73 protein-coding genes and 1 rRNA gene (1 of these 74 only partly in view) are annotated in these 95,539 nt (G+C 49.2%); 28 read left to right on the forward strand and 46 right to left on the reverse strand.

Annotated elements, in window-relative coordinates:
- The 3 genes from ACG2E4_RS04850 to ACG2E4_RS04860 form a co-directional block, all read left to right on the forward strand.
- Positions 1-1,284, forward strand: partial view of a phospho-sugar mutase gene (locus tag ACG2E4_RS04850; protein WP_395275866.1) — the 3' portion only. The gene continues 453 nt to the left of window position 1, outside the view; 1,284 of the gene's 1,737 nt are visible here — the last part of the coding sequence; the start codon falls outside the window, past its left edge; its stop codon occupies positions 1,282-1,284.
- Between the two features lie 191 nt (positions 1,285-1,475).
- A complete protein-coding gene (locus tag ACG2E4_RS04855; RefSeq protein WP_395275867.1) occupies positions 1,476-2,222 on the forward strand; it encodes a ZIP family metal transporter in 747 nt (248 codons plus the stop codon).
- 256 nt (positions 2,223-2,478) lie between these two features.
- Positions 2,479-3,720, forward strand: a complete 1,242-nt coding sequence (locus ACG2E4_RS04860; protein ID WP_395275868.1) for a hypothetical protein — start codon at positions 2,479-2,481, stop codon at positions 3,718-3,720.
- Between the two features lie 58 nt (positions 3,721-3,778).
- On the opposite strand, the gene ACG2E4_RS04865 is transcribed toward ACG2E4_RS04860, so the two are convergent.
- Entirely contained in the window at positions 3,779-4,693 is a 915-nt protein-coding gene (locus tag ACG2E4_RS04865) for a mechanosensitive ion channel family protein (protein WP_395275869.1), read from the reverse strand.
- Positions 4,694-4,915: 222 nt separating this feature from the next.
- Here ACG2E4_RS04865 and ACG2E4_RS04870 point away from each other — a divergent pair, with 222 nt between their 5' ends.
- Positions 4,916-5,341, forward strand: coding sequence for an OsmC family protein (locus tag ACG2E4_RS04870; protein WP_395258462.1), 426 nt, complete (start codon positions 4,916-4,918; stop codon positions 5,339-5,341).
- Between the two features lie 95 nt (positions 5,342-5,436).
- Entirely contained in the window at positions 5,437-6,546 is a 1,110-nt protein-coding gene (gene rlmN, locus ACG2E4_RS04875; protein WP_395275870.1) for a 23S rRNA (adenine(2503)-C(2))-methyltransferase RlmN, read from the forward strand.
- Positions 6,547-6,594: 48 nt separating this feature from the next.
- On the opposite strand, the gene ACG2E4_RS04880 is transcribed toward rlmN, so the two are convergent.
- The 3 genes from ACG2E4_RS04880 to ACG2E4_RS04890 are packed head-to-tail and all read right to left on the reverse strand — an operon-like array spanning position 6,595 to position 9,753.
- The gene (locus ACG2E4_RS04880) at positions 6,595-7,212 is read right to left on the reverse strand and encodes a hypothetical protein (RefSeq protein ID WP_395275871.1); all 618 of its coding nucleotides are present in this window, start codon (positions 7,210-7,212) and stop codon (positions 6,595-6,597) included.
- Positions 7,209-8,816 (reverse strand): hypothetical protein, encoded by a 1,608-nt coding sequence (locus tag ACG2E4_RS04885; RefSeq protein ID WP_395275872.1) that lies wholly within the window; start codon positions 8,814-8,816, stop codon positions 7,209-7,211. The genes ACG2E4_RS04880 and ACG2E4_RS04885 overlap by 4 nt, the downstream gene beginning before the upstream one ends.
- 19 nt (positions 8,817-8,835) lie before the next feature.
- Complete coding sequence (locus ACG2E4_RS04890) at positions 8,836-9,753, reverse strand: UbiA family prenyltransferase (protein ID WP_395275873.1); 918 nt, start codon at positions 9,751-9,753, stop codon at positions 8,836-8,838.
- A 591-nt stretch (positions 9,754-10,344) separates the two neighbouring features.
- On the opposite strand from ACG2E4_RS04890, the gene ACG2E4_RS04895 reads away from it, so the two are divergent.
- A complete protein-coding gene (locus ACG2E4_RS04895; RefSeq protein WP_395258467.1) occupies positions 10,345-11,088 on the forward strand; it encodes an SDR family NAD(P)-dependent oxidoreductase in 744 nt (247 codons plus the stop codon).
- Positions 11,089-11,143: 55 nt separating this feature from the next.
- Here the strand turns inward: ACG2E4_RS04895 and ACG2E4_RS04900 are convergent, their stop codons facing one another.
- The 6 genes from ACG2E4_RS04900 to ACG2E4_RS04925 all read right to left on the reverse strand — a co-directional run bounded on the left by ACG2E4_RS04900 (position 11,144) and on the right by ACG2E4_RS04925 (position 15,126).
- Positions 11,144-11,587 (reverse strand): hypothetical protein, encoded by a 444-nt coding sequence (locus tag ACG2E4_RS04900; protein ID WP_395258470.1) that lies wholly within the window; start codon positions 11,585-11,587, stop codon positions 11,144-11,146.
- Between the two features lie 25 nt (positions 11,588-11,612).
- Entirely contained in the window at positions 11,613-11,915 is a 303-nt protein-coding gene (locus ACG2E4_RS04905; RefSeq protein WP_395258472.1) for a HigA family addiction module antitoxin, read from the reverse strand.
- Between the two features lie 23 nt (positions 11,916-11,938).
- Positions 11,939-12,220 carry a type II toxin-antitoxin system RelE/ParE family toxin gene (locus ACG2E4_RS04910; RefSeq protein ID WP_395258474.1) on the reverse strand — a complete coding sequence of 94 codons (282 nt, stop codon included), beginning with the start codon at positions 12,218-12,220 and terminating at the stop codon, positions 11,939-11,941.
- Between the two features lie 135 nt (positions 12,221-12,355).
- On the reverse strand, positions 12,356-13,189 hold the full coding sequence (locus tag ACG2E4_RS04915; RefSeq protein ID WP_395258477.1) for an NmrA family NAD(P)-binding protein: 834 nt from the start codon (positions 13,187-13,189) through the stop codon (positions 12,356-12,358).
- A gap of 720 nt (positions 13,190-13,909) precedes the next feature.
- Positions 13,910-14,809: an SAM-dependent methyltransferase gene (locus ACG2E4_RS04920; protein WP_395258479.1), complete on the reverse strand. Its 900-nt coding sequence runs from the start codon at positions 14,807-14,809 to the stop codon at positions 13,910-13,912.
- 98 nt (positions 14,810-14,907) lie between these two features.
- The gene (locus tag ACG2E4_RS04925; protein WP_395258480.1) at positions 14,908-15,126 is read right to left on the reverse strand and encodes a cold-shock protein; all 219 of its coding nucleotides are present in this window, start codon (positions 15,124-15,126) and stop codon (positions 14,908-14,910) included.
- Between the two features lie 267 nt (positions 15,127-15,393).
- Here ACG2E4_RS04925 and ACG2E4_RS04930 point away from each other — a divergent pair, with 267 nt between their 5' ends.
- From ACG2E4_RS04930 to ACG2E4_RS04950, 5 genes are all read left to right on the forward strand, one after another.
- Entirely contained in the window at positions 15,394-15,474 is an 81-nt protein-coding gene (locus tag ACG2E4_RS04930; protein WP_395258604.1) for a TOTE conflict system archaeo-eukaryotic primase domain-containing protein, read from the forward strand.
- A 202-nt stretch (positions 15,475-15,676) separates the two neighbouring features.
- A complete protein-coding gene (locus ACG2E4_RS04935; protein ID WP_395275910.1) occupies positions 15,677-15,961 on the forward strand; it encodes a TOTE conflict system archaeo-eukaryotic primase domain-containing protein in 285 nt (94 codons plus the stop codon).
- A 159-nt stretch (positions 15,962-16,120) separates the two neighbouring features.
- Positions 16,121-17,560 (forward strand): sugar porter family MFS transporter, encoded by a 1,440-nt coding sequence (locus ACG2E4_RS04940; protein WP_395258481.1) that lies wholly within the window; start codon positions 16,121-16,123, stop codon positions 17,558-17,560.
- 21 nt (positions 17,561-17,581) lie between these two features.
- Positions 17,582-20,947: a DUF5107 domain-containing protein gene (locus ACG2E4_RS04945; RefSeq protein WP_395258483.1), complete on the forward strand. Its 3,366-nt coding sequence runs from the start codon at positions 17,582-17,584 to the stop codon at positions 20,945-20,947.
- A gap of 51 nt (positions 20,948-20,998) precedes the next feature.
- Positions 20,999-23,863, forward strand: a complete 2,865-nt coding sequence (locus tag ACG2E4_RS04950) for a sugar-binding domain-containing protein (RefSeq protein ID WP_395275874.1) — start codon at positions 20,999-21,001, stop codon at positions 23,861-23,863.
- A gap of 200 nt (positions 23,864-24,063) precedes the next feature.
- On the opposite strand, the gene ACG2E4_RS04955 is transcribed toward ACG2E4_RS04950, so the two are convergent.
- From ACG2E4_RS04955 to ACG2E4_RS04990, 8 genes are all read right to left on the reverse strand, one after another.
- Positions 24,064-25,500, reverse strand: coding sequence for a c-type cytochrome domain-containing protein (locus ACG2E4_RS04955; protein WP_395275875.1), 1,437 nt, complete (start codon positions 25,498-25,500; stop codon positions 24,064-24,066).
- A gap of 356 nt (positions 25,501-25,856) precedes the next feature.
- Positions 25,857-26,777 carry a sugar phosphate isomerase/epimerase family protein gene (locus ACG2E4_RS04960; protein ID WP_395275876.1) on the reverse strand — a complete coding sequence of 307 codons (921 nt, stop codon included), beginning with the start codon at positions 26,775-26,777 and terminating at the stop codon, positions 25,857-25,859.
- A gap of 108 nt (positions 26,778-26,885) precedes the next feature.
- A complete protein-coding gene (locus tag ACG2E4_RS04965) occupies positions 26,886-28,373 on the reverse strand; it encodes a DUF1501 domain-containing protein (protein WP_395275877.1) in 1,488 nt (495 codons plus the stop codon).
- A 12-nt stretch (positions 28,374-28,385) separates the two neighbouring features.
- Entirely contained in the window at positions 28,386-31,133 is a 2,748-nt protein-coding gene (locus ACG2E4_RS04970; RefSeq protein WP_395275878.1) for a DUF1553 domain-containing protein, read from the reverse strand.
- 145 nt (positions 31,134-31,278) lie between these two features.
- Positions 31,279-32,211, reverse strand: a complete 933-nt coding sequence (locus tag ACG2E4_RS04975; RefSeq protein ID WP_395258499.1) for a DUF5107 domain-containing protein — start codon at positions 32,209-32,211, stop codon at positions 31,279-31,281.
- 20 nt (positions 32,212-32,231) lie between these two features.
- Entirely contained in the window at positions 32,232-35,708 is a 3,477-nt protein-coding gene (locus tag ACG2E4_RS04980; protein WP_395275879.1) for an FG-GAP-like repeat-containing protein, read from the reverse strand.
- A 544-nt stretch (positions 35,709-36,252) separates the two neighbouring features.
- Positions 36,253-37,821 carry a RagB/SusD family nutrient uptake outer membrane protein gene (locus tag ACG2E4_RS04985; protein WP_395258505.1) on the reverse strand — a complete coding sequence of 523 codons (1,569 nt, stop codon included), beginning with the start codon at positions 37,819-37,821 and terminating at the stop codon, positions 36,253-36,255.
- Positions 37,822-37,875: 54 nt separating this feature from the next.
- Positions 37,876-40,983 carry a SusC/RagA family TonB-linked outer membrane protein gene (locus ACG2E4_RS04990; RefSeq protein ID WP_395275880.1) on the reverse strand — a complete coding sequence of 1,036 codons (3,108 nt, stop codon included), beginning with the start codon at positions 40,981-40,983 and terminating at the stop codon, positions 37,876-37,878.
- A gap of 256 nt (positions 40,984-41,239) precedes the next feature.
- Here ACG2E4_RS04990 and ACG2E4_RS04995 point away from each other — a divergent pair, with 256 nt between their 5' ends.
- Both ACG2E4_RS04995 and ACG2E4_RS05000 read left to right on the forward strand, forming a co-directional pair.
- Positions 41,240-42,142 carry an AraC family transcriptional regulator gene (locus tag ACG2E4_RS04995; protein ID WP_395258510.1) on the forward strand — a complete coding sequence of 301 codons (903 nt, stop codon included), beginning with the start codon at positions 41,240-41,242 and terminating at the stop codon, positions 42,140-42,142.
- A gap of 410 nt (positions 42,143-42,552) precedes the next feature.
- The gene (locus ACG2E4_RS05000; protein WP_395275881.1) at positions 42,553-43,884 is read left to right on the forward strand and encodes an alpha/beta hydrolase family protein; all 1,332 of its coding nucleotides are present in this window, start codon (positions 42,553-42,555) and stop codon (positions 43,882-43,884) included.
- A 251-nt stretch (positions 43,885-44,135) separates the two neighbouring features.
- Here ACG2E4_RS05000 and ACG2E4_RS05005 read toward each other — a convergent pair whose 3' ends face one another.
- The 6 genes from ACG2E4_RS05005 to ACG2E4_RS05030 all read right to left on the reverse strand — a co-directional run bounded on the left by ACG2E4_RS05005 (position 44,136) and on the right by ACG2E4_RS05030 (position 51,551).
- Positions 44,136-46,277: a M3 family metallopeptidase gene (locus ACG2E4_RS05005; RefSeq protein ID WP_395275882.1), complete on the reverse strand. Its 2,142-nt coding sequence runs from the start codon at positions 46,275-46,277 to the stop codon at positions 44,136-44,138.
- Positions 46,278-46,668: 391 nt separating this feature from the next.
- Complete coding sequence (locus tag ACG2E4_RS05010) at positions 46,669-47,100, reverse strand: hypothetical protein (protein ID WP_395275883.1); 432 nt, start codon at positions 47,098-47,100, stop codon at positions 46,669-46,671.
- Positions 47,101-47,207: 107 nt separating this feature from the next.
- On the reverse strand, positions 47,208-47,810 hold the full coding sequence (locus ACG2E4_RS05015; protein ID WP_395275884.1) for a hypothetical protein: 603 nt from the start codon (positions 47,808-47,810) through the stop codon (positions 47,208-47,210).
- Between the two features lie 33 nt (positions 47,811-47,843).
- Positions 47,844-48,239, reverse strand: a complete 396-nt coding sequence (locus tag ACG2E4_RS05020; RefSeq protein WP_395275885.1) for a hypothetical protein — start codon at positions 48,237-48,239, stop codon at positions 47,844-47,846.
- Between the two features lie 656 nt (positions 48,240-48,895).
- Positions 48,896-50,584 carry a potassium channel family protein gene (locus ACG2E4_RS05025; protein WP_395275886.1) on the reverse strand — a complete coding sequence of 563 codons (1,689 nt, stop codon included), beginning with the start codon at positions 50,582-50,584 and terminating at the stop codon, positions 48,896-48,898.
- Positions 50,585-50,657: 73 nt separating this feature from the next.
- Entirely contained in the window at positions 50,658-51,551 is an 894-nt protein-coding gene (locus ACG2E4_RS05030) for a DUF72 domain-containing protein (RefSeq protein ID WP_395275887.1), read from the reverse strand.
- A 571-nt stretch (positions 51,552-52,122) separates the two neighbouring features.
- On the opposite strand from ACG2E4_RS05030, the gene ACG2E4_RS05035 reads away from it, so the two are divergent.
- The 4 genes from ACG2E4_RS05035 (at position 52,123) to ACG2E4_RS05050 (ending at position 57,151) form a co-directional block, all read left to right on the forward strand.
- Positions 52,123-52,503 carry a response regulator gene (locus tag ACG2E4_RS05035; protein ID WP_395258536.1) on the forward strand — a complete coding sequence of 127 codons (381 nt, stop codon included), beginning with the start codon at positions 52,123-52,125 and terminating at the stop codon, positions 52,501-52,503.
- 75 nt (positions 52,504-52,578) lie between these two features.
- On the forward strand, positions 52,579-54,615 hold the full coding sequence (locus tag ACG2E4_RS05040) for a M1 family metallopeptidase (RefSeq protein ID WP_395275888.1): 2,037 nt from the start codon (positions 52,579-52,581) through the stop codon (positions 54,613-54,615).
- Positions 54,616-54,759: 144 nt separating this feature from the next.
- Positions 54,760-56,460, forward strand: coding sequence for a sensor histidine kinase (locus tag ACG2E4_RS05045; protein WP_395275889.1), 1,701 nt, complete (start codon positions 54,760-54,762; stop codon positions 56,458-56,460).
- Positions 56,450-57,151 carry a response regulator gene (locus ACG2E4_RS05050; RefSeq protein ID WP_395258545.1) on the forward strand — a complete coding sequence of 234 codons (702 nt, stop codon included), beginning with the start codon at positions 56,450-56,452 and terminating at the stop codon, positions 57,149-57,151. Before ACG2E4_RS05045 ends, ACG2E4_RS05050 begins: the two co-directional genes overlap by 11 nt.
- Positions 57,152-57,227: 76 nt before the next feature.
- Here ACG2E4_RS05050 and ACG2E4_RS05055 read toward each other — a convergent pair whose 3' ends face one another.
- On the reverse strand, positions 57,228-57,803 hold the full coding sequence (locus tag ACG2E4_RS05055) for an NADPH-dependent FMN reductase (protein ID WP_395258548.1): 576 nt from the start codon (positions 57,801-57,803) through the stop codon (positions 57,228-57,230).
- A gap of 201 nt (positions 57,804-58,004) precedes the next feature.
- Between ACG2E4_RS05055 and ACG2E4_RS05060 the strand changes: the two genes are divergently transcribed.
- Entirely contained in the window at positions 58,005-59,450 is a 1,446-nt protein-coding gene (locus ACG2E4_RS05060; RefSeq protein WP_395275890.1) for an ammonium transporter, read from the forward strand.
- A 28-nt stretch (positions 59,451-59,478) separates the two neighbouring features.
- On the opposite strand, the gene ACG2E4_RS05065 is transcribed toward ACG2E4_RS05060, so the two are convergent.
- Positions 59,479-60,855 carry a replication-associated recombination protein A gene (locus tag ACG2E4_RS05065; RefSeq protein ID WP_395275891.1) on the reverse strand — a complete coding sequence of 459 codons (1,377 nt, stop codon included), beginning with the start codon at positions 60,853-60,855 and terminating at the stop codon, positions 59,479-59,481.
- 533 nt (positions 60,856-61,388) lie between these two features.
- Between ACG2E4_RS05065 and ACG2E4_RS05070 the strand changes: the two genes are divergently transcribed.
- Entirely contained in the window at positions 61,389-63,776 is a 2,388-nt protein-coding gene (locus ACG2E4_RS05070) for a TonB-dependent siderophore receptor (protein ID WP_395275892.1), read from the forward strand.
- A 6-nt stretch (positions 63,777-63,782) separates the two neighbouring features.
- Complete coding sequence (locus ACG2E4_RS05075) at positions 63,783-65,042, forward strand: PepSY-associated TM helix domain-containing protein (RefSeq protein ID WP_395258557.1); 1,260 nt, start codon at positions 63,783-63,785, stop codon at positions 65,040-65,042.
- Positions 65,043-65,122: 80 nt separating this feature from the next.
- On the opposite strand, the gene ACG2E4_RS05080 is transcribed toward ACG2E4_RS05075, so the two are convergent.
- The 3 genes from ACG2E4_RS05080 to ACG2E4_RS05090 form a co-directional block, all read right to left on the reverse strand.
- Positions 65,123-65,791, reverse strand: a complete 669-nt coding sequence (locus ACG2E4_RS05080) for a metal-dependent transcriptional regulator (protein WP_395258560.1) — start codon at positions 65,789-65,791, stop codon at positions 65,123-65,125.
- 78 nt (positions 65,792-65,869) lie between these two features.
- Positions 65,870-66,370 carry a thioredoxin family protein gene (locus ACG2E4_RS05085; RefSeq protein WP_395258562.1) on the reverse strand — a complete coding sequence of 167 codons (501 nt, stop codon included), beginning with the start codon at positions 66,368-66,370 and terminating at the stop codon, positions 65,870-65,872.
- Positions 66,371-66,430: 60 nt separating this feature from the next.
- Positions 66,431-69,070 (reverse strand): PP2C family protein-serine/threonine phosphatase, encoded by a 2,640-nt coding sequence (locus ACG2E4_RS05090; RefSeq protein WP_395275893.1) that lies wholly within the window; start codon positions 69,068-69,070, stop codon positions 66,431-66,433.
- 239 nt (positions 69,071-69,309) lie between these two features.
- On the opposite strand from ACG2E4_RS05090, the gene ACG2E4_RS05095 reads away from it, so the two are divergent.
- Positions 69,310-70,083, forward strand: coding sequence for an NRDE family protein (locus tag ACG2E4_RS05095; RefSeq protein WP_395258567.1), 774 nt, complete (start codon positions 69,310-69,312; stop codon positions 70,081-70,083).
- A gap of 247 nt (positions 70,084-70,330) precedes the next feature.
- On the opposite strand, the gene ACG2E4_RS05100 is transcribed toward ACG2E4_RS05095, so the two are convergent.
- Both ACG2E4_RS05100 and gltX read right to left on the reverse strand, forming a co-directional pair.
- Entirely contained in the window at positions 70,331-72,064 is a 1,734-nt protein-coding gene (locus ACG2E4_RS05100; RefSeq protein ID WP_395275894.1) for a Na+/H+ antiporter NhaC family protein, read from the reverse strand.
- A gap of 181 nt (positions 72,065-72,245) precedes the next feature.
- Positions 72,246-73,730, reverse strand: a complete 1,485-nt coding sequence (gene gltX / locus ACG2E4_RS05105; RefSeq protein WP_395275895.1) for a glutamate--tRNA ligase — start codon at positions 73,728-73,730, stop codon at positions 72,246-72,248.
- Between the two features lie 213 nt (positions 73,731-73,943).
- On the opposite strand from gltX, the gene ACG2E4_RS05110 reads away from it, so the two are divergent.
- From ACG2E4_RS05110 to ACG2E4_RS05125, 4 genes are all read left to right on the forward strand, one after another.
- A complete protein-coding gene (locus ACG2E4_RS05110) occupies positions 73,944-74,438 on the forward strand; it encodes a four helix bundle protein (RefSeq protein WP_395275896.1) in 495 nt (164 codons plus the stop codon).
- Between the two features lie 52 nt (positions 74,439-74,490).
- Positions 74,491-75,162, forward strand: a complete 672-nt coding sequence (locus ACG2E4_RS05115) for a WbqC family protein (RefSeq protein ID WP_395275897.1) — start codon at positions 74,491-74,493, stop codon at positions 75,160-75,162.
- Positions 75,163-75,237: 75 nt separating this feature from the next.
- Entirely contained in the window at positions 75,238-75,366 is a 129-nt protein-coding gene (locus ACG2E4_RS05120) for a hypothetical protein (protein WP_395258578.1), read from the forward strand.
- A 3-nt stretch (positions 75,367-75,369) separates the two neighbouring features.
- On the forward strand, positions 75,370-77,106 hold the full coding sequence (locus tag ACG2E4_RS05125; RefSeq protein WP_395275898.1) for a sodium:solute symporter: 1,737 nt from the start codon (positions 75,370-75,372) through the stop codon (positions 77,104-77,106).
- Between the two features lie 365 nt (positions 77,107-77,471).
- Here the strand turns inward: ACG2E4_RS05125 and ACG2E4_RS05130 are convergent, their stop codons facing one another.
- From ACG2E4_RS05130 to glmS, 4 genes are all read right to left on the reverse strand, one after another.
- Positions 77,472-79,973, reverse strand: a complete 2,502-nt coding sequence (locus ACG2E4_RS05130) for a zinc-dependent metalloprotease (RefSeq protein ID WP_395275899.1) — start codon at positions 79,971-79,973, stop codon at positions 77,472-77,474.
- A gap of 158 nt (positions 79,974-80,131) precedes the next feature.
- Positions 80,132-80,458 carry a phage holin family protein gene (locus ACG2E4_RS05135; RefSeq protein ID WP_395258585.1) on the reverse strand — a complete coding sequence of 109 codons (327 nt, stop codon included), beginning with the start codon at positions 80,456-80,458 and terminating at the stop codon, positions 80,132-80,134.
- Between the two features lie 210 nt (positions 80,459-80,668).
- Positions 80,669-81,034 (reverse strand): Hpt domain-containing protein, encoded by a 366-nt coding sequence (locus ACG2E4_RS05140; RefSeq protein WP_395258587.1) that lies wholly within the window; start codon positions 81,032-81,034, stop codon positions 80,669-80,671.
- Positions 81,035-81,570: 536 nt separating this feature from the next.
- A complete protein-coding gene (glmS, locus tag ACG2E4_RS05145) occupies positions 81,571-83,418 on the reverse strand; it encodes a glutamine--fructose-6-phosphate transaminase (isomerizing) (protein ID WP_395275900.1) in 1,848 nt (615 codons plus the stop codon).
- A 113-nt stretch (positions 83,419-83,531) separates the two neighbouring features.
- On the opposite strand from glmS, the gene ACG2E4_RS05150 reads away from it, so the two are divergent.
- Complete coding sequence (locus ACG2E4_RS05150) at positions 83,532-84,731, forward strand: putative sugar nucleotidyl transferase (protein WP_395275901.1); 1,200 nt, start codon at positions 83,532-83,534, stop codon at positions 84,729-84,731.
- Between the two features lie 340 nt (positions 84,732-85,071).
- Here the strand turns inward: ACG2E4_RS05150 and ACG2E4_RS05155 are convergent, their stop codons facing one another.
- On the reverse strand, positions 85,072-85,968 hold the full coding sequence (locus tag ACG2E4_RS05155) for a TIGR01777 family oxidoreductase (protein ID WP_395275902.1): 897 nt from the start codon (positions 85,966-85,968) through the stop codon (positions 85,072-85,074).
- 109 nt (positions 85,969-86,077) lie between these two features.
- On the opposite strand from ACG2E4_RS05155, the gene ACG2E4_RS05160 reads away from it, so the two are divergent.
- Positions 86,078-86,542, forward strand: a complete 465-nt coding sequence (locus ACG2E4_RS05160; protein ID WP_395275903.1) for a MauE/DoxX family redox-associated membrane protein — start codon at positions 86,078-86,080, stop codon at positions 86,540-86,542.
- A 376-nt stretch (positions 86,543-86,918) separates the two neighbouring features.
- On the opposite strand, the gene ACG2E4_RS05165 is transcribed toward ACG2E4_RS05160, so the two are convergent.
- From ACG2E4_RS05165 to ACG2E4_RS05205, 9 genes are all read right to left on the reverse strand, one after another.
- Positions 86,919-87,971, reverse strand: coding sequence for a dipeptide epimerase (locus tag ACG2E4_RS05165; protein WP_395275904.1), 1,053 nt, complete (start codon positions 87,969-87,971; stop codon positions 86,919-86,921).
- Positions 87,958-88,779, reverse strand: coding sequence for a phosphatidate cytidylyltransferase (locus tag ACG2E4_RS05170; protein ID WP_395275905.1), 822 nt, complete (start codon positions 88,777-88,779; stop codon positions 87,958-87,960). Before ACG2E4_RS05170 ends, ACG2E4_RS05165 begins: the two co-directional genes overlap by 14 nt.
- Positions 88,776-89,051, reverse strand: a complete 276-nt coding sequence (locus tag ACG2E4_RS05175; RefSeq protein WP_395262491.1) for a putative signal transducing protein — start codon at positions 89,049-89,051, stop codon at positions 88,776-88,778. Before ACG2E4_RS05175 ends, ACG2E4_RS05170 begins: the two co-directional genes overlap by 4 nt.
- The gene (locus ACG2E4_RS05180) at positions 89,044-90,006 is read right to left on the reverse strand and encodes a lysostaphin resistance A-like protein (protein WP_395275906.1); all 963 of its coding nucleotides are present in this window, start codon (positions 90,004-90,006) and stop codon (positions 89,044-89,046) included. Before ACG2E4_RS05180 ends, ACG2E4_RS05175 begins: the two co-directional genes overlap by 8 nt.
- Positions 90,007-90,021: 15 nt before the next feature.
- Positions 90,022-90,612: a DUF4199 family protein gene (locus tag ACG2E4_RS05185; RefSeq protein WP_395262493.1), complete on the reverse strand. Its 591-nt coding sequence runs from the start codon at positions 90,610-90,612 to the stop codon at positions 90,022-90,024.
- The gene (locus tag ACG2E4_RS05190; RefSeq protein ID WP_395262494.1) at positions 90,590-91,096 is read right to left on the reverse strand and encodes a DUF2085 domain-containing protein; all 507 of its coding nucleotides are present in this window, start codon (positions 91,094-91,096) and stop codon (positions 90,590-90,592) included. Before ACG2E4_RS05190 ends, ACG2E4_RS05185 begins: the two co-directional genes overlap by 23 nt.
- Positions 91,097-91,534, reverse strand: coding sequence for an acyl-CoA thioesterase (locus ACG2E4_RS05195; protein WP_395262495.1), 438 nt, complete (start codon positions 91,532-91,534; stop codon positions 91,097-91,099). It lies immediately after the preceding gene.
- Between the two features lie 3 nt (positions 91,535-91,537).
- A complete protein-coding gene (locus ACG2E4_RS05200) occupies positions 91,538-92,512 on the reverse strand; it encodes an acetyl-CoA carboxylase carboxyltransferase subunit alpha (RefSeq protein WP_395275907.1) in 975 nt (324 codons plus the stop codon).
- 297 nt (positions 92,513-92,809) lie between these two features.
- Entirely contained in the window at positions 92,810-93,538 is a 729-nt protein-coding gene (locus ACG2E4_RS05205) for a polyprenol monophosphomannose synthase (RefSeq protein WP_395275908.1), read from the reverse strand.
- A 259-nt stretch (positions 93,539-93,797) separates the two neighbouring features.
- On the opposite strand from ACG2E4_RS05205, the gene tgt reads away from it, so the two are divergent.
- Positions 93,798-94,928 (forward strand): tRNA guanosine(34) transglycosylase Tgt, encoded by a 1,131-nt coding sequence (gene tgt, locus ACG2E4_RS05210; protein WP_395275911.1) that lies wholly within the window; start codon positions 93,798-93,800, stop codon positions 94,926-94,928.
- Positions 94,929-95,453: 525 nt separating this feature from the next.
- On the opposite strand, the gene rrf is transcribed toward tgt, so the two are convergent.
- Positions 95,454-95,539, reverse strand: a 5S ribosomal RNA gene (gene rrf, locus ACG2E4_RS05215); the annotation flags it as partial.

Genomic DNA, 95,539 nt, shown 5'->3' on the forward strand with positions numbered 1-95,539 from the left:
CACAATCCCAAAGAATATAACGGGTACAAAGCCTACGGGAGCGACGGCGGACAGCTTGTTGCGCCCCAGGATCAGCAGGTGATGGAAGAAGTCCAGAAAATTACATCGGTTGACGAAATTAAATTTGACGGAAATCCGGAATTGATCGATGAGATCGGGGAAGCGATCGACGAAAAATACCTCGAGGCCATTACAGCGTTGTCTGTTTCCCGCGATGCCATTAAACGGCAAAAAGATCTCAAAATCGTTTTTTCCCCCATCCACGGTACCGCAGGCGTACTTGCCCCGGCCGCGCTCGAACGATATGGATTCACCAACGTTACGCTTGTGGAGGAACAGATGCAGTATGATGGCAATTTTCCCACGGTTGAATATCCGAACCCGGAGGAGAAAGAAGCCCTGACCCTGGCCCTGGATAAAGCCAGGGAGATCGACGCCGAACTGGTGATGGCCACCGACCCGGATGCCGATCGCGTGGGGATCGCCGTAAAAGACCACAGGGACGAGTGGACACTGCTGAACGGCAATCAGACGGGGACCTTGCTCATCAACTACATGCTCAACGCGTGGAAAGAAGCGGGCAAACTGACCGGAAATGAGTATATCGTCAAAACGATTGTCACCTCCTACCTGATCGATCGCATTGCCAACGAATACGGGGTTGAGTGCTACAATACGCTCACCGGTTTCAAGTATATCGGGGAACTGATGACCAGGTTTGAGGGCAAGAAAACGTTTATCGCCGGGGGCGAAGAGAGCTACGGCTACCTCGTGGGCGAACACGTGCGCGACAAAGACGCCATCGTGGCCTCAACAATTATTGCCGAAATGACGGCCTATTACAAAGACCAGGGCAGCAGCCTGTTCGAGGCATTGCTCGACATGTATGTAGAACACGGCTATTTCCGGGAAAAACTGGTGTCGGTTTACAAGCGCGGGAAGAAAGGCGCGGAAGAGATCCAGCAGATGCTTAAAAACTACCGTGAAGCACCCCCCAAGCAACTGGCGGGCTCAGACGTAGTCATCATCAAAGACTACAAGACCGGCCGGGAAAAAAATATTTCCAGCGGAAAAACCACCGACATTAATCTGCCCAGCTCCAATGTGCTGCAATTTGTCACCGAAGACGGCTCCATCGTCTCTGTTCGTCCGTCGGGTACGGAGCCCAAAATAAAATTTTACTGCAGCGTCAATACCGAGCTGGAAAGCCGCGGTGAATTTGAGGCCGTGACAGAACAGCTTGAAGAAAAGATGGATCGTATCATCGAAGAGCTGACCGGGTAAACGTTGCTCAATATTTCCAAACCTCCAGGGTTTCCGAAAACCTTTGGAGGTTTTCTTTATGCGGCCTTTTTCCAAGCTGTTTTCCTCACTTCTATTTATTCCAGTTCTAAATTTTCATTAATTCCTTTCTTCCGTTCATCCGATTGCTATATTCCGCAATGTGTCAATTTCCGGATGATCATCAAGTATAAATGAATTTTCTCGATAAACCTGTAGTGGATGTTTTCCTCTACGCCCTTATTACGGCTGTAGCGACCGGGCTCGGAGCACTTCCATTCTTTTTTTTAAAGAAACTGACGCGAACATGGCTGGGAATTTCCAACGGCATTGCGGCGGGACTGATGCTGGCCGCCAGTTTTGGGCTTATCTATGAGGGATTGAATTACGACCTGTGGATGACAATCGGCGGTATCATTGGGGGCCTGGTGTTTATTGCACTGAGCCAGAAGCTGCTGGACCAGCATAATGACATCTCCATAGCCAGGCTGAGCCAGGCCGACGCCACAAAAATCCTGCTTATTTTGGGCGTCATGACGCTCCATTCATTTACCGAAGGCGTGAGCGTGGGGGTATCGTTTAGCGGCAGCCTGGACCTCGGCCTGTTTATCACAACCGCAATCGCCATACACAACATACCGGAGGGACTGGCTATCAGCCTGGTAATGGTGCCTCGCGGCACTTCCCCTTTCAAAGCGATGCTGTGGAGTATCTTCTCCAGCCTGCCCCAGCCGCTCATGGCGGTACCGGCATTCCTTTTTGTAGAAGTATTCCGGGCCTACCTGCCGGCGGGACTCGGTTTTGCGGGAGGTGCCATGATCTGGATGGTGTTTGCTGAACTGGTTCCCGATGCCATTGAGGATGCTCATCCCCGTACGGTGGCCATCACCGTCACCATCTCCGTTGCCCTCATGGTGCTATTTCAGGAATTGATTGGATAAAGGGGGCTTTGCAAAACCGTTGTATTGGCCAATATCGGCGTTTTCGCGGATTCTAAATCCTCATTTATGAGATATAAACTGCGGTTCCGAATCCGCTCAGGGGTTGGTCTTGACCAAAACCCCTGGTTTTTCAAAGCCCTCTAAAAATATTTTTACAGAATAAAGCTAGAAATTAAAGACGATTATCATTAAATAAGGCCCATCAAAATCACAGGGATATTTACAAATAATTTAAATTATAGGTTAACAGGGGAACATGAATCTATTTTCACTTGTCGGCTTGCTCTTTCTTGTCAATATAACTCCACAGGAAACCGACACAACAAGTCAGCAGTTGCCGCCGAATACCATCAACGTGTATGTGGACTGCCGCGGGTGCAGCGAATCCTACGTTCAGAATGAGATTAATTTTGTTCAATTTGTCCGCGATATGACCGATGCCGATGTTCATCTTCTTGTCACCCGGCAGTGGACCGGGAGCGGGGGACGCGAGTACCAGATCCGATATATCGGGCAGCGAAAGTTTGAAGGCCAGGAACAGCTCCTCACCTACCAGTCATACCAGTCGGATACCCAGGATATACGGCGGCGCGGTCTCGTAAAGAAAATAAAGGTGGGCCTGCTGCCCTACCTGCGGCAGACCTCCATCATCCAGGAGCTCTCCATTACCTATGACGGCACCCTTGACTCCTCCCCGCAACAGCAGGATGACAAGTGGAACAGGTGGATTTTTGAAGTGGGGATGGATTCCTTTTTCGACGGGGAAGATACGCGGAGCCGGATAAACATCTGGGGCGAAATATCGGCTTCCCGCATTACCGAGCAATGGAAAACCGATTTTGAGTTTGACAAAGATTTCAGGCGCCGAAGCTTCACCGATGAGGATACCACGGAAACCTACCTGACCGAAAGCAACCGGTACAGGGGCATAGTTGCCAAAAGCCTCAACAGTCACTGGTCGTTGGGGCTCTTCACAGAGGCGACCACCTCTACACGGAATAACTATGATCTGCGTATCGGGGGATCACCGGCAATTGAATACAACATTTTTCCCTATTCCGAATTCACTGAACGGGAACTCAGCTTGCGGTACGTGCTGATGACCACCTACAACAATTACGACAAGGTCACCGTCTACGGAGAGTGGGAGGAACTGCTGATACAAAATCGCTTTTCTGCCAACATGGAATTCACCCAGCCCTGGGGCGAAATCGAGGGTGACCTTGAACTGTACGCCTACATGCGGGACTGGTCGAAAAACCGGGCGGTCTTCGACCTTGAATTTGACTTCCAGATTACCCGGGGACTTTCCATGAATCTATCCGGGCGGTACTCCCTGGTCAACGACCAGCTCTCCATCCCCGCCGAGGAGATTTCCGACGAAGAGCAACTGCTCAACCTGAAAGAGCCCCCGACCTCCTTTTACTACAACGCATCCATCGGATTCGAATATACGTTTGGTTCAATTTACAACAGCGTGGTAAACCCCCGATTTTAGAATATCATACGGGACCTGTCCCTGTTATAGCCCTGTCTCAGGGAAAGAGTCCGTACAGTTACTTGTCACTACCATTACGGTCCCCACTTGCAAGCATGGAACTCAACTTTTCTCCTCCCTTGATGCCAAAATCGAGCGTACGGATCGGGAATGGGATATCGATACCGTTTTCATCAAACTCTTTCTTGATAGCCATAATGGCGTCACTTTGGGCTCGCCAGTAATCGGGATTGGTCCTGAAGTTCACCCAAAACCGGACTACAAAATTAATAGAACTGTCTCCGAATTCGTTGTAAAAGAACTCGATATCACGGCTTTGGTCTATACTCTCAAGCTTCTCTATCGCCCGGATCGCCAGTGTACGCGCCTTTTCCAGGTCATCTCCATACGAAACGCCGCAGGACAGGTCAATACGGCGTTCATTTTTCTTGGTAAAATTCTGCAACGGACTGTCAAACACCGATTTGTTGGGAATATACACAACCTGGCCTTTAGGTGTTCTCAGAATCGTATTACGCAGATTCAGCTTTTGGACGGTCCCGTAGAACCCGTTGGTTTCGATGATATCTCCTATTCCAAACGGGTGCCGAACGGAAAGCATGATCCCAGAAATGAAATTGGAGGCGATATCCTGAAAAGCAAAACCGATGGCCAAACCGATGATACCGGCACCGGCAAGAATCGAGGTAACCGTATCTTCCAGCTGTAAAATCTGCAGCGCGAACAGTATACCGAGACCAACCACCAACACGCCTACCACAGTCTCCAGCAGATTAATGATCGTGCGGTTTTTGGTCGTCTTTTCCAGTAGCTTTTTAACCGCCTTGCGCACCAGTTTCCCGATAAAGACAAATAAAATAAGTACGACAATCGCTACCGCTAAATTCGGCAACATACCAATGCCGGCTTCCAACCAGCTTTGTAATTTGTCAACGATCAATTTATATGCATCTGTCGCATCTGAAATATTCATTGGGCTCCCAATTTGGTTACTATTTGCAAAATCTACGCGGCTGCGAAAATCCGACTACTACAATAAGAATAAATCCCTTACCATTCCGTAGGAAAAATAACTGTTCAATTTCACAAGTTATTGAGCACGATGAAATAACAGGAATCGGGAATGTAGTTCAACCATTGACTGTTTGTTACATTCAGTACCGATGTTCACATTAATCCAAAATCAAAAAGTATTATGCCTAAAAGAAAAGCCGAAGCTATTTGGAACGGAGATCTGAAAGGTGGAAACGGAACCATGAAGTTCGGGAGCGGCGCGTACGAGGGCTCCTACAGTTTTGCCTCACGTTTTGAGGAGGGAACCGGCACCAATCCCGAGGAGCTGATCGGGGCTGCCCACGCCGGCTGTTTTTCGATGGCCCTTTCTGCTGCGCTGGCCGACCAGGGGTATTCGCCCGAAACGGTGGAGACCAACGCCGAGGTCACACTGAGCGTTTCTGACGCCGGAGCCTCAATTTCTGAAATTCACCTGAACACCACCGCCAGCATCCCCGATATTGACGACGATGAGTTCCAGACCATTGCAGAAGATGCCAAGAACAACTGCCCCGTATCCAAAGCGCTAGCAGGGGTCAACATCATTCTTGATGCCACGTTGAACTAACCTTTTTAGTACCCTGGAATCCCAACCTCCAGGGTACTCCTTTTCCCCGCCGGTAAGCTTCTGCTTTCTGCCGTATAGTTTGTATCTTCCCGCCTATGACCACGACTACAAATACCGACACGAAAACCGATCTTAAAAGTCTCACCAAACGGGAACTCCAGTCGTTCTGTGCAGAACTGGGACTCCAGTCGTACCGCAGCGACCAGATTTTCCAGTGGCTCTATCAAAAAGGGGTTTCCTCGTTTGACGAAATGACGAACCTCTCCAAAGATCTCCGCAGCCGCCTGGCCGACCTGGCTACCGTCAACCGTATTGAAAAAGTACACCTCCAGCAATCAAAAGACGGTACCATGAAATTCCTCTTTGAGTTGCAGGATGAGGAGAAACACAAAGTGGAATCGGTGCTGATTCCCGACTTTTACCCCGACGGGGCGCCCAACCGCCTGACCGTCTGCGTCTCTTCCCAGGTGGGTTGTGTATTCGGATGTTCGTTTTGCGCCACCGGAAAGATGGGCTTCTTTCGCAATCTGACTCACGGAGAGATCGTCGACCAGGTACAATATATAAATGAACTCTGCCTGGAAAAATATGACAAGCAGGTCACGAACATCGTATACATGGGCATGGGCGAACCGCTGCACAACTACCAGGCTGTCGTAGGATCTGCCGCAATTTTAACGGATGAGCACGGGCTCGATCTTTCACCGAAGCGAATCACCGTTTCAACGGTGGGCCTCACCAAGCAGATCAAGAAGCTCGCGGAAGAACGCCAGCCGTTTAACCTGGCAATCTCACTCCACGCGGCCAACGACGAGAAGCGGGACGAGATTATGCCGATCAACAACTCCATGAACCTGGAACAACTGAAAGAGGCGGTCACATATTATTATCACCAGCTTCACCGGCCGATAACCTATGAATATCTGCTGTTCGACGAGTTTAATGACACAGTGGAAGATGCTCGTGAACTGGCTGAAATCGTACACTGGGTGCCCAGCAAAGTAAATATCATCATGTATAATGATGTGGCGGGCGTCAAGCTGAAGCGGGCCCGCGAACAGCGGCTCGACCAGTTTATGCAGGAGTTGATCAGCCACGACGTGACTGCTACTGTTCGACGCAGTCGCGGCGATGATATCGATGCCGGCTGCGGGCAGCTTGCCATCAAGGAGGGACAAAAAGGTAAGACTATCTCAAATAATTAGCCGGATTTTCAGCCATTGGTTTCCGGGTTGCACCTGCGTGTCACAGCTTTATAGATTTCTCCTTTTCATCATTTGATAACACATGGGGCGTCCTATTATACGTATATCATTTTGATTATTCGCCTGGAGGAGTTTTTGTAATTGCCCGCTATTCAAGCCAAGAGGAAACCGAGTATATTTATTTAATTCCTTGAGTGTCGAGGAGGTGAATCCAGATGTTATCCTCGGTGCCTTCGGTGAGGATGAGGCCAACAAAAGTCCCGAAATGGTCGTAGGTAATACAAAAACAGCCACCGCTCCTGCTGCCTCTGCCTGTGCGGCAGCGATACCGAATAATATGGTGGGAATGACCTGAAGCGTGACCCAGGGTAACACCCACTCTTTGTTATTATAGTCTTGTATAGTAATCGATTGGATGATATCCAGATCCACCCCTATTATCTCATTAACATGAGAGTTTTCTTTTTGGGAATCCTGATTCTTCAATTTTACGTAGAGCAGGTTATTAGGACTGTCAATGGCCAGTAATTCTGCTGTAAAAGGCGGATTCTGCATTAACGATATATTTGCATGGTCTCCTTCAGGGGCAATGGTGAATAATGACCCGGTACAACCCCAAAAAATGAGTGGTATTATAAAGAACAGGTAAGATCGTAGTTTATTCATCTCTTGCTCTCCTTCAACGGGATTTTGGTTTCGAAAAAGGTTCTCTCAAGCAGCTCCTGGTCCCTCCTCCAGCTTCGCTTTAACTGCTCTAAGGTTTCTTCAGGTTGAAAAAGATTAAAGGTATAGTCGGTTGCTTTGTGGCTAATCCAGTTCCCTCGAAGCCATTCCGTGTAATAGCCGGATGATTGGAGAAAAAGAGTCGTGGCAAATTCTTGCTTTTGAGGAATGTGATAATAGAAATAATTAGCGTCTCCGGGATAAGCGACCAGATAATCCGAGTCTGTCGACTCAAGATGTTCTAAAACATAGGGATTTAGGTCTGCACTATAGTTTGCAACTGAGTCTGGGTATACTGTCTCTACCTTTCCCATCTCGTTATACCCAATATCATATCCAATAAAATCAATCATGAAGTTATCAGGAAACCATTCCAGCCGAACGGACATCGTCCCATTTTCGTCATGATAGACTGGCAATTCTATTGCCTGCTGCTTCCAGGCTAACGGACCAACATCACCGAAACTGGAAACCGTTTTCCATACTGCTTCACTGTTTGTACCCTTTTGTTTTATTTTGACATCCATTCCTGAAAATGCGCTATAAGCTGCGTGATAAAATGCGGCATATAGTGAATCGGAATTTAGGCGTCGAGTCCACTCAAGTGCTTTGACACCCTGTGACGCAAGCACAACGTCATAGAATAATACAGTGGATAGGAGGGTGTTTCTTACGTTAAGTACGAGGGTCACTTTATTCGCGGTCTCGGGGACCTGCAGCTTCAAGTCGATCCAGTCCCGGGATAAGCTGTTTTCAGCCTGGTCAAAACGACTGCTAACACCAGTGAACCAGGTCGTATCTTGTTTGCGAACCATCGCCTGAATATCCTGTCCATCCGAATTTATGACCTCAACAGGGAGGATATGGTCTTTCACTAAAGCCACTCTCCCCTCTGGAGTTGGATAGGCTGTCGTGTTGGAAGGGTGATGGACAGCCTGTAGCTTAAATTGATTAATATAGTGCGTTTCCAGGGCCTCGTTGGTCAGTCGGATGGTGAACCTCCCATCTGTTTGGGGTTTTTGGGTAAGGCGATCGAAATCAACTTCCTGGAAAAAGCGAGAGAGGTTATAGGAGAATAGCTCCGCTTCAAGTTCATATTTGTTACCATCAGTCGTGTAAACAGTGGGACAAGATCCAAAACAACACTTGGGACAGCTCAGGCAGTATACAGAAAGAGGGGCCATGATTGTTCCAGTTATGCCCATTATTGCAGATCCTAAAATTGTCCCACCAGTTTGTTTTTCTTCGTAGGTCGTCATTGTCGCAATACTGTCTAAATGGATTCGGTGTTGACTAGAATCTCCGCTGTAATTGAGCCAATACTGTGTACCCGGTCCCTCGATAAAGTTACCAGAAACAGTGAATCCTTCATTGAAAATGACCAAAGAGGAGTCTTTTAAGAATACCTTGGCAGGTGATTCGATCTGTTCGCCGGTTTGGTATTCAGTCGGCTCTACAGTAACAGCCTTTTTGCTGGAAAAGCAGCCGTTGATGAAAAGGATTAGCAACAAAGCGACCGGCAAAATTTTTTCTATCAACATTTCCATGATCTTTCCCTAAAGTGGATTAAATATTTTTCAGCCAATTGATATGACTGGCCAACACCCCGATGAGCACTAACAACAGCGTTTGTATTGTGATTAGAAGGTGTGACCATTTCCTGTTAAACATGATCTCCTCCTCCGGGAGCCAGACATAAATCAAAAGATTATTGGTAAGTATTATTAACCAGTATTCGGGCACCCATCCCATTACAACGGCAGTCAAAAGTCCAAGCCCTGTAATTACATTCAGCGTTGAAATCCAATCGAAGGCTCCTTTTATCCCCTTTAAAACAGGAATGGTTTGTACCTTGGCTGCCCGGTCACCTTTCTGATCACGTATATCCCAAATCAGTTCCACCATCCAAACTGATCCGAACATCAGGGCTGCAGCCACCCCATGTTTAACTGTTAGAGGCTGGGCGGTATGAACAGCAGGATAAATTACGACCAGTAAAGACCACCCAATTCCAGAGGTCACATTTTTTAAGATCGGTATATTCTTAAGCCGAGATATTTTGCCAAATGGCATTAGTGATAAGGGGGTACTGTACAGAACTCCCAAGAACACTACCAATATGAGTATCCCCAATGCGTTGGGATTGCCGGTCAGAGGAACAAGCATTAGACACAGTACCAGGGATAATATGCAGCCGTAAATAAGAATCGCTTTTGAGTTTTGGCTATGCCAAGCTCTTGAAGGGCTGTTTATCTGATCTTCTACCATATCGAACAAACGGTTCCACTCATATATGCAAAACATCATCAAAGAGACAATCACTAGATTTGTGATTGGAAGGGGGGTATTGGCAAGTTGTGCCCACGCCCAAGTTGCTGAGGCAGCGCATACCACAACGTGGATTCGATTCCGAACAATTCTCTTGATTAGCCTCCGGAACCAGCCCACTACAATTTCCGTTTGCTCATTCCGTAATCGGATCATACTCTCTCATGATTTTTAAAGAATGGTGATTAAATCAATAATATTATTTTTTAAAATATAGATGCAATATTACCAATCTAGTGTAGGGAAATTATAAATTGTGAAGTAGGGAAAAATAGCAGGGGATGCCTGTCAAGAAATGGATAAACAGTGTAAGAAAAGTTATTTGAGAAGAACTCAAAGATTTTAGACAGGAAGTTGTACATGCCATTAATTATAAAAGTCAGAATGGCACTAAAAACAGAGATAAACCAGCAAGCAAAATAAGGCCTGATGAATTGGCAAATATGCAATAGATAAGTTTAACCACACTTTATCGAATACAGCATGAAGATAAGCTGCCAACGAAGATTAAAATGGATAGTCGTACTGCCGGTTGGCTAAGATCAGATTTAAGAAATGGGTTAAACAAAAGAAAAGGAACTGATTAGACGAGTATCCAGACCCGGTGAATAGCACAATGACCTCCGAAATAGCTGCTCCGTACACATTTTAGTCAACTGCATCTTCTGCTGAACAATCTTGGAAACTTTTGGAGCAGGCATCGCATTTGAACCATGTAAATCATTAATCTGAAATCAGGATATTTTTATGCAGGAAATTATTATTACCGGCGCTTCAAGGGGATTCGGCCAGGAAGTAGCCATTGAACTGGCAGAAACGGGACGAAGACTGCACTTGATTTCTCGCAGTAAAGCCGGGGTGACTGCCGGGAAAGTCCGTGACAAAGGAGGTCAGGCGGAAATATGGGCGATGGACCTGAGCCTCACGGATCGACTGGAAGATAATTTCGAACTGGTACTGGATGCGATACAGACCGATGAGGCGGATTTTATCGGCCTGATCAACAATGCGGGGACCATTGAGCCGATAGGCCCACTCGGCAAATACGATGTCGGAGACTATCGAACCAATCTTGAACTGAACTACGTGGCCCCCGCCGTGCTGACCCATCTTTTTGTCAACCGCTTCCAGTTGGTACCGGCCATCAAGCGGGTACTTTTTGTGGGATCCGGCGCATCCGGCAGGCCCATTCACGGTTGGAGCCACTACTGTAGCAGCAAGGCCGGTGTGGATATGCTGGCCCAAACGGTAGCCGTTGAACAGCAGACGCAGGAGCATCCGGTGGAAAGTGCGGTCTTTAATCCCGGTCGCATCGAGACCAACATGCAGAAGATCATCCGAGGGAAAGATGAGGAGGATTTCCCCCTGGTGGATGATTTTATCGCTTCAGCCACGGACGGACGCAACTTGCCGCCCGCTCAAATGGCCAAAAAACTGGCACAAATCTACCTGGGCGAAAACTATCCACACGGGGAGATTGTGGGGAGATGAGAGAACCGACACATAAAATATCCAGTTTCCTGTCGGCTGGGAAACTAAAAAAACCTTAGGCCTTTGGGTCCCTATACCACCGGATAAGATTTGAGACACCATACAGCAGTAAAAATACAGCAATCAGGTACGCCACCGAACCCGGATTGGCAAAGAGCATGAACGCAATGACCAGGGTAATGACACCAGTTGCCGCAAAACCAAGGGAGAACAGCAACAACAATCCGAACAGCCCCAGGAACGTTGCAAAGGTGAACGGTATCAGTTCAGGGAATATAAATATTAAAATACCTGCTACAATAGGCACTGCCGAGAGCCATGATGGTATTCGAAAGGCGATGAACAGCAATCCGAGGGCTACTAAATAACCGCCCGCAATCAGGTACAGGAAGTTGGGATAGACCAAAGTGAGTACGCCCGTGGCCAGGGCAAGCAGTGCGTTCAGGATCTGCCGTTCCCGCGTTTTGTATTGGACAGTTATTCGGTATTGTTCAAGCATGATAAATTTTAGTCATTGAATTTATTCAAGAAGTAACCAACGGGCGTACCTCTTTATCAATTTTGCTTCCGGATTCATCCCGGGTCTGATCCAGGTCGTACCGGGCCTGGAGATTCATCCAAAATTCAGGGGTGGTACCCAGAGCCCTTGACAGACGCAGGGCGGTATCGGCCGTTATGCTCCGTTTCTCGTTAACGATCTGGTTGAGCCGCGTATGGGTTACCCCGATTTTGTCGGCGAATTCCCGCTGGCTTATGCCCATCGGTTCTATAAACTCTTCCCGCAGTACTTCCCCGGGATGGATAGGTTGAAGTTTTTTTGTAGTCATGGCAATGGCTATGTGAGTTTTGATCAATGATCATCAACAATCTCTACATCATACGCATCACCCTGGCTCCGGGTAAAACAGATGCGCCATTGATTGTTGATTCGAATGCTGTGCTGGCCTTCGTGATCTCCTCCGAGTGTTTCCAAACGATTGCCCGGAGGTACGCGAAGGTCATTGATGTCAGCGGCAGCATCAATCATTCTAAGCTTTCGCAAGGCACGCTGCTGAATCGTCTCCGGCAGCTTTTTAGAGTAGGTTCTGTTGAAGACCTCCTCTGATTCCTTGTCGTTGAATGATTTTATCATACCCAAATGTAATTCGTAACGTTCCGCGTTACAAATATGTTATATAATTTTGCAGGTGCTCATTTTATACTGAATCAGCTACTGTGAAAAAACTCGTACTCTTATCAGTAATCTTAAACAGATCCGCTAAGGAATTTACGTTACCTGAAATTGCTCCTCATTTTCTTCCAGGTAATCCTTCAGCGACAGTGGCGGACGGTCCAGAATCTGCTCAACCATGGGACTGACGTCTGACCGGCTTCCATCCTTTATTTTGCCGAACACGGCGATCATCGCATCAATGTAGGTGTCGGAGTAGTCGCGGCGTTCCATTTCGCTTCGGTAGGTCTCATCGTCCGGATTTTTATAGGTGATATTCGTGCCGAGTACTTCAGAAAATATATCGGCAGCCTCAAAAAGGTCCACCGCTTCCGGTCCGGTGAGGGATATGGTCTGCTGCTTGTAGTCCGATGGATTTGCAAGGAGTTCGGCGGCTGCTTCCCCGATATCGCGGCAGTGAATAAATGAGACTGTACCCTCACCACAGGGCAGAAAGAGCTGCTGCCGCTCGCGGATATCTTTGGTCTGGTACATCTCAAAGTTTTCCATGAAGAAATTAGCATTGATAAAGGTATAATCGATGCCTGACTCTTCAATGGCATTAGCCACGCTCGGATGGGAGGCGATAAACACAATATGCTCGATATCCTGCTTTTGGGCTTCCTCCACCATCGGCATAATCAGTTCTGCGGCATTGGGCGTGGCAGAGGGGCCGCATAGAAACAACTGCTGGTGTCCCTCAAGGGCCGGGCCGAAGCTGTCGGGCTCTTCATAATCCAGGAATACGGTATCTACCGATTCCCCAAGCTGGTCCTGGGCCCCTTCTGCATCACGGGTGCCTGCGGTAAAGTTCAGGTCTTTCTGTTTCAATGCATGAACCAGGGGAGTTCCTACATTCCCGGTGGCGGCTGTTACCAGAATCTGACTCATAGTCAATTTAGTTTAAATTGTTGGTCTCCGATTAGGGCTATGCAAACGTAACACACATTCGGCTCGTTCAAGGATTGGCTACCAGTCCGGGTATTAGATTAAAGGGGGGCTTTGAAAAACCATCCAACTCACCGTTTCCCCCCCCCATCCCTTCACATGACTCAAAAACTATATGCCATTATAAACGGGGATCACTATTAGGGAAGGAATTTTTATGACTTGGTTTTTTTGATGGGCTGGGAAATCAAACCAAACTACCAATATTTGGAAGCCAATATTTCTACCTCAAATCCAAGGGATTTATAAGAGGCTATTTTGGAACAGTGCCTACAGTTGGATATGGACGCGATAGCAAGAGATATTCCCCATTTCTTTTTGACACTGCTGATGTTTAAAGAGTAACTCGCTTTAAGGATGTTGTGCAACAGTATGCGTTTTAAAAAATAATCTGTGCCCTTTGTTATTTCGTAGTCCGGCAACACACTGTAATACCATTTTAGGTCTTATAATAAATGTAACTCCCTGTATATCAGTGCATTACAAGAAATATAAAATAATCCTCGTGAGAAATGCAGGCTAAATTACTCACATAAGAAATGTAATCGATCTTCAAGTCGATTCTTACGTTTTAGATCACATCCACGTCCCGAGTGAACAGCAAATTTAAATTCTGCCGGCAAGTTGTTACCGGTTTTTTGTCCTCAGTCTTGGTTTTGGGCTTCAGTCTGTCTTTTCAAAAACCATCCGGTAATGATCGAACAGTTCACGTTCGAAGCATATCCTGTTGGGACTGGTACTGAGTAGAGCTCTGAAATTAATGTCGGTGAGGTATTTGGGTAACAGCGTGAGCAGGAAGGCGTATTTCTTCAGGTTAAACGACCGGTATCTCTTTTCCCACTGACGGATCGTTTCAATATAGTCCAGCCGACCGCTGCTCTTGCTGATCAGTTTGAAAAGTGGTTTGGCATTGTTAATCACCATCTCCGATCCGTAGGGTAACCATGATCCGGGAAACTGCTTCTCCATCAATGCTAATATATAGGCGTCCGAACTTTTTTCGGCGTTAATATCGATATCCTCATAATCGATCATATTTTTGCCGAATACCATTGTCTGCAGGTACATTCTTCCGCCCGGCGGCAACAGGTCATACACCGTACGGAAAAACCGTCGGTACACCTCTTCCTGTTTTCCCGCTTTATACTCTTCAACCGAACAAAAATGTTCGAAGGCACCGAGCGAGACCACAGCGTCGAATGTTCCGTAATCATCCTGTGTCACTTCCAGGCAGTTTTTGATATAGACCTCCAGCCCGTTTTTTCGGCACGCCGCGGCCTGGGCGTCAGAGAGCGTAAGGCCAATACACTTTGCCCCCACTTCGTTGGTAATGTAATTGACCAAAGGCCCCCAGCCGCATCCCATGTCCAGCACCCTGCTTTCGGGGGTGATATTCAGCTGGTTGACAATAAACCGGTGCTTCGCTTCCTGGGCCTGTTCAAGGCTCATGGAAAAATCTCCGTTGTACATGGCTCCGCTGAAATCAGCCATTTCTCCCATACTCAGCCTGAAAATGCGGTCGATGGTACTGTAGGTGAAATCAAGATCTTGTTTGTCTGCCATAACATTCTATCATTTGGGACTGAACGAATTCATACAACAAAAAAGCCCGCACTCTTTAATGAGGCGGGCTCCTAAATTCGAATGTGAGAACTTAAATCCTATTCGTAATCCAGGCTTCGTACGTTAGTTGCACTTTTGCCTTTGGGTGTATCTTCAACATCAAATTCTACAGCCTCACCGTCTTCAAAACCTTGATCAAAACCAAGATTTTCGACGTTGTTTCTGTGTACGAAAATATCTTTTCCTCCTTCATCCGGAGCGATAAATCCAAATCCTTTTTGGGTATCGAAAAATTTTATTTTGCCTTGTTGTGACATGTGTAATCTATATTATTTTAAGCACCAGTAGGTTTCGTCTTGTGAAAAGAATTGGGCTAACGCATCGATTCAGTAAAGTTCGCTTACCAGGTGGGTAATTATATTTAACAAGTCAAGGTATGACTATTTATTCACAATACCTATTTATACTTGATGTACTATACAATTTCATCTTGCGGGGGGAGAGATACAACGTGCTTATTTCTACCGTTATGGCTAAAAAGGTTATTAAATTGCCTGATGTGTATCTAATGAGATTTCTTTTCCATGGCAATATCCAACCAGCAGATCGAACTGTTCCGGTCGCTTTTTAAAGGGCGGGAGGATATCTACGCCCGCCGGTGGTAAAATAAAGATCGGAACGGGTACATGCCGGCCTATAATATGGACTGGGACCGGTACGAAAAACATAAGGCGCTGGGGGGGCACCTTTCAGAATTTCAAACACAAGGAGCTTGCTCCACTTACTCCTACCGTTATTCGAAAGCACCTGTCGGGCAAAGAAACAATCTGAATCTATCCCCTGCTGAAGGATAACCCCTCCTGGCTGCTGGCCGCCGACTTTGACAAGGAAAACTGGATGGAGGATAGCCGGCAGTTTTTACAAGTATGTGAACGGCACAATATGCCCGCCTACCTGGAACGTTCCCGCTCCGGCAACGGTGGACATGTGTGGATCTTTTTCCAACAACCCTGTCCGGCGTGGAAAAGCAGAAAAATTGGTTACTATTTGCTGCGGGAGGCCGGCATTCTCTCTGAATTTGAGAAGGATGCCAGTTTCGATCGGCTGTTTCCCAATCAAAATTCTCATTCCGGCAAAGGCTTACCCATCTGACTTGTACACACAATAATATAATCTATGAGAATCATAGTTTAATCTATACAATCCTTTGAATTCAGCTATTACATTGATTAACGCCATTTCGGGAGTGTAAAATAATGGTGAAACAGATACAGGGTATCATTGAACAGGGAATGATCATCTAACGAAATTATGAATCCGGAATCAGTAGAAGCCAAATCCCCCAAAAAAGAGGTTGAGTTCAGATTCATCTATATCGTCGGGATCTCCCTCATCTCAGCTCTGGGTGGTTTTCTATTTGGGTATGACTGGGTGGTTGTCGGTGGCGCAAAACCGTTTTACGAAGCTTATTTTGATCTTACCTCCTCCTTTGAAATTGGATGGGCGATGAGCAGTGCTCTTGTCGGATGCCTCATCGGGGCCGCTCTGTCAGGATATATTACCGACAAATATGGCAGGAAAAAGGTACTAATATTTTCAGGATTGCTCTTTACCCTTTCCGCAGTCAGTACAGCGCTTTCGGAGACCTTTTCACTGTTTATCTGGGCCCGAATTCTAGGTGGAATTGGTATCGGGTTAGCTTCAAATGTTTCTCCAATGTATATCGCAGAAATTGCACCAGCAAAATATCGGGGACGACTGGTATCTATAAACCAGCTGACCATTGTCCTTGGAATCCTGGCTGCACAAATCGCAAACTGGCTAATTGCGGAAACCGTACCGGGTGATGCTACACACAGCTACATCATAAATTCCTGGAACGGGCAGTATGGGTGGCGCTGGATGTTTGGAGTCGAAGCGATGCCGGCATTCATCTTTTTCACCATGGCCTGGTTTGTCCCCGAAAGTCCCCGGTGGCTGGTAAAACAGAACTTAACGGTCAAAGCCCGTGAAGTGCTGTACAAAATTGGGGGAGCCGCTTATGCGAATAATGAGCTCGACGCAGTCAAAGAAACGCTGGAAAAAGAGAATAAAAAAGTATCTATCAGCGAACTCTGGAACCCTTCATTGCTACCTATATTGACCATCGGTGTGGGATTAGCCGTATTCCAGCAGTGGAGCGGTATAAATGTAATTTTCAATTACGCTGAGGAGGTCTTTACAAGTGCGGGTTATACCATAACTGATATGTTATTCAACATCATTATAACAGGAACCATCAACCTTATATTTACCCTGGTGGCGATGCAAACCGTGGACAACTGGGGTCGCAAAAAACTGATGCTGCTGGGAGCAGGCGGACTCTCCGTGACCTACCTGCTGTTGGCTTTCTTTTACTACACCCAGATACTTGGCGTCCACATGCTAATCCTGGTTGTTACAGCAATAGCTCTTTATGCCATGTCTCTTGCACCCGTAACGTGGGTCATTATTTCAGAAATATTTCCCAACCGGATACGGGGAGCTGCAATGTCAGTATCGGTCTTTGCACTGTGGGCGGCCTCCCTGGTGCTTACTTACACTTTTCCCATTCTAAACCAGGGACTTGGGGAAGGCCCCAAAGGGACCGCTTTTACATTCTGTGTCTATGCAGGAATTTGTGTCCTGGGATTCATTTTGATCTACACAAAGCTCCCGGAAACAAAAGGAAAATCCCTGGAGGAACTTGAGCAGGAACTCATACAAGAATAGAATCACACGAAAATATTTGTCATGGAAAATCAGAACCCGGTAGACGTCTGGGAAGAAACAATTACAATTCCCACCTATCCTGTGGGAGAACCTGAACACAACCCCATGTTCTTTGAAAAACGGGTCTACCAGGGCAGCAGTGGCGTAGTATATCCCAATCCCATTATTGAAAAGATCTACGACGAAAAAATTGAAAAGACCTATACCGGCCTTTTCCTGGAAAACAGGTACCTGAAAGTCTTAATTCTGCCAGAGATTGGCGGACGTGTACAGATGGCCTACGACAAGATAAAAGAGCGTCATTTCGTGTATCACAACCAAGTCATCAAACCGGCACTCGTTGGACTGTTGGGCCCATGGATATCGGGCGGTATTGAGTTCAACTGGCCCCAGCATCACCGTCCAAGTACCTTTCAACCGATTGACCATAAAATCGAGGAAAATAATGATGGCTCAGTCACCGCCTGGACCAACGAAATTGAGTTGATGTTCCACACCAAGGGAATGGCTGGATTCACCTTGTACCCTGACAAAGCGTACCTGGAAATTAATGTTCAGCTATATAATAGGACCAAACTCCCACAGACTTTTCTATGGTGGGCCAATCCCGCCGTGAGTGTGAATGAGCACTACCAATCGGTATTTCCGCCGGATGTAAACGCCGTTTTTGATCACGGCAAGCGGGATGTTGCCACCTTCCCTATTGCCAAAGGAACCTACTATAAAGTGGACTATTCCCCGGGAACCGACATTTCGAAGTATAAAAACCTGCCGGTACCCACCTCCTACATGGCCATTCAGTCGGATTATGACTTTGTAGGCGGATATGAACACGACTCCGAGGCGGGACTTCTGCACGTAGCTAATCACCACATCTCACCCGGCAAAAAGCAGTGGACCTGGGGTAATGGCAACTTCGGCAAGGCCTGGGATCGCAACTTAACGGATGAAGACGGACCCTATATTGAACTGATGACCGGCGTATATACCGACAATCAGCCCGACTTTGCCTGGCTTATGCCCCTGGAGGAAAAAGCATTCTCCCAGTACTTCCTGCCCTACCGGGAGCTCGGGGTGGTAAAAAATGCGACCAAAGATCTGCTTCTAAATATTGAACCGGTCGATGAGCACAGCGCCAAAATCCAACTATACGCCACGAGCAAACAAACCAATCTCCAGGTCACATTACGGGTAGACAGCCAGATCGCATTTCAGGATCAGGCTGACCTTTCACCGGAAGCTGTGTATTGCAGGACTGCAGAATTTGACCACCCTATTAAAGATAACAACTATCTCCTGTCGGTTGAGAACTCAAATGGAGACGAGCTGATACAGTATGAGCCGGCAGGAAATAAGGAAAATGAGATCCCGGAACCGGCCAAACCGGCTAAAGATCCAAAAGAAATTGAAACAAATGAACAACTCTACCTGACCGGTTTACACCTGGAACAGTACCGGCACGCCACGTACCGACCAGAGCCCTACTACAAAGAAGCTCTTCGCCGAGATCCGTCGGACATACGAAACAACAATGCTCTTGGTAAGTGGTACCTGCGGCAGGGACGTTTTGAGAAAGCTGAAAAATATCTTAGAAAAGCGATTCAAACGCTTACGGAGCGCAACCCCAACCCCTACCAGGGTGAACCATATTACAACCTTGGAGTCAGCCTAACATACCAGGGACGCATTGAAGAAGCTTATTCAGCTTTTTACAAGTCCGCATGGAATAGTGAGTGGCAGGACAACGCATATTTTGCTCTGGCCGAGATCGATGTGGCCCGCGGAAACTTTGAGCAAGCCCTCGAGCATATCAACTGGTCGCTGGACCGGAATGCCCGAAATGGTAAGGGATGGACCCTGAAGGCAGCAGTTCTTCGAAAAATGGAGCACTATGAAGAGGCGCTTGAAACAATTAATACTGCCATTAAGCGCGACCGGTTTAACCTTTCGGCCTATTATGAACGACATTTGACCTGGGAAAAATGGGGCGAAGATGAAAAAGCGGATGCAGCACTGGATACGTTATTAGAGCTCTCCCGGGAGTATGAACAAAATTTAATTACGTATGCCCTGGATTACGCATCCGCGGGATTATTTGATGAGGCTATGGGCCTTTTGAAAAACGCCATCGAAGAGGAGGAGCTGGAAACGTATCCCATGGTCTTGTACTACCTGGGATGGTTTCACCTACAAACGGGGAAAGATGAGGAAGGACTTCAGTTCTACCAAAAGGCTGCACAGGCAAATCCCGCATACTGCTTCCCCAATCGCCTGGAAGCCATTCCCGTACTGCGTGATGCCGCGAAGCGTAACAATAAGGACGCGAAAGCTCCATATTACCTTGGATGCCTGTTTTATGACAAGCGCCAGCATGAACTGGCAGTCAATTACTGGGAGACTTCACGGAAACGGGACGAGGCGTTCCCCACCGTGCACCGCAATCTCGGTATTGGGTACTTTAATAAACAGGATGACGCCCAAAAAGCGATCCGTAGTTTTGAAAAAGCCTTTTCTCTTGATGAGTCGGACGCCCGGGTATTCATGGAGCTGGATCAGCTGTATAAGCGCACCAACAAAGATCCGCAAGATCGACTGAAGTTCCTGGAAGAGCATATGGAGCTGGTTGATTTCCGGGATGATGTGTACCTGGAACGGGCGGCACTCTACAATTTCCTCGGGGACCATCAAAAAGCGTATGACCTTATTATGGATCGAAAATTCCATCCCTGGGAGGGCGGCGAAGGAAAAGTATCCGGCCAGTATGTCTACAGTTTGACCGAATTGGCCAAAATCGATATTAAAAATGGGGCATATCAAGAGGCCATTGAAAAACTGGAGAACGCCCAGACCTATCCCCCCAACCTGGGAGAAGGCAAGCTATACGGCACCCGGGAAAATGACATTTTTTACTGGATGGGTATGGCGTACAATGCACTTGGGGATCATGATACGGCCCGGGAACAGTTTACCAAGGCCACGGAGGGAGATTACCAGCCGAGTCCTGCAATATTCTATAATGACCAGCCGCCCGAAATGATTTTTTACCAGGGACTGGCCTGGCAACAGCTGGATCAGCCGGGGAAAGCCAGCGAAATTTTCCAACAGCTTGTGGATTACGGAGAAGAGCAAATTAACGAAGAGGTGAGCATCGACTACTTCGCCGTATCGTTGCCCAACCTGTTGATCTTTGACGATGACCTGGCTCTCAGGAATAGGATTCACAGTAATTTTATGATTGCATTAGGTCGGCTGGGACTGGGAGCGTTTTCAAAAGCAGAAACTCTGCTGGAAGACATCCTGCAGAAGGAGGCGATGCACTTTGGAGCTCAAACACACTTAAAACTCATCACCCGGTTCAGGGAGCAACTGACTTCAAATATTTCATGAACGGTCCACTTTTAGTTAACAACACTCAATAAACACTTAAATGCCATGATTATGAAACATCCTGTTCCACGCTTCGAAAGGCTTGTACGTTTAGGCATAGCAGCAGTTTTAGTACTTCTCCCCATCGGCAGTGGCTTGTTCGCCCAAGATAATATTTCACTTGCCGGACAATGGAAACTAAAGCTTGACAAGAATGATATCGGATTGCAGCAGCAGTGGTATGATGACCGTTTCTCAGATTCCCAATCCATTTTACTGCCCGGATCGATACAAGAGTACGATTTAGGGGAGAAAATATCGACAGAAACGGAATGGGGTGCTACGAGATATGAACAGTTTTTTGAGCTGGATAAATATGCTCCTTACCGGACGGACGATAATTTTAAGTTTCCGTACTGGCTAACCTCTGACACCCATTACCAGGGAGTTACATGGTTTCAGAAAGAAGTGACCATTCCTGAAAACTGGGACAACAAGCAAATAACACTGGAGCTTGAACGTCCACACTGGGGGAGCATGGTATTTGTGGATGGTCATAACATGGGGGCAGACAGCAGCCTTGCTGTTCCCCACCGCTACGACCTTTCGGAGGTGCTCTCACCCGGCACGCACACCTTGTCGATCAGGGTTGACAATAGAATACTATATGATATCGGACTGAACTCTCACAGCATCACCGAGCATACACAGTCGAACTGGAACGGCTTGGTAGGTGATCTCCTGCTGAAGGCATCCGACCCGGTGTTTATTTCTGACGTACAGGTTTATCCTGATGTTGAGAATAAGCAGGCCCGTGTCCAGGTACACATAAACAATACTACCGGCAGCCCACAATCGGGAGGCCTGCAGCTGCAGGCCAGGTCAAAAAATACTGATAAAGAACAGGCTCTCCCTCCTGCCCAAAAATCGTTCACTGTATCTGAATCCGGTGTCGTTGAACTAACCTACGCGATGGGGGATGATCCGCTGTTGTGGGATGAATTTAATCCGCAATTCTATACCCTGGAAGTTGATCTAAAAAGTGGATCGTCATACAGTGACTCCTATTCCACTGACTTCGGTATGCGTGACTTCACTGTGGAGGGCACGCGATTCCACATTAATGGGCGCCCCATATTCCTGCGAGGCACCCTGGAATCGGCTATCTTCCCTGAGACAGGCTATCCCGCCACATCAAAAAAAGAGTGGGCCCACCATTTTGAGGTAGCAAAACAGCACGGGCTGAACCACATCCGCTTTCACTCCTGGTGTCCTCCGAAGGCTGCTTTTGAGGCTGCAGACGAGCTCGGTATTTACCTTCACGTGGAAGCTTCCGTCTGGGTTAATCAAGGGGCCACCCTGGGCGACGGCAAGCCGGTCGACCAGTTTGTGATTGATGAAAGTAAACGCATCATGAAAGAATATGGCAACCATCCCTCCTTCGTCATGTTTGCACATGGCAACGAGCCGGGTGGCGATAATTATGAAGCGTACCTGGCTGATTTTGTCTCAATGTGGAAGCAAAAAGACAACCGCCGCGTGTACACCAGTGGGGCCGGGTGGCCGGCGATAGATGAGAATGAATTCCACGATCTGCCCGACCCGAGAATCCAGCAGTGGGGCGAAGAACTCAATAGCGTGATCAACGGTACGTCCCCGAGCACGGACTGGAATTTCGAGGAAGATATCGCTGGATATGAGATCCCGGTCATCGGGCATGAAATCGGGCAGTGGACGGTGTACCCGAATTTCAACGAGATGTCGAAGTATACCGGCGTGCTGTACCCTCACAACTTTGAGATATTCCGGGATTTCCTCGAACAAAACCACATGCTGCACCAGGCACATGATTTCCTGATGGCCTCCGGCAAACTGCAGGCGCTTTGCTACAAAGCCGATATCGAGGCCGCACTTCGCACTCCGGGTTATGCCGGCTACCAGATGCTGGATCTGCATGATTTCCCGGGTCAGGGAACCGCACTCGTCGGCATCTTAGATCCTTTTTGGGACAGCAAACCCTACATCAATTCGGAAGAATTCAGCCGGTTCAGCTCTCGGACGGTTCCCGTGGCAGTTATGGAGAAACGAATTTTATCCAATACCGAAACCTTCAGGGCTGAGCTCGAGATCGCCCACTTCGCTGAACATGAATCAGATGGTATCCCGGTGCGTTGGAAAATCACCAACAATCAAAACCGGATATTGGCTTCCGGTGAAACAGTGCGGGATCTTCCCATTGGAAACAATATTGAAGCCGGAACCGCGTCACTAGACCTGTCTTCGTTTGACGAACCCCAAAAGCTGAACCTGAAAGTGACTGTCGGAAACTTGGGTGAAAACGACTGGGACTTCTGGGTGTTCCCGGAAAGTGTGGATACGGAACCATCGTCGGACATCATTGTCACAAAAACCCTGACCCCGGCTATTGAACGCAAGCTACAAGAAGGGGCGAAGGTACTCCTGCAGATCAATGGGAAATTGAAAGAGGGCAAGGGCAAAGAGGTAGTAGGTGGATTCTCCACCGTCTTCTGGAATACAGCGTGGACTCTAGGACAGGCTCCCCATACCATGGGCGTGCTGGTTGAACCGACTGATCCGCTTTTTAAGGATTTCCCGACGGAATACCACACGAACTGGCAGTGGTGGGATATCGTGCATGACGTGCACCCGATGGTGTTAAACGACTTCCCGGCCGACCTCACGCCAAAGATACAGATGATTGACACGTGGTTTGAGGCCAGGAAACTGGGACTTCTTTTTGAGGCAAAGGTTGGTAAAGGGAAACTGGTCGTCACCTCCATCGATTTTGAAAATAAGCTTTCCCAGCGGCCGGCTGCCCGACAGTTATACCACAGTTTGCTTGGGTATATGGATAGCAGTGATTTCAATCCGGATACACCGGTCAACCTCAGCCTGATTGAAGAGCTGTACGAGTAAATCATTTCTGCTGAACGCCAAGATTTCCTTGCCGGTAGCTTGGCGTTCAGTTTATTTATCCGGGAGTGTGATTGGCTAAAAACTACCCTCTCTCTCCTCAGGACTTTGAGTCAAATAGATAACTTCATGCAGTCAAAATGAGCTCTTCTATGGGTGCTGTTTCTCAGACGACCGGTCACCTTGCTCTCTTTTGCAATTCTTTATTCATCAACCTCCGCCGTCGCTACGCCTGTGGTATCACGTAATCCCAGGTTGACCTCCAGTCCGGGTAGTGCGTTTTCCAGTTCCTGGGCCCCTTCCGGGGTTACACCAGTCTGCCACACAAAAAACTTTCGTAAATGCGACAACTTTTTCAACTGCTGAATACCTTCATCAGTCACTTCAGTACCATATAAATTCAGAAGTTCCAGGTTCGAAAGACCGGTAAGATGGGTAAGTCCTTTGTCAGTAACGCCTGTATTTTGCAGATGAAGTCGTGTCAAGTTCGTAAAATTCCCGATGTCGACAAGGGCCGTATCGGAGATGATAGAATCTCCCAGGTCAAGCCAGGTGATTTGAGTTGACACTTCTCGCAACCCACTCATCAAAGAGTCAACAGATCTATTTCGCGGAACATCAACCTGCAGCCAATTGCTCCCGGTGGCTACCGGACGAATATCTATACCCTGCTTCTCGAGATCAACAAGCACCTGCGCATTTGCCGGTGCCACCTCGGAAGCGAGCAGCTTTTCAGCGGGACTCATATCGGCCTGTGGATCTACCAGCGTATTCAGTGCCGACTGGACCTCCTCCGAGACCTCAACTTCGGCCACTTTTTTATCAAACGGGGCTCCGCTGCTCACCCACCATTCCAGCAACTCTTTATGAGCATCCGTAAGAGGTCGTTTCCCCTCTGGCGGCATATGGTCATCGTGGGTTTCCGGCAGGAAAATCCGTCGTATCATCTCACTTTCCCCGGCATTCCCTTCTACAAAAGCCGGGCCGCTTTCTCCCCCTTTCAGTAGCAGCTCCCGGGTGTGCATCTGAAGTTCTCCCTTGCTCTTCGTTTCGTTATGACAAGAGGTACAGCGCGTTTCCAGGATGGGATCGACAATGTCACTATAGATCTGTGCTTCCTGGATATTGGTGATCTCTTTAAACCCTTTTTCCTCCTTGGGGGGCAGTCCGGCCACTGCCCGCAAACCATTTGGCATGTATTGGGTCAGGTAGTCACTTCCGTGGGTCAGGGAGCCGCCGTAATGGCCAGCCACCGCTAATGTCAGCATCATTATCGACAGTAATGACAAATATGCCCTATCTACAACCTGAGAAGGGTTTCGATCATGCTGCCACTTTAATAAATATGCGCAACCCGAAGCCACAGCCACCCCAATCCCCGACCACTGGTGAATAGCCAGCATCTCTTCATTATATCCGCCGGCCTGGGCCAGCAAATACCCAAGAACAGCAGCCAGTGCAGCCGATGCCGCTCCCAGAAAAAGTACAAACCCAGCCGCCGATCCAACTTTCTCAAATCGCTTGAACCGGGAAGCAATCTCAAGGATAAACGCCATTACCAGGAAGCCGATCGGCAGGTGAAGAACCAGTGGGTGAAAACGGCCTAAAAAAAGTACAATGTCAGAAACTTCTTGCTCCATGTGCTATTCTAAAATTTCATCTTCAGTATCGTAGGTAATACTAGTACTCAATTTCGAAAGTAAGTGAAATTATCTAATGGTGGCTATTCGCTCATTTTGTCAGGTCATTCCCCTGGACCCCTTTCGAAGGGCACAACAGAGACTTAATGATGATCAAAATCAACAATTTTTAACTGCACTTTTTCTGATACTAAGTACTAGGAGTCTGTCGGACTTAGCCTAATCTACTGCGAACCATCCGAATTTGGCTGATTCTCGTTACAATTCCCTAGCCCGACAGACTCCTAGCTCACAAATTTTCAGCATTAACAACATACTACAATAACAAACCTCAGAATTTTTGTGAGAAATACGAGCTAACTATACCGCTCCTTCCACAGATTCAACATATGCGTGTTGATCTCCCACTGGTTTCCGAGTGGTTGCCCGGTATAGGGAACAGCTGGCATGTAGGTCGGAGGACCGAACTCGGGGGTCATCGTTAGTCCCCTGCCCTCCTCAATCTTTTGCTTTACGACGGCATCCCACCAACCAAAGTGAGCTTCCAGGGCCTGCTCCCATTCCGGGGCACGCGGATCTGAAACTTGTGGTCCCTCCGGGTGGCCGACCCTTGAATGGACATGATCGGTGCACTCCAACGCCAGTTCCACAGCCTTAGGCTGGTTGGCCAACAACGACTCATGTACGTTGCACCAGTGTGAAATGTCCAGCGTCAGGCGCAGGCCGGGAATCTGCTCAATAAATTGCTGCGTGATGTGGGCCGCAAAAAGCATGCGCGAACGATGCGTTTCATGCGATATCCCGATTCCGCTCGACTCCTGCAGTTGCACAGTGTAATCGACAATCTTCCGGTTTTGTTCAAAGCTAAAAAAGTCGCGCCCCGAGTGACAGTTGATGAGCAACGGTTCCATCTCGGCAGCACGATCAATATTTTGCTTGAACTCGGTAAAATGTTCTTTAAAATCGTTGCTTCCGGAACCGACGAGCAGGCCGATCTTCAGATCATAATTACTGGTTACCTGAACCAACTCACGTTGCTCTTTTCTGCTGCCGGGCAGCCACACCTCAATCCCATCGTATCCGGCTTGTTGAACCGCCTGGCAAAACTCCTCCAGTGTACCCGGGTAGCCCCACCGCGTGGCCAAATAGGTAATATTAAAATCATCGGGAATGGCGAATCCGGGCCTGTTCTCTGTCTTTTTGCTGGTCCCGCCGACCAGCATCCCGCCACTGCCCAGCACTAAATTTGAGATAAACGTTCTTCGGTCTAATGGCATACTATATTATTGGTAGCTGATGTTCAAAAAACTATGAATTCATTTTTGAGAAGAACCGGAATAAGCGAAAATCCTCATTTGCCGTCTATCCTTTCACTTCTCACTTTATTACGCCAGAATATCTTTCACCACATGCCCGTGCACGTCCGTAAGGCGGAAGTCCCGGCCCTGGTGGAAATAGGTCAGCTCCTCGTGATTCAGTCCCATCTGGTGAAGAATGGTGGCCTGCAGGTCATGGATATGCACACGATCCTTAATTCCTGCATAGCCGATTTCGTCGGTCTCGCCATAGGTTACTCCCCCTTTGACGCCGCCACCCGCCATCCAAACGCTGAACGCCTCGGTGTGATGATCGCGGCCCATAAACGGCATCTCCTGCCCGTCCCGGTTCTCCTGCATCGGGGTGCGCCCGAATTCGCCGCCCCAAACTACCAGCGTCTCTTCCAGGAGCCCACGCTGCTTCAAATCCTTAATTAGTGCCGTCATCGGCTGATCCACCTGCCGGCACTTGTCCCGGAAACCGGCATCGATACCGGTCTCCTCGTTTGTCCCGTGGGAGTCCCATCCCCAATCGAACAGTTGTACAAATCGTACGTCCTTTTCCACCAGGCGCCGCGCCAGCAGGCAGTTGTTGGCAAAAGAGGTTTTGCCCGGCTCGGTACCGTACATCTCGTGGATATAATCCGGTTCATCGGAGATATCCATCACGTCAGGTACCGACGTCTGCATGCGAAACGCCATCTCATACTGCGAGATACGGGTCAGTATCTCCGGGTCTCCAACCTGCTCATGTTCCCTGCGGTTGATCTCATTGATCGCCTTGATCGCCTTTTTTCGAAGATTGCGGTCGATACCATCCGGGTTGGAGACGTAGAGCACCGGATCTCCCTTGGAGCGGCACTGCACGCCCTGGTAGACGGAAGGCAGAAAACCGCTGCCCCAGGCACTTTTGCCGGCACTCGGGGTTTTTCCGCCGGAAACCAGTACCATAAATCCAGGCAAATTGTCATTTTCGCTGCCCAGCCCGTAGGTGACCCAAGACCCCATGCTGGGACGTCCCAGGCGGGGACCGCCGGTCAACATGAGCAGCTGGGCCGGAGCGTGGTTAAACTCATCGGTGTGCATCGATTTGATAATTGCAACATCATCCACAATGGTGGAAAAATGAGGCAGTAGATCGGAAACCATGGTCCCCGACTCCCCGCGCTTTTTAAAATTGGCCTGCGGTCCCATCATCTTCGGGACCCCCTCGATAAACGCAAACTCTTTTCCTTCCAGCAGTGACTGGGGACAATCTTTGCCGTGCAGCTTCTGGAGCTCGGGCTTGTAATCGAATAGCTCCAGCTGCGAAGGTGCGCCGGCCATATGGAGGTAAATAATCCGCTTGGCTTTGGGGGCAAAATGGGGAGGTTTCGGGTCCAGTGGATGCCCACTGCCCATAGTTTGAGCATTCTTGGCATCTGAAGATGAGAACGGGTTGCACCCGGTCATGGCTGCAAAGGCCAATCCTCCCAGTCCCAGTGAGCACTTTTTAAGAAAATGACGTCGGGTTTGAGACTCCAGCTTCCGGTGGCGTAGTTCCTCGAAAATGTCCATGCTACTGTCCGTTTATGATTTAGTAATAAATTCATCCAGGTTCATGATGGCGCTTGACACAATTGTCAAGGTTGCCAGTTCCAGGTCTTTTTTCCCGGTTAGCTCCTCCGCAGCCTGGGGATTCTGCTCAAAATGGGCTTTGGTATCGCGATACAGATTTTTCAGTTCTTTCAGCTTGCCCGTTCCGATATCCTGAAGCATCGCCAGGTGGTAACCGGTCTTTAACTGCTGCTCGGTATTCGCAGGAGCTTTTTCAAGTATCCGTTCCGCCAGTCCCCGGGCAGCTTCCACATATACCGGGTCGTTCAACGTGACCAGTGCCTGCAGTGGCGTATTCGTATTGACCCGCTGTGCTACACAGACCTCCCGGCTGGGGGCATCAAAAGCGATCATGGAAGGATACGGATTGGTTCGCCGCCAGTAGGTATATAAGGCGCGCCGGTACCTATCTTCTCCTTCGCTTGTTTTCCATTCCAGCCCGCTGTAGACCACCTGCCAGAGTCCATCCGGCTGCGGCGGCATGACGCTTTGACCATACATTTTGTCGCTCAACAAGCCAGCCACTGCCAACGCCTGGTCACGAACCTGTTCGGCGGTCAGGCGCACACGCGGGCCGCGGGCCAACAAGCGGTTGTTGGGATCAAGCTCCTGCAGCTCAGGAGTGACATTCGAGGCCTGGCGGTACGCAGATGACATTACAATCTGTTTCAACTGCTTTTTCACGCTCCACTCGTGCTGGTTCATAAACTGCAGCGCCAGCCAGTCAAGCAGCTCAGGGTGCGAGGGCAGGTACCCCTGCGATCCAAAGTCAGACATAGTTTCCACGATTCCGGTTCCAAATAATTCGGCCCACAGGCGGTTCACCGTCACGCGCGCCGTGAGGGGATTCTCCTTGCTCACCAGCCATCGAGCCAGTCCCAGGCGATTTTCGGGATATTCCTCCGGCATCGGGTTCAATACCTCGGGCACGCCCGGCTTCACGGTGTCTCCGTGCACCATCCAGTTACCCCGTTCAAATATCCGGGTAGTGCGCTTGTAGTTGCCTTTCAGCTCTACCATAACCGGCGTTTCGATGACCTCATCGGTATTTAGCAATGTATAAAATTTCTCGCGTGTCTTTTCGTATCCGGGTTTACCTTTGCCCGGCAGCGACCGGTGAAAGAGGACCCACTCAATTGTATTCACATATCCTTCATTGCCGGGATCCTTGAACACAAAATAGAGATCGGTCACCCCCTCTTGGGGTGTTATGGGGATGGAGGTGATATCAAAACTACGCGGCCCGTCATCCTCCTCGATATCCCAGCGGCCGATCATCTCACCTGCAGGATTCTCTTTTCGTATCTCCACCACGCCACTGGTTCTGTTGGTCCGGTAACTGATAAACATGCGGTCTTTCCCGGTCAGGTCTACATCTTTGATGCGAGCATGACCACCGTGCTCCACGGCCAGGTAACTGTTGGTGGAAGTAATTGTCCCTTTCTTGATCTGGTCAAATGAGTGGGCGTGGATCTTCGGTTCCGTAAGTCGAACCAACTTGGTAAAATCCTGTGTTCTTGATGATTCCTGTGGATCGGCAGTCTGCTGTCGAATCCATTGAGTAATCTCATCCAGGCGCTGCTGGTCCTCTTCCTTTTTAAATGTTTTAAGATTCGGGGCTTCGCTGGGCACATCCTCATCCGCAGTGTTGTTGAAATATGCGTATGACTTAAAAAAATCCTCATGCCGAATCGGGTCATAGGGATGCGCATGGCACTGCACGCATTCCATCGTGGTCCCCTGCCATACATTCCAGGTGGTATTCACCCGGTCGATCACGGCTGCCACCCGAAACTCTTCGTCGTTGGTACCCCCTTCGTCATTATTCATGGTATTGCGATGAAATGCGGTTGCTATCAGCTGCTGATCTGTGGGATTGGGCAGCAGATCGCCGGCCAGCTGCTCGATGGTAAACTCGTCAAACGGCTTGTCCTCGTTAAAGGCTTTGATCAGCCAGTCGCGGTACTGCCAGATACTGCGGTGCCCATCCTTTTCATAGCCCTTGGAGTCGGCGTAGCGGGCCAGGTCCATCCACATGGCCGCCCACCGCTCTCCATATCGCGGGGAGTCCAGCAGGCGGTCCACCACCTTCTCGTATGCGCCCGGACTGTTATCATTTAAAAAGTTTTTAAGCTCCTGTTGGGTAGGCGGAAGCCCGGTCAAATCCAGCGTCACCCGGCGCAACAGAGTTTCTTTAGCCGCTCGTGGAGATGGTTCCAGCTCACGCTCCTCCAGTTTTCGGAGTATAAAACGATCAATATCATTTTCGACCCAATCGGAGTCTACTTCAGGCGGCGTTACCGGCTGCGGTTTCTGATAAGACCAGTGTTCGCCCCAGTCGGCGCCCTGCTCGATCCACCGGGTCAACAATTCAACTTTTTCTTCCGGCAGGGGGTCCCCTTCAGGCGGCATCCGCTCATCCGGGTCGGGATGTGTAATGCGGCGGATCATCTCGCTTTCTTCGGGACTTCCGGGGACAATGGCAGCTTTGCCAGACTCATTCGGGCTGAAAGCCTCCTCCTGGAACAGCAGGCTGAATCCACCCGATTTCTTCACCCCGCCGTGGCAGGCGATGCAGTTTTTATTCAAAATCGGCTTAATATCCCGGTTATAGTCTGCCGGCTCCTCGTGCGGGTATAGGACATACACCCCACAAAAAAGAAGTACAATTCCGGATAACAGGTATATCCCGTATTTCTTGTCTGAAAAGATCCCTACCATGTTGTAATCACCTTAATTATCTATAAATCCCAACTATCCCTTAATTTTATAAATAATAAACATATCATAAATAGATTATCCTACCATTGAGATGGACTTTTCTTCTACAATATGTAATCTCGCATCATATTGTCCCTGAATAATGTTAAATTTTTGCCCTTCCGCGGACCAGGGTACACTCTATTTCCCACTGATGAATCACGTTATTTTTTATTTTTGCCGCTTCCCCGGTTTTTATCGCTTCGGATAAAGAATCCGTTTGGGCCGTTGTTGGTTCCAGCGAAACCGTACAGCTTCGTTCTTCCCCATCCTCAGGCCAGCCCCCGTAGCAGAGCCATATCCCGAGATATGGTAATTTTCTTTTATCAAAGCTAAAAACCAGGGTTTCATCCGCTTTACTCTTGTAAAGCCCGGCCTGGCCGATATTTGACTCGGTAGAAAACAGCTTCACAGCAACATTAGCTTCAATACTTTGAACCCTGGATAGATCAATGGCATCTGCATTTCCAACTTTAGGCGGCCAGTCGATAACATCCTCTATTGAATCAACCCCTTTCCCAGTATACCAGTAAACCACCACTTTTTCACTCTTGCCCAGTAAAACCCGGTCATTTGATTCTACGAAAAGCAGTGGATGGGCCGACCACAAATATTCGAGAGTACCATCAGATTTATTCTCAAGATAATAGGTAATATTCAAACTGGAACCGTTTAATGCTATCTCTTTTGTCAGTGAATAGTTAAGCTTCTTGCCCTCAATCGATAATGTAATCGATTCTTCATCTTTTTGATGGTATTCCCAGGAACGACTCCAAAGCTCGCCGTGATCGGGCAGCTCTACCGATCCATTTTCAGTTTGCACTTGGCAGGCTTCGATGGTGGGGAAACACTCGTCAAAACCATAGGCAAATCGCAGATCAAAGGGGTCCCCATAATCAGGTTGTACAGGACGCTCTGAAGGTGGGTCCAACAAAAATTCAGTGCCGGTCTTTTTACTAAACAGGCTCACCATCTTGCCTCCCATTTCCGGGTTCAGGATAATCTTGATATGCTCATTCTCAAGCTTCTGCAAATTCAAATATATTCTTTTTTCTTTTCCTACTGGTCTAACGTTTGCTGTTCTCCCTCGTAATTGTAGAGTGTCACACTTTTCACGTTTTCAGGAAGATTGATCTTCCTGGTTGATTGAGACATGTACCCCGAACCGTAGTAAAGTTCTCTCTTTTCGGTACTGCCATCTTGATAGGTGATCATCAAATGTGAGGCAGACGCGGGTGGCTTTAGGACAGTACCCGGTGTGGGATTGACTGCTTCAAAGACTTTAAGAGAATCACTATTCTGGGAAGCAATGTATATCAGTTGTCCGTTTTCTGATTGCAGGGTAATCAATCCTTTCCCATCTCCGTCAACAAAGAAACCACTTTTCCGGTGAGAGATCGGTTTAAAATCTCCATTTCCATCTCCTGCCAGCAGGGTTCCAACCGAGGCATCCAGTCGACCGGTGATGACCTCCGGGGCATATGAATTGCCGATGGCAAGAACATCCAGGAACTGGTCTCCATTCATATCCCGGACTTCCAACCCGAATAACGGCGCCCACTGGACTTTGGCAGGCAGCGGCTTGATGTCAAACTTTCCATTCCCCAGGTTTTCAATGTAGCTGCTCTCGAAGCGGGTAGCCTTTCGCACGAATGCGCCCTCCAGCCCTTCATCTGGGAAAAATTCCTTGAAAGGGGTCTGGGCATATTCCTTATAGGTTGGGAACCTGGAACGCAAAGAGGGAATTTGCTCGAGAAGTTGATCCCGTTTATAAATGGGGTATTCCGTTCCGTTCAGGTAGTATGTAATGATCGGATCCAGGCGCCGGTTTCTGTCAAAATCTTTGGCATAAACGGTTACCGGTTGAGAAACCGATGCGTCCAACCTGGTATTTAGCCCAAGGTTACCTGCCACATAATCGATATCTCCGTCACGGTCAAAATCGCCCCCGGCAATGCTGTTCCACCATCCGGAGGTATGCTCAAGTCCGGTTTGGTCGGTAACGTCTTCAAATTTCCCTTCCCGGTTCTTGAGAAATGTTATTTCCATAAATTCTCCCACAAGCACCAGGTCTCTCCACCCATCATTGTCAAAGTCGGTCCAAAGGGCCGAAGTGACCATTCCCAATCCCTCCAACGCCCTGGCAACCTTTCCTGTTACGTCCGTAAAATGCCCACCGTCATTTCTCAATATGTGGCTCCTGGGAGGGAGTGGATACCCTGTTGGCTGCGTTTTTCCAAGCGGCTGCAACCGACCACCGACAAAAAGATCCAGGTCTCCATCCCTGTCATAATCAGCTGCAGTGACAGTTGAACCGCTGGTCCGTATTTCGGGCAAAGCATCCCTGGCAAGAGTGAAGTTTCCTTGCCCGTCATTCAGGTAGAGACGATCCTGGTAATATTTTGAACCTTTAAAAAATTCGTTGCTTCCGCTTGTCACGTAAAGATCCCGGTCTCCATCGCCATCGGCATCAAAAAAGAGCGGGGCCATCTCTTCGCTTGTGCTGGAAGCCTCATCATCAGATATTAATTTCCGGCTAAAGGAGCCATCTGCTTTTTGTATGAAAACTGAACCACTTTGGTCATACGAACCGGTGACATAGAAATCATCCAGTCCATCGCCGTTCAGATCAGCAGTGGCAAGTCCCGGTCCCATCTGGGAGTGTTTGTGAGGAAGCAGCGGTTGCCGTACAAAATCGTTATAAAACATTTCGTTGTGTTTATAATCCAGGTTCAGCGCTTCCGTTACATCTGTTAAGAGCGGGGGTGTTGATTTTTCAGAAGGAACAGGCCCTGACTTTGCATCGTTATAATCCACAGCAATCTGCTGGTTCACTACAATTTTTTCCAGCCTTTCAGAATGCCCGTCCGGCCAGATCACACGCAGGGAATCTACGCTCTCGCAATTACCCAGTCCGAAATGGATAGGATATTCGACCGATGACTGGTACCCTCGGCTGACGTTATGTTTTACCGTTTGAACTGCATCGCCACAGTAGAGCTTAATCTCTGTTCCTAGTCCATACCTGTTTTTATCCGGTCCTTCTAGTTTCACACTTAAGTAATTATTTCCTTCCCCGTTATTCCGGTAGATACCCGCCTTTTCATTTATGTGGTTCACCACCATATCCAGGGTCCCGTCGTTATTCAGATCGGCGTAGGCTGCACCGTTCGAGTAGGTGGGATTCCCGGATTTCCAAGTCCCACTTTTTTCTTCGAAAGTCAAATCCCCGTTGTTTCTGTAAAGAGCGTCTGTTCGCTTGTAGTCATAAATATTTTGCAGGGCTTTGCTTATCTCCTCACGAGCCCGTTCCCTTCCGTACCTCCGCTCCAGGTTGATGCGCTGTCGAATCAGATCCTCATCGACGACGCCCCGCAGGTATCCATTTGTTATCCACAGATCACGATATCCGTCATTATCAAAATCGGCAGCCAGAGGAGCCCAGCTCCAGCCGGTCGCTTGAACTCCTGCATATTGGCCGATCTCACTAAAGGAAAGGGTACCTTCATGGGTCGTTCCGTTATTAAACTGCAGCATATTGCGCAGGTATTGAGGATGATACCCCGCTTCCAGCGACCGTTCAAAATAGGCGTAGCTCATCGGGTCCGACATTCGCCTGCGTTTCTCATAACCGGGAGAAAGCATGTCCACCACCAGGATGTCGATCCAGCCATCGTTATTCAGGTCCGATAAATCACTCCCCATGCTCGACAGGCTGTGATGCTTTAGGGCATCGGAACCGACCTCTCGGAATGTGCCATCCTTGTTGTTGATGTACAGGTAATCATTGGCCAGGAAATCGTTGGCCACATAAATATCTTCCCAGCCATCATTATCCAGGTCGCTGATACCCAGCCCAAGCCCCATCCCCGGGTAGACAATGCCCGCCTCGCTGGTAACATCACGGAATGTGCCATCACCATTATTTTGATACAGCCTGTCGTTCCCGGTACCCGATCCGTCGGTGACGAGTTCTTTAATTCGGTTGGGCTGCAGCTCTTCGTTGGAATGATTGAGCAGGTACAGGTCCAGGTCTCCATCCTTGTCATAATCAAAGAAAGCCGATTGCGTGGAATAGCCCGTGTCGGCGATACCAAATTCTTCGGCCCTCTCCGTGAATGTCAGATCACCGTTGTTGATGTACAGCCGGTTTTTCCGTTGTTCGGGCGGTGCCTTTCCCGACCTGCACACATATAAATCCAGGTAGCCGTCATGGTTTATATCGACAAAATTTACCCCCGTAGACCAGCCCTCATCCAGCAATCCGGCAGATTCCGTTATCTCCTCGAATTTAAAATTTCCCTTATTCAGGTAAAGCCGGTTTGAAACCATATTGCCAGAGAAAAATATGTCTGGCAGGGAGTCATTGTTGATGTCCCCAATGGCCACTCCCCCGCCGTTATACAGGTAGAACAATTCAAACATGTTGAGCGAACTGTTTTCCTCAATATCGTTGGAAAAATGGATGCCGGTCTGTTCGGGTGAGAGTCGCTGAAAAAGCTGGGTGGATGTGTCAGACTTCTGGCATCCTATCAATAATAGGTTGCTCAGTAGAAATAGAATGGGAAGGAAATTTTTCCGCATTTAAAGAAACCGATCTTATAACACTTTTCTCATCCAAATAACCCTATTAACGCGAACTCTGGATAAGCAGAAGTTAATATAGAATCCATATACCGTCTTTTCGAAATTTTTGTTGAGCAAGTGAGCGAAACCGGATCTTAAAGGAACCATTTCTTTTTGAGATCTACGTTTTCCAGCGGATCGGGTTAACTGGTTTTAGCGCAGGTGTAGCAACCGCAACAAAATTTCACCAGCCGGCGATTGTTGCGGTTCATTTTTCATCGTTGAAAAAATGAACCCTCCTGAATTCTCAAATTCAACAAACGAACTTCCTTTTCAGCAATTCCTTAAACCGGGCTAACATTAATTACCGATTACCTTTTTAAACAGCAACGTAAAGGACAGGCAGGAGCAGAAGAATATGCTCAGGGATTATGAAAATAGATGGAAACACCATTCGAAGAGGAGATTCCACTATTTACCAGGTTGCATCTCCTGCCCTGCCTGAAAGTTGGTTCTATTGCCAGAATGGGTGCTGCTCTACATTGGGATTGCTTTGCACCTCATCAAGTGGCAGGGGTAGCACATGGTCTTGCTGACCATGCGTTCTGTTGACGTCATACGTATTGATAAACTCGTTAACATACTCACCGAGATAATCTTTTTTATTCCCGCCGTGCGAGCTCATTCGTTTCAGGAAAGGATAGGTCTTCTGCTCGAATGCGAATTCCAGAACGAACTCGTCCACGATGGCGTCCCTGAGCTCATCTTGGCTGAGCCCGGAAAGCTCTGGCAGTCCGGCACGCTCCCGCACCATATTTATCCCAAAATAGGGATCTCCATTCCCACTTTCATTGGCTGCTTCCGAATGGCCCAGCAGCACATCGGCGTACCTCAGGTAAGGCACATTCTTTTCAGTATTGTTTTCACTGCTGATTCCAATTTCAACCCATTTGGCAACAAAACCGCTGCCGAATATCAGGTCATCCGGGTTGTTGGGATCGGCATCATTGCTGACAACCCCGCCAAAGCGACTTAAATTAAAATCGGCGTCTTCACTCCAGCGTACCGTGGCTCCATCAACCCGCGTTGAAGGATATGACTCGATAAAGGTTCCCGGAATTCGTTCATCGCTGTCGTCATATTTCATGCGGAAAGCCTTCGTACCATCCAGCCAGTGCCAGCCCACACCGCCCATGTCGGTAGGCAGATCCGGCGGAACAAAGTGTGCGTGATGATTGGTAAACTCATCGCTGTCCACCGAGGCCGAAACCTGGGCCTCAAATATCCTTTCGCCCGTGTTTTCGTGCTCGGTATCGAAATTCCAGGCAAAATCATCGAAAAGATAGTGGGGACTGTTGCTCATAATGTCTTCGGCTGTCAGCCTGGCCTGGTCCCACTGCTCGTCCATTAAATAAGCTTTCATCAACAACGTTTTAGCCGCCCATCGTGTGGCCCGGCCAACGTCACTCCCGGTATACTCACTGGGCAGCACGTTTGCAGCAGACTGCAGATCCTCGAACATCATATCGAGCACCTTGCGTTTTCCATCTTCATTCGAGGCAAATTCCAGTTCTGTCGTGCGCTCGGTTGTAAAGGGCACATCGTCGAAATAGCGAATCAGGTTGAAGTAGTAGAACGAACGCAAAAACCTGGCTTCCGCAAGTATGCGATCCCTCAACTCCGGATTGCTGGGACTTTCCATGTTTTGAGCCGCTTCAATCACACCATTGGCCCGGTTTATCGCTTCATAGGAGAGGTCCCAGTATGCCTCGATATAAATATCAGTGGGACTCACGTTTCCGGTCTGAAAATCAAGTGGCCCTTTCTCCCACCCAACCTGGTACCCTACCAGCTCCTCAAACACGTAGCGATTGTAAAAAAAGTTGAACCACCGGCCGCCCTCCGCGAGGTTGTCATACACACCATTCACTCCTTTTACCAGGTCATCGGAATCCTGGTAAAACGTGTCGGGATTTATAAAGTCGGGATTTTCAATAAGATCCTCTTCACAGCCAACGAGAGACGCTGCCAACAGAACAGTAAACACTAAACTCAATCGAAGTGTATTCACTAAAGAATTCATAATTTTACCTCTTCATTATCTATTTAAATATTTTTCTGACACCGAAGGGAGCCTTTAGAAATTCAGATTCAAACCAATCGTAAACACACGGGATCGCGGGTAGGAATCGTAATCGTCGCCGCGATTGAAGTTGCTCTGCCCGCCGCTGCTTACTTCCGGATCAAAGCCGGAGTAGTCGGTAAGTGTCAACAGGTTTTGCGCACTAACATAAATTCGCGCTCTCTGAAGTACATTTTGACCAGTGAGACTGGTGGGCAGGGTATATCCCAGCGTCACGTTTTGGACACGCAGGTAGCTGCCATCCTCAATAAAGAAGTCCGAGTCTCTGAAGTAGTTGGCAAACTCCCGCTTTGCATCAATAATTGGCCGGCTTGCATCCGTATTGTCAGGCCGCCAGGAATCCTCCAAAATGTTACTAATCTGGTTGATCTTCTGTATCCCATCACCGGCCTCAGCCTGTTGCAGGTTGCGCACCTCGTTCCCATGCACTCCCCTGACGTAGATGCTTAAATCAAACTGTTTAACGTTCAGGGAAGAGTTCAGTCCCCATGTAAAGTCGGGATTGGGATCGCCGATAATAACCATATCTCCTTCCGGCGTAATTCTTCCGTCGCCGTTTACGTCACGGTATTGCGGGTAGCCGGGCAAGTCACCGGATAAGGAAGCGCTGTTCTGGATCTCCTCCTCGCTTTGGAAGATGCCGACATAGTCAAATCCTCTCCAAACTCCGACGGGCAATCCTTCTGAAACCCAGCTGCCAAACACCCCGAGGTGTCCACAGCCCGGGCAACCGGTAAAGAAGGGCTGGGTTCCGCCCAGGTCTGTAATTTCGTTTTCGACAATGGAGATGTTCCCGGAGAAGTTCAACCGGAGATCACTCCGGCTGATAGCAAGGTAATCCGTAGAGATTTCAAAGCCGGTATTCCCCATGGAACCCGTATTCTGGAGCATGCTGCCAAAACCCGTGCTGGAGGGAATATTTACGTTGAGCAACAGGTCATCGGTGATATTATCAAAGTACTCAAACGTCAGATCAAGACGTCCATTCAGGAACCCAAGATCCAGTGCAATATTGCGCATGGTCGTCTCCTCCCACCGGAGGTTGGGATTCGGGATGCGATTTTCAACCAATCCACTGGCCAGCTGACCGCCAATCACATAGTTTGCTGTCGTTAATCCTGAAAGGGACTGGTATACAGGGAGTTCTGAGTTTCCTGTGACTCCCCAGCTGGCCCTGATCTTAAAATTAGAGAAGAGATCAGCCAAGCCCGCGTTCTCAAAAAACGGCTCATTATTGATACGCCAACCCAGCGCCACCGATGGGAAGTTGGCCCATTTATTATTCTCTCCAAACTTGGACGAACCATCTCGGCGGAACGTGAAGGTGGCCAGGTAGCGATCACTAAAATTGTAATTAATCCTTGCCAGGAACGATTGCAGGTTCCACTGCTGCCGGCTGGATACCGGTATCTGGGGATTAATACCATTTTGCAGGTTCACGCTCTTAAAGTTATCAGCTGGAAAATCCCTGTTCTCTACCTCTGAAAAGCGGTTAACTTCTTCCTGCCAGGTATATCCTACCACCGCATCAATGGAATGATCTTCTGTCAACTGTTTCGTATATGACAGGGTATTCTCATTCAAAATATTGTTAATGCTCCGCTGGCCCTTTGAGAGCACGACATTCTGATCAATACCGATATTCGTTGTTAACGGGAAAAAGGTATCCCGCTCATTGAAAACGATATTGGCACCAAATCTTGAGGTCAGGCTTAATCCTTCAAGGATATCGACGGTGAGAGAAGAGTTACCAAAAAAGCGATTATAGCGATCCTCGTCCACCCCATCCTCTAGTTCCGCTACCGGGTTAATGGGGAACCGGTCATCATAGAGCGGGAAGTTATACGCTCCATTTTCATTTCTTACTTCAGGTGTAGGATCGAGCTGCAGGGCTGAAACGATAATGCCGCCCGGTCCCTGGCTGGTCAACGCATTTTCGGATTCCCCGCGCGTATATGACCAGCTGCTGTTCAACGTCACGATATCCTTGAACAGGTCGTTATCCAGGTTCAGGCGCAAACCATATCGTTTAAACTGGGTATCTCTTACAATTCCCTTATTGTTATGCAAACTGGTTACAATGGCATATCGATTACTTTCATTTCCCCCGGAAACCGAAAGCTGGTGATCAGCCACCAGGCCGGTCCGTGATATTTCGTCAAGCCAGTCGGTACCGGCGCCCATATTTTCGATCTCCTGCTGACTATAAAGGGGAGCCCCACCCTGACTTTCGGCCAGAATGTTGCGGTACCTGGCATATCCATCGGCAGGCAGCATCTCTACACTGTTTGCAATAGTTTGAAATGACTGGGAGCCGTTGTAGGTGACACGCGTATCACCGGCCTGTCCTTTCTTGGTGGTAATAATTACAACTCCACTCGCTCCCCTGGAACCGTAAATTGCAGTTGCCGAGGCATCTTTAAGGACTTCAATTGATTCAATGTTGTTAAGGTTAAGTGTTGCCAGCACATTTGTGGGAGGTCGCCCGGACCCGGTCCCCTCTGAACTGTTGTCAGGATATATTGGAAAACCATCTATGACATACAGGGGCTCTGATCCCGCATTCAACGAGTTGGTTCCCCGAATCCGAACAGATGTACCCCCGCCTGGGGCTGAGCTTGTTTGTTTGACATACACCCCGGCAACACGACCTTTTATGGCATTGTCAACAGAGGTTACCGGAACGTTTTCAATAGATTCACCTCCAAGCGATGACACCGAACCGGTTAGATCACTCTTACGCTGGGTCCCGTAACCAACTACCAGCAGTTCTTCTCCAATAACAGCTTCGGATTGCAGTTCTACATTGAGTTCTGAGCGGCCATTAATGGGAACTTCCAGTGTTTGGTAACCAACAAACGAAAAGGCCAGAGTATCCTGTAAAGAAGGTACACTGAGCTCATAATTTCCCTCACTATTTGTTGAAGTCCCAATGGTAGTACCTTTTACAACTACATTTACTCCTGGTAAATTTTCACCACTGTTAGCATCAACAACACTGCCGGTAACGGTACCTTGAGCTAACGCACCATAGCTGAATTGGCACAGAAACAGAGGTAGCAAGGCGAGAACTTTCCACATTTTGTATAGATATCTTATCATGTCAATCCCTTTTTATTTTAATCCCGTCACTTTGAATATTACTGCTGAACCAAGTTTCAGGCTGGCAAACCTAATTCTCCCTGCTATAAATAAAGAACAAGCTGATTCTTTATTTGCCTGCCAGACACTTTTATAGTTTTTTTACTTGGCTAATAAAAAGATTAAAAAAACTACTACTTGTAAATCAGCATCATCAACGTATATTCTATTTATGCTTTAGTAAATGGACAATATTTTGTTAAGCATAGACAATACTATGATACCAGAAGAAAGAAAACGAGAGGGATTCCTCGGACAAAAGATGGTGGTACTTCCTCAAAATGTGAGAAATGCAATCCAGGAGAACCGTATTATCAACAAGATGTATGTCACCGATATTGGATATTATCCCTATGCCGATCACCACTACCGAAAAAGAGAAACGGGTTCAGAGGAGTATATTCTTATTTACTGTCTGGAAGGCCATGGCTGGATTGAGCTAAAAACAGACCACTATGAACTGGTTCCAAACTCCTACTTCATCATTCCCCGCAACACTGCACACAAATATGGAGCCCGGAAGGACGATCCCTGGAGTATTTACTGGATCCATTTTTCAGGTAGTTCAGCAACCCAGCTTTATAGCAAATATACGTTAGCGGATTCATCGGATGAGGAAGCCCCGCAAGTTATACAAATTCCTTTTGAGGAGCGGCGGATCAAGTATTTTAACGGGATCATATCGTTACTGGAAAGTGGATACAGCCGGGAAATCATAGAGTATGTCAACATTAGCCTCTGGCAGCTCCTTGCCTCATTTGTTTATAACGATTTCTTCTCAGAGATACGCCACCAGAGTAATGAAACGAATATCGTTGACAACGCCATCAACTACATGAAAGAAAACCTCGACCGCTCGATATCGGTGGATGAGCTGGCAGAACACCTGAACTATTCCAGTTCCTATCTTTACTCCCTGTTCAAAGAGGAAACAGGCTACTCCCCGATCCATTACTTTAATCACCTGAAAATTCAGAAGGCATGCCAGTACCTGAGCTTTACAAATATGAGCATCAAGGAGATCAGCTATGAACTGGGATTTAATGATCCATTTTATTTTTCAAGGCTTTTCAAAAAGCTGATGGAGCTTTCGCCCACGGAATACCGGGAAGAACTTTAGTATAAATTTATCGCCTTTGATGAGCGTTCAACACCTTCACCAGCGATACTAAAATTGGGTGCGAAATAGTTTCAACTCGGTCCATATTGTTATATGATCAAGCCGCCTACAACGACGAGTCGAGGGTTTTGAAAGGCCTTCAGTAACCAAACTGCAAATTACATTTTTTTTGATTGCCGCCATTTTACCATATTGCATTGCTTGGCAGCTTATTGCCGGCCGACTAGCTGATATCTCGATATGGCCTTGTAAATAAATTCATTATGAGCATGAGATTTTCCCGCCCGGCGTCACCTGCTTAAATTCATTCCTTGGCAAACGCCGGGAGCACCCGTTAACCGCAGAACCTGTCGTAATTTGAATCGCCTGAGAGCCGTAAACAGCTGAATTAGATCTACTAAAACCAACAGATGATGAATAGTCCAGCAAATATGTTTGGTAATAGACGTAAACAGGGCAGGAGTCTTCACCTTGTGCTTCTCCTTCCCTTTCTGCTTCTGAATACCTATCCAGTCAAGGCGCAAACCCCCGACACCGTGGCCGGCATACCGGTCAATTATGATGAGGACAAGGTGGGTAAATATCAGCTTCCGGACCCGCTGCTGCTTGCCAACGGGGAGAAGGTAGATAATGCTGACACCTGGTATGAACAGCGTCGCCCGGAGCTCCTCGAACTGTTCAAGGAATTTCAATTTGGACGTGCCCCCGAACCTCCCGCAGACCTGAAATACAATGTGTTCGACAAAGGAACCGTAACGCATGACGGAACCGCCGTCCGCAAACAGGTAACAGTATATTTTTCTTCCGAGGAGAACGAACCCAGTATGGAATTGCTGATCTACCTTCCGGCTGAGGCGACCGCCCCTGTCCCAATACTCTTTACCCCAAGCTTTTTAGCAAATTCGACCAGGGTGAATGATCCCGGGGTTAAGCGCGGTCATATCTGGAACAGGAAGCAGGAACGCGTTCCCGCTCCTGAGAAAAGCAATTTCGGAGAACTGGATGTTCAACAATTCATCTCCCGCGGCATCGGCATAGCCACGGTGTATTACGGGGATATTGAACCGGATTTCGAGGGAGGTTATCAACACGGCGTCAGGGGACTATACAGGGAACAGGGACAAAATCAACGAAGACCGGATGAATGGGGAGCCATTTCAGCATGGGCCTGGGGCCTGAGCCGGGCGATGGACTATTTTGAAACGGACAGGGATATTGATGCAGCCAGGGTTGCGTTGATGGGAATTTCCCGGCTTGGTAAAACGGTGCTCTGGGCAGCTGCCCGTGACCAGCGGTTTGCAGCGGTGATAGCCAGCTGTTCAGGTGAGGGAGGCGCAGCCCTGAGCCGACGCAACTATGGGGAAACTGTTGCCCATTTGACAGCTCCGTCACGATACCCGTATCAGTTTGCCCCAAACTACCAGGTGTTTGCTGAACACGTCAATCAGCTGCCGGTGGATGGCAACTTGCTGCTTTCCCTTATTGCTCCTCGTCCGTTGCTTCTGCAAACGGGAAATGAGGATCTCTGGTCTGACCCCAGGGGCGAATTTCTGGCAGCCGCAGATGCGGCCCGGGTCTACCGGCTATTGGGCGAACAGGGACTAGGTACCGATCAGTGGCCTTCTGCGGGGAATCCGGTATTCGGTACTATCAGCTATTTCATGCATGAGGGAGGTCATGGAACTCTGCCCTCCGACTGGGAGATCTTTCTGAAGTTTTTGGAGAAGCACCTGGTGAATTAAAAACATTGAGTCCAACGATATTATAAAAATTTAAACTATTCATCGGACGAAATGTTTTCGAGGTCTTTAAAAACCAGGGTTTTTGCAAAGACCTCTTTTAGCCAATCTGTTTCTGGAAACAAGCGGGCTGAATGGGGAAAAATATGCTTTCTCCCACACCTGTTGCATATAAATAGCACCGAAGAACTGGATCCAAATCCGGCATTCCCAGAGTAACATTCATCAGGTTACATACACACCATTCACAGGCATCACCTGCCACCCGTGCTGAGTCCCCGTCTCTCAAGCAGGTGTTTCACATCGGGCTCCTGGCCGCGATACGTTTTGTACAGCTCCATCGCGTCCCGGCTGCCCCCCCGCGACAAGATATACTCCCTGAATCGCTGGCCGTTTTCCCGCTCCAGTCCACCCTCCTGCTGCATATAGGCAAAAGCATCGGCGGCAAGTACTTCGCTCCAGATATAGGCATAGTAATTTGCCGAATACCCGCCCGCAAAGATATGTGCAAAATAGGGCGATTTGTACCGGGGCGGAACCGCTTCCATATCCAGTCCGTATTTTTCCAGCGCCTTTTCTTCGAAAGAAAGTACGTCTTCGGGAATCTCATCGCTCTCGAGCAGGTGCCACTCCAGGTCCAGCATGGTAGCGGCAAGGTATTCCTGAGTATCAAATCCCTGGTTAAAATCGCGTGCGGCAATGACCTTGTCGAGGAGTTCCTGCGGTATCTGCTGGCCCGTTTCGTAATGAACCGCGTAATTTTCAAGCACTTCCGGCTCAACGGCCCAATCCTCCTCAAACGTGGAAGGAAACTCTACAAAATCACGCGGAACCGAAGTACCCGCCTGGGAAGGATACCTGACATCCGAAAACAGCCCGTGTACGGCATGACCCATTTCGTGAAACATGGTGGTGACATTGTCAAAACTGATCAGTGCGGGTTCTCCCTCAGCCGGCTTTGGAATATTCATCACATTTACAATCACCGGTTTTTTATCCAGCAGGTGCGACTGCGATACAAACGAGTTCATCCACGCCCCGCCTCGTTTGGATTCGCGCTCAAAATAATCAGCATAAAACAGGCCGATCTGCGAGCCGTCCTCGTCATACACGTCAAATACGCGAACATCCGGGTGGTAGACCGGCAGATCCTTCCGCTCCTCAAATGTAATTCCGAACAACCGGTTCATCGTGTAGAATACGCCATCCTGCAGCACGCGATTCAGCTCAAAATAGGGCCGTACTTCCGACTGATCGATATTGTATTCAGCCTGGCGGACCTTCTCGGCATAGTAGTTCCAATCCCAGGGTTTCACTTCTCCCTCTATACCGTCTTCGCGCATCATTTCCCGTATCGCCTCTGCTTCGCCTTCCGTGTTTTCAATCACCGGCGGGATCAGGTCAGACAACATATCGAGGGCGGCTTCCGGTGTTTGGGCCGTCTGGGGTTCCAGCTTGTATGCTGCATGATTGGGATAGCCCAGCAGCTCCGCCCGTTCGGCGCGCAGTCCAGCCAGTTCCAACACCAGCGGACGGTTATCGATACCGCCCTCCTCTCCGATACCCCGGTAGGCCGAAGCTTCCCAGACGCGCTGCCGCAGATCCCGGTTGTTCAACTCCTTGAGGATCGGAACCCGGGTGGTATTGGTAATCGTTAGCAGGTATCCCTCCTCATGCCCCCGCTCCTCGGCAGCCTCACGCGCCGCCGCTATTCGATCTTCGCTGAGTCCGTCAAGTTGTTCCTCGTCATCTACCAAAACCGCCCGCTCCTTCGTTATATCCAGGAGATTCTCCTGGAACTGGGTGGTCAGGGAGGATATACGTTCATTAATTTCCCGCATGCGCTGTTTTTCCTCTTCATTCAGCTGAGCCCCTGCGCGCACAAAATCGCGATGGGTATCTTCCAGCAGCTTAAGTGAGGCCTCATCCAGGTCCAGCTCTTCCCGCTTTTCGTAGAGGGTGTTCACCCGATCGTACAATTCGGCATTAAGCAAGATATTGTCGGAATGGGCCGCCAGCCTCGGTGCCATATCTTTTTGAATTTCCTGGATCTCATCATTGGTGTGGGCAGAAGTCAGATTGTAAAACACCGAGCTCGTCCGACGCAGCAAGGCACCGCTCTTCTCCATCGCCACAATCGTATTTTCAAAAGTGGGGGGTTCAGTATTTGAAGCGATCGATTCTATCTCCTCGAGCTCGCGCTCCATCCCCGCCTCGAAAGCAGGTCGAAAATGCTCAACATCGATCGCATCAAAATCAGGAGCTTCAAACGGGAGGGGACTGGGTGCAAACAGGGGATTCTCATTCATTTCGTTCGTATTACGGTTGTTTTGACTACAGGCCGACAGTACTATACCGGCAGCCATAAAGAGTATGAAAAGGGAGATATTTTTCATGATTCGGGTGGTTAAATAAAATGAACAGTTATAGTCTTTCTGCCATATTCAACGGTACCTTCAAACCGGTTAAACCGGCAAGATCTCTAACAGGCTATAGCCGGGAGTAATTTGTAACCATGTCGCGAAAGAGCAAGATTGCATGTTCAGCTGAGCAGAAGTCGGCTACTCCAAGACATGATCATTAATAGATTGAAGTTCCTTAAAGTAAATATTTTAAGCAACCTATTTAAATAACTTATAGGGTCTTTTGCAGAATCCACTATTGTGTTGGAAGGTGGTTGTACCACCGACCTTATTGATCTTTTAACGGGAGTCGAACTTTTTCCGAACGAGGTTGAGAAGTTTTGTAAAACCCTCTCATATTACGAACAGCTTTCAGAGTCACTCTTCAAGGTCGGTTTGGGGGGTCCGGGAAAGGCGTTAACACCAGCTCAACCGAAAGACCGCTCTCATTTTCGCTGGTATCTACAGACGAGATACGGTAGTGATAGGTAGTTCCGTTTGTAACTGTTGAGTCTGTATAACTGGTACCGCTGACCGGTTTGCCCCCGTTAATCGGGTCAAGCGACGTCGAGTCCGGGATCGAATTTTCCGCACGATAAACATAATATCCCTGCAGATCATCTCCATACACGGCATCCCAGTCAATAACCAGTTCCCCGTTCCCGGTCTCTCCCGTTACAGCCTTCGGAACTGGCGGGACGGTAGTATCCTCCTCCAACGTTTCCTCCTCCGGGGAAGTGGGACTGCTACATCCTATTGCTGCCGCAGCGGCAACGGCCAGTACCAGCATCCGCCTGTTATCGAACCATTTCATCATCGACTCAATCATTTTATTAGCATCATTTTTTGTACAATCCGCCGGTTGCCGATCTCAAAGACCGCAAAGTACACTCCGCTCGACTGCCCCGAAGCATCAAATCGAACCTAGTAAACACCTGCCGGACATACTTCTTCTATCAACGTAGCGATATTCCGTCCGATCACATCATACACTTTCAGGCTGACCATGTTCTGGCGGGGCAGCGTAAACGAAAGGGTGGTGGCCGGGTTAAAGGGATTGGGATAATTCGGACTCACTTCGATCTTCGACGGCAGGTATTGCTTTTGCTGGTCTTCGATATACCGGTCATTTCCGATTACCAGTACGTAACTCGTTGTTTGGGCACCGGGAGTAATCTCTGTCTTCCGGCCTGCATTCAGCTCGTAAGACCGGCTGGTTTCCTGCTCAATTAGTACGGCCGGTTCGTCTAAGTCAGCCATCACCGGTCGTTTTATTACATCAATCGGCTCGGTAAAGTCAACGACCAGCTTCTTCTCCAGGTGAGACGACTGGGCCGCCGTATCGGTAATAATAATAGTGAGCTGATCGCCCTGATTTCCATTGCCATAAACAACATAGGCAAACGGCTGCGTAGAGTGCGGCTCAATCCTCAGCTTTTGCGGAGCAGAAATATCAAAACGGTAGGGTTGCAGCGCATAGGAAAACAGTGTCTGAACATGCACTGTCTGGGTATCATTGGCCGCCATGGAGAGTGTATCAATTCCGGAAAAATTATCAGCCTACCCGTTGACCACGATCCCCTCTTTCAGCGGACACAAGCGGGCGGCATCAAAAAAGGTATCTATTTCAGCATCTTCTGTGGTGTTGCTGTTCTGTTTCACCCGTACTTTCAGCCCTGTCGAAGCATTTTTACTTACGGTGGTGTAGTTGATCCAGTAGAAGGTCGCCCCCTTCTCCAGTGATTGCAGACGAGACAGTTCCCACTTCGCGGCGGTAAGAGTAGAATCGTACTGAAGCGTATCTGTAAACGACGGCTCGCTCGAGAGGTGCAGGTGATACCGATAGCGTGAGGAACTGTCCGACCAGGCCAGCGTTTCCGGTACCTCGATAGCCGTAAACTCCCGCCGGGTCCACCCGCTTGCCAGCGTATCATTGTCCACGCTTGCCCGTCGCACCCGCCAGTAGTACGTTTTCCCGTTTCCACGGTACCATCGCCCCAGTCGATTGTAAAGTCATAATCGGTGTAAGCCCATCCGCCCCGGGTACCGATGGTTATCGATTCGTTCTCCGTGGTGGTCTCCCACGTTGTCACAAATGGTTGCGGCTGACCCCATGCAATGGCTGGATTCTGGAGAACAAGAAACACCACGCAACATGCATACAACAAACCCCTCACGTACCCCATAAAACTACTGAAGATCTCTTTGATTTATTATTTAGCAATCCTGACTCTGAATAACAGAAGCTTTTTGCCAACGCCCTATAGAGTAGCCTGCCTAAATTATTACAGAAGTAACAATCTGTCTTTTTCTATGATACTGTCATGAAAAAAGCTGTTTAAAACAAACACGTTATTTTTGAGTTTAAATCTATTTTAAAACAAGTAATATTCTGCCATTTAAACAATAAATATTAATACTTAAAATAAATTTTAACCTGTTTAGACATATCATCCCTGTCGAACCTGAACGGTTACCCTTGTTTGCAGTGTAGGGAGGCTCTTGCAATTTACACTCCTTTTTCGAAACCCATTTTCTATCAAATGGAAGTAAGATGATGTGCCGATCCAGCTCTCTTTTTCAGGACTTGTCAAAAGTTCCGGCAGCTCTGTTTATTCCCTGAATTCATCCATAAATCTCATTTCATCCTCGTTGGTGCCGATCAGGACAAGTTCGCTCTCCTCGGATATTCTGAAACCGGGCTCAGGATTTACAATCTGTTGGTCATTTTCCCGGATGGAAAGCACGTTACAGCCGGTCTTTTGCCGAACCTGCGAGTCAATCAGTGTTTTTCCCACAAGCCGGGCAGGGGTTTTAACAGTAAATACATTCAGTCCCTCGGCAATAATAACGATATCGTTTCGCTCCAGAATATTAAAAATAGCATTTGCACCCATTGTTGCATAGGACAGTACAAAATCAGCCCCTGCCCGGTGCAGGGTTGATACATTTCGCTGCAGCGTTGAACGGCTTATAATCTGAATGTTGGGGCGCAATTTCCGGGCATAAATCGTCAGATAGATGTTCATATCGTCATCGTGGGTGGTGACAAGAATGCACGGCGCCTGCTCAATTCCCGCTTTTTTGAGCACGCTAAAATCTTCGGCCGAGCCCAGGATATATCGCTCATCCTCCTTCATACGGGCGGGATCCTTGTCAATAATCCGGTAATCCAGTCCCCGTTCATCGAAAGCTTCGGCAATACCACGCCCCACGCGTCCCGCCCCCACGATGATGACCGGCTCATCAGAAACCCGGTAGATAGCCATAAACTCGTCATACGATCTGAGCTGATCGGTGGACCCCGCCATAATAAGCACGCTCTCATTTTTGATGGCAAGATCGGGGTGGGGCTTTATAAACTGCCCTCGTTCCCATATACCCACCAGGTTGATCCCCATCTTTTCCCGCAGCTGGCTCTCTTTCAGCGTTTTGCCCACCAGCGGTGTTTGGTAGGCCATCGCTTCAGCAATCACCAGCCTGTCAAATCGCCCGAGTACGTGAACCCGGCTGTCCTGCCCGATCGTTCTGCGTGAAAGCGATCGGCCCATCATCTCTCCCATTCGTATGACGTGAGAACACCCGGCCAGCTTAAGAAGGTCAATAGAGTCGGCGGAGTTGGCCGTGGCCACGATGGTTACATCCTCATCCATTTCCCGAACCGTATTACTCACGTTGGAATTTACCATATCGCTTCCCAGCGTTACCACCATGGCGGCCTGCCCGATCCGAAGATTCCGGTAGGTTTCGGGGTCATCGAGCTCCCCGTAGACCACATGGTAGCCCTGGTCGTGATATTCGAGCGCCTGTCCCAGGTCGCCTTCAAGCAGCACGTACTCGTAATGGTACTGCTCAAGCTTTTCCATTAGCGCCCTGGAAATCGGGTTGAAATGCGTTATAATGATGTGGTCCCGGGTATCTTCAGGGAGTTGACGCGGGGCCCTCGCCTTTGACTGCGCCTCGAGCCACGGGGCATAGAAAAACTGGATAAACGTGAATGGCAACAGTATCAGCAGCGATACCATCCCCGACAGCAGTACAATTACTGAAAACGCGCGACCCAGATCACTGGTAAAGGTGATATCACCAAATCCGAGGGTGGTCATCACGGTGAGTGTCCAGTAGAAGCCGGTAATCCAGCTGAACTGCTGCCCTTCGTACTCCATGATATAATGAAATATGACGGTGTATGCCGAGATAATCACAAAAAGAAATGCCAGGAAACGGGCAAGCCGCTTGATATTATACCGGGCATCCCGGCTGGAGATAATTTGCGTAAGCTGGGAAGAGAAAAATTTCAATTGGTTGACTTCTTGATCTTATCGTTGTCCCTTAACACCGATTTTACGGCCGTACAAATAGCTTTCAGCATTTTTAAAACAGGTCCTTTTGGCCACCATCAAGCCAGTTCGGCACCTTCAAATTTGACCCCAACTCTGCGTTCAGGTTTTTAATTAAATGAGCAGCCAGCTCGGGCGATCGCTGCTCATCATTCTGATGTACGAAAAAATGAATGTTATCCAATCCCTGGTCGGTCCAGCGCTGGAGTCGTTGCACCCATTCCTCCAGTCGCGTAAAATCGGTGGGATGATTCGCGCCCACATAGCGGACAAACGTCTCATTATTCGTCAGGCGCATGTGCAGCAGATCGCGCCGGCCGGCGGTATCCACAATTACATTTGCCACATTATTTTCCTCCAGTAACTGGTAGAGGTCCTCGGCCACAGAGGGATCATTAAACCAATCCGTGTGCCTGAATTCAGCAGCCAGCGGTATGCCCTCCGGCCACTCCTCGACGAAACGGACCACCCGGTCAAAAAATTTGGGGGCAAACTTGCTGCGCAGCTGCAGGAAAACCGTCCCCAGCTTCTCCCTGAAATGCACTACGCTGTCCAGGAAATCATCTCGTGCTTTTTCAACATCATTCAGCCATTTGAAGTGGCTGACCCGCTGGTTTACTTTCGGAAAAAAACGAAACCCTTCAGGCACTTTTTGGTACCAGTCATTGATTTGGTCCTCCGAAAAATTCCGGTAGAACGTGGCATTCATCTCCACGGCATTAAACTGCGAGCCGTAGTATTCCAGCTCGTCGCCGGTCCCTTTCGGATAAAAATTTTTGAGATCTTTCCGGTTCCACTTGGCACAGCCCACATATATCTCAGGGGGCTCGGAAGAACCCGTTTTTTCAAGCACCTCCGCGGTTCCGGGATGATCCTGGGGTAGAAAAAAATCAATGCTTCCGGGATGATCTGCGCTGCCAAATTTCATGAAAACAGGGTCATGTATTTACGGTTCAGAGGGCTTTACAAAACCGTTGTTTTGCAGAACCCTCGGTTTGTATATTCTTCTTTCTCAAGATTCAGACGGAAGGTATTCATTTTTTTCTCTTTTCCCGAATGGTCTCTTCCCGGGAGCCTGACGGCCCCGACACGTCGAACGAGAGGAATTCTCGTAATACCGAATGCCAATCCCGCTACCTCAGCTCCTGCCTATTCATTAATGGAGGGTTTTGCAAAACCTCCATTATAAAGAAGTTCCGATTTTAGCATATTTGTATGTATTTTTGGCCTACCGCACAGGGTGCGGCCTGTTATCCAGGCACGGCAACTTTTTTTATTTGATCGAAAATTGTCCTAACTTCATTTTAATATTTACACGATTCAGCAGGCTTTCCACGGCCTCTCTGACAGCCGTGCCAACATGCGGGAAAAGGTGATTCTGCTGATTATTTCAATACAACATTCCGGAATCCGGTGGACCGATCCATCTCTTGTTTAAATTGAATAAAATAATCTTCTTACTATTTTATCAATCGAATTATAAAATGATTTAACGCTGTATGGGTAACACAAAGAAAAAAGTTCTCATTGTTGAAGATGACCTTATTCTGAATTTATTGTATGAAAGTTATCTTGAACGACTTGATTTTGAGACTGAGGGAGAGCTGGTATACGGCAAAACAGCAATAGAGACGGCAAAAAGTATTGATCCCGATCTCATTATTATGGACATCTCCCTTGAGGGAGAGATTGATGGCATTCAAGCGATGAAAGAAATTCGAACATTTTCGGACGTGCCGGTCATATATATAACAGGCAATTCCGATCCCTACCACGTGGAACGCGCCCAGGAAACCGACTACCTGGACTACCTGACCAAGCCGATAGAATTTGACGATCTCAAAAAATCCATCGACAAGCATTTCAAGACCGTCAGCTAAGCCTAATAACTGCTTGTCAAGTCTCTTATCCCAGCAAATACATAATCCACAATTCCTGATTTATCACAGAATACAATGATACCGACAGCTAAGAAATCCCTCTCTTTTGTTATACTAATATCCCTGTTTATCGCCGGATGCGCCACGGTACAACAACGTGCCGAGCAACCGGAAACAGCCGCTACGGCAGCCTCCCAGGCAACCCCTCCGGACACCACCCTCCCCCTGGAGCTGGATCGGCCCGTTCCGAACTCCATAGATTTTGAGATTCCGTACGCGTACAAGCGTTCGGTCCGGCAGGGCACAAGGACCCCCATGGGCACTCCCGGTGAAGATTACTGGCAGCAGAAGGTAGACTACGACATGGACGTGGAGCTTATCCCGGACGAAAAGAGGGTCACGGCCCGCAGTACCATCACCTACCACAACAACGCCCCCGACTCACTGAACGGCATTATGCTTGAACTGGCACAAAATGTGCACAAAGAAGGCGTTCCGCGCAAAGAGAACGTGGAGGTAACGGGAGGAATGGAGATAAAAAGTGTGACAGTGGAAGGGCGCGAGCTCCGGGAAATCACGATGCAGGGACAACAGGGCTATTATATTGATGGAACCCGCATGTTTCTGACCCTGCCCTCGGCCCTCAAACACGGTCGCTCAACACAGGTTGAGGTGGAGTGGGCTTTCAAGGTGCCACAGAAAGGGGCCGGCGGACGTATGGGGTACAGCGAAGACAACCTCTTTTTTATTGCCTACTGGTATCCCAAGATTTCGGTATATGACGATGTCTATGGCTGGTTCACCGACCGGTTTAAAAACAACGCCGAATTCTACCATGAGTTTGGTGACTATTCGGTCGATATCACCGCGCCGGAACAGTGGCTGGTTACCTCCACGGGCAACCTGCAAAATGCCGGCCAGGTGCTGGACGCTTCCGTTGCCGAGCGCTACCGCCAGGCCCAGCAGAGTGACCAGGTAATAGCCATTGTAGACAGCAGCGACTTCGGGAATATTACTCCTTCAACCGGAGACGGCACATTAACCTGGTCGTTCACGGCAGAAAATATCAATGACTTTGCCTTCAGTGTTACCAAAGAATCGGTCTGGGAGGGCGCGCGCGCCTCAGTTGGAGATCGCGATAACGATGGACAGGAGGAATACACTTTTGTAGATGCCGTCTATCGCCTTTCAGCTCCCAAATGGAAAAAAGCGGTCCCCTATGCCCAGCATTCCATCACCTTCTTTTCAGACTATTTGGGCATGAGTTATCCCTGGTCGCATATGACCTCCATTGAAGGCGGTGGCATCATCGGCGGGGGGATGGAGTTCCCCATGATTACCATCATCGGCTCCTATAACTACCAGCCGCAGGAAAGCCTCTATTACGTGATCGCCCATGAATTTGCGCACATGTGGATTCCGATGATTGTAAGCACCAATGAGCGCCGCTACAGCTGGATCGACGAGGGCACTACGACTTTTAACGAAAACCAGGCGCGAAAAGACTATTTCCCCGATTCCGGCAACCCGGACATCAACGAATTTAATTCATATACAAACATCGCCGGCACCTACCTGGAAGGTCCCATTATGCGATGGTCTGACTATCATTATCCCGGTCCCGCTTTCGGGGTGGCCTCCTACCCGAAACCCGGCAGTGGCCTGGTGATACTACGGCACCTGCTGGGTGAAAAAACATTTCAAAAAGCCTACCAGACGTTTTTGAGCGAATGGAAATACAAACATCCCTACCCGTGGGACCTGTTTAATATTTTTGAAGCGGTCAGCGGGCGGAATCTTGACTGGTTCTGGCGCAGCTTCTACTATGAGACGTGGATTCTTGACCAGGCGGTCGGGGATGTCACCTCAACAGCAAACGGAACGCGGATCGTGATCGAAGACAAAGGCCAAATGCCGCTGCCAGCGACAGTAGAGATAACGCTGGACAACGGCGAAACGCTGACCCGTCATATCGAAGTAGACACCTGGCTGAGGGGCAACACATCTGCAGAGCTTCTCATAGAGCACCAAGCCGAAGTAACCGGGGTTCAAATTGACCCTCAACATCATTTCCCGGATGTGAACAGGGCCAATAATTCCTGGCAAAAATAAACGTCTGCAAGGATTAATATTTAGATTCGTTACAGAGGGGCATTGACAGATGTCCCTCTTTTTATTTTTTGCAATTCTCCCCAGCAAGAAATTGTTTACATTTAACCTTCATTCATATTACTTTCTTTTTCAAAGAAACTGCATATGTTAAAAAAATACCTTTCATTGCGTTGGGTTTTACTAGGCACGGCCATTGTCACTATTCTTGGCCTGACGGCGATGAATGTCTTTTCGCTATTTCGCCTGCACCAAACAACGATTGAATCGGACCTGGAAAACAAGAAACTGCAGGTATCAGAATTTACTGACAAGGTTCATCACCGTTTTTTCAATCCGTACTGGGGAATTGACAAGCTCGACATGGATCATACCCAGCGGGTGTTTGAACAAACAGGGCAATTCCCCCCGGCATTTCAGCGACACATCGAGCAGGCCGCCGCCGATTCCATCTTTACCGACATCTATTTCAAACCTCACGGCTGCAGGGCCTGCCAGAATGAAACCAGCCTGCTCAGATTTGATCAGCTTGACCGCAAATTTAAACCGACTACCGAATATTCCGAATTCGTGTGCGACGGGATGGGCATTGCGCGAACCCGCATGAAAGTGCTCATTGACGAATACCGGTTTAACTATAAAAGCATTTTTGATACCCACTACAGCATGACCCTGGCGCTGATCAATCTCTCCGAACAGGAAATTTTTGGCTACCTGACCATGCTGATCGACCAAGACTACCTGGTTAATGAATACTTGCATAAAGAGCTGGTGCGGCGCTTCGGCAACCCCGACTCCAGCGGCGTAGTGGTTTGGCTGCGGGACTGGACCAAGGACGAGACGGTCATAAGCAGCGATCACGCGCGCACCTTTGACGAAGACAAGGTGCAGTACAAGCAGCGGTTTCCCGATTTCTTTGACAACTGGACGCTCAAGGTAGCTTTTACCGAAAGTCCCACGATTGCGGCTTCCAAGGCCTCGCTGTTCAAAAATTTTGCGGTACTGGGTGGTGCGGTCGTCATCCTGCTGGGGGCGATCGGGTTTATCTTTGTCACCGCGCAAAAAGAGCGGGCTCTGGCGGAGCGGCAGGCCGGCTTCCTGGCTAATGTAACCCATGAATTGAAGACCCCTCTTGCCGTAATGCAGGCGGCGGGCGAAAACCTTGCCGATGGACGCGTGGATAACAAGGAGCGGCTCCAGTCCTACGGCCGGCATATCCACAGCGAGGCCCTCCGGCTAAAGCGAATGATAGAAAAGCTGCTGGATGTAGCCAAAGCTGATGCCGGACAGTCCATTATTGAACCCAAACCCGTTGACTTGAACCGGCTTGTTCAACGATACCTGGATAACCATGAACCCTATATCAACAACAAAGGCTTCACTCTTGATATATCGATGGACGAGTCACTGCCTCCTGTCATGGTAGATGAAGACAGTTTTAACACCATCATCGGAAACCTGGTTGAAAATGCCATAAAATATAGCGAAGATGAAAAATATATCGGTATACAGCTGCAAAAAAAGCATACACAGGTGCGCCTTGAGATAGAAGATCACGGGGTGGGAATACCCAGGAGCGCGATCAAACATATTTTTGAAAAATTCTACCGGGTCGAAGACTCCCTGACAGCCCAAAGCAAAGGTCACGGTTTAGGACTCTCGATCGTCAAAAACCTTGTTGAGCTGAACGGCGGCACCATACAGGTTGACAGTGTGAAAGGAAACGGTTCTACATTTATCGTGGAATTCCCGATTCTGGTCGATCCCGGAAATAACGGTAACGGTACTACAGACGAACAATCACAACAACACATTAATCAGCAAGATAAACCCCAGTATGTCGGATAACCCAAAAAAAATAGTAATTGTTGAAGACGAGCCCAGCCTCATTTTTACCTTACAGGATACACTGGAAAACGAGGGATATGATGTTTTTGTGGCTGAAGAAGGTGAAGAAGCCGTCGAAATTGTAAAAAAAGAGAATCCCGACCTGATGTTGCTGGATCTCATGCTCCCCGGAATGAGCGGTTATGACGTATGTAAAAAAGTCCGCAACATGACCTACACGTTTCCCATCATTATATTGACGGCCAGGGACCAGGAAATTGACAAAGTCACCGGCCTCAACATCGGGGCCGACGACTATATGACCAAGCCGTTCGGCGTTAAGGAACTGCTTGCACGCATTAAAGCCCGTCTCCGCCGTTCAGAAACCTACTCCAAGTCAAAACCGATCAACGATCTGGAGCTGGATCCGGTAACGATTGACCTGAAAAATGCCCTGGCCAGGCACCCGGAGGAGGAAAAGGATCTGACCACGCGGGAGGTCGAACTTATCCGGTACCTCGCCGCGCATGCCAATGAACCGGTCTCACGCGATGCCCTGCTGGAAAATGTCTGGCGGTACGAGCACAGCACCAACACCCGTACGGTGGATGTTCACATCTCAAAACTGCGTTCCAAAATTGAACAACACCCCGACGACCCGCAGTACCTGGTTACCCTGCACGGCGTAGGTTATATGCTGAAAATTGAGTAATGGTCAGATCGACTCTGCGGATAATCGTTGGCAGATCAGCAAGGCAGGGAGGGTACCACTTACAGACAGAGAGTTCTTAGTCGTTCAACCCCTCCAACACGTTTTGGGATTTGGTATCGGCGATAAATTGGATAAAATTTTTGATCTGGTTATCCAGCAGTTGCTGCTGAAATGAGTCGCTGATCCCTTTCTCCTCATCAAAATTATCATTTACCCTGGGAATGTAGACCCGTTCCGGAAATATATATGCATTCCGATAACTGAATACCTGCTGCATCTGCTCAACTGCTCGTAAAGCCCCAAAAGCACCATCGGCCTCTCCCACGAAACAGATCGGTTTCTTCTCCAGTCCGCTCGGATAGGGCAGATAATCTATAACCAGCTTCAGAATGCCGGGATACCCTCCATTATATTCGGGTACAACCACGCAGAGCCCGTCGGCATCCAGCAGTTTGGTAGTAAACTTCCGGACTTCTTCATTCTCCTTTCCGTAAGGCCCTCCGCTAACCTGTTCGAGTGGGAAGTATCGCAGATCGATGATTTCAGGCATCACCTCCTCGATCTCACGGTATCGTGTTCGCAAATAACGCGATACACGCAACGCATTAGAGCCGGGGCGGTCGGTACCGCTAATAATATTCAGTTCAATCATTACATGCTGTTCTATTAGTGCTGAAAAAAAGTATACCAAATTCGACAGTTAATAATTCCATCTTAATCATTTAAGATCTTATTGAAAATTTACTTAATTAATAAACATAAATTTAAATAATAACTAACTTATTTTCAATTTATTCATATTTGATTTAATATATTCACTTAATTACAATATTAACCTAATTTTATTAAGTGTATGAGAAGAATAATTATACCGATCATACTGCTGGTACTGTTCGCCGGTGCTCCAGGACTATTGGTGGCAATGCCGGATCCGGCCCCTGTTTTACTGGACACAACCGCTTCCCCCGTCGAAGGGAAAACGTTTGCCGACCTGCTTTGGGTAATGGTCGCCGGTTTCCTGGTATTTTTTATGCAGGCCGGCTTTGCCCTTGTGGAAACCGGATTTACGCGGGCTAAAAACGTCACCAACATCATGATGAAGAACCTGATGGATTTTGGATTGGGTACCATCGTATTCTGGGCTTGCGGTTTTGGCCTGATGTACGGAACCGACATGTTCGGGCTCTTTGGCACCTCCAATTTCTTTTTATCGGAAGCGGTCACTCCCAGCGGCGAGCTGGACGCCTGGCTGTATGGGTATTGGTTTTTCCAGGCCGTTTTTGCCGCCACCGCGGCTACGATTGTTTCCGGAGCGGTGGCAGAACGAACCAAATTTTCGGCTTACATCATCTATACCGTGATTATTACGGCATTTATTTATCCCATTGTCGGGCACTGGATCTGGGGGGGCGGGTGGCTGGAAAAGCTGGGGTTCTATGATTTTGCGGGATCCACGGTGGTCCATGGTGTGGGAGCCTGGGCCGGACTGGCCGGCACGATGATTCTGGGTCCACGCATTGGTCGTTTTGCCCGCGGAAAAGTAACAAATATCCCCGGCCACAGCATGGCTCTGGGTACACTGGGCGTGTTTATCCTGTGGCTTGGCTGGTTTGGTTTCAATCCCGGAAGTACGCTCGGGGCCGACCTGTCCATCGCGCGTATTGCCGTTACCACCAACCTGGCTGCGGCGGGCGGAGCTGTTACCACGATGGCAGTCGTCTGGTACAGGCGCGGCAAGCCCGATTTGACCTATACTCTCAACGGCGCGCTGGCCGGCCTCGTCGCTATTACAGCGGGATGTGCAGTGGTCTCTCCGGTGTCGGCCCTGATCATCGGTAGCATCGGGGGACTGTCCATGATGCTCGGAATGTATCTGCTTGAAAAGAATGGCATTGATGATCCGGTTGGAGCGATACCCGTGCACGGCTTTGCCGGCGTTTGGGGCACACTGGCGGTAGGATTCTTTGCACAGTCACCCTACACCACGGAATTAACGGGCCTTTTCTTTGGAGGTTCTTTTACACAGCTGCTGGTGCAGGCCCTGGGAATCTTCTCCGTCTTTGCGTGGACGATCGGTACCGCATACCTGGTCTTTAAGGGAATTGAGCAGTTCCACGATTTAAGAGTGAGTGCCGAGGAGGAACTCAACGGGCTCGACAAATATGAGCACGGGGTACGTGGATATCCCGATTTCTTTGGAGTAAATGACGCCCGTGAAATGATGGACCTTGACGCCGAACAGGAGTTGAATCTTATCAACAACGCCATCCTTCCGGTTGATGTAGACCCCGACTCCTGATTCCCGGGAGTCGGCGGACGATAAGAAGTTAGCTATTCGATTGCCAGGCTTTTTTTATCTTCTGGAGGCGCTCCCATAGCTTGCCTTCGCGGCCGATATTCCCAGGTTCGAACCAGCTCGTACCTTCCAGTTCCTCTGGCAGGTACTGCTGCTCGGTCCAGTGGTGTGGATGAGAGTGGGGATACTTGTAGTCGTCGGAGGCGTTCTCTTTATCCAGGTAGCGGGCCTCCTTGGAGTTGGCGGTTTTGTCCCGCAGGTGAGGCGGCACCGCTTTTGTACCGCGATTCTTAATCTCGCTCCGGACCGAAAATACCGCCCCGGTGCTGTTGCTTTTGGGAGCCAGCGACAGGTAGATACAGGCATGAGCCAGGAAATAGAGTCCCTCCGGCATGCCGCATTTGGTAAACGCCTCGTGGGCCGAATTCACCATCGTGAGGGCATGCGGATCGGCCATCCCCACATCTTCAGAGGCCAGGATAAGCATGCGCCGAAAAATGAAATTGGGATCATCTCCTCCCTCAAGCATGGCCGCCATCCAGTAGAGGGCCGCATCCACGTCTGAGCCGCGCATCGACTTGATAAAGGCCGAGGCGTAATGGTAATGCTCATCACCGGTACCCTGGTAGCGCACATTGCGTTTCTGAATACACTCTTTGGCGATCTCCAGGTCGATAAGAATGTTTCCCTCTTCATCCTTATCGCTGGAGAGGACTGCCACTTCAAGGGCGTTGATGGCGTTACGAATATCTCCACCCGCGAACTCTGCCAGATGATTTTTGGCCGGTTCGGTGAGTATGACATCTTTATGGCCGAGTCCGCGCTCCTTGTCCTTCAGCGCCCGGTCGATCATCGTCTTTACGTGCTCAACCTGGAGGTCATAGAGCTCGAAAAGCTGGCACCTGGAAAGCAGCGGATTTACCAGGGAATAATACGGGTTTTCGGTCGTCGCGCCGATCAAGGTGATCACACCCGATTCAAGATGCGGCAGCAGCGCATCCTGCTGAGCTTTGTTCCAGCGGTGGATCTCATCCACAAACAGGATCGTTTTTCTACCGTTCATCTGCTGGATCTTCTGGGCCCGCTCTACAACCTGTCGCAGATCTTTAATCCCATCCAGCACCGCGTTAAGCACCTCAAACTTGGCATTGATCTCCCGCGAAATAACATGGGCAAGCGTGGTTTTTCCCGAACTGGGGGGACCGTAAAAAATCAGCGAGCCGATCACCCCGCTCTCGATCATTCGGCGCAGCATCTTCCCCTCTCCAACGATATGATCCTGCCCGACGAACTCGTCCAGTGAATCGGGACGCATGCGGGTGGCCAGCGGTTCATGGGGATTTACCACGGACCGTTTTTCCTGCGATTTCTTGGCCGGATCCGCTTTTTCCTCTTCAAAAAGATTCATCTGCGATAGAGTTGTTTCTGGTGGCAGTTGACAACGTGTAAAATCTAAGCTTTTCCCTGTTCAAAATTAAACCTTTTAATAGATCGTTTTAACCTGGCCCCAGCCCCACCTGTGTGCGGCAGGCGTTTGGCAACAACTCTTTGAACTTCCACATCTTTACCGGGGCATTAAAAACTCTGCTATTCAAGCTTGTCTGGCTAAAAAACAGGACTCTGAAAACCACTGGCTGAATTTACTGTTCAAGACCGGGGACCAACACAGACTAAATGGAAAAATTCTTGTTATTTAAACCGTATCTAAATAAAATTGCGGCGTCTTATTTAGATACGGTCTAGGTAAGAATACGTTGTTGAAACCAAAAATAAAGAACCTCATACATAACTCCGGCTGTGCCGGCCTGTTTTCGTGGCTTTCGCATAGTTTCATCCGCTTGTCCATGCCCGGTATGGGATGACCAAGCCAGGCCACCAGGCATCGCAGCTGTATTAGAAATCACAATCCCTAACCCTAACATAGCGAATACCACAGAACCAATGGCATTTTCTGAAATAAATCTCCTTAAAATATCCGTTTTTCTAGTTTTACTTCTATTATCGATCTCTTTCAGCGCCCGGGCACAAACAACCGGCAGTATAGAGGGACGGGTCATCGATATTGAAGACAAGCCGCTTCCCAATATCAACATCCGTCTGGAAGGCACCAGCTACGGGGCCGCAACCAATACCGATGGGTATTACATAATCAATGAAATTCCAGCGGGCGACTACACCTTTGTGGTTTCCGGCATCGGATATGAGGAGGAAACGCGAGCCATATCGGTTCAGGCGGACCAATCTCTCACGATCGATGTCACGCTCTCAGACTCAAACCAGGAGCTGCAGGAAGTGATTGTACGTGCAGGTAATGCGAACAAGTTCAGCACTGAAATTACACAGCATGTCGCCAAGCTGCCGATCAGAAATATCAACAATCCCCAGGTCTACAACACGGTTACCTCTGACCTGCTGGAGGACCAGGTTGCGACCAGTTTCGAGGATGCCCTCACCAACGCACCCGGGGTGACCAAGCTTTGGGAGTCTACCGGTCGCGGTGGCGACGGAGCCGGCTACTACTCCCTGCGTGGATTCTCAGCCCAGCCCACAATGGTGAACGGGCTGCCCGCCCTCACCAACGGCACTCCGGATCCCGCCAACATTGAGCGGGTGGAAATCATCAAGGGGCCATCCGGCACGCTCTACGGCAGCAGTCTCGTATCGTACGGCGGACTGATCAACGTGGTAACCAAGCGACCCTACTACAATTTCGGAGGTAATATCTCCTACAAAACCGGGAGCTTCGGCCTGAACCGGGTAACGGCAGATATTAATACGCCCGTCAGCAGCGAGCGGGATATCGCACTGCGCGTCAACACGGCATACGACTCCAGAAACAGCTTCCAGGATGCCGGATTCAGCAAGTCTCTTTTTGTTGCTCCGTCCCTCTCCTACCGCGTACATGAGGACCTCTCTTTTCTTATCCGCACGGAATACTACAACGCCGAGCGCACCAATCCCACCATGCTATTCCTGAATAGAAGTGCAGAGCTGACAGCCCATAACATGGAGGAGCTGGGTTACAACCCTAATCACTCGTTTACCAGTAATACACTTACTATTCAGAATCCAACCTTTAATTTCCAGGGCCAGATGAGGTACCGGCTTTCTGACCAGTGGACCTCTCAAACTGCCATTTCAAGCAGCAATGCCCAAACTGACGGATACTACACCTACTTGTGGGATTTCGCCGGCGACGGCACCAACAGCACGTTTGCCCGTTACCTGAGCAAACAAAACTCCACAACCCTGGGCACCGATATCCAGCAAAACTTTATTGGTGATTTTTCAATCGGCGGGGCAGACAACAAAATGGTAATCGGGATTGATTATTTCCAGCAAAACGTCATCAACAACAGCAGCGGATATGTGGGGCTGGGAACCGTATCGCTCGGCACCGACCCCGGCGGGCTTTCAAAAGAAGCGGCCGACACCGCCCTGGCCACCGCGCCAGTTAATCAAAGTGAGACGAAGCAGCAAGTCTACAGTGCCTACATTTCTGATGTAGTGGATATACTGCCCCAGCTGTCGGTAATGGCCAGCCTGCGGGTCGACCATTTCGATAATGAGGGAACCGTCTCCACCGATGATGACGACTACACCCAGATCGCCTACTCACCCAAATTCGGAGTGGTTGTAAAGCCGCTGCCGGAAAGACTTTCGCTGTTCGCCAATTATATGAACGGGTTCAGCAATGTCGCTCCAATCACTTCAGGAAACCAAACCTTCAACTTTTCACCCGAGCGTGCAAACCAGTGGGAAACCGGTATTAAGACCAACCTGCTGAATGACCGCCTTTCAGCCACTGTAAGCTATTACGATATCCGAGTCACCGATGTTGTTCGCCAGGTGGCCCCGGAACAGTATGAGCAGGATGGGGAAAACTACAGCCGAGGTATTGAGGCCAGCATTACCGCCTCCCCTGTCAACGGGCTGAACGTCATTGCCGGTTACAGTTACAACGAGAGCGAAATCACCAAAACCGACAACGATCAATACCGCGGCCGGCGACCTGAAGAAGCTGGTCCCCAAACCCTGATCAACGGCTGGATCAGCTACCGTATTCCCGATGGGCCGCTCCAGGATCTCGGCCTCGGATTCGGGGGTAACTACGCCAGCGAAAATATGATTCTCAACCGGGCCTCCACCGGCCAGTTTACCCTGCCTTCCTATACAGTCCTCAACGCTTCGGTCTTTTACGAAACCGAGAGCTACCGGCTGGACCTGAAAGTCAACAATATCGGCGACACTACCTACTACAAGGGATGGTCAACCATCAATCCCCAGCAGCCACGAAACATAACCGCGAGCTTCTCCTACAAATTTTAATTTGCCATGCCTTCATTCAAAAAAATAATGCTTGTCATCCACCGCTGGCTCGGTCTCATAACCGGGCTGGTGGTACTCATCCTGAGCATAACGGGATGCCTGTTTGTCTTTCACCAGGAGATCTCCGACATCGTAAAAAGCGATCTCTATTATGTAAAGGAAAAGCCGTCGGACCGCCAGCCCCTGCCGATTGAACAACTGGAGCAGAAAGCGGCCGAAGCACTCGAGATAGAGCACCTGCCATATGGACTCACCACCTACAAAGATCCTGACCGAAACTGGTCGGCCATGAATTACCAGGCCAGTGATGAGTTCGCGTGGACCTATTTTGGCTCTATGGATGATTATCGCACCGTATATATAAATCCATATACGGGAGCGGTCGCCGGCATACAGAATGAGAAAAAGGATTTCTTTCAAATTGTGAAAGGCATACACTGGAGCCTCCTGCTGGCCACGCCGATTGGTCAGCCGATTGTTGCGTGGAGCACTGTCATATTTATCGTACTGCTCATTACCGGAATAATTCTATGGTGGCCCAAAAAGTGGAACAAGGCGGGCCGGCAGCGCAGCTTCAGGATCAAGTGGGGCAGCACCTGGCGGAGAGTTAATTATGACCTGCATAATGTGCTCGGCTTTTACTTTTTGACACTGGCGCTCATCCTCGCATTTACGGGACTCTACTGGTATTTTCCCTCCGCCAAAAAGGCGATTTACTTTTTGGGGACCGGTGAATTCAAACTCCCCCCTGACGAGCACAAGCAACATGTTTCAGCCGCCGCACCATCGGACGAAATCGAATCCCCCCTGCAGGTTATTTACCGCAACGCCTGGAATCAAAATCCCAACGCCTACGGTATCAGTTTGGCAACGCCGGTTGACAGCCAGGGGACGATCACGGCCACCGTATATCCGGACGGGCAGACGTATTACGAACATTTTCACCTGGATTACGACCAGTACACCGGGGAGCTGATTGCGGGAGAAGATTACGATTCCAAAAACGCCGGGGAAAAACTATTGGCGATGAATTACGACATCCATGTAGGTGCCATTGGCGGATTGCCGGGGAAAATTATCGCTTTTATCGCCAGCCTGATCTGCGGGAGCCTTCCCGTTACCGGATTCATCATCTGGTGGGATCGAAAAAAACGGCAGTGGGCACGCGAAAAAAGAGACCGGAAGCGCTCCGATAAATCTCATATCAATCCATCATTTAAAGAACCGGAATATGCGAGCCCGGAACCGGAAATAGTAAACAAGTGAGGGGGAGGCATTACTTAGATACCCCGAGAGACCTGTTTGTCTCAATCCTCAGACAGTCTGCACCGCAAGCTCGCGCGACGTTAACTGTTTCCAGGCATTTCGGCCACAAAAATATTGTTGGCAATCTCATAGCCGATCGCCTGCTCTGTCTCTTCAAGTAAAATCGTAAGGGGGCCGTTGAACGGGGCTTTCTCCCTGATTTTAATTTTAACCCCCGGCAGCACTCCCAGCTTTTCCAGGTAGCGCAGCACCTCCGGGTCTTGGTCCTTCACGCGGCTTACGATATAGGTTTTCCCCGCATCCGCGTCTCCCAGCGGCTCAGCATTCAGCTCAGGCATGACGCCCTCCTTGGTTGGGATGGGATCTCCATGCGGGTCGTGGGTGGGATTGTCCAGCAATTCGGCAATCTTATCCTCAAACTGTTCCGATATGTGGTGTTCCAGCTTCTCAGCCTCCTCGTGCACTTCGTCCCAGGAATAACCGAGTACCTCCAGCAGGTACAGCTCCAGCAGGCGGTGGTGGCGGATAATCTCAAGGGCAATCTTTGTGCCCGATTTGGTGAGGGTGGCCCCTTTGTACGACTGGTAATCGACCAGTCCCATTTTTGAGAGCCTTTTTACCATGTTGGTGGCCGAAGCCGACGACACATCCATCGATTCGGCAATGCTGGATGTAGAAGCGCCCTTGCCCTCCGATTCCAATACATAAATAGTTTTTAAATAATCTTCGACAGCTTGGCTCAGAACCATGTATACAAGTACTCCATTTCTAAAAATCTTTATCCCGAATATACGAAATCATCTACACCGATTTGTAGCCGCCGTAAATTATTCCTCGGACCTGTTTTTGATGTACTGGTCAAATTTTACGCGGGCGTAGGCATCAGAACCCACATATGCCAACAATGATTTAAATGTATCGACAGGAATAAAACCCGGTTGTTTTCCCAAAATCTCTCCTTGTCCATTGATAAAAAGGAAAGTGGGCGTTCCCGACACGCGAATGGAACCGGCAAACTCCCGCTCCGACATTTCAGTGCCGTTGTAGGTAACCCGATCCTTCGATTCCACATCCAGGCGTACTGGATAATAGTATTTGTGAAGCGAATCCTGGACCGCCTTTTGGGGAAACACCTCTCGTTCCATCTTTTTGCAGTACCCGCACCAGCTGGCCTCCATGTAGATCATCACCTTTTTATCGCCCGATTTTGCAAGCTCCTGGGCTTCCTCCAGGGAATACCAGTTTATCTTGGCTGTGCGATCAACTCCCTGAAATGCCGATACGGTCATAAAAAAAAGTACCGCCAGTAACATACTTGTCTGTTTCATTCTGCATAAAATTTGTTGAACTTTGAGTATACGGTTCGATGGTTACCTAATTTATCTATTCTAACTTTTATTGTTAAGTTTTATTACCATCACAGTCATGTCATCGTGTTGCCTGGCCTTTCCCGAAAAGGTATCCACATCCGTCACCAGATCTGATAGGATTTCAGGGGCCTGTTTTTTTGCGCTGTTACCGAGCAGTTTTTGCAGCCGACCGGTTCCATAAAACTGGTGTGCCGTATTCAACGACTCAACAACGCCATCAGTATATAGCACCAGGAGATCTCCCGCGGAGAGCTCCAGCGTGGCCTCCTGGATATTGTTGTCAAATGAGTCTGAAATTGTTAACCCGAGTCCCAGTCCACTGGGCTGAAGCAGGTTTATGGTCTTTTTCTCGGCGGCATAATGCAATATCGGGTTATGGCCGGCCCGCGCAAAGCTAAACGTTTTTTGGCGGGTATCCACGATACCGTAAATCAATGAGATAAAAGTACCGCGCCGTGCGTTATCATAAAACAGTTTATTCGCTTTTTTCAGCACTTCCGCAGGTGATTCTGTCTCCCGGCACAGGGTATGCAGGATCCCCTTGGTGAATGTCATGTAAAATGCGGCCTGAATGCCCTTGCCGCTCACATCCCCAATAGCCACCCCGAGGCGGTGGTCATCGAGCTGGATAAAATCATAATAGTCGCCCCCGGTTTCATACGCCGGCTTACAGATAGCTGCCAGATCCAGCATATCGATGGCGGGCGTTCCCACCGGCAGGAACGATTGCTGTACATCGCGGGCAATCTGCAGCTCCTGCTTAATCCGCTCCTCCTGCGCCAGCTCTTCTACGTATTCCGGTACAAAATCGGGCAGTGCCCGCCCCTCTTCACCTTTCAAAATTGAAAATACTCCCCCGCCCGTTGCCAGAAACAGGAACACGAGATAAAACAAAAAGACGTAGAAATCGGGCGAACCCTCCATCATCCATCCACTGGAAGCGACCAGCAGGCAGTTGAACAGGAAATAGGTTATCAGCAGGGTCAGAAAATCCCAATATAGGTAGATACCCGTCAATGCCAACCCAAATACCAAGTGAAGAACAGCCTGCGTTACGGGCGGTCCGCCGGTATACGGGAGCGGCTCTGCCACCACAACGGCCAATATCATGAAAAAGCCGGCCAGCCAGCGCTTGCCGGTCTGGGCATAGGTTTGGGAACCGACAACCAAAAATATGCTGAAAGCGGCAAACAGGGTGTACCACAAATTGTCCAGTAACAGGTAAACTGGAGGCCAGATCACCTCGTAAGACAAGATCGGTTCCTCGATTTCAAAGTAAAAATCGGGGAAAAACCACAACAAAACAGCCCAGAAACCGGCAAGAAGAAAAGCGAGGACACCCGAGCGGACAAACGCCTCACCCACCGGTTTGTTAAAAAACATTCCCTGCCGGAGATAGTCGTAACAATCGAGCTTGCCGGGCCAGTATTGGCGGGTAACCGAATCGCCGACCGCTGAAAGAACGAAAAGGCTGACCGAAGCTACGGCACCGGTGATTCCCATACTCAGGGAGAGGCCCACAAGATCGACCCAGTTGCCACCCTCTTCAAAAATATTGGTTTCATTGATCTGGTTCATGAATATAATAGCCGGCACTGTAAATCCCGCCAAAATACTCAATACCAGCGCTGATTTTGTATCGATCACCCGCGCCCGGATACGGAAATAAAAGATGATAATCGTGCCTATACCAAAAAGAAAAAAACCGGCCACTTGAACCAGTTCCCAGAGGGGCGGGGTTCTGCTGTCATTGTCGGAACGGGGATTATAGCTGGCACTCAGTCCCAGCAGGTTGCCCGTTGGCGTCAACGAAGCCCGCAGGTTTATCACCTGCCCGTGGATCGGCTGCGCTGAGGTATACCGGATACGCGCAACGACCGTTGATCCCACCGTTTCCATACGGATATTCGCCACATCAAACTTTTGCAGTTCCCAGCCGGACTGCGCAATGTAATATTCACCCAGCCGCAATACTTCGGAGCGAGTAAATGGACTGATCCCCGGAGAGGAGCCCCGGCCACTTGGAGCGGTGGTCGTGTCGTTATAATTCCGATCAAGGTTAAAGCTTAATTTCTCATGCCAGAGCGAATCCGGCAGGGTCTCCAGCAACTGCCGCAAACTGTCCGAGGTAAAAACACGCTCCAGCGCCTCCCGGTTCACCTGCTGTTCCGGTATCAGGTCACTTCCATTTAACAATTCGACCCACTCTCCCGAAGAAGCATATCGTATGATGAATTCGGTGGGCCCCGTTTCTACATTCTCCCGATCGCTCCCAATCGTGATTTGCCTCTCATCCCTTACCGAACTTTTTTGGTTGAAATGAACCTCCCAAAAATAGGGGTAGAGGTTCGCTGAAGAATCTTGCTGAAAGATTTTAATCGCTTTCTGCCGACCCATGTTGGTTTGCAGACTGTCCAACAGGCGGCTGTTGGTCCCAAAGTTGACCTGCGTGCGGTAGTTGCTGGTGTTGAATCCCAGCGAACCGGCAAGGTCTTCCGCACGGGATTCCGCGGAAGATTCATCCAGGGCAATATGGATCATGCCCCGGGGATCTTGCGAGTCATAGGTCATGAAAAAGCCGAGCACCCCGAGCAGCCCGGCGGCTATAAACAGAAAATCCTGAACGGTGTAGCTTCGATTTTGATTTAGCAGAGACATGCACCTGTCGCCTAAATTGATTATCGCAGAATGAATACACGCATGAATATGCTAAATAGTTATGAGAATATCTTTTAACTTTCCGGGGCTTTCACGTCCGTGCCGGAACAATATGTTTGGGCTAACGGATGGAAAAATTTGCCTGGATCCACACCTTTCGCTGCTGGACCTGAAGCGTTATTTCCACTGCCCTGGCACGCACCCCGGGTCAAAACCACCAATCGACAGATATACTGCATATGTGCCTGATCGCCTTTTCATATAAACAGCACCCGCAATATGACCTTGTTTTCATAGCCAACCGGGATGAGTTTTATGAGCGGCCCACGCGAAAGGCCCGTTTTTGGGATGAGGAACCAGACATCCTGGCAGGCAAAGATCTCAAGGCGGGCGGCACATGGATGGGGATTACGCGCGATGGGCGGCTTTCCGCCCTGACCAACTACCGCGACATGGCTAACCGCAAGGAAAACGCCCCCTCACGGGGACACCTGGTGCGCAATTTCCTGGCCGGCGACATCGCACCGGAATCGTACCTGCAGCAACTGCATTCCAAGGCCGAACAGTATAACGGGTTCAACCTGTTGGTGGGTTCGATCCACAACCTGATGTATTACTCCAACAAAACAGGTCAGCCGGTATCGCTCGACGCCGGTTTATACGGGTTAAGCAATCACCTGCTGGATACGCCCTGGCCGAAGACAGAGCGATCAAAGAAACAACTTTCAGAAGTTATCCGGCAAGATACTATTGATGAATCGTCTCTCTTCGAGATATTGAAGAACGACCAGGCGGCCCCTGATTCCCGGCTCCCTGATACCGGCTTGTCCAGGGACCTTGAACGCGCCGTTTCCCCCATCTTTATCGCAACGGAGGAATATGGCACCCGCTGCTCCACAATTTTACTGGTTGGCAGCAACGGGCAAGTAACCTTTGAGGAACGCCGATACAAAAAGGGAAGTGCCACTGTCAAAGATAACAGCCGTTTTGAGTTTGAACTGGAAGGACGTTGACAATCAGTTTTGCGATCGATTGAACGCTTTGACGAGTTTGAATATCGTGGAGTGTAGTTGGAAGATAACAGTCGGTATGAGGCGGAGCTTCAAGGCTAAAAAATGGGGAGCTGGTTAGTAAACGGGCCTTTGCAGAACCTGCCATTTTGTTGGGAGGTAGTTGTACTACCGGCCTTGGTGGCCTTTTAACGGGAGTACAACTCCCTCAGAACGAGGAATTGAGGGTTTTACAAAGCCCTCTAAACGTTTAATCCAAACTTGTAATAGCAGCTTCTTTTCCCTCTGGCGCATACTCTTCCGGATCCGGTATTTTTCCAAATTTAAAGATAACAGCAATGATTACAACCACTCCCAGCGGGTAGATAACCCACCAGGGAATACTCAGCACCAGCACGCCGACCATCGCCAGGATGCTGATCGCCCCCACGATCATGGCATAGGGCAGTTGCGTGTTGACATGCTCCACGTGATCGCACTGGGTGGCGATGGAACTCAAAATCGTCGTATCGGAAATCGGGGAGCAGTGGTCGCCCCACACCGATCCGCCCAGCACGGCACTAACGCAGGCGTAAATAATTTCGTGGGTGACCTCAAAACCCAGTCCACTGCTGTTGCCGATCTCCCACGCAAGCGGGACCACCAACGGCATCAGGATACCCATCGTGCCCCAGCTGGAACCGGTGGCAAAAGCAGTAATTGCCGACAAAAACAGGACCATCGACGGCAGCCAATAGGGATTCAGCAGGTCACCAAAAACCGACATCAGGTAATCTGCCGTATTCAGCTCCACCGTAATGGCGCTAAGCGCCCACGCCAGGACTAAAATCAGGAGGCCGTCAAACATGGTGTGCATCCCGTCCATCATTCCTTTCAGGGTGTCCTCAACATCCAAAAGCCTTTGCGACAAAGTCATAGCTATGGCCACCACCATCGAAAGAAATCCGCCCCAGAGCAGCGCTTTGTAAGAGTCGGCTGTTTCAATGATTTCCTGGATCTTGCTGCCATCACCCGTGACCACCAGTCCGCCGATACACCCAAACACAAGTACAAATATCGGGACAGCGGCATTTATCCAGTGCGATTCAGTCTTCTTTATTTCATCCTCCCTGATCTTCTCTTTGTAGAGGTTGTAGCGATCCAGCTCCGGTTCATGCTTGGCTTTATACAGGGTGATGCGTGCTTTCAGCATGGTCGCAAAATCGCGGCCGGACCATGCGATCAGAATCACAAAAAGGATGGTAAAAAATGCGTAAAAATTGTAGGGAAGCGAGTTAAAAAATACGGAGTATGCCGCTTCGTTGAACTCCGGCATCTTTGCCTCGGCGTCGGCGATAAACCCCACCATTGCGCCGATCCAGGTGCTAACAAGCGCGACAGTGGCGATGGGAGCGGCGGTGGCATCCACGAGATAAGCCAGCTTGGCGCGGGAGATCCGAAGCTTGTCGGTGAGCGGGCGCATCGTATTGCCGACCACCATGGTGTTGGCATAATCATCAAAAAAGACAATAAACCCCATCAGTGCCGTGATGAGCTGGCCATGCACTTTGGTGCGCACATACCGGGTAATCGCCCTGATCACCCCACGCGTTCCGCCGTTGTCGGTGATAATGCCCACCATGCCGCCGATCAGCAGCGTAAAAATGATAATACTCATGTGCCCCGCATCGGCGGTGGCATCTAAAATATAGTCGCTGAGGGCGGTGAAAAAACTCGTAAAAACACTAAAAAAGCTCAGGTCACCCGCCAGGAAAGCACCGCACCAGATACCCAGAAAAAGGGCAAACAACACCTGGCGAAAGACCAGGGCAATTCCAATGGCAACAAGCGGGGGAAGGATACTCGTCCATGAAACGGATGGGGATTGTGACTGCTCCGCGGTTGATTGAATCGTACCTGCTGCTTCGGGGGCGCCGGCACCTAGAATAAAGATGCATGCAATCAGTCCCAGAGCCAAGACCAGAAATGACCACTTTTGCTTCATACCTCAACCGTTTTTAGGAGATCAGGGCGACCGTTTTCTCGAACGTTTAAGCATGAAAATACAATCTCTGGGATTTTTTCCTAATCAAAACGTATTGCGTATTACGTACTGCGTATTTGGAATTGCCAACGTTGAGTATTCTCATTAAAGTAATACGAAATACGCAGTACGATTTTACCTTTTATTTTAACCTTTCAAGGGCTGTTTTAACTCGGCTAATAGTCGTATCCTTGCCCAAAAGCTCAATGGCCGGAAACAGGTCGGGACCGAAGCCCTGCCCGGTGACCGCTACGCGAAGCGGCATGGCCACTTTGCCGAATCCGATGTCCATCTCGTCGGTCAGCTCATTGACGGCGGCTTTCAGATTATCGACGGTGAATTCATCTTCGCCAAGATCAACAATCTTTTCCAGGTACTTTCGGACGATCTCCCCGCTGTCGTCCTTCCATTTTTTGAGCGCTTTTTTGTCATACTCTTCGGGATCCTCAAAAAAGAACATCCCCTGCGTGATAAAATCCTCCACCTTGCTCACACGATCTTTCATCAGCTCAATGATTTCCAGCAGGTACTCCTTTTCTGGCTCCACGCCCTCTTCTTTTGCAATGGCTGCCACGCGTGGATACAACTCCCCGGCCGGTTTTTCACGAAGGTAGTTCTCGTTGTACCACAGCAGCTTTTTATGATTGAATACCGCCCCGCTCTTGCTGACGCGGTCCAGGGTAAACAGTTCAACCAGTTCATCGAGCGAATGGATTTCGGAATCGTCGCCGGGACTCCATCCCAGGTAGGCCAGGAAGTTCACCAGGGCCTCCGGCTCATATTTCTGCTCGCGGTAATCTTTGGCATTGATCGGAATGCCTTCACTCTCGGCTTTTCTCTTGGAAAGCTTCCCGCCGCTCGGCGACATAATCAGTGGCAGGTGGGCCATCCTGGGCGCTTCCCACCCGAGGTATTTGTAGAGCAGCATATGCTTGGGCGTGCTGCTGAGCCACTCCTCACCGCGGATAACGTGCGAAATTTCCATCAGGTGATCGTCTACCACGTTGGCCAGGTGGTAGGTGGGCATGCCGTCGGACTTGAGCAGCACCTGGTCGTCCAGCCCCTTGCTCTCGAAGGAGACAAATCCGCGGATCTCATCTTCAAAACGGATGGTCTCTCGCCTCGGCACCTTCAGGCGTACTACGTACTCTTCGCCCTCTTCCAGCCGTTTTTCGACCTCTTCCTGCGGAAGCGTCAGGCTGTTTTGCATCGACATACGGGTAACTGCATCATATTTGGGGGACGGGTTGCCGGATTTTTCAAGTCGCTCGCGCATGTCGTTGAGCTCCTCGGGCGTGTCAAACGCATAGTAGGCATGTCCCTCCTCGACCAGCTGCTCGGCATACTGTTGGTACAGGTCCCGGCGTTCGCTCTGGCGGTACGGCCCGAAGTCGCCCTCCCTGCCGGGTCCCTCATCAAAATCGAGTCCCGACCACTGCAGGGACTCAATAATATCCTCCTCTGCCCCCTCCACGTAACGGCTCTGGTCGGTGTCCTCTATACGAAGTACAAACACCCCGTCGTGATGCTTGGCAAACAGGTAGTTATAAAGTGCGGTTCGGAGCCCACCGATATGCAAAAATCCCGTGGGGGAAGGAGCAAAACGTACGCGAACGGATTCGTTCATCTCAATTAAATTTGGGTATTAGCGTGAATTTCGAATGAGCTGCAAAGATACAGGTTCTTGGAGAGTTTTGAAATGCGTATTGCGTATTGCGTATTGCGTATTGCGTATTGCGTATTGCGTATTGCGTATTGCGTATTGCGTATTGCGTATTGCGTATTGCGTATTAGGAAATATGTTTTAAGATTTGAGAAAGTCAATTCAAACTTTTCTGATATGAAATTTAGAGAATGGGTCAAAACTGTTCCCAAAGAGATAACGAATGATACAATTTGGAACATGCAGGTGTATAAGTATGCACTTTTCATTTCTGATGTTGCATGGCAGGATATATCTCACCTTTCAAAAAGAAAAGTATTGGTCTCTTTATGTGATCAACTCTACAGGGCAACAGGTTCAGTTTCTGCAAATCTGGAAGAAGGATATTCTAAAAAATCCAGATTGGACAGAGCACGATTTTATGAGTACTCTTTAGGCTCAGCCAGAGAAAGCCGCGGATGGTACTTCAGAGCACGACATTCGCTTCCAGATAAAGTTTTTAAATCACGCTCACTACTACTAACAGAAATAATAAAACAATTGTTACACATTGTTCCCACTGAACGTCAAAACAAAATCAAAGAACACGATATATCCTACTCAATCGATCAACATGATACATACTCAAAAACAATTGAATCAATTAAAATAGACTTCCAAGACCCAAAATAGCCTCATTGCAATACGAAATACGCAGTACGTAAGCAGTACGCAATACGACCGAATGAAACTATCCCTACTCTTCCCCCAATTCGCACCAAACCTGTACGACCTGGCTATTATGTTAAATTCAGATCGCATTATCTTGCAGGACGAAGAGCAGTGGTCGCGCAAAAGCCGGGTGCACCGGGCAAAAATAAGGAAGCCCGGGGGGACACTCTGGATCAATATCCCGATCCGTACCGAAGACCGCAAGAAAACGATTAAGGAGGTACGCATCGACCATGAAGAAGACTGGATCACCCCCCTGCTGCGCAGCCTTGAATATAACTACCGCAACAGCATCTACTACGATTTCTACGAGCCGGAGATCAAGGCCGATTTTGAACGTTCCGGCGACTTTGAGTACCTAGTGCCGTTCATCCTCTACATCCAAAAGCGCCTGCTTCGCTTTATGGAACTGAACCTCGACTGGAAGTTAAGTAGCGAATTGAATAATTACACCTCCGATCCAGATGAACTGGCCAACCGGCTGGGAGCCGATATCCTCTACCAGGAACACGACAGCCGTCATTACCAGCGGCAGGCAACATCAAAAAAAGAACTGGATTTTATCCACCCCACCTATCACCAGCATTTTGAAGGTTTCGAACCCTGGTGCTGCATTCTCGATCTTCTCTTCCAATTTGGACCGGAAAGTTTTCGGATCACCGAGCAATTAATTGTTGAAGATTAAAAGTTCAAGGTTGAAGATTACAGGTTATCTGTTATGTTACAATACAAATTTATATTTCATATTGGATTAATGCTCATGGAGAACAAACCTACCGACAACAGTGGCTCCGAGTGGAAACCGAGGTACTGGCTGGTGTTTACATTGGGAATCATCTATATACTGCTGATGGGATTGTTCACACTCCTTTTCAATAATCCCGTTTAGATTATGCACTGGATCGATTGGGGTATACTTATCCTATTTCTCGGCTATACCATCTGGGATGGAAGCCGCCGGGGGCGCCAGGCCGAAAATATTGAGGGCTTTTTCCTGGCCAACCGCTCTATGCCGTGGTGGGCGATGGGCCTCTCCGTGATGGCAACCCAGGCTTCTGCGATCACCTTTATCGGGACGACGGGACAGGCTTATGTGGAGGATATGCGGTTCGTGCAGATCTACCTGGCCGTGCCGTTCGCCATGATCATTCTCTGTACCACGCTTGTTCCTTTTTTCAACCGGCTGCAAAACTTCAGCGCCTACGAGGTGCTGGAAGAGCGATTTGGACTCTCCACCCGACTGTTTACCAGCTTCCTGTTCCTGATGTCGCGCGGACTGGGACTCGGAATCATCATCGCTGCCCCCTCGTACGTGCTGGCCCTGCTGCTGGATTTCCCGCTCAACTCCACCATTCTGATCATCGGGGTTACGGCCACGCTCTACACCATGGTTGGCGGCATCAGCGGGGTCATCCGCACCGATGTCAAACAGATGGCGGTAATGGCTTTCGGGCTGATATTCAGTTTCTACTGGATTATCACCAGCCTGCCGGCAGACGTAAATTTTTCCGACTCGCTCTACCTGGCGGGCACCATCGGCAAGCTCGAAGCACTTGACATAAGTTTTGATATCAGCGAAAAATACAATGTCTGGACCGGGGTCATCGCCGCCCTCTTTTTGATGCTCTCCTACTTCGGCACCGACCAGAGCCAAGTGCAGCGCTACCTGACCGCCAAATCCCTTAAAGATGCCCGGCAGTCGCTGTTGCTCAGCGCCTATGCCAAAATCCCGATGCAGTTTTTTATCCTGCTGCTCGGCGTCATGCTTTACGTATTCTATATTTTCGGATCTCCCCCCATAACCTTTCGTCCCGTGGATGTAACCACCCAGCAGCAGGAGGAAGTGATCGCCGGGGAGATGCTGCAGCAGGAATATCAACAGGCCTATCAAAACAGGAAGCAGGCCGCCCGGCAACTGCTTGAAGCAAGATCGCAGGAACAGGCCCGGGCGTTTCGCGCGGCAGACGACCATCTCAATGAAGTGCGGCAGGCCGAGCTGGAGCGGCAGGAGCGAATTACCGGGTCAAGCCTTAATGACACCAACTACATCTTTCCCTACTTTATCCTGAACCAGATTCCGATCGGTATTATAGGCCTGATTGTCGCCGGTATCTTTGCGGCGGCCCTCTCCAGCATCGACAGCGAGCTGAATGCGCTCTCCACCGTCTTTATCGTGGACTGGTACAAGCGTTTGGATTCCAGCGATCGCGGGGAGGCATGGTACCTGAAATCGTCGCGGGCGGTAACCGTTTTCTGGGGGATCCTGGCCACGCTGGCGGCTCTTGCGCTGGGCGAAACGCGCTCGATCATCGAGCTGGTCAACAAGGTTGGAAGTTATTTTTACGGCTCCATTCTCGGGGTGTTTATCCTCCTGCTGTGGGTCAAACGGGCCAACGGGTTCGGCGCGCTCACCGGTTTGGTTTCCGGCATGATCACCGTTTTCCTCTTCGATCGCATCTATGACAACTCCGCCACCGGCGAATGGATGCTGATCGCACCCTGGAGCCAGATCCCGGAAGGATTCACCAAAACCATTGAATACCTCTGGCTGAACCCCGTGGGTACGGCAGTTGTGGTTGGAATTGGTTTTCTGTTCAGCTACATCTCGGAGAAATGGCGTAATGAGTAATGAGTATTGCGTATTGCGTATTGCGTATTGCGTATTGCGTATTGCGTAAACAAAATTAAATCGGGATAAAAAGTCCAGGCTACTGGTTTGTATCTGGTCGCACTAATCTGGCCCTTATTTTTTGTTAACATGGGTGTCCACCAGCGTTTTGTTAAACAGGGAGTTTTTCCAGCCTTTCGTTTTGTTCAAAAGCAATATGCAACCACAGACACTACACCTCACTACCCGATCGGGGAGCAATAAATTACCTCTGCATCCGCTAACTATAAAACAGCTGGCACGAACTACTCGACATCCCCAGGCCGAGCGCGATCTCTACAGCGTGCCAACGTGTTACCTCACGATTTTCAGGTGAGATATATTTGTTAATCCTCCTCTGCCTCGAGAATACGATCAATCCGGCTCTGTACGTCCCGGAGATGTGCTCTCGATGCCCGGTCGGCAATTTGGGACAGTGCTTTTTCAACATCTTCCTGCAGCAAGGTAAGCTGCTCTCGGGCCAGCGGGCGTATGTCTGACTGACTGACATCTACTTCCGTCCACCCGTAAAATTCCCGGTATTCAGCCGGAATAGTCGGCAACTCCTCTGTCATAAGGTATTCCATACGTTCCAGGTAGGCGCGCTGCAGGTTCCGGCGGTGAACATTGATCGAATCCTCCTGTTCAAGTTCACGCCATACCCCCTCACGAACATCATCCAGGAACTCGATTGCGGAATAGGTATCTTCCTCCGTTCGCTGATCAAACTCGATCAGGCGGGCGATTCGTTGCGGATCCACCAGTGTATTTAGCTGGCTTTCCTGGTAGTTGCGTATGGTTTCCACCGCTGTCGACTGATTCGTAAGCCCCAGTACCTGTCTGTCAAGAAGCCACGCCGGGGTCGTAAACGAGTACTCGTCAAGCCACTTCATAGCCCGGCGCTGGATTTCTTCAGGCACAAATTCGTATACCGAACCCTCCTGCTCATACGTTTTGTGGGTTTCGTGCACCCCGCCAACATTACGGATCACATGTCCAACGTAGCGGTGCCACTGGTTCATCACGCTGTTGTGCAGCTCATCGAGCTCTTCAAAATTTTCGCCCTCGCGCTCGGTCCAAGCTATCAGGTTGTCGGTGATCCGCTGTAGGTTTTTGATGCCCAGTTCTCCCGCCTTCATGGCATCATCGCCCAGGTCTTCATTCTGGGAACGGGGATCAATCTTGTTGACCGTTTGACGCCCGTAAAAGTAGCGTGGATCATCTGTCCGTTCGCGAACCCACTTGTTGAGTGTATCGCGCTTTGCCTCCTCGCTCATGCTTTCCGGGAACCAGGTATAGCCCCATTTCACAGCCCATTTGTCATACTCCCCTATCGCCGGGTAAAAATTCGTTACCCCATCGCCGGGTTGAGCTATGTAGTTAAACCGGGCATAATCCATAATTGAGGGAGCCGTTCCGTGGGTGGAGGTAAAGGACGGTGAACGGAGCGAGTCTACCGGGAAGGCATAGCTGGATCCGAAGTTGTGCGGCAGGCCAAGCGTATGACCGACTTCATGGGCCGCCACGAACCGGATCAGCTGACCCATCACCTCTTCCTCAAACTCCACGGCACGTGCATCGGGATTGGCGGCCGCCGTTTGCACAAAAAACCAGTTGCGCAGCAGGTTCATCACGTTGTGATACCAGAGGATATCGCTCTCCAGGATCTGCCCGGTTCGGGGATCATGCACGTGCGGACCCTGTGCATTCTGGATCGGGGTGGTAATGTAGCGGATAACCGAGTAACGGACATCCTCCGGGCTGAATTCCGGGTCTTCCTCTTCAGTAGGGGGATCCTTGGCAATAATGGCATTTTTGAATCCGGCTTCCTCAAAAGCGCTCTGCCAGTCCTCAATTCCCTGCTTCAGGTATTCGCGCCAGCGTGGCGGCGTAGCGGGATCCAAATAGTATACCACTGGTTCCACCGGTTCCACGAGTTTACCATCCAGGTAGGCCTCCTTGTCTTTGGGGACCAGGTCCCAGCGCGTGATATATTCAAATTGAGCCGCTTTCTGGGCATCTGTCCCATAATCATACTGCTCAATGTTAAAATAACCCACCCGCTGGTCTGCCGAGCGCGGCCTCATTTTTTCGTCCGGCAGCAGTATCATCGACTGATTCATCTCCAGCGAGATGGTGTTGGTGGCGGCATCATCCGGCGGATTGCCGGCGTCATAGGTCAGGATGTGACGGACTTCGATATTTTGGGGATAGCTGCGCACACTGTCAATCATGCTGCGACCGCTGTCCAGCCGGCGAACCTGGAACTCGCGTCGCTGTCCTTCATTCAACCCACTAATCAGGGCCACATCCGAGGTATACAGCTCGGTGACGTCGATCACTTTTGTTGCTGATTCCTCTCCGACAGTCTCAATATCAAACGTGTGGACGACCGGCTCAAAGTTGTTGTTGCGCACCGATTTATAGACCGGCTGATCCGGATCCGCAACATTTTCATATGACACGTGACGTAGCAGGATTTTCTTTCCCTTCCGTTGCCAGCGCACCACCTGCTGAGAACGCGCCTTCATCCCGGCTCCTCCAAAACTCAAATTCTGGGTCGACCCGGAGATACGGCTTACCAGAAGCAATTCGCGATCCAGCAGGCTGTCAGGAATTTCGTAATAGTATGTTTCATCCACTTTGTGGACATCAAACAATCCCTCGTCCGTCTGAGCCTCATCCGTAATTACATCGCTGTAGGATTCAAAATCAGATTTCTCCCCGGACGAGCTCGCCCTGCGTTGGTCTTTCTCTGTTGTCTTTTTGAATACGGAACAGCCCGCCAGCAGACCGGCTGTTACCATGGTAATAATAGTAGTACGTATAGTTCTGACAGATAACCTCATGGGATATGATTTATAATTACTCAAGCAGGCAGGTTCTGCAAGGCGCACTCACGATGTACCCCCCTCGCTGCCCAGCTGACCTTGATTTAGAAAAACAGTTCGTAATTTAGTAAAGATACCGGATCGAATCTCGTTCCATCGGAAGGTATAAAATTGTATTAAAAAATCCAGAAAAGGAATCCGTTAATGATCGACAAGACGATGCTAAAGAGCAACGCCCAGCCAAAGCTCCTGATCCTCAGACCGGCAGAGAGGCCATCGACCAGCATCAGGATAAATGCATTGATGACCAAGATGAAGAGTCCGAGAGTAAGAATGGTAACCGGCAGCGTAAGGAGAACGATAACCGGCTTGATAAACGTGTTTATAAGGGCCAGCAGAATCGCCACAATTATGGCACTGAAAAAGCCTTTTATTTCGACGCCATCCAGGAGTTTGGCAGTCAGGTAAACAGCAACACTGTTTATGAGTAGTGTGTAGATCATTGGTCTTCTCCATTGGTTATGGATTACAAGTACTGCTGCATACGCAGAATTGCGGACCTTTGTTATACCCAAAGTATTTTTTAGAGGGCTTTGAAAACCGTTGTTTTGGCCAATCTCTGTATTTTCACGATTTTAAATCCTAACTTATAGCTAATTAGCTCCGGCTTCAAATTCGCTCAAGTTTTGACCTTGACCAAAACCCCTGGCTTTTCAAAGCCCACTTTTTAGTTCTTCCAGTTTTATTTCCAGCTCCTGGTAGGCCTGTTGGCAGATCTCGTCAATCTCATCGATCTGACTGCAAAGCTGCTGCTCTTCAGGGTGATTCTTGGCACATTTTTCGATTTCAATAATGATATTCCGGGCTTCATCCAGCCCCACGTAGGAAAGATTAGGTTTAAGCTTGTGGGCTTCAGCTGCCAGCTTTTTCCAGTTGTTACCCTCGCAGTGCTGCCGCAGTGTGGCAATCGAGTCGGGTGTATTTGTTAAAAACAGTTCCACCATCTCGATCATCAATTCATCATCTCCCATTCCCAGATCTTCAAGATAGGCTAAATTGGTAATCTTTTGCTCTGCCATTGATATCGGTTTTGGATAAAATTGATAGAGAAGTATCCTGTTAATAATCCACAGATCAAAATTTAGATCCTGTTTTCCAACAGCAGGATACAGGTTTATCCCCTTGCTCCTATCGCACCTCAGCGATTAACTGCGGTTGAGTATATGGTAGTATTGTTAGTGCGGCACCAATTATTTTAGGCTTCATGCCGTACGAGCCACTGTAGAGCACTGTACTGCGCACTTTTTCTATAGTATTTAGTGGTAGAGGGCTTTGCAAGATTGGCAAAGCTCCCTGGCAGCCTGCCGAAGTCACGATTAAAGGGTAAAAGTCAGGATACAGAGAATACCTGCACTTTAACTCGTGACTTATCCGGTTAAAATCACAATACTTATCAAAACGAGAACAGTTATTTTAAAAATCAACGCCTTCCACTTACTCATTTCTCGGAACCCTGTATTAAAAGACTAACTTTTTAAGAGAGGATTCCTTATGTAATCATTTTTTAGCTAAAATTCAAGCAAGGCGTTATTTTTACGCAATTTTAGGGTCATCCTTATTCAACAGTGACGCTTTTGGCCAGGTTACGCGGCTGGTCTACATTACATCCGCGGTTTACCGCAATGTAGTATGAGAGCAGCTGGAGAGGGATTACCGTCAGCAGCGGCGAAAAGCTGTCCTCTGTTTCGGGAATCGTTATTGAAAACTCCGAAAGGTCGATCACTTCCCTGTTCCTCTCCCCGGTAATCGAAATGAGACGGCCTTTCCTCGCCTTCACCTCTTCAATATTGCTGATCATCTTGTCGTTGGTATGTTCGGTGTGGGCAATAACCACCACGGGCATCATCTCGTCGATCAGGGCGATCGGGCCATGTTTCATCTCTGCTGCGGGGTACCCTTCTGCGTGAATATAGGAGATCTCTTTAAGTTTGAGCGCCCCTTCCAGTGCCACCGGAAAATTAAGAGTACGCCCGAGATACAAGAAGTTGGGGGCATAGCTAAACAGATTGGCAACCTCCTTGATCTTGTCGCTCTGCTCAAGAATTTTTTCCACGCTTTCGGGAATTTTGTCGAGCGCCTGGATCAGGTTCGCCAACTGCTCTTCATCAAGCGTTCCCTTCTTTTGGGCCAGTAGTAAGGCCATCATGGCCAGCACCGTCACCTGGCCGGTAAAAGCTTTGGTGGATGCCACCCCGATTTCAGGTCCGGCATGAATATAGACTCCTGCATCCGTTTCACGGGCAATGGTGGATCCAACTACATTACAGACGCCCAATACCAGGGCGCCGCGCTTTTTCGCCTCGCGCAGAGCGGCGAGGGTATCAGCCGTCTCCCCGCTTTGAGAAACCACGATCATCACGTCCCCTTCCCCGATTAGCGGCTCGCGATACCTGAATTCAGAGGCGTATTCCACCTCCACGGGCATCTTGGCCAGACTTTCGAACAGGTATTCCCCCACCAGACCCGAATGCCAGCTGGTTCCGCATGCGGCGATTACCAGGCGTTTGGCATTCACAAACTGGTCCATTACGTCTACAAGTCCCCCCAGCTGGATCATATTCTTTTCGGGATCAAGACGCCCGCGAAGGCAGTCCGCGATGGCACGCGGCTGTTCAAAAATTTCTTTCAGCATAAAGTGCGGGTAGCCCGCTTTTTCAATCTCTTCCACGCTCAGGGCCAACTCATGTACCTTTTTGGTCAGCGGCACATCCTTGATCGTCTTTACTTCATAGCCATCTCTTCGGATGATCGCCATCTCACCATCATCGAGGTACACCACTTTTTTGGTATGTTCCACGATCGGAGCTCCATCCGAGGCTACAAACATCTCATTGTCTCCAACGCCGATCAAAAGAGGCGAGCCGTGACGCGCTACAATAATTTGTTCCGGCTCGTCCCGGTTCACTATCGCCAACCCGTACGTTCCCACAATCTGCTGCAGGGCCAGCTGCACCGCCCGCTCAAAGGTCATTTCGTCATCATCGCCGCCGTTCTCATATACTTTTTCAATCAGCTGGACAATAACCTCGGTGTCAGTTTCCGACCTGAACTCTCTTCCGTCCTTCATCAGCTCCTTTTTAAGGGAAGAGTAGTTTTCAATGATGCCGTTGTGGACCAGTGCAATTTTCCCGGACTGGCTCACATGGGGATGGGAATTCACATCATTGGGCTGCCCGTGTGTGGCCCAGCGCGTGTGGCCGATACCGATAGTACCGTTCATCTGACTTTGGGAAACTTTTTCCCTCAGGCTGTTGACCTTTCCCTTGCCCTTTTCAACCCGCAGTGCCCCGTTTACAAGGGCTATGCCGGCCGAGTCATATCCCCGGTACTCCAATCGCTCTAACCCTTTGATGATAATATCGCTCGCCTGCTTCTCGCCAATGTAACCAACAATTCCGCACATGATATTCTCTTGTTTAGTGATTTTATTCTAAAATATAATAAATACTTGAATTAAGTCTGCCAATTTATAATTCTAGTCAGACTATTAAAACATTTAAGAAAAAATTAACTAGCATGCAGTGCTGTTTCTTTGAAGATCAGTTGCTATCCCGGTTTCACCCTTTGACACTGACTCGACCGCTTGATGACCTCCGCGTGGGTATCTGCACGGTTGCTGAAAAGTGGAAAGCCGAGCTGGAACTTGAACACACTTCCCGCCTGTTGCGCGATACTCTCAAGGGCGTTTTTGAGCAACCCCCGATCGATCCCGGAGAACCCTGTCTTTGGCTCAATGCCCGGTACCTGCCGCAGGAGGCGCTGCTGGAACGGATCCACGATCTTGAAGTGGGAAGCTGCCTGAGAAGCGGGGACATTGAAATTGCCGCAAAGGTTGATGGAGCCGAAAGCGCCCGGTGGCTGTCGAATAACAGGGCCAACTTTAACAGCCTGCTGGTCTTTGAAACGGATGATTTTGATCCCCTGGAACACCTGTGGGACCTGTTTCAGGTCAACGGTCGGGAAATCAGGGCAGATATCGAACGGATGGGGCATCCCTCTTCCGAAGACCACTCCATCTCTCCCCACGCCGTGCTCGAAAACCGGGACCAGATCTTTATTGGTGAAGGCGTATCTGTTGAACCAGGCGCCATCCTTGTCGCCACCGAGGGACCAATATATATCGGTCCGGGCGCCACCATCTGTGCCGGTGCCATCCTCAGGGGACCCGTGGCCATCTGCCGGGAGTCGATTGTCAATATGGGGGCTAAAATATACGGGGCTTCCACCATCGGACCAGTCTGCAAGGCGGGGGGCGAGATCAACAACTCCATCTTTCACTCCTACTCCAACAAGGGGCATGAGGGCTTTATCGGCAACTCTCTGGTCGGCCAGTGGTGCAACTTCGGGGCCGATACCAACACCTCGAACCTCAAAAACAATTACAGCACCATTCGGCTTACTGACTGGACCTCCATGCAACAGGTGGAAACCGGCCAGCAGTTTATCGGTACCATTATGGGCGATCACTCCAAAACGGCCATCAACGTGCAGCTCAATACCGGGACCGTTTGCGGGGTTTCCTGCAACATCTTTACCGCTGATTTTCCCCCGAAGTTGATTCCCTCTTTTACCTGGGTGGGCACCAACGTGCTGCAGCCCTACAAGTTCGACAAAGCTGTTGAAACCATGGAGGCAGTCATGAAACGCCGCGACGTGGAACTCACCGAAAACTACCGGAATATGATGGAACGTATTGCGAAGAAGAGCCGGAGCTGACCGGAAGCCCCCAATGATACGGCCTCAAAAGCCTTGACAGCGCTTTACCACGGCAGCGCGGTTCGTATTTCCTCGTTCAAAAGAGGGCTTTGCCAAACCGTGCATTACAAGAAATGTATTTTAACTAGCGTTGTCTCAAACCTGAATTTCGGCCGTAACTGGCAGAACGCGGGTACCACTGACCAGGCTGACGATCACCTAAAGGGGGAACACCTATTCTGTGGTTAATCCGCTGTATCAGTCTCATCTGCGTTCCAGTATCCCGTAAACCCGAATAGTTAATAGTTACGGTTGACTGTACACTAGTGGCACGTGAGGTACTGCCGGCTAGATGCGATCCCTAAATAATATCACTCAACGCTTCTTTCAGAACGTTGAATCTAAATTCAAATCCTTCCTTCTGAAGAGCGGACGGCTGGGCACGCACGCTTTCCAGAAGCGGATCGGCAGCCTCCCCGAGTACAAGCCGCAGGGCAAACTCCGGCACCCTGAAAAATGTCGGGCGGTGCAATATCTCTCCCAGCTTACCGGTCAGCTCTTTCATCGTTACCGGTTGGGGAGCCACCAGGTTCAATGGACCCTGCACCCGCTCGTTCTCTATCACAAACTCTACCGCGCGGGTCATATCCAGCATGTGGATCCAGGGAAAATACTGAGTACCGTCGCCCAGAGGACCGCCAAGACCAAATTTGAAAATCGGCAGCAGATACTGGAATGCGCCCCCGCCCTTCTCCAGTACCACTCCATTTCGAAAAATTGCCAGGCGTACGCCAAGCCCTTCCACGGGTTCAGCTGCCTTTTCCCAGTCTACACACAGCTCAGAAAGGAAACCATCACCCGGAGGTTCTGTCTCATCAAGAGGCTCTTCGCCCCGGTCGCCATAATAATTTACCCCTGATGCGGATATAAACAGCTCTGGTCGGCTTTCGGCCTTCTCTACCGCCTCCACTAGCTGCCGGGTATTGTCAACCCGGCTGGAGTAAAGCCGTTGTTTAACCTGATCGGTCCACGGCTTGCCAAATATACTTTCCCCCACAAGATTGATTACCACATCCGCCTGATCCATCGCATCGGGCAGGTTCGCTTCCCAATCGATAAAGGCTTGATTCTCCGCAGTTTCACTTACATACTTCTCTGGAGATCGCGTAATCACCGTTATGAAATGGCCCTGTTGGAGGAAATGCGATCTCAGCTCAGTGCCGATAAAACCTGTACCACCACTTATCAGAATATGCATACACTAAAATAACTATCTTAAGGTTAGGTGTTGTTAATTACATCTACTTTTAGAAAAAAATTCCATATGATTAAGTTAAAGTAGCAACAGTATCCCATAATTCGTATCAATGACAACAACTACACAACACAAGATAGTATTGGCAATCCGCATTATTTTAGGGGCGATTTTCCTGCTTTCGGGTATCGGGAAGCTGATTGACGGCAGCCAGGCGCTCTACCTGGTGGAGCTGTTGGCTACAAAGTTTTACTGGCTCATTGAGTACGGCAGTGTCATTGTGACCGGTACCTCCCTCCTTGAGCTTCTGTTGGCGGGCCTGCTATTTTGGGGACGAAAACTGACCGCGGTACTGTTGGCCTCCTTCCTGCTCATTATTTCATTTACCGGGGTCCTGGGATATTTCTATCTCCAGGGTATGTCGGTGGCCAGCTGCGGGTGCTTTGGAGCTTTCAGCATCGGCGGCGGTATCGTATCGACCCTGATCCGCAATTCCATCCTGCTGTTACTGATAATCGCCGGTTTTACCGTTAAAACGATGACAGGCAACGGAGAACAGGGAAAAGAAAAAAAATAAACAGCCTGCTTCCAGGCCTCTCCTCTGCCTTGTATCAATCCCATTAGTTGTATTTAATGCACAAATTTTAATATCGGGATCAGCTTCGAATTAAGATAGCCCTACTGAAAAATGATCTGAAGAAAATTGGCAACCGCATCATCAGGGTTGACTACCGTCAGGAATCTTTTTACCCGGCACCGCTGCACCACACGCTTGAACTACAGGAAAATATCGATGAGCTCTGTGCCGGCGTAGAATGAGGATATAGTTGAGTGGAACAGCTGAACAACGCCCGTAACGTATAGTTTCAATTAGTGCGAGATTATGTCTGCTAACAGGGAAATGACAGAAGGAGAGCAGTTAGTTTTTTTAAGTGAGGACGCATCGCCCGATCTCACAGTTCAGTAACCGCTTTAACTCCCAGGCCCGGATCATTCGATACCAAAATTCTCTTTTCTTTATCCAGTTTTAGTCCCTCGAACGGGTCATCCCTTATCAGCAGGTGGCCATCCAGATCCGCATAATCAGCCCACAAGCTGAGCAGAGCTCCCGCACTGTTGGCCAGCGAGCTCTCGATCATACACCCGATCATGACTTCCAGCCCAACCTTTTCGGCTAGTTCAATTAGCTGTTTTGACTTTACCAGGCTTCCGGTTTTCATCAGTTTTATATTGATGACATCAAAGGCGCGGGAGAGGTTCCGGAGATTTTCTCTTCCCTCAAAGCTTTCGTCGGCGCACAACGGAATCGGGGAGTACTTTTTAAGTTCTGTCATCTCTTCAAAACAGCGGGCCGGCATCGGCTGTTCCACCATGTCGATGCCTTGCCCAGCCAGAAAACCGATAATGGCTTTCGCTTCTTCCAGCGTTTTCCAGCCCTCGTTGGCATCCACGCGCAGCGGCTTATCGGTAACCCTGCGAAGCGCTTCAATAATCTGGCGGTCGCGGCAGGTACCCAGCTTCACTTTAAGGACCGGGTAATCGGCTGCCTCTTCCACTTTTTGCTGCATCACGTCCAGCTCATCCAGCCCGATGGTAAAGGTCGTGACCGGACCTGTTCGGTCGGCAGCCCCCCAGAGCTTCCATAAAGGCAGATCCCGTTTTTTAGCCCACCAGTCAAGGTATGCCATCTCTATGGCCACCCGGGCGGATCTAACTTGTTTGGGAGGGGAACCTCGGCTAACGTGTACAACGAGCCGCTCACTAAGTTGCATGACATTATCAACCGAATCAAAAAAATCATCGGGCAACGCTTCCAGAAAGTTGACCACGTCAACCTCGGTCTCATCATACCGGCGGTTGGGTGCGGCTTCTCCATATCCCGTGAGTCCATCGGCATGGAGCCTGACAAACACATTCCGGACCGAAGGCTTTGACCCGCGTGCTATGGTAAAGACCTGCTGCAGCCGAAGCTCTGCTACCTGGTACTCAAGTTCAAAATGAGGCATACCCAAATACTTTAAGCCCGTACAGATACAGGTAAAAAACCGGAGCCGACAAAATCAGGGCATCAAAGCGGTCAAAAAAACCGCCATGACCGGGCAGGGCGGATGATGTATCTTTTACGTGGCCGGCTCGTTTTAGCTTGCTGGCGGTAAGATCGCCGACAGGGCCAAATATACTTACCAGAACGACCGCCGGAAGGCCCTGGGACAGTGTCAAGTGGAGAGGCAGGGGAATCATGTAGCTGCAGATGGCGAAGCCTGCAAGGGCTCCCAAAATTCCGGCCCCGAAGCCCTCCCATGTTTTCTTGGGACTAATAGAGGGCGCCATCCGGTGTTTCCCAAATGCTTTTCCACCAAAATAGGCAAATATGTCGTTTCCCCAGACCATCAGCAGGAGCGCCAGCGTGAGCATAAATCCCTGTTCAGGGCTCGACAGGAATCGAATATTTATAAACGTTAAAATGCCGACAGGACCATACAGACCTGCAAAAAGGGAAGAACCGAGCGTGCGTATATTTTCATCAATCGGTTTGGCCAGCTGCAGGAGTATAAAAATCAGCAACAGGGCAAGCCCGATCTGAAATGCATGGGGAAGCTCCGGGAGCAGCAAAATCCACAGCCCCAGCGAATAGGGAAAATAGGGATTGGGCGCCTGCCGTGAGGCTCTAAAGAGTCCGATCGACTCCTTTACCACGAGCAGTCCAATGGCGATCATCAGAAGCTTGAAATACCACCCTCCCAGCCAGGTTATATAAAGAAACAAGGCAGCGGCGGGTACCGCGACAAGTATTCGCTTGGCCAGTTCACTCACGATGAGGAGTCGTCCAGATCTTCAAAGTCCTGTTCATCCAGCTCTTCCAGTGCCTCTCGAGCCTCTTCCTCGTACTCCTGCGGAACATAAAGATATACGAGAGCGGTTTCGCCGACCGTCAGGCTGTAGGCAGAGTCTCTTTTTGACAAGATATTCGAGGGGATATTCCGGTTCGAGAGATATCCCTTTACCAGCTCCACTTCATATTCGGTGCTCCGTTCCAGGATACATACCCAGTTGTTGATATCACTTGGTTTTGGGCCATCAAACATCGGTCGTACCTCCTTGAGTTTGTTGCCTGTGTTGATACATATAATTTATAATCCAGGCCGAGATCACTATTCCGAATGTCAACGCCCAGGCAGGCGGCATCGACTCCGGTGTCATCTCCGCTATCGAAGAGTCGGGATAGTAAGAGGCGACAAGCACGCTGCCCCCGTTATTTATGAGATGTGCCAGCATGGCGGGATAGATACTCTCCGAAACGTAGGTTACATAAGCCAGAACAATCCCTATAAACGCCAGCGGCAGCAGGTTCGTCAACTGCAGGTGGTAGAGTCCAAACAGAAATCCGGACACAATAATTGCGGTCCAGATCCCCCAGCTTTTTTCGAACGCCCGGAGGGTGTATCCGCGATAAAGGATCTCCTCGCACACGGCCGGAACCAGTCCGATGTGGAACAGGGTCAGCATCATATTGTGATCGCTCCTCAAGAACTGTTCAATCAGCTGCAGCTGGGTGTTCTGCATCGATTCAAAATATTCCGGAACCGGCAACTGGATATTAATCCATGACAGAAACCAGATAATAGGTTGGGCAGCTACTATCAGCACGGCAGTCAGTGCCAGCATCTTCGGAGTTTTGTCAAATGCCTGGAACCTCATAAATACAGGCTGATCACGTTTTGTGGTATGAAGGCGACTAAAAAGCCAGGTGGCCGCCCCCAGGAAAACGATCTGCCCAAACGAGTTACCGATAAAAAGCAGATCCAGGTTCTCCTGGAATGCCTGAATAATCTCCTGCGGGTTGGGCTGTGCCTGGATTCCCTCACGCACAAAATACAGGGTAGCAGCCACAATTCCGGCCGAAATCTGGAACAGGATAAACGCAATAACGATCCAAAACAGGGCCAGTACCCAGTCGTCAAACCCGTTGCGCTCGGCCCATGAAGAGATCGACGGGCCATTTCCCGAAGAGATAAAATTGTTTTCCTGGTTCAGATCCATGTAATTTTTTTCGGATTAGAGCAATTTATCTTCTTCTTTCCCAAACGCTTTGGCACCAATCATACCGGTTATAAGATTCAGGATACCGTACATCGGAATACCCCAGAGTATCTGCGATCCGATATTATGCTGACCTCGCATCGCCTCAACGGTGGAATCGATCATCTGCTGTTTTTGTTCTTCGGGCAGGTCCATCGCCTCAAAATTTGCCACGGTGCTTTCTATCATTTTCTGGGTCATGTCCGGATCAACCACCAGCCATAATTGATTCAACACCGCGCTTACAAGCGTAATTCCGACCCCGGTCAGGAAACCGACAAGGGCTCCTTTTCCCAGTTTAACAGCGATATCGTGCTCCCGGGTGTAGTGCCAGACAGCTACCATTCCTCCGAACGCTCCCACCAGACAGCCCACCAGGCTGATCAACTGTGAGGGAGAAAAAAAAGAACCGGTCGGTTCAGCATTGATCGTGACGTAGACCGTTACCAGCGAAAGTACAAATGCCACGATGCCGAACAGTACAGATGCAATTCCGACAGAGTTCCAGTAGGCCGGGGCCTCACTGCTCTGCTGAGCGGCATTGTCAAATGAGTTCTTTGAATCCATATGCGTCCCTTTCTGTTTCGTCGTTAGTTTTCAGAAATTCATCGGCCAATATTAGAACAGCCATACTCCCGATAAGCGCTCCCATCACCGATCGGGTGAACGCTGTATTTTGCCAAAATCCGAGCAGATTTCCAACTACATCTGCCCCATTAAGCGCTATCGCGATCATCAGTAATCGGCCGGGATTTACCGGGATAATAAACCGCGGATTGCCGATCAGCGGGATGGCAAGCCAAAAAAATGTAAAGGCTGCGTAAATTCCAAAACACCGGGCACACACCGCCATGGGAGTACCGTTGATCCAAAATGACCGGGTGGGATCCTGATGACAGAGCGTTCTAAATGCTTGGTGCTGCCAGCTGTTTAACCAAAATTCCGCGTTGCCCAGCAGTCCCGGCCCACTTGCCGCAACCACCAACAACAGGCAAAGCCCCGCAACCCCCAGGTATAACGACCGATTATATTTTAGGCCGGGTATATTCATTTAGCTCTGTTGAATTGCCTCTTTTAAGCCCTCGATAAATGGCCCGGGAGCCCGGCAGGGTTTGCGGTTATGTGCTCTCATAAAACAGAGCACCACGCTACCGACCGCATGGGGTTGATTCCGCCGTTCAGTGGAAATTTCATAATAGGTTTCCAGCTTTACTGCCGGTATCGAATAGAGGTGTACATGAATGGTCATCAGCTCATCGTAATAGATCGGTGCCTTGTATTCCACCTGTGTTTTCACGACCGGCAGCATCACACCTTCATCCTCCAGCTCGCTGTACGGCATACCAAGGCTCCGAATCATCTCGGTTCGTGCCACTTCAAAATATTCCAGGTAGCGCCCGTAATACACGTAGCCCATCTTGTCGGTTTCAGCATATCGGCTGCGCAGGCTGCAGGTATACGAAAAAATGGGAGCTTGTGAAGGCAGCACTTTTTATGTGTTAGCGGTTGATTCCGTTTGTTTCCTTACCTCTCCCATCGACGAGTATTTCTGGATCCGGTTCTCTACCAGCTGGTGGGCATCTATCTTTTTGAGACGCTCCAACGACTCAAGCAGCTGTTCCTTTACTGCGGCTGCCGAGGCCTCGGGGTCCCGGTGGGCTCCTCCCAGCGGTTCCTCGATTATGCCGTCAATGACATCCATCTGTTTTAAATCTTCCGCCGTCAGTTTGAGCACGGCTGCAGCCTGTTCTTTGTAATCCCACGTTTTCCACAAGATGGAAGAACATGATTCGGGGGAGATTACGGAGTACCAGGTATTTTCCATCATATATACCTCATTCCCCATTCCTATTCCAATGGCACCGCCACTGGCTCCCTCTCCAATGACTACCGTAACAACCGGAACTTTGAGCGTTGCCATCATTTTAAGATTTTTGGCAATCGCTTCTGCCTGCCCGCGCTCTTCGGCCTCAAGTCCGGGATAGGCACCCGGCGTGTCTAAAAGGGTGATGATCGGAATATTAAACTTTTCAGCCAGCTTCATCAGCCGATAGGCTTTTCGATATCCCTCCGGGTTCGCCATTCCAAATCTCCGATATTTTCGGCTCTCCGTATCGCGCCCTTTCTGGTGGCCCATTATCATCACAGATTGTCCCTCCAGGGTAGCCAACCCTCCCACAATCGCCTTGTCATCTCCCTGGTAGCGGTCGCCATGCAGTTCAACAAAATGTTCTGTAATCTTAAAAATATAGTCGAGGGTATACGGACGATCCGGATGACGTGCAAGCTGTACCCGCTGCCACCGGGTCAAATTGGAAAAAATCGACTCACGCAGTTCCTCAACCCGGCCTTTAAGACGATTAATCTCGGGCTTGAGCACATCATCATCGGCGATGGTGAGTTCGGTAAGCTCTTTTATTTTTTTTTCCAAATCGGCTATCGGTTGTTCAAAATCTAAATATTGCATAATGCTGACTTGAAATATTTGCTAATTTAGTCACCAAATATACAAACTTCGATGGAGAGTTTAAGGAAAAAAGGAATATGTGTACTCCGCTTACAGGTTCACTTTCGGCAGGCACTATATTCCGTAAACGACTTGAAGGGACCTTTTGCAGAACCTACTATTTTGTTGGGAGGTGATTGTACCACCACCTTGTTGACTTTTAAACGGGAGTAGAACTCCCTAAGAACGAAGAATTGAGAGTTTTGAAAAGCCCTCTTAAAAAACATATTCAATTGTGTCCGATGGATGCTTTGACAACTACAGCTTACCCACCAGACTTTGGATCTTTAAAGACCAGACCCGCCAAATTGCCTCCCATACAATACCTTTTGACATTTTTGAAACTCCCTCTTCCCGCTCTTTGAATATGATGGAAACCTCTTTAAGCTTGAAACCAGCTCGCCACGCCCTGAAGTGTATTTCAATTTGAAACGCATACCCGTTTGAGCGCATTTTATCGACAGAAATGGTCTCCAGCACCCGCCGATGAATACATTTAAAGCCGGCAGTCGTATCAAAGATAGGCAACCCGGTTATAAACCTGGCATATAAATTTGCGGAATATGATAAGATAAGTCGTGCCAGGGGCCAATTTATGATACTTATACCATTTGCGTAACGTGATCCGATCACAACATCGGCATTGCCCTGTTTTACTTCTTCAATCAGCTTTGGTACATCATTCGGACTATGCGAAAAATCCGCATCCATTTCGCACACATAGGTATAGTTTTTCTCCAGTGCATACTGGAATCCACGCACGTAGGCGGTACCCAGTCCCAATTTACCACTGCGTTCAATTAAATGTACCCGTTCGCCAAACTGGGATTGAGCCTCTTTTACCGCTGCTGCCGTACCATCAGGTGAACCATCATCGATTACCAGTACATCCACAGGTTCCCCTAATGCCATGAGTTCCTCAATTAGCCGCCCAATATTATGTGCCTCATTATATGTCGGTATAATGACCAGGGACTCACTCTTCATCTATCACTCGCTGCTGAACCTTCCTGTTATCAAATGTGCCCAATTTAAGAAAATATTTTCATGGTTATCATTTTTCTGCATGTACACCTGTAGACATGCTCACTGCCGTCAGCAGATAACTTGCCTGTAGAAATATTTTCAACTGAAAACAGTTAACTTCATTCTTAAATAATGTTATTATCAGATCCAATTTGTACAGTACCTTGCCAAACTCCACTGCTATAAAATAGATTTCTAACAATTAGATTACTAAATAAAAATTGTGTTTACATTATCAAAAATAGATTCTCGTACCAAGGCGCGTACCGGAACCCTTCAGACAGACCACGGTACCATTGAGACTCCGGTTTTTATGCCGGTCGGAACACTTGGTACAGTCAAGGCGGTTCAACAGGACGAATTAACAGACAAAATTGACGCCCCCGTTATACTCGGAAATACTTACCACCTGTATCTAAGGCCCGGCTGTGATATCATATCTGGAGCCGGTGGATTGCATCAATTTATGAACTGGGACCGCCCCATATTGACCGATTCAGGAGGGTACCAGGTCTACTCCCTTTCTGACAACCGGGAACTCACCGAGGAGGGCGCTCGCTTTAAAAGCCACCATGACGGTTCCGAGCATCTGTTCAGCCCGGAAAATGTGGTCAAAATCCAACGTATTCTCGGGTCAGATATAATGATGATTTTGGATGAATGTCCTCCCTATCCCTGTGATAAAGATTATGCCAAAGAATCAATGGAGCTGACCCACAGATGGGCAGAACGCGGCAAAAAAGCTTTTCTAGATACAGAGCCTCTATACGGGCACAAACAGTTTCAATTTGGTATCGTACAGGGAGGTACCTATAAAGATTTGAGAAAAGAATCTGCCCAATTTATGGCAGACCAGGGTTTTGACGGCATAGCCATCGGGGGATTAAGCGTGGGGGAACCCACCGGTCTGATGTACGAGATGACCGATCATAATACTGATGATCTACCGAGGGATAAGCCCCGCTACCTGATGGGAGTAGGGAAACCGGCCAACCTGCTGCATTGTGTTGCACGGGGGATCGACATGTTTGATTGTGTATTACCTACCAGAAATGCCAGAAATGGTCAGCTTTTTACACGGCAGGGTATTATTAACATCAACAACGCCAAGTGGAAAAATCATCATCAACATTTTGATCCCGACTTCCCATCTGATCTTTGCCAAAAATATACCATGGCGTATATCCACCATCTGTTTAGAAATAACGAAATTCTGGGCCTGCAACTGGCTACCCTGCACAATCTTACCTTCTACCTCTGGCTGATGCGTGAAATGCGGCGGCGTATTCAGAAGAATACCTTCAGCGAATGGTATGAAAATTATGCGGAACAGGTTGACCAGAAGATCTGACAGCCGAAATTCAGACACGGTCTCAACTGAGTTTTTGAGCTACTCAGCACTGGTTTTAACCTATGGATTGTCATGTCCCAATGCTATTTTTAACGAACTTACAGACCTCGCCAGAAAAGTGAAGCACAATAGTATTATTACGAAATTAAGGAATTGGTTATCCCAAAACCCAACGGATCCTCTCATATATAGTAATAAACAAAAAGAACCAGGGAAAATTGATTGGGATTCCCTAAGGATATGCATGAATCAGCAACCATGCACCAGGTCAGGCTCAACTTCCCTATTCTGATGTTTATATTTTGAGGTAATGGATCTTACAAACAACCAGGAATAGTACGGCAGATCCACTCTTTACGTTAGTAATTTTCTCCATTGCCTCAGATTAGTCACTCAGCGTGGCGCAACAATCATAGTGCCTGAAACAACAAAAGCAGCTAGTTCAATGGCCGGGTTGGTCTCGGGCCCGTCCCCAATACAAACGGCCCTCCGCGTATGAGGCGGAGGGCCGTGGGAAAAAAAAAGAGGAGGCGAGGACCTACGCTTCCGCCTGCTGGCAGTACCATTGGCGCGGCAGGGCTTAACGGCCGTGTTCGGGATGGGAACGGGTG

This window comes from Halalkalibaculum sp. DA384, from assembly GCF_043951955.1.
GTDB lineage: Bacteria > Bacteroidota > Rhodothermia > Balneolales > Balneolaceae > JAMQKA01.

Bases quoted from the DNA above. Each gene is read 5' to 3' on its own strand.
- ACG2E4_RS05150 (WP_395275901.1), top strand. From the start codon at position 83,532: ATGCAGTGCTGTTTCTTTGAAGATCAGTTGCTATCCCGGTTTCACCCT.
- ACG2E4_RS05190 (WP_395262494.1), bottom strand. From the start codon at position 91,096: ATGAATATACCCGGCCTAAAATATAATCGGTCGTTATACCTGGGGGTT.
- ACG2E4_RS04865 (WP_395275869.1), bottom strand. From the start codon at position 4,693: ATGAATATTTCAGATGCGACAGATGCATATAAATTGATCGTTGACAAA.
- ACG2E4_RS05040 (WP_395275888.1), top strand. From the start codon at position 52,579: ATGATACCGACAGCTAAGAAATCCCTCTCTTTTGTTATACTAATATCC.
- ACG2E4_RS05005 (WP_395275882.1), bottom strand. From the start codon at position 46,277: ATGAAAAATATCTCCCTTTTCATACTCTTTATGGCTGCCGGTATAGTA.
- ACG2E4_RS04945 (WP_395258483.1), top strand. From the start codon at position 17,582: ATGGAAAATCAGAACCCGGTAGACGTCTGGGAAGAAACAATTACAATT.
- ACG2E4_RS05200 (WP_395275907.1), bottom strand. From the start codon at position 92,512: ATGCAATATTTAGATTTTGAACAACCGATAGCCGATTTGGAAAAAAAA.
- ACG2E4_RS05175 (WP_395262491.1), bottom strand. From the start codon at position 89,051: ATGTTTGATGGCCCAAAACCAAGTGATATCAACAACTGGGTATGTATC.
- ACG2E4_RS04970 (WP_395275878.1), bottom strand. From the start codon at position 31,133: ATGGTAGGGATCTTTTCAGACAAGAAATACGGGATATACCTGTTATCC.
- gltX (WP_395275895.1), bottom strand. From the start codon at position 73,730: ATGAACGAATCCGTTCGCGTACGTTTTGCTCCTTCCCCCACGGGATTT.
- ACG2E4_RS05165 (WP_395275904.1), bottom strand. From the start codon at position 87,971: ATGCCTCATTTTGAACTTGAGTACCAGGTAGCAGAGCTTCGGCTGCAG.
- ACG2E4_RS05160 (WP_395275903.1), top strand. From the start codon at position 86,078: ATGACAACAACTACACAACACAAGATAGTATTGGCAATCCGCATTATT.
- ACG2E4_RS05115 (WP_395275897.1), top strand. From the start codon at position 74,491: ATGAAACTATCCCTACTCTTCCCCCAATTCGCACCAAACCTGTACGAC.
- ACG2E4_RS05125 (WP_395275898.1), top strand. From the start codon at position 75,370: ATGCACTGGATCGATTGGGGTATACTTATCCTATTTCTCGGCTATACC.
- ACG2E4_RS05140 (WP_395258587.1), bottom strand. From the start codon at position 81,034: ATGGCAGAGCAAAAGATTACCAATTTAGCCTATCTTGAAGATCTGGGA.
- ACG2E4_RS04855 (WP_395275867.1), top strand. From the start codon at position 1,476: ATGAATTTTCTCGATAAACCTGTAGTGGATGTTTTCCTCTACGCCCTT.
- ACG2E4_RS05095 (WP_395258567.1), top strand. From the start codon at position 69,310: ATGTGCCTGATCGCCTTTTCATATAAACAGCACCCGCAATATGACCTT.
- ACG2E4_RS04950 (WP_395275874.1), top strand. From the start codon at position 20,999: ATGAAACATCCTGTTCCACGCTTCGAAAGGCTTGTACGTTTAGGCATA.
- ACG2E4_RS05085 (WP_395258562.1), bottom strand. From the start codon at position 66,370: ATGAAACAGACAAGTATGTTACTGGCGGTACTTTTTTTTATGACCGTA.
- ACG2E4_RS05100 (WP_395275894.1), bottom strand. From the start codon at position 72,064: ATGAAGCAAAAGTGGTCATTTCTGGTCTTGGCTCTGGGACTGATTGCA.
- ACG2E4_RS05000 (WP_395275881.1), top strand. From the start codon at position 42,553: ATGATGAATAGTCCAGCAAATATGTTTGGTAATAGACGTAAACAGGGC.
- ACG2E4_RS05010 (WP_395275883.1), bottom strand. From the start codon at position 47,100: ATGATGAAATGGTTCGATAACAGGCGGATGCTGGTACTGGCCGTTGCC.
- ACG2E4_RS05120 (WP_395258578.1), top strand. From the start codon at position 75,238: ATGGAGAACAAACCTACCGACAACAGTGGCTCCGAGTGGAAACCGAGG.
- ACG2E4_RS04880 (WP_395275871.1), bottom strand. From the start codon at position 7,212: ATGAATAAACTACGATCTTACCTGTTCTTTATAATACCACTCATTTTT.
- ACG2E4_RS05045 (WP_395275889.1), top strand. From the start codon at position 54,760: ATGTTAAAAAAATACCTTTCATTGCGTTGGGTTTTACTAGGCACGGCC.
- ACG2E4_RS04995 (WP_395258510.1), top strand. From the start codon at position 41,240: ATGATACCAGAAGAAAGAAAACGAGAGGGATTCCTCGGACAAAAGATG.
- ACG2E4_RS05110 (WP_395275896.1), top strand. From the start codon at position 73,944: ATGAAATTTAGAGAATGGGTCAAAACTGTTCCCAAAGAGATAACGAAT.
- ACG2E4_RS05015 (WP_395275884.1), bottom strand. From the start codon at position 47,810: ATGGCGGCCAATGATACCCAGACAGTGCATGTTCAGACACTGTTTTCC.
- ACG2E4_RS04990 (WP_395275880.1), bottom strand. From the start codon at position 40,983: ATGATAAGATATCTATACAAAATGTGGAAAGTTCTCGCCTTGCTACCT.
- ACG2E4_RS05135 (WP_395258585.1), bottom strand. From the start codon at position 80,458: ATGATCTACACACTACTCATAAACAGTGTTGCTGTTTACCTGACTGCC.
- ACG2E4_RS04895 (WP_395258467.1), top strand. From the start codon at position 10,345: ATGCAGGAAATTATTATTACCGGCGCTTCAAGGGGATTCGGCCAGGAA.
- ACG2E4_RS05055 (WP_395258548.1), bottom strand. From the start codon at position 57,803: ATGATTGAACTGAATATTATTAGCGGTACCGACCGCCCCGGCTCTAAT.
- ACG2E4_RS04900 (WP_395258470.1), bottom strand. From the start codon at position 11,587: ATGCTTGAACAATACCGAATAACTGTCCAATACAAAACGCGGGAACGG.
- ACG2E4_RS05080 (WP_395258560.1), bottom strand. From the start codon at position 65,791: ATGGTTCTGAGCCAAGCTGTCGAAGATTATTTAAAAACTATTTATGTA.
- ACG2E4_RS05050 (WP_395258545.1), top strand. From the start codon at position 56,450: ATGTCGGATAACCCAAAAAAAATAGTAATTGTTGAAGACGAGCCCAGC.
- ACG2E4_RS04985 (WP_395258505.1), bottom strand. From the start codon at position 37,821: ATGAATTCTTTAGTGAATACACTTCGATTGAGTTTAGTGTTTACTGTT.
- ACG2E4_RS05065 (WP_395275891.1), bottom strand. From the start codon at position 60,855: ATGAATCTTTTTGAAGAGGAAAAAGCGGATCCGGCCAAGAAATCGCAG.
- ACG2E4_RS05130 (WP_395275899.1), bottom strand. From the start codon at position 79,973: ATGAGGTTATCTGTCAGAACTATACGTACTACTATTATTACCATGGTA.
- ACG2E4_RS05075 (WP_395258557.1), top strand. From the start codon at position 63,783: ATGCCTTCATTCAAAAAAATAATGCTTGTCATCCACCGCTGGCTCGGT.
- ACG2E4_RS05155 (WP_395275902.1), bottom strand. From the start codon at position 85,968: ATGCATATTCTGATAAGTGGTGGTACAGGTTTTATCGGCACTGAGCTG.
- ACG2E4_RS04955 (WP_395275875.1), bottom strand. From the start codon at position 25,500: ATGGAGCAAGAAGTTTCTGACATTGTACTTTTTTTAGGCCGTTTTCAC.
- ACG2E4_RS05185 (WP_395262493.1), bottom strand. From the start codon at position 90,612: ATGGATTCAAAGAACTCATTTGACAATGCCGCTCAGCAGAGCAGTGAG.
- ACG2E4_RS04920 (WP_395258479.1), bottom strand. From the start codon at position 14,809: ATGGCAGACAAACAAGATCTTGATTTCACCTACAGTACCATCGACCGC.
- ACG2E4_RS05030 (WP_395275887.1), bottom strand. From the start codon at position 51,551: ATGAAATTTGGCAGCGCAGATCATCCCGGAAGCATTGATTTTTTTCTA.
- rlmN (WP_395275870.1), top strand. From the start codon at position 5,437: ATGACCACGACTACAAATACCGACACGAAAACCGATCTTAAAAGTCTC.
- ACG2E4_RS04910 (WP_395258474.1), bottom strand. From the start codon at position 12,220: ATGATAAAATCATTCAACGACAAGGAATCAGAGGAGGTCTTCAACAGA.
- ACG2E4_RS04960 (WP_395275876.1), bottom strand. From the start codon at position 26,777: ATGCCATTAGACCGAAGAACGTTTATCTCAAATTTAGTGCTGGGCAGT.
- ACG2E4_RS05180 (WP_395275906.1), bottom strand. From the start codon at position 90,006: ATGGATCTGAACCAGGAAAACAATTTTATCTCTTCGGGAAATGGCCCG.
- ACG2E4_RS04965 (WP_395275877.1), bottom strand. From the start codon at position 28,373: ATGGACATTTTCGAGGAACTACGCCACCGGAAGCTGGAGTCTCAAACC.
- ACG2E4_RS04930 (WP_395258604.1), top strand. From the start codon at position 15,394: ATGGCAATATCCAACCAGCAGATCGAACTGTTCCGGTCGCTTTTTAAA.
- glmS (WP_395275900.1), bottom strand. From the start codon at position 83,418: ATGTGCGGAATTGTTGGTTACATTGGCGAGAAGCAGGCGAGCGATATT.
- ACG2E4_RS05090 (WP_395275893.1), bottom strand. From the start codon at position 69,070: ATGTCTCTGCTAAATCAAAATCGAAGCTACACCGTTCAGGATTTTCTG.
- ACG2E4_RS04885 (WP_395275872.1), bottom strand. From the start codon at position 8,816: ATGGAAATGTTGATAGAAAAAATTTTGCCGGTCGCTTTGTTGCTAATC.
- ACG2E4_RS05035 (WP_395258536.1), top strand. From the start codon at position 52,123: ATGGGTAACACAAAGAAAAAAGTTCTCATTGTTGAAGATGACCTTATT.
- ACG2E4_RS04915 (WP_395258477.1), bottom strand. From the start codon at position 13,189: ATGAGTCAGATTCTGGTAACAGCCGCCACCGGGAATGTAGGAACTCCC.
- ACG2E4_RS04890 (WP_395275873.1), bottom strand. From the start codon at position 9,753: ATGATCCGATTACGGAATGAGCAAACGGAAATTGTAGTGGGCTGGTTC.
- ACG2E4_RS04940 (WP_395258481.1), top strand. From the start codon at position 16,121: ATGAATCCGGAATCAGTAGAAGCCAAATCCCCCAAAAAAGAGGTTGAG.
- ACG2E4_RS05060 (WP_395275890.1), top strand. From the start codon at position 58,005: ATGAGAAGAATAATTATACCGATCATACTGCTGGTACTGTTCGCCGGT.
- ACG2E4_RS04860 (WP_395275868.1), top strand. From the start codon at position 2,479: ATGAATCTATTTTCACTTGTCGGCTTGCTCTTTCTTGTCAATATAACT.
- ACG2E4_RS04905 (WP_395258472.1), bottom strand. From the start codon at position 11,915: ATGACTACAAAAAAACTTCAACCTATCCATCCCGGGGAAGTACTGCGG.
- ACG2E4_RS05070 (WP_395275892.1), top strand. From the start codon at position 61,389: ATGGCATTTTCTGAAATAAATCTCCTTAAAATATCCGTTTTTCTAGTT.
- ACG2E4_RS04925 (WP_395258480.1), bottom strand. From the start codon at position 15,126: ATGTCACAACAAGGCAAAATAAAATTTTTCGATACCCAAAAAGGATTT.
- ACG2E4_RS04870 (WP_395258462.1), top strand. From the start codon at position 4,916: ATGCCTAAAAGAAAAGCCGAAGCTATTTGGAACGGAGATCTGAAAGGT.
- ACG2E4_RS05205 (WP_395275908.1), bottom strand. From the start codon at position 93,538: ATGAAGAGTGAGTCCCTGGTCATTATACCGACATATAATGAGGCACAT.